The 109,592-nt window shown below is 71.3% G+C and carries 118 protein-coding genes and 2 riboswitches (2 of these 120 cut by a window edge); of the genes, 77 read left to right on the plus strand and 41 right to left on the minus strand.

Annotated elements, in window-relative coordinates; genetic code table 11:
- Both ABGB12_RS08510 and ABGB12_RS08515 read left to right on the plus strand, forming a co-directional pair.
- On the plus strand, positions 1 to 95 hold the 3' end of the coding sequence (locus tag ABGB12_RS08510) for a sulfite oxidase-like oxidoreductase (protein WP_347675719.1). It extends 490 nt beyond the left edge of the window; 95 of the gene's 585 nt are visible here — the last part of the coding sequence; the start codon falls outside the window, past its left edge; its stop codon occupies positions 93 to 95.
- A gap of 103 nt (positions 96 to 198) precedes the next feature.
- Entirely contained in the window at positions 199 to 951 is a 753-nt protein-coding gene (locus ABGB12_RS08515) for a LytTR family DNA-binding domain-containing protein (RefSeq protein WP_347675720.1), read from the plus strand.
- A gap of 353 nt (positions 952 to 1,304) precedes the next feature.
- On the opposite strand, the gene ABGB12_RS08520 is transcribed toward ABGB12_RS08515, so the two are convergent.
- From ABGB12_RS08520 to thiO, 5 genes are all read right to left on the minus strand, one after another.
- Positions 1,305 to 2,150, minus strand: coding sequence for a deoxyribonuclease IV (locus ABGB12_RS08520; protein ID WP_347675721.1), 846 nt, complete (start codon positions 2,148 to 2,150; stop codon positions 1,305 to 1,307).
- Between the two features lie 31 nt (positions 2,151 to 2,181).
- Positions 2,182 to 4,197, minus strand: coding sequence for a Stk1 family PASTA domain-containing Ser/Thr kinase (pknB, locus tag ABGB12_RS08525; RefSeq protein WP_347675722.1), 2,016 nt, complete (start codon positions 4,195 to 4,197; stop codon positions 2,182 to 2,184).
- 124 nt (positions 4,198 to 4,321) lie between these two features.
- Positions 4,322 to 5,113 (minus strand): thiazole synthase, encoded by a 792-nt coding sequence (locus ABGB12_RS08530; RefSeq protein ID WP_347675723.1) that lies wholly within the window; start codon positions 5,111 to 5,113, stop codon positions 4,322 to 4,324.
- A gap of 4 nt (positions 5,114 to 5,117) precedes the next feature.
- Positions 5,118 to 5,318 (minus strand): sulfur carrier protein ThiS, encoded by a 201-nt coding sequence (gene thiS, locus ABGB12_RS08535; protein WP_347675724.1) that lies wholly within the window; start codon positions 5,316 to 5,318, stop codon positions 5,118 to 5,120.
- Positions 5,315 to 6,433, minus strand: a complete 1,119-nt coding sequence (gene thiO, locus ABGB12_RS08540; protein WP_347675725.1) for a glycine oxidase ThiO — start codon at positions 6,431 to 6,433, stop codon at positions 5,315 to 5,317. Before thiO ends, thiS begins: the two co-directional genes overlap by 4 nt.
- Positions 6,424 to 6,529: riboswitch (TPP riboswitch) on the minus strand. It overlaps the preceding gene by 10 nt.
- A gap of 116 nt (positions 6,530 to 6,645) precedes the next feature.
- Here thiO and ABGB12_RS08545 point away from each other — a divergent pair.
- The 5 genes from ABGB12_RS08545 to ABGB12_RS08565 all read left to right on the plus strand — a co-directional run bounded on the left by ABGB12_RS08545 (position 6,646) and on the right by ABGB12_RS08565 (position 10,104).
- Entirely contained in the window at positions 6,646 to 7,827 is a 1,182-nt protein-coding gene (locus tag ABGB12_RS08545; RefSeq protein ID WP_347675726.1) for an FAD-dependent oxidoreductase, read from the plus strand.
- A gap of 27 nt (positions 7,828 to 7,854) precedes the next feature.
- Positions 7,855 to 8,232 (plus strand): Rv2175c family DNA-binding protein, encoded by a 378-nt coding sequence (locus tag ABGB12_RS08550; protein WP_347675727.1) that lies wholly within the window; start codon positions 7,855 to 7,857, stop codon positions 8,230 to 8,232.
- The gene (gene thiE / locus ABGB12_RS08555) at positions 8,232 to 8,894 is read left to right on the plus strand and encodes a thiamine phosphate synthase (RefSeq protein WP_347675728.1); all 663 of its coding nucleotides are present in this window, start codon (positions 8,232 to 8,234) and stop codon (positions 8,892 to 8,894) included. Before ABGB12_RS08550 ends, thiE begins: the two co-directional genes overlap by 1 nt.
- 7 nt (positions 8,895 to 8,901) lie before the next feature.
- The gene (locus ABGB12_RS08560) at positions 8,902 to 9,069 is read left to right on the plus strand and encodes a hypothetical protein (RefSeq protein WP_347675729.1); all 168 of its coding nucleotides are present in this window, start codon (positions 8,902 to 8,904) and stop codon (positions 9,067 to 9,069) included.
- A gap of 111 nt (positions 9,070 to 9,180) precedes the next feature.
- Entirely contained in the window at positions 9,181 to 10,104 is a 924-nt protein-coding gene (locus tag ABGB12_RS08565) for a serine/threonine-protein kinase (protein WP_347675730.1), read from the plus strand.
- Positions 10,105 to 10,109: 5 nt separating this feature from the next.
- Here the strand turns inward: ABGB12_RS08565 and ABGB12_RS08570 are convergent, their stop codons facing one another.
- Both ABGB12_RS08570 and ABGB12_RS08575 read right to left on the minus strand, forming a co-directional pair.
- Positions 10,110 to 10,583, minus strand: coding sequence for a GNAT family N-acetyltransferase (locus ABGB12_RS08570; protein ID WP_347675731.1), 474 nt, complete (start codon positions 10,581 to 10,583; stop codon positions 10,110 to 10,112).
- Positions 10,584 to 10,592: 9 nt separating this feature from the next.
- Entirely contained in the window at positions 10,593 to 11,282 is a 690-nt protein-coding gene (locus ABGB12_RS08575; RefSeq protein ID WP_347675732.1) for an alpha/beta fold hydrolase, read from the minus strand.
- A 104-nt stretch (positions 11,283 to 11,386) separates the two neighbouring features.
- On the opposite strand from ABGB12_RS08575, the gene ABGB12_RS08580 reads away from it, so the two are divergent.
- Positions 11,387 to 12,337, plus strand: a complete 951-nt coding sequence (locus ABGB12_RS08580; protein WP_347675733.1) for a YafY family protein — start codon at positions 11,387 to 11,389, stop codon at positions 12,335 to 12,337.
- Between the two features lie 31 nt (positions 12,338 to 12,368).
- Here the strand turns inward: ABGB12_RS08580 and ABGB12_RS08585 are convergent, their stop codons facing one another.
- Complete coding sequence (locus ABGB12_RS08585; RefSeq protein ID WP_347675734.1) at positions 12,369 to 13,265, minus strand: hypothetical protein; 897 nt, start codon at positions 13,263 to 13,265, stop codon at positions 12,369 to 12,371.
- Between the two features lie 115 nt (positions 13,266 to 13,380).
- Entirely contained in the window at positions 13,381 to 14,574 is a 1,194-nt protein-coding gene (locus ABGB12_RS08590; protein ID WP_347675735.1) for a lipid-transfer protein, read from the minus strand.
- Between the two features lie 131 nt (positions 14,575 to 14,705).
- Between ABGB12_RS08590 and ABGB12_RS08595 the strand changes: the two genes are divergently transcribed.
- Positions 14,706 to 16,415: a protein kinase gene (locus ABGB12_RS08595; RefSeq protein WP_347675736.1), complete on the plus strand. Its 1,710-nt coding sequence runs from the start codon at positions 14,706 to 14,708 to the stop codon at positions 16,413 to 16,415.
- Between the two features lie 3 nt (positions 16,416 to 16,418).
- On the opposite strand, the gene ABGB12_RS08600 is transcribed toward ABGB12_RS08595, so the two are convergent.
- Positions 16,419 to 17,471 carry a polyprenyl synthetase family protein gene (locus ABGB12_RS08600; RefSeq protein WP_347675737.1) on the minus strand — a complete coding sequence of 351 codons (1,053 nt, stop codon included), beginning with the start codon at positions 17,469 to 17,471 and terminating at the stop codon, positions 16,419 to 16,421.
- Positions 17,472 to 17,578: 107 nt separating this feature from the next.
- Here ABGB12_RS08600 and metF point away from each other — a divergent pair, with 107 nt between their 5' ends.
- The gene (gene metF, locus ABGB12_RS08605; RefSeq protein WP_347675738.1) at positions 17,579 to 18,472 is read left to right on the plus strand and encodes a methylenetetrahydrofolate reductase [NAD(P)H]; all 894 of its coding nucleotides are present in this window, start codon (positions 17,579 to 17,581) and stop codon (positions 18,470 to 18,472) included.
- Between the two features lie 7 nt (positions 18,473 to 18,479).
- Here the strand turns inward: metF and ABGB12_RS08610 are convergent, their stop codons facing one another.
- The 3 genes from ABGB12_RS08610 to ABGB12_RS08620 all read right to left on the minus strand — a co-directional run bounded on the left by ABGB12_RS08610 (position 18,480) and on the right by ABGB12_RS08620 (position 20,915).
- Positions 18,480 to 19,076 carry a GNAT family N-acetyltransferase gene (locus ABGB12_RS08610; protein WP_347675739.1) on the minus strand — a complete coding sequence of 199 codons (597 nt, stop codon included), beginning with the start codon at positions 19,074 to 19,076 and terminating at the stop codon, positions 18,480 to 18,482.
- A 369-nt stretch (positions 19,077 to 19,445) separates the two neighbouring features.
- Positions 19,446 to 20,420 (minus strand): hypothetical protein, encoded by a 975-nt coding sequence (locus tag ABGB12_RS08615; RefSeq protein WP_347675740.1) that lies wholly within the window; start codon positions 20,418 to 20,420, stop codon positions 19,446 to 19,448.
- A 147-nt stretch (positions 20,421 to 20,567) separates the two neighbouring features.
- A complete protein-coding gene (locus ABGB12_RS08620) occupies positions 20,568 to 20,915 on the minus strand; it encodes an ArsC/Spx/MgsR family protein (protein WP_347675741.1) in 348 nt (115 codons plus the stop codon).
- 76 nt (positions 20,916 to 20,991) lie between these two features.
- Here ABGB12_RS08620 and ABGB12_RS08625 point away from each other — a divergent pair, with 76 nt between their 5' ends.
- Positions 20,992 to 21,345 (plus strand): type IV toxin-antitoxin system AbiEi family antitoxin domain-containing protein, encoded by a 354-nt coding sequence (locus tag ABGB12_RS08625; RefSeq protein ID WP_347675742.1) that lies wholly within the window; start codon positions 20,992 to 20,994, stop codon positions 21,343 to 21,345.
- Here ABGB12_RS08625 and ABGB12_RS08630 read toward each other — a convergent pair.
- Positions 21,332 to 21,634, minus strand: coding sequence for a helix-turn-helix domain-containing protein (locus ABGB12_RS08630; RefSeq protein ID WP_347675743.1), 303 nt, complete (start codon positions 21,632 to 21,634; stop codon positions 21,332 to 21,334). The two genes, ABGB12_RS08625 and ABGB12_RS08630, sit on opposite strands and share 14 nt — an antisense overlap.
- 25 nt (positions 21,635 to 21,659) lie before the next feature.
- Here ABGB12_RS08630 and ABGB12_RS08635 point away from each other — a divergent pair, with 25 nt between their 5' ends.
- Positions 21,660 to 21,800, plus strand: a complete 141-nt coding sequence (locus tag ABGB12_RS08635) for a hypothetical protein (RefSeq protein WP_347675744.1) — start codon at positions 21,660 to 21,662, stop codon at positions 21,798 to 21,800.
- A gap of 162 nt (positions 21,801 to 21,962) precedes the next feature.
- The gene (locus ABGB12_RS08640; protein WP_347675745.1) at positions 21,963 to 22,832 is read left to right on the plus strand and encodes a DUF2199 domain-containing protein; all 870 of its coding nucleotides are present in this window, start codon (positions 21,963 to 21,965) and stop codon (positions 22,830 to 22,832) included.
- Positions 22,833 to 23,052: 220 nt separating this feature from the next.
- On the opposite strand, the gene ABGB12_RS08645 is transcribed toward ABGB12_RS08640, so the two are convergent.
- From ABGB12_RS08645 to ABGB12_RS08655, 3 genes are all read right to left on the minus strand, one after another.
- Positions 23,053 to 23,940: a hypothetical protein gene (locus ABGB12_RS08645; RefSeq protein WP_347675746.1), complete on the minus strand. Its 888-nt coding sequence runs from the start codon at positions 23,938 to 23,940 to the stop codon at positions 23,053 to 23,055.
- 86 nt (positions 23,941 to 24,026) lie between these two features.
- Positions 24,027 to 24,500 (minus strand): hypothetical protein, encoded by a 474-nt coding sequence (locus tag ABGB12_RS08650; RefSeq protein WP_347675747.1) that lies wholly within the window; start codon positions 24,498 to 24,500, stop codon positions 24,027 to 24,029.
- Positions 24,501 to 24,659: 159 nt separating this feature from the next.
- On the minus strand, positions 24,660 to 25,592 hold the full coding sequence (locus ABGB12_RS08655; RefSeq protein WP_347675748.1) for a BTAD domain-containing putative transcriptional regulator: 933 nt from the start codon (positions 25,590 to 25,592) through the stop codon (positions 24,660 to 24,662).
- Positions 25,593 to 26,097: 505 nt separating this feature from the next.
- On the opposite strand from ABGB12_RS08655, the gene ABGB12_RS08660 reads away from it, so the two are divergent.
- On the plus strand, positions 26,098 to 28,134 hold the full coding sequence (locus tag ABGB12_RS08660) for a hypothetical protein (RefSeq protein ID WP_347675749.1): 2,037 nt from the start codon (positions 26,098 to 26,100) through the stop codon (positions 28,132 to 28,134).
- Positions 28,135 to 28,361: 227 nt separating this feature from the next.
- Here the strand turns inward: ABGB12_RS08660 and ABGB12_RS08665 are convergent, their stop codons facing one another.
- Positions 28,362 to 28,508, minus strand: a complete 147-nt coding sequence (locus ABGB12_RS08665; RefSeq protein ID WP_347675750.1) for a hypothetical protein — start codon at positions 28,506 to 28,508, stop codon at positions 28,362 to 28,364.
- A 492-nt stretch (positions 28,509 to 29,000) separates the two neighbouring features.
- On the opposite strand from ABGB12_RS08665, the gene ABGB12_RS08670 reads away from it, so the two are divergent.
- The 4 genes from ABGB12_RS08670 to ABGB12_RS08685 all read left to right on the plus strand — a co-directional run bounded on the left by ABGB12_RS08670 (position 29,001) and on the right by ABGB12_RS08685 (position 32,108).
- Positions 29,001 to 30,212 carry a hypothetical protein gene (locus tag ABGB12_RS08670; RefSeq protein WP_347675751.1) on the plus strand — a complete coding sequence of 404 codons (1,212 nt, stop codon included), beginning with the start codon at positions 29,001 to 29,003 and terminating at the stop codon, positions 30,210 to 30,212.
- A gap of 2 nt (positions 30,213 to 30,214) precedes the next feature.
- Complete coding sequence (locus tag ABGB12_RS08675) at positions 30,215 to 31,306, plus strand: alpha/beta hydrolase-fold protein (protein ID WP_347675752.1); 1,092 nt, start codon at positions 30,215 to 30,217, stop codon at positions 31,304 to 31,306.
- 224 nt (positions 31,307 to 31,530) lie between these two features.
- Positions 31,531 to 31,785 (plus strand): hypothetical protein, encoded by a 255-nt coding sequence (locus ABGB12_RS08680; RefSeq protein WP_347675753.1) that lies wholly within the window; start codon positions 31,531 to 31,533, stop codon positions 31,783 to 31,785.
- Positions 31,782 to 32,108 carry a hypothetical protein gene (locus tag ABGB12_RS08685; protein WP_347675754.1) on the plus strand — a complete coding sequence of 109 codons (327 nt, stop codon included), beginning with the start codon at positions 31,782 to 31,784 and terminating at the stop codon, positions 32,106 to 32,108. The genes ABGB12_RS08680 and ABGB12_RS08685 overlap by 4 nt, the downstream gene beginning before the upstream one ends.
- Here the strand turns inward: ABGB12_RS08685 and ABGB12_RS08690 are convergent.
- Both ABGB12_RS08690 and ABGB12_RS08695 read right to left on the minus strand, forming a co-directional pair.
- Complete coding sequence (locus ABGB12_RS08690; protein WP_347675755.1) at positions 32,044 to 32,766, minus strand: hypothetical protein; 723 nt, start codon at positions 32,764 to 32,766, stop codon at positions 32,044 to 32,046. The genes ABGB12_RS08685 and ABGB12_RS08690 overlap by 65 nt on opposite strands.
- Positions 32,767 to 32,850: 84 nt before the next feature.
- On the minus strand, positions 32,851 to 33,456 hold the full coding sequence (locus ABGB12_RS08695) for a DUF6461 domain-containing protein (protein WP_347675756.1): 606 nt from the start codon (positions 33,454 to 33,456) through the stop codon (positions 32,851 to 32,853).
- Between the two features lie 186 nt (positions 33,457 to 33,642).
- On the opposite strand from ABGB12_RS08695, the gene ABGB12_RS08700 reads away from it, so the two are divergent.
- Positions 33,643 to 34,287 carry a hypothetical protein gene (locus ABGB12_RS08700; protein ID WP_347675757.1) on the plus strand — a complete coding sequence of 215 codons (645 nt, stop codon included), beginning with the start codon at positions 33,643 to 33,645 and terminating at the stop codon, positions 34,285 to 34,287.
- A 185-nt stretch (positions 34,288 to 34,472) separates the two neighbouring features.
- Here ABGB12_RS08700 and ABGB12_RS08705 read toward each other — a convergent pair whose 3' ends face one another.
- A complete protein-coding gene (locus tag ABGB12_RS08705) occupies positions 34,473 to 35,000 on the minus strand; it encodes a DUF6461 domain-containing protein (protein ID WP_347675758.1) in 528 nt (175 codons plus the stop codon).
- Here ABGB12_RS08705 and ABGB12_RS08710 point away from each other — a divergent pair.
- A complete protein-coding gene (locus ABGB12_RS08710; protein WP_347675759.1) occupies positions 34,999 to 35,235 on the plus strand; it encodes a type I restriction enzyme endonuclease domain-containing protein in 237 nt (78 codons plus the stop codon). The two genes, ABGB12_RS08705 and ABGB12_RS08710, sit on opposite strands and share 2 nt — an antisense overlap.
- 13 nt (positions 35,236 to 35,248) lie before the next feature.
- Here ABGB12_RS08710 and ABGB12_RS08715 read toward each other — a convergent pair whose 3' ends face one another.
- Positions 35,249 to 36,373 (minus strand): hypothetical protein, encoded by a 1,125-nt coding sequence (locus tag ABGB12_RS08715; RefSeq protein ID WP_347675760.1) that lies wholly within the window; start codon positions 36,371 to 36,373, stop codon positions 35,249 to 35,251.
- Between the two features lie 139 nt (positions 36,374 to 36,512).
- Between ABGB12_RS08715 and ABGB12_RS08720 the strand changes: the two genes are divergently transcribed.
- Complete coding sequence (locus ABGB12_RS08720; RefSeq protein ID WP_347675761.1) at positions 36,513 to 36,998, plus strand: ATP-binding protein; 486 nt, start codon at positions 36,513 to 36,515, stop codon at positions 36,996 to 36,998.
- A 23-nt stretch (positions 36,999 to 37,021) separates the two neighbouring features.
- Here the strand turns inward: ABGB12_RS08720 and ABGB12_RS08725 are convergent, their stop codons facing one another.
- A complete protein-coding gene (locus ABGB12_RS08725) occupies positions 37,022 to 37,975 on the minus strand; it encodes a transcriptional regulator (RefSeq protein WP_347675762.1) in 954 nt (317 codons plus the stop codon).
- Positions 37,976 to 38,039: 64 nt separating this feature from the next.
- On the opposite strand from ABGB12_RS08725, the gene ABGB12_RS08730 reads away from it, so the two are divergent.
- Positions 38,040 to 39,185: an epoxide hydrolase family protein gene (locus tag ABGB12_RS08730; protein ID WP_347675763.1), complete on the plus strand. Its 1,146-nt coding sequence runs from the start codon at positions 38,040 to 38,042 to the stop codon at positions 39,183 to 39,185.
- Positions 39,186 to 39,235: 50 nt separating this feature from the next.
- Here ABGB12_RS08730 and ABGB12_RS08735 read toward each other — a convergent pair whose 3' ends face one another.
- The gene (locus ABGB12_RS08735; RefSeq protein WP_347675764.1) at positions 39,236 to 39,889 is read right to left on the minus strand and encodes a TetR/AcrR family transcriptional regulator; all 654 of its coding nucleotides are present in this window, start codon (positions 39,887 to 39,889) and stop codon (positions 39,236 to 39,238) included.
- A 77-nt stretch (positions 39,890 to 39,966) separates the two neighbouring features.
- Here ABGB12_RS08735 and ABGB12_RS08740 point away from each other — a divergent pair, with 77 nt between their 5' ends.
- Positions 39,967 to 40,377, plus strand: a complete 411-nt coding sequence (locus tag ABGB12_RS08740; protein WP_347675765.1) for a RidA family protein — start codon at positions 39,967 to 39,969, stop codon at positions 40,375 to 40,377.
- 80 nt (positions 40,378 to 40,457) lie between these two features.
- Here ABGB12_RS08740 and ABGB12_RS08745 read toward each other — a convergent pair whose 3' ends face one another.
- Positions 40,458 to 40,889 (minus strand): hypothetical protein, encoded by a 432-nt coding sequence (locus ABGB12_RS08745; protein WP_347675766.1) that lies wholly within the window; start codon positions 40,887 to 40,889, stop codon positions 40,458 to 40,460.
- 307 nt (positions 40,890 to 41,196) lie between these two features.
- On the opposite strand from ABGB12_RS08745, the gene ABGB12_RS08750 reads away from it, so the two are divergent.
- The 3 genes from ABGB12_RS08750 to ABGB12_RS08760 are packed head-to-tail and all read left to right on the plus strand — an operon-like array spanning position 41,197 to position 44,708.
- Positions 41,197 to 41,718: a PadR family transcriptional regulator gene (locus ABGB12_RS08750; protein WP_347675767.1), complete on the plus strand. Its 522-nt coding sequence runs from the start codon at positions 41,197 to 41,199 to the stop codon at positions 41,716 to 41,718.
- A 15-nt stretch (positions 41,719 to 41,733) separates the two neighbouring features.
- Positions 41,734 to 42,426 (plus strand): ABC transporter ATP-binding protein, encoded by a 693-nt coding sequence (locus tag ABGB12_RS08755; RefSeq protein ID WP_347675768.1) that lies wholly within the window; start codon positions 41,734 to 41,736, stop codon positions 42,424 to 42,426.
- A complete protein-coding gene (locus tag ABGB12_RS08760; RefSeq protein ID WP_347675769.1) occupies positions 42,423 to 44,708 on the plus strand; it encodes an FtsX-like permease family protein in 2,286 nt (761 codons plus the stop codon). Before ABGB12_RS08755 ends, ABGB12_RS08760 begins: the two co-directional genes overlap by 4 nt.
- A 75-nt stretch (positions 44,709 to 44,783) precedes the next feature.
- Here the strand turns inward: ABGB12_RS08760 and ABGB12_RS08765 are convergent, their stop codons facing one another.
- Complete coding sequence (locus ABGB12_RS08765) at positions 44,784 to 45,248, minus strand: YbaK/EbsC family protein (RefSeq protein ID WP_347675770.1); 465 nt, start codon at positions 45,246 to 45,248, stop codon at positions 44,784 to 44,786.
- 48 nt (positions 45,249 to 45,296) lie between these two features.
- Here ABGB12_RS08765 and ABGB12_RS08770 point away from each other — a divergent pair, with 48 nt between their 5' ends.
- From ABGB12_RS08770 to ABGB12_RS08780, 3 genes are all read left to right on the plus strand, one after another.
- On the plus strand, positions 45,297 to 46,154 hold the full coding sequence (locus ABGB12_RS08770) for a sterol desaturase family protein (protein WP_347675771.1): 858 nt from the start codon (positions 45,297 to 45,299) through the stop codon (positions 46,152 to 46,154).
- Between the two features lies 1 nt (position 46,155).
- The gene (locus ABGB12_RS08775) at positions 46,156 to 46,773 is read left to right on the plus strand and encodes a lysoplasmalogenase (RefSeq protein ID WP_347675772.1); all 618 of its coding nucleotides are present in this window, start codon (positions 46,156 to 46,158) and stop codon (positions 46,771 to 46,773) included.
- Between the two features lie 328 nt (positions 46,774 to 47,101).
- Positions 47,102 to 47,542 carry an SAV_6107 family HEPN domain-containing protein gene (locus tag ABGB12_RS08780; protein ID WP_347675773.1) on the plus strand — a complete coding sequence of 147 codons (441 nt, stop codon included), beginning with the start codon at positions 47,102 to 47,104 and terminating at the stop codon, positions 47,540 to 47,542.
- Positions 47,543 to 47,662: 120 nt separating this feature from the next.
- On the opposite strand, the gene ABGB12_RS08785 is transcribed toward ABGB12_RS08780, so the two are convergent.
- Entirely contained in the window at positions 47,663 to 48,271 is a 609-nt protein-coding gene (locus tag ABGB12_RS08785; protein WP_347675774.1) for a CBS domain-containing protein, read from the minus strand.
- 291 nt (positions 48,272 to 48,562) lie between these two features.
- On the opposite strand from ABGB12_RS08785, the gene ABGB12_RS08790 reads away from it, so the two are divergent.
- Positions 48,563 to 49,975 (plus strand): MFS transporter, encoded by a 1,413-nt coding sequence (locus tag ABGB12_RS08790; RefSeq protein ID WP_347675775.1) that lies wholly within the window; start codon positions 48,563 to 48,565, stop codon positions 49,973 to 49,975.
- A gap of 74 nt (positions 49,976 to 50,049) precedes the next feature.
- On the opposite strand, the gene ABGB12_RS08795 is transcribed toward ABGB12_RS08790, so the two are convergent.
- The gene (locus tag ABGB12_RS08795) at positions 50,050 to 50,544 is read right to left on the minus strand and encodes a transcriptional regulator (protein WP_344453317.1); all 495 of its coding nucleotides are present in this window, start codon (positions 50,542 to 50,544) and stop codon (positions 50,050 to 50,052) included.
- A gap of 363 nt (positions 50,545 to 50,907) precedes the next feature.
- On the opposite strand from ABGB12_RS08795, the gene pyrR reads away from it, so the two are divergent.
- From pyrR to metK, 13 genes are all read left to right on the plus strand, one after another.
- Positions 50,908 to 51,483, plus strand: coding sequence for a bifunctional pyr operon transcriptional regulator/uracil phosphoribosyltransferase PyrR (gene pyrR / locus ABGB12_RS08800; protein ID WP_347675776.1), 576 nt, complete (start codon positions 50,908 to 50,910; stop codon positions 51,481 to 51,483).
- Positions 51,480 to 52,415, plus strand: coding sequence for an aspartate carbamoyltransferase catalytic subunit (locus tag ABGB12_RS08805; RefSeq protein ID WP_347675777.1), 936 nt, complete (start codon positions 51,480 to 51,482; stop codon positions 52,413 to 52,415). Before pyrR ends, ABGB12_RS08805 begins: the two co-directional genes overlap by 4 nt.
- Before the next feature lie 26 nt (positions 52,416 to 52,441).
- Entirely contained in the window at positions 52,442 to 53,746 is a 1,305-nt protein-coding gene (locus ABGB12_RS08810; protein ID WP_347675778.1) for a dihydroorotase, read from the plus strand.
- On the plus strand, positions 53,743 to 54,873 hold the full coding sequence (carA, locus tag ABGB12_RS08815; RefSeq protein WP_347675779.1) for a glutamine-hydrolyzing carbamoyl-phosphate synthase small subunit: 1,131 nt from the start codon (positions 53,743 to 53,745) through the stop codon (positions 54,871 to 54,873). The genes ABGB12_RS08810 and carA overlap by 4 nt, the downstream gene beginning before the upstream one ends.
- On the plus strand, positions 54,873 to 58,181 hold the full coding sequence (carB, locus tag ABGB12_RS08820) for a carbamoyl-phosphate synthase large subunit (protein WP_347675780.1): 3,309 nt from the start codon (positions 54,873 to 54,875) through the stop codon (positions 58,179 to 58,181). The genes carA and carB overlap by 1 nt, the downstream gene beginning before the upstream one ends.
- A gap of 26 nt (positions 58,182 to 58,207) precedes the next feature.
- A complete protein-coding gene (locus ABGB12_RS08825) occupies positions 58,208 to 59,098 on the plus strand; it encodes a dihydroorotate dehydrogenase electron transfer subunit (RefSeq protein ID WP_347676122.1) in 891 nt (296 codons plus the stop codon).
- Positions 59,099 to 59,168: 70 nt separating this feature from the next.
- Entirely contained in the window at positions 59,169 to 60,164 is a 996-nt protein-coding gene (locus tag ABGB12_RS08830) for a dihydroorotate dehydrogenase (RefSeq protein ID WP_347676124.1), read from the plus strand.
- Positions 60,161 to 60,853: an orotidine-5'-phosphate decarboxylase gene (gene pyrF / locus ABGB12_RS08835; protein WP_347675781.1), complete on the plus strand. Its 693-nt coding sequence runs from the start codon at positions 60,161 to 60,163 to the stop codon at positions 60,851 to 60,853. The genes ABGB12_RS08830 and pyrF overlap by 4 nt, the downstream gene beginning before the upstream one ends.
- Positions 60,854 to 61,038: 185 nt before the next feature.
- Complete coding sequence (mihF, locus tag ABGB12_RS08840) at positions 61,039 to 61,359, plus strand: integration host factor, actinobacterial type (RefSeq protein WP_347675782.1); 321 nt, start codon at positions 61,039 to 61,041, stop codon at positions 61,357 to 61,359.
- Positions 61,360 to 61,437: 78 nt separating this feature from the next.
- Positions 61,438 to 62,031 carry a guanylate kinase gene (gmk, locus tag ABGB12_RS08845; protein WP_347675783.1) on the plus strand — a complete coding sequence of 198 codons (594 nt, stop codon included), beginning with the start codon at positions 61,438 to 61,440 and terminating at the stop codon, positions 62,029 to 62,031.
- 20 nt (positions 62,032 to 62,051) lie between these two features.
- On the plus strand, positions 62,052 to 62,306 hold the full coding sequence (gene rpoZ, locus ABGB12_RS08850; protein WP_344453298.1) for a DNA-directed RNA polymerase subunit omega: 255 nt from the start codon (positions 62,052 to 62,054) through the stop codon (positions 62,304 to 62,306).
- 11 nt (positions 62,307 to 62,317) lie between these two features.
- Positions 62,318 to 63,529, plus strand: coding sequence for a bifunctional phosphopantothenoylcysteine decarboxylase/phosphopantothenate--cysteine ligase CoaBC (coaBC, locus tag ABGB12_RS08855; protein ID WP_347675784.1), 1,212 nt, complete (start codon positions 62,318 to 62,320; stop codon positions 63,527 to 63,529).
- A gap of 167 nt (positions 63,530 to 63,696) precedes the next feature.
- Positions 63,697 to 64,890: a methionine adenosyltransferase gene (gene metK / locus ABGB12_RS08860; RefSeq protein ID WP_347675785.1), complete on the plus strand. Its 1,194-nt coding sequence runs from the start codon at positions 63,697 to 63,699 to the stop codon at positions 64,888 to 64,890.
- A 165-nt stretch (positions 64,891 to 65,055) separates the two neighbouring features.
- Here metK and ABGB12_RS08865 read toward each other — a convergent pair whose 3' ends face one another.
- Together ABGB12_RS08865 and ABGB12_RS08870 are read right to left on the minus strand one after the other, a co-directional pair.
- Complete coding sequence (locus ABGB12_RS08865) at positions 65,056 to 65,412, minus strand: hypothetical protein (protein WP_347675786.1); 357 nt, start codon at positions 65,410 to 65,412, stop codon at positions 65,056 to 65,058.
- Positions 65,413 to 65,833: 421 nt separating this feature from the next.
- Positions 65,834 to 65,956: a hypothetical protein gene (locus ABGB12_RS08870; protein ID WP_347675787.1), complete on the minus strand. Its 123-nt coding sequence runs from the start codon at positions 65,954 to 65,956 to the stop codon at positions 65,834 to 65,836.
- A gap of 229 nt (positions 65,957 to 66,185) precedes the next feature.
- Between ABGB12_RS08870 and ABGB12_RS08875 the strand changes: the two genes are divergently transcribed.
- The 14 genes from ABGB12_RS08875 (at position 66,186) to ABGB12_RS08940 (ending at position 81,311) form a co-directional block, all read left to right on the plus strand.
- Positions 66,186 to 68,348, plus strand: coding sequence for a primosomal protein N' (locus tag ABGB12_RS08875; RefSeq protein ID WP_347675788.1), 2,163 nt, complete (start codon positions 66,186 to 66,188; stop codon positions 68,346 to 68,348).
- Between the two features lie 203 nt (positions 68,349 to 68,551).
- Entirely contained in the window at positions 68,552 to 70,288 is a 1,737-nt protein-coding gene (locus ABGB12_RS08880) for a hypothetical protein (protein ID WP_347675789.1), read from the plus strand.
- Between the two features lie 133 nt (positions 70,289 to 70,421).
- The gene (def, locus tag ABGB12_RS08885; protein ID WP_347676126.1) at positions 70,422 to 70,967 is read left to right on the plus strand and encodes a peptide deformylase; all 546 of its coding nucleotides are present in this window, start codon (positions 70,422 to 70,424) and stop codon (positions 70,965 to 70,967) included.
- A gap of 1 nt (position 70,968) precedes the next feature.
- On the plus strand, positions 70,969 to 71,895 hold the full coding sequence (gene fmt, locus ABGB12_RS08890; RefSeq protein WP_347675790.1) for a methionyl-tRNA formyltransferase: 927 nt from the start codon (positions 70,969 to 70,971) through the stop codon (positions 71,893 to 71,895).
- A gap of 84 nt (positions 71,896 to 71,979) precedes the next feature.
- Positions 71,980 to 73,398: a transcription antitermination factor NusB gene (locus tag ABGB12_RS08895; RefSeq protein ID WP_347675791.1), complete on the plus strand. Its 1,419-nt coding sequence runs from the start codon at positions 71,980 to 71,982 to the stop codon at positions 73,396 to 73,398.
- 47 nt (positions 73,399 to 73,445) lie between these two features.
- Positions 73,446 to 74,375: a phosphatase PAP2 family protein gene (locus ABGB12_RS08900; RefSeq protein WP_347675792.1), complete on the plus strand. Its 930-nt coding sequence runs from the start codon at positions 73,446 to 73,448 to the stop codon at positions 74,373 to 74,375.
- 37 nt (positions 74,376 to 74,412) lie between these two features.
- Positions 74,413 to 75,108: a ribulose-phosphate 3-epimerase gene (gene rpe, locus ABGB12_RS08905; RefSeq protein ID WP_347675793.1), complete on the plus strand. Its 696-nt coding sequence runs from the start codon at positions 74,413 to 74,415 to the stop codon at positions 75,106 to 75,108.
- 163 nt (positions 75,109 to 75,271) lie between these two features.
- A riboswitch (FMN riboswitch) is annotated at positions 75,272 to 75,402 on the plus strand.
- A 79-nt stretch (positions 75,403 to 75,481) separates the two neighbouring features.
- Positions 75,482 to 76,075 carry a riboflavin synthase gene (locus ABGB12_RS08910; protein ID WP_347676128.1) on the plus strand — a complete coding sequence of 198 codons (594 nt, stop codon included), beginning with the start codon at positions 75,482 to 75,484 and terminating at the stop codon, positions 76,073 to 76,075.
- On the plus strand, positions 76,072 to 77,280 hold the full coding sequence (locus ABGB12_RS08915) for a bifunctional 3,4-dihydroxy-2-butanone-4-phosphate synthase/GTP cyclohydrolase II (RefSeq protein WP_347675794.1): 1,209 nt from the start codon (positions 76,072 to 76,074) through the stop codon (positions 77,278 to 77,280). Before ABGB12_RS08910 ends, ABGB12_RS08915 begins: the two co-directional genes overlap by 4 nt.
- A complete protein-coding gene (ribH, locus tag ABGB12_RS08920; protein WP_347675795.1) occupies positions 77,280 to 77,759 on the plus strand; it encodes a 6,7-dimethyl-8-ribityllumazine synthase in 480 nt (159 codons plus the stop codon). Before ABGB12_RS08915 ends, ribH begins: the two co-directional genes overlap by 1 nt.
- A gap of 222 nt (positions 77,760 to 77,981) precedes the next feature.
- Complete coding sequence (gene hisG / locus ABGB12_RS08925) at positions 77,982 to 78,857, plus strand: ATP phosphoribosyltransferase (protein ID WP_347675796.1); 876 nt, start codon at positions 77,982 to 77,984, stop codon at positions 78,855 to 78,857.
- A 9-nt stretch (positions 78,858 to 78,866) separates the two neighbouring features.
- Positions 78,867 to 79,298: a PH domain-containing protein gene (locus ABGB12_RS08930; RefSeq protein ID WP_347675797.1), complete on the plus strand. Its 432-nt coding sequence runs from the start codon at positions 78,867 to 78,869 to the stop codon at positions 79,296 to 79,298.
- Positions 79,299 to 79,358: 60 nt separating this feature from the next.
- A complete protein-coding gene (locus ABGB12_RS08935; protein ID WP_347675798.1) occupies positions 79,359 to 81,041 on the plus strand; it encodes a sodium:solute symporter family protein in 1,683 nt (560 codons plus the stop codon).
- 9 nt (positions 81,042 to 81,050) lie between these two features.
- A complete protein-coding gene (locus ABGB12_RS08940) occupies positions 81,051 to 81,311 on the plus strand; it encodes a hypothetical protein (protein ID WP_347675799.1) in 261 nt (86 codons plus the stop codon).
- On the opposite strand, the gene ABGB12_RS08945 is transcribed toward ABGB12_RS08940, so the two are convergent.
- Both ABGB12_RS08945 and ABGB12_RS08950 read right to left on the minus strand, forming a co-directional pair.
- Positions 81,308 to 82,402, minus strand: coding sequence for a sulfite oxidase (locus ABGB12_RS08945; protein ID WP_347675800.1), 1,095 nt, complete (start codon positions 82,400 to 82,402; stop codon positions 81,308 to 81,310). The two genes, ABGB12_RS08940 and ABGB12_RS08945, sit on opposite strands and share 4 nt — an antisense overlap.
- Positions 82,403 to 82,442: 40 nt before the next feature.
- Entirely contained in the window at positions 82,443 to 82,841 is a 399-nt protein-coding gene (locus ABGB12_RS08950; RefSeq protein WP_347675801.1) for an NTP transferase domain-containing protein, read from the minus strand.
- Between the two features lie 113 nt (positions 82,842 to 82,954).
- Here ABGB12_RS08950 and ABGB12_RS08955 point away from each other — a divergent pair, with 113 nt between their 5' ends.
- Entirely contained in the window at positions 82,955 to 83,788 is an 834-nt protein-coding gene (locus ABGB12_RS08955) for a polysaccharide deacetylase family protein (protein WP_347675802.1), read from the plus strand.
- A gap of 3 nt (positions 83,789 to 83,791) precedes the next feature.
- Here ABGB12_RS08955 and ABGB12_RS08960 read toward each other — a convergent pair whose 3' ends face one another.
- The gene (locus tag ABGB12_RS08960; RefSeq protein WP_347675803.1) at positions 83,792 to 85,453 is read right to left on the minus strand and encodes a PucR family transcriptional regulator ligand-binding domain-containing protein; all 1,662 of its coding nucleotides are present in this window, start codon (positions 85,451 to 85,453) and stop codon (positions 83,792 to 83,794) included.
- Positions 85,454 to 85,574: 121 nt separating this feature from the next.
- Between ABGB12_RS08960 and ABGB12_RS08965 the strand changes: the two genes are divergently transcribed.
- The 4 genes from ABGB12_RS08965 (at position 85,575) to ABGB12_RS08980 (ending at position 89,278) form a co-directional block, all read left to right on the plus strand.
- Positions 85,575 to 86,519, plus strand: a complete 945-nt coding sequence (locus ABGB12_RS08965; protein WP_347675804.1) for a DUF2877 domain-containing protein — start codon at positions 85,575 to 85,577, stop codon at positions 86,517 to 86,519.
- The gene (locus ABGB12_RS08970; RefSeq protein WP_347675805.1) at positions 86,516 to 87,037 is read left to right on the plus strand and encodes a hypothetical protein; all 522 of its coding nucleotides are present in this window, start codon (positions 86,516 to 86,518) and stop codon (positions 87,035 to 87,037) included. Before ABGB12_RS08965 ends, ABGB12_RS08970 begins: the two co-directional genes overlap by 4 nt.
- A 142-nt stretch (positions 87,038 to 87,179) precedes the next feature.
- Entirely contained in the window at positions 87,180 to 88,082 is a 903-nt protein-coding gene (locus ABGB12_RS08975) for an aldose 1-epimerase family protein (RefSeq protein WP_347675806.1), read from the plus strand.
- Complete coding sequence (locus ABGB12_RS08980; RefSeq protein WP_347675807.1) at positions 88,079 to 89,278, plus strand: aldolase; 1,200 nt, start codon at positions 88,079 to 88,081, stop codon at positions 89,276 to 89,278. The genes ABGB12_RS08975 and ABGB12_RS08980 overlap by 4 nt, the downstream gene beginning before the upstream one ends.
- Before the next feature lie 24 nt (positions 89,279 to 89,302).
- Here the strand turns inward: ABGB12_RS08980 and ABGB12_RS08985 are convergent, their stop codons facing one another.
- Positions 89,303 to 89,677, minus strand: a complete 375-nt coding sequence (locus tag ABGB12_RS08985; RefSeq protein WP_347675808.1) for an FKBP-type peptidyl-prolyl cis-trans isomerase — start codon at positions 89,675 to 89,677, stop codon at positions 89,303 to 89,305.
- Positions 89,678 to 89,798: 121 nt separating this feature from the next.
- Between ABGB12_RS08985 and ABGB12_RS08990 the strand changes: the two genes are divergently transcribed.
- Complete coding sequence (locus ABGB12_RS08990) at positions 89,799 to 90,581, plus strand: carbon-nitrogen hydrolase family protein (protein WP_347675809.1); 783 nt, start codon at positions 89,799 to 89,801, stop codon at positions 90,579 to 90,581.
- Here ABGB12_RS08990 and ABGB12_RS08995 read toward each other — a convergent pair.
- The 4 genes from ABGB12_RS08995 to ABGB12_RS09010 form a co-directional block, all read right to left on the minus strand.
- Positions 90,578 to 92,023, minus strand: a complete 1,446-nt coding sequence (locus tag ABGB12_RS08995) for a carboxyl transferase domain-containing protein (protein ID WP_347675810.1) — start codon at positions 92,021 to 92,023, stop codon at positions 90,578 to 90,580. The genes ABGB12_RS08990 and ABGB12_RS08995 overlap by 4 nt on opposite strands.
- A gap of 59 nt (positions 92,024 to 92,082) precedes the next feature.
- Complete coding sequence (locus ABGB12_RS09000; RefSeq protein WP_347675811.1) at positions 92,083 to 93,444, minus strand: acyl-CoA synthetase; 1,362 nt, start codon at positions 93,442 to 93,444, stop codon at positions 92,083 to 92,085.
- Between the two features lie 4 nt (positions 93,445 to 93,448).
- Positions 93,449 to 94,615: a CoA transferase gene (locus ABGB12_RS09005; protein WP_347675812.1), complete on the minus strand. Its 1,167-nt coding sequence runs from the start codon at positions 94,613 to 94,615 to the stop codon at positions 93,449 to 93,451.
- 78 nt (positions 94,616 to 94,693) lie between these two features.
- Positions 94,694 to 95,332: a DsbA family oxidoreductase gene (locus ABGB12_RS09010; RefSeq protein ID WP_347675813.1), complete on the minus strand. Its 639-nt coding sequence runs from the start codon at positions 95,330 to 95,332 to the stop codon at positions 94,694 to 94,696.
- Between the two features lie 93 nt (positions 95,333 to 95,425).
- Here ABGB12_RS09010 and ABGB12_RS09015 point away from each other — a divergent pair, with 93 nt between their 5' ends.
- The gene (locus tag ABGB12_RS09015; protein ID WP_347675814.1) at positions 95,426 to 96,346 is read left to right on the plus strand and encodes an ATP-binding cassette domain-containing protein; all 921 of its coding nucleotides are present in this window, start codon (positions 95,426 to 95,428) and stop codon (positions 96,344 to 96,346) included.
- Complete coding sequence (locus ABGB12_RS09020; RefSeq protein ID WP_347675815.1) at positions 96,343 to 97,182, plus strand: ABC transporter permease; 840 nt, start codon at positions 96,343 to 96,345, stop codon at positions 97,180 to 97,182. The genes ABGB12_RS09015 and ABGB12_RS09020 overlap by 4 nt, the downstream gene beginning before the upstream one ends.
- Before the next feature lie 561 nt (positions 97,183 to 97,743).
- Here ABGB12_RS09020 and ABGB12_RS09025 read toward each other — a convergent pair.
- Together ABGB12_RS09025 and ABGB12_RS09030 are read right to left on the minus strand one after the other, a co-directional pair.
- The gene (locus ABGB12_RS09025; protein WP_347675816.1) at positions 97,744 to 98,226 is read right to left on the minus strand and encodes a hypothetical protein; all 483 of its coding nucleotides are present in this window, start codon (positions 98,224 to 98,226) and stop codon (positions 97,744 to 97,746) included.
- A gap of 489 nt (positions 98,227 to 98,715) precedes the next feature.
- Positions 98,716 to 98,895 carry a hypothetical protein gene (locus ABGB12_RS09030; protein ID WP_347675817.1) on the minus strand — a complete coding sequence of 60 codons (180 nt, stop codon included), beginning with the start codon at positions 98,893 to 98,895 and terminating at the stop codon, positions 98,716 to 98,718.
- A gap of 521 nt (positions 98,896 to 99,416) precedes the next feature.
- On the opposite strand from ABGB12_RS09030, the gene ABGB12_RS09035 reads away from it, so the two are divergent.
- The 8 genes from ABGB12_RS09035 (at position 99,417) to ABGB12_RS09070 (ending at position 105,640) form a co-directional block, all read left to right on the plus strand.
- The gene (locus tag ABGB12_RS09035) at positions 99,417 to 100,589 is read left to right on the plus strand and encodes a pyridoxal phosphate-dependent aminotransferase (protein WP_347675818.1); all 1,173 of its coding nucleotides are present in this window, start codon (positions 99,417 to 99,419) and stop codon (positions 100,587 to 100,589) included.
- Positions 100,590 to 100,644: 55 nt separating this feature from the next.
- Positions 100,645 to 101,334 (plus strand): SseB family protein, encoded by a 690-nt coding sequence (locus ABGB12_RS09040; protein WP_347675819.1) that lies wholly within the window; start codon positions 100,645 to 100,647, stop codon positions 101,332 to 101,334.
- A gap of 10 nt (positions 101,335 to 101,344) precedes the next feature.
- The gene (locus ABGB12_RS09045; protein WP_347675820.1) at positions 101,345 to 101,926 is read left to right on the plus strand and encodes a prepilin peptidase; all 582 of its coding nucleotides are present in this window, start codon (positions 101,345 to 101,347) and stop codon (positions 101,924 to 101,926) included.
- 62 nt (positions 101,927 to 101,988) lie between these two features.
- Entirely contained in the window at positions 101,989 to 103,170 is a 1,182-nt protein-coding gene (gene aroC / locus ABGB12_RS09050) for a chorismate synthase (RefSeq protein WP_347675821.1), read from the plus strand.
- The gene (locus ABGB12_RS09055) at positions 103,167 to 103,673 is read left to right on the plus strand and encodes a shikimate kinase (RefSeq protein ID WP_347675822.1); all 507 of its coding nucleotides are present in this window, start codon (positions 103,167 to 103,169) and stop codon (positions 103,671 to 103,673) included. The genes aroC and ABGB12_RS09055 overlap by 4 nt, the downstream gene beginning before the upstream one ends.
- Positions 103,673 to 104,752 carry a 3-dehydroquinate synthase gene (gene aroB / locus ABGB12_RS09060; RefSeq protein ID WP_347675823.1) on the plus strand — a complete coding sequence of 360 codons (1,080 nt, stop codon included), beginning with the start codon at positions 103,673 to 103,675 and terminating at the stop codon, positions 104,750 to 104,752. The genes ABGB12_RS09055 and aroB overlap by 1 nt, the downstream gene beginning before the upstream one ends.
- Entirely contained in the window at positions 104,749 to 105,180 is a 432-nt protein-coding gene (aroQ, locus tag ABGB12_RS09065; RefSeq protein ID WP_347675824.1) for a type II 3-dehydroquinate dehydratase, read from the plus strand. Before aroB ends, aroQ begins: the two co-directional genes overlap by 4 nt.
- Positions 105,181 to 105,268: 88 nt before the next feature.
- On the plus strand, positions 105,269 to 105,640 hold the full coding sequence (locus ABGB12_RS09070; protein ID WP_347675825.1) for a DUF2834 domain-containing protein: 372 nt from the start codon (positions 105,269 to 105,271) through the stop codon (positions 105,638 to 105,640).
- A 4-nt stretch (positions 105,641 to 105,644) separates the two neighbouring features.
- On the opposite strand, the gene ABGB12_RS09075 is transcribed toward ABGB12_RS09070, so the two are convergent.
- A complete protein-coding gene (locus ABGB12_RS09075; RefSeq protein ID WP_347675826.1) occupies positions 105,645 to 106,217 on the minus strand; it encodes a TetR/AcrR family transcriptional regulator in 573 nt (190 codons plus the stop codon).
- Between the two features lie 55 nt (positions 106,218 to 106,272).
- On the opposite strand from ABGB12_RS09075, the gene ABGB12_RS09080 reads away from it, so the two are divergent.
- The 4 genes from ABGB12_RS09080 to ABGB12_RS09095 form a co-directional block, all read left to right on the plus strand.
- Positions 106,273 to 107,202 carry a LysR family transcriptional regulator gene (locus ABGB12_RS09080; RefSeq protein WP_347675827.1) on the plus strand — a complete coding sequence of 310 codons (930 nt, stop codon included), beginning with the start codon at positions 106,273 to 106,275 and terminating at the stop codon, positions 107,200 to 107,202.
- Between the two features lie 111 nt (positions 107,203 to 107,313).
- Entirely contained in the window at positions 107,314 to 108,009 is a 696-nt protein-coding gene (locus ABGB12_RS09085) for a type 1 glutamine amidotransferase domain-containing protein (RefSeq protein ID WP_347675828.1), read from the plus strand.
- A gap of 69 nt (positions 108,010 to 108,078) precedes the next feature.
- Positions 108,079 to 108,948 carry an aldo/keto reductase gene (locus ABGB12_RS09090; RefSeq protein ID WP_347675829.1) on the plus strand — a complete coding sequence of 290 codons (870 nt, stop codon included), beginning with the start codon at positions 108,079 to 108,081 and terminating at the stop codon, positions 108,946 to 108,948.
- 166 nt (positions 108,949 to 109,114) lie between these two features.
- Positions 109,115 to 109,592, plus strand: the 5' portion of a protein-coding gene (locus tag ABGB12_RS09095) for an enoyl-CoA hydratase/isomerase family protein (protein WP_347675830.1). 194 nt of this gene lie beyond the right edge of the window; only the first 478 of its 672 coding nucleotides appear in the window; the start codon lies at positions 109,115 to 109,117; the stop codon falls past the right edge of the window.

Here is a 109,592-nt window from a genome sequence, read left to right on the forward strand (position 1 = left end):
TCGTCGGCGACCGCCGCGGCTTCTGGGAGGAGCGCGGCTACCACAACATCGCCGACCCCTGGCTCGAGCAGCGCTACTCCTACCAGGAGGAATGAGCAGGGCGGCGAGGCGCGTCGTGGCCGGACCGCCGGGGGAACGAGGCATAGTCACCTGGTGAAAGCGATTGCACGCGAAGCGTGATCGCGGGAGGGTCCTCCCATGCTTCGTGTGCTCGCAGTCGACGACGAACCGCCCGCCCTCGACGAACTGGTCCGCCTGCTGCGCGCCGACCCCCGGATCGAACGGGTGTCGGGGGCCGCCGATCCGGCCGAGGCGCTGCGCGGTCTGGGCCGCATGCTCGCCGGCGACGACCGGCTGGACGCGGTCTTCTTGGACGTGCGCATGCCCGGCCTGGACGGGCTGGACTTCACTCGCCTGCTCTCGGGGTTCGCCGCTCCGCCCGCGGTGGTCTTCGTGACCGCGCACGAGGACGGCGCCGTCGCGGCCTTCGACCTCGGCGCCGTGGACTACCTGCTGAAGCCGGTGCGGCCCGAGCGGTTGGCCGAGGCGGTCCGGCGGGTGGAGCGGACGGTGCGGCGCGCCGCGGAGGCGGCCCCCGCGCCGGACGAGGTGATCCCGGTGGAGCTCGGCGGCAGGACCCGCATGGTCAGCCGCTCGGCGGTCACGCACGTGGAGGCGCACGGCGACTACGTCCGCCTGCACACGGTCGGGGAGAAGGCCGGCTATCTGGTCCGCATCCCGCTGAGCGCGCTGGCCCGGCGCTGGGAGGGCGCGGGGTTCATCCGGATCCACCGCAGCACGCTCGTGGCGTCCGCGCACATCGAGGAACTGCGGTTCGACTCGGGCCGGGCCTCGGTCCGGGTGGGGGGCGCGGAGCTGCCGGTGAGCCGGCGGCACACCCGCCAGGTGCGGGACCTGCTGGTGCGCGGCTTCAGGTCGGACCCTCGTTGAGCGGTGCCCCCGCCGACCGTTCGTCGTACAGAATCCACCGCTCGCCCAGTGGTCACTCTACGTACATCGACGACTACTGACCGTTGGTCGCGGGGAGGGGGTCGGGGTCTGCTCTCGGAGCCTCCGGGCACCTACTGTTCTCATCAGTAAGGCGATTCTGGAGGTCCTCCAAAGGCCCGGGGCTTTCGCTCCGGGACAGGAGGGTCACAGCCGCCGGATCCCGTACCGGGGGGGTGGGATCCGGTGGTGAGGGCTCAGGCGCCGAGCGGACAGTCGGGGGGTTGTCCGTCTCGGCGCCTGAGCGTTTTCCGGGCCCCTCGGAAGGCGGGCCGCCTCCCCCGAAGAGCCCCCTCTCAGCCTCGCAGCCGCTTCAACGCGTCGATGTCGGCCTTGTGCGGCTCGACGGAGCGGCCCGGCGTCTCGATGACGAACGGCACCCCCGCCACGGCCGGATGCCCCAGCAGCTCGGCGAACGGACCCTCGCCGATGTGGCCCTTGCCGATGTTCTCGTGCCGGTCCTTCTTGGAGCCGCACACGTCCTTGGAGTCGTTGGCGTGGACCAGCCGCAGCCTGCCCTCGCCGACGGTGTCGACCAGCGCGTCCAGGGTCTGGGCCACGCCCTGCTCCGCGGTCAGGTCGTGACCCGCGGCGAAGGCGTGGCAGGTGTCCAGGCAGACTCCGAGCTTCGGGTGGTGCTCTAGCGCCTCGAAGTAGGGGCCGAGCTGGTCGACGGTGGCGCACAGCATCGCGCCCTGCCCGGCCATCGGCTCCAGCAGCAGGCTGGGCGCGTCCTCGGGCAGCGACTCCAGCAGCGGCAGCAGCCGCTCGTGGATCTGGGCCATCGCCGCCTCCACCGGCTGGGTGACCGCGGAGCCGGTGTGCACCACCACGCCCAGCGCGCCGATCGCGGCGCCGCGCTCCATCGCGTGGGCCACCGAGCCGATCGACTTCTCCAGGGTGTCGGCGTTGGGCGAGCCGAAGTTCACCAGGTAGGAGGCGTGCACGTAGACGGGCAGCTCCGACTCCCGCAGCAGGGCGTCCTCGGCGGGCTTGCCGGGGCTCTGCGCCCAGCCGCGGGGGTTGCCGACGAAGACCTGGACGGCCTCGGCCCCGATCTCCGCCGCGTACTTCAGTCCTGCGGTGCCGAGCCCTCCGGCCACCGGTACGTGCGCCCCGATGGGGCTTGGCTGCGTGCTCATGATGGGCCAAGGGTAGTGGTCCGCACCGACATCAGTCCCAGATGGTGATGATGGCACCCTTGGGGACGCGTTGTCCGTTGTCGGGATCCTGGTCGATGATCCGGCCGGTGTTCAGCTTGTGCTGCACGTTGACCTGGAAGCCGCGCTTCTGCAGGTGCTCGACGGCGTCGTCGATGGTGCGGCCGAAGACCAGGGGCACCTTGACGTTGCCGTGCTCGTCCGGCTCGTCGTCGCAGAACGGGTTGATGGCCGAGAGGAAGCAGTCGTCGTTCTTGTTGACGCCCAGGGTGACGGCGTCGCCCGGCTTGAGCAGGGTGCCCGGGGCGGGGTTCTGCCACAGGATGGCGCCGTTGTCCTTGGCCGGGTCGGTCTGCACCTGCTCGTAGATGGGCAGGTCGCCGTTCAGCTGGCTCTTGAGGGTCTCGAGCTGGGCGTAGGCCTCGTCCTTGTTCTTGCCGGACAGGTCGGGCATGGCGAGGCCGCTGCTGATGAGCAGGACGAGCGGCTCGTCCCGGGCCAGCTCGGTGCCGGCCTTGGGGTTGGTGCCCAGGGCCATGCCCTCGGCCGCGGCTCCGGGCTTCTTCTCCTGGGTCACCGACACGAAGGCCTTGAGCGTCTCGGCGGCCTGCTCGGCGGTCTGCCCCGTCACGTCGGGGACCTTGAGGGGGGTGAGGCCCTTGGAGAGCACCAGCGTGATGGTCTCGCCGGGCTGGACCTTGCTGCCCACCCCGGGATCGACCTCGGCGACGGTGCCCTTGCGCGCGGTCTCGGAGTACTTCCTGGTGTCGGCGATCGAGTAGGCGATGCCCTCGGCCCGCAGCTCGGCCACGGCGTCGGCCTGGCTCAGCCCGATGATCTCCGGCACGTGGTCGTACTTGCCGGAGACCTGGTACCAGGTGGCCCAGCCGATCACCATGGACGCGATGACGCCCAGGGTCACCAGCACGAACTTCCCGGTGAGGAAGTGCAGGATCCGGTCGAACAGCATGACCGGTTCCTGCGGCGGCGGCCCGTCGGGGACCATGCCGAGCGGCATCACGGTCGTGTGGCCGTTCGGCATCACGGTGGTGCGGTTGTCTGCCCGGCCGGGGAGCGTGCTCTGGGGCATGGAGGCGCCCGGCAGGGAGCCGCCCGGGCCCGGCAGCCCCGGCACCGACAGGACGGAGGTGGCGTTGTCGGGCGCGGGCGGGACGGGGGCGGCCGGGAGTTCCAGGGAGGCGTCCGTCAGCAGCGCGTAGAAGTGGTCGGCGTCGACCGGGCGGCCCGCAGGGTCCTTGCTGGTCGCCGAGATCACCAGCGCGTCGATCCGCGGCGGGATGCCGGGCACCAGCTGGGACGGCAGCGGGATCTGCTCGTTGACGTGCCGCCAGGCCACCTGGAGAGGGGTCTCGCCCACGTGCGGCTGGCGTCCGGTGAGCAGCTCGAACAGCAGGATGCCCGCCGCGTACACGTCGGTGCGGGTGTCGGACTGGCCGGTGACCACCTGCTCGGGCGCCATGTAGGCGACGGTGCCGATGATCATGCCGGTCTTGGTCTGCCTGCTGTCGGTCTCGGCGCGGGCGAGGCCGAAGTCGGCGACCTTGACCTGGCCGTCGGTGGTCAGCAGCACGTTCTCGGGCTTGACGTCGCGGTGGATCAGGCCGGCCCGGTGCGCGGCGCCCAGCGCCGCCAGGACCGGCGCCGTGATGTCCAGGGCGTCGCGGACGGGCAGCCGGCCGCGCTCGTCCAGCAGGTCGCGCAGGGTGCGGCCGGGCAGGTACTCCATGGTGAGGTAGGTGTGCGGGCCCGAGGTGCCCTGGTCGTACACCGCCACCACGTTCGGGTGGGACAGCGCGGCCGCGGCCTTGGCCTCGCCCATGAAGCGGCGGACGAACTCCTCGTCCTGCGCCAGGTGCGGGTGCATCACCTTGAGCGCGATGGTGCGGTTCAGCCTGAGGTCCCGGCCCACGTAGACGGTGGCCATGCCGCCACGGGCGACCTTCGACTCAATGCGGTAGCGCTCGTCGAGTACCTGCCCGACGAGGGGGTCTACTGCTGTCGCGTCCACCAGGGCAGTGTAAGGGCGAAACGGACTTCTCCCCATCGCTCTGCGGGACTACCTTACGGCCGTTCCAAAACGTGATCTTTTGTGAGGGGCGGCCGCCCGCGGAGCCGCCGCAGCTCAGGGCGGGTCAGGCGCCGGTGCCGGCCAGCCCCTCGAAGGGGGAGGAGGCCTGGGCGAGGCGCCGCCGCGGGATGCGCCCGGCCAGCCGCGCCGCGCGTCCCCCCTCGACCGCGCTGCGCATCGCGGCCGCCATCAGCGCCGGACGGTGGGCGCGGGTGACGGCGGTGGCCAGCAGCACGGCGTCGCAGCCCAGCTCCATCGCCAGCGCCGCGTCGCTGGCCGTGCCGATCCCGGCGTCCAGGATCACCGGCACGCCCGCCCGCTCGACGATCAGCTCGATGTTGTGGGGGTTGCGGACGCCCAGACCGGAGCCGATGGGCGCGCCGAGCGGCATGACGGCCGCGCAGCCCGCCTGCTCCAGCCGCTGGGCCAGCACCGGGTCGTCGTTGGTGTAGGGCAGGACGACGAAGCCCTCGGCCACCAGGCGCTCGGCCGCGTCCAGCAGTTCGACGGGGTCGGGCAGCAGGGTGTGCTCGTCGGCGACGACCTCCAGCTTCACCCACTCGGTGCCGAGCGCCTCGCGGGCCAGCCGGGCGGTCATGACGGCCTCGCCCGAGGTGAAGCAGCCCGCGGTGTTGGGCAGCACGCCGATGCCGTGCCGCTCCAGCAGTTCCAGCACCGAGCCCTTCATCGAGGGGTCGACCCGGCGCATGGCGACCGTGGTCAGCTCGGTGCCGGAGGCGATCAGCGCCTCCTCCAGGACGTGCAGGCTGGGCGCTCCGCCCGTGCCCATGATGAGCCGGGATCCGAACTCGCGGCCCGCGATGACCAGCGGGCCGGACGCGTCGGTCGTGTTCACTTGTTCAGCCTCCCTGGACCGCGGTGAGGATCTCCACCCGGTCGGCGTCCCTGACGGGGGTCGTGGGCCAGGCGGCGCGCGGCACCACCTCTTCGTTCAGCGCCACCGCCACGCCCCGTTCGGCGTCGGTGACCTGCGACACGACCGCCGCGACGGTCGCGCCGTCGGGAAGGTCGCGGGCCTGGCCGTTGATGGTCACTCTCATCTGTCGTCTCCGATGGTGGCGGGCCGCGCGGGCGCGAAGCGGTCGGCGCCGAACGGGCGGACCGCCTCGGGGGGCTCCCGGCCGTCCAGCAGGTCCGCCATCGCGTCGGCGGTGAGGGGGGTGAGCAGGATGCCGTTGCGGAAGTGCCCGGTGGCCGCCAGCAGGCCCTCGGGCCCGACCGGGCCGATGATCGGGGCGTTGTCGGGGGATCCGGGCCGGAAGGAGGCGGTGACCTCCTTGAACTCCAGCTCGGTGACGCCGGGGAAGAGCGTGCGGGCGTCGCGCAGCAGCTCCCACAGGCCGCCCGCGGTGACCCGGGAGTCGAAGCCGAGTTCCTCCTGGGTCGCGCCGACGACCAGTTCGCCGTCCGGGCGCGGCACGAGGTACATCGAGAAGCCGCGCACCAGGCCCCGGGTGGCCCTGGTGAGGAAGGGGTGGGGGCTGTGCAGCCGCAGGATCTGGCCTTTCACCGGCCTCACCGGCAGGCCGGTCAGCTCCCGGGACCAGCTTCCGGCCGCCACGACGACGCGTTCGGCGGCCAGGACGTCCCCGTCCTCCAGCCGGACGCCGCGCACCCGGCCGTCCTGGACGACGAGCTCAAGGGCCCGCTTGCGCACGAGGGGGAGGTGCTCGCAGGCCGCGAGCAGCGCGCGCAGCAGCCGTCTGGGGTCGACGGAGCCGTCGTCGGGGGCGAGGATCCCGCCCCGCACGGACGGCGCGAGCATGGGTTCGAGCCTGCGGCACTCCCGGCCGGTGAGGAGTTCGGTGCGCAGCCCCAGCGAGGTCTGGAAGCGGTGCTGGTCCTGGAGGAAGGCCAGGTCGTCGGCGTCGTAGGCGACGGACAGGTTGCCCTCGCGCCGGTGGCCGATGTCGATCCCGGTGAGGTCGGCCAGTTCGGCCGCGAACCGCGGGTAGCGGTCGCGGGAGTCGACGCCGAGCCTGAGGTGGTCCTCCTCGCCGTACTGCAGTTCGCCGACGGGCGTCAGCATCCCGGCCGCCACATGGCTGGCGCCGCTTCCGGGCTCGGGGTCCACGAGGGTGACCGGCAGTCCCCGCTGGGACGCCCGCCAGGCGATGGCCAGGCCTATCGCCCCTGCGCCGATGACCACGATCACAGGTCGCTCCCTTCGCCGGCATGATCCGGATCAGGTTCTGGCGGTCGGGAGGACTGCTCCCCTCTCAGCCCGTACCGGGCTCCCGCGCTCCGTACGGAGCCCAGCGTATGCCCTGAGCAGTACCGATCAGATATCGGGCATCCTGGACATGGACGGTGACGGGGCGAAAGTTAGGGTGTCCTGCCAGGAGAACCGGGATCTCGGAGGATCACATGGAACGCGTCATCGTGGTGGGCGGTGGCCTGGCGGGTGTGCGCGCCGTGGAGGCGCTGCGGGCCAAGGGCTACGCCGGAAGGCTCACGCTGGTCGGAGCGGAGCCGCACCGGCCCTACGACCGTCCGCCGCTGTCGAAGGCCGTCCTGGCGGGCGAGCGCGAGGACACCACGGTCGACGCCTCTTGGGACTCCCTGGACTGCGAACTGCTGCTGGGGCACCGCGCGACCGGGCTGCGCGTGCAGGACCGCGTCCTGGAGACCACCGCGGGCGAACTGCCCTACGACGGGCTGGTGATCGCCACCGGAGCCGACACCGTCCGGCTTCCCGGCCCCGGCCGCCAGCACGTGATCAGGACCATCGACGACTCCCTGGAACTGCGCGGCAAGCTGGTCCCCGGCGCCCGCGTGGTGATCGTCGGCGCGGGCTGGATCGGCGCGGAGGTCGCCACGACGGCGGCGAAGCTGGGCTGCGAGGTCACCGTGCTGGAGGCCGCGCCCGCGCCTTTGGCCAACGCGCTCGGCCCGGAGCTGGGCGCGCTGACCGCCCCCTGGTACGCCGAGGCAGGGGTCCGGCTGCGCTGCGGGGTCAAGGTCGCCTCGATCGAGGAGGGCGGCGTCGCGCTGGTGGACGGGGAGTTCCTGCCGGCCGAGGCCGTCGTCGTCGGCATCGGCGTGCGGCCCTCGCTGGACTGGGTGAGCGGCCTGGAGGTCGAGAACGGCCTGGTGGTGGACGCCTCGCTGCGCACCTCCCGTCCGGAGATCGTCGCGGTCGGCGACTGCGCGGCCTGGTGGTCCAACCGGTACGGGCGCCGGCTGCGGGTGGAGCACTGGGACGCGGCGCTGAACGCCCCCGACGTCGCGGTGGCGTCGCTGCTGGGCCAGGAGGCGGTCTACGACGACCCGCCCTACTTCTGGTCCGAGCAGTTCGGGCGCATGGTCCAGTACGCGGGCCACCACCCGGGGGCCGAGCGGATGGTCTTCCGGGGCGACCCGGAGACCGACCGGTCCTGGGCGGTCTTCTGGCTCGACGGGGACCTGCTGCGAGCCGTCCTGACGGTGGCCGCGCCCCGCGACCTGATGCAGGCCCGCAGGCTCCTGACAGCGGGGACACCGGTGGACGCGGAGAAGCTCGCCGACCCCTCGGTCCCCGTCCGGAACGCGGTCCTGGCTGTTTCATAGTCCCCGCGGGATGGTAGACACGGAAACGTGACGAAGACGCACGTTGACATCGATCCGGAACTCGACTCCCTGGTGGGCGAATGGCTCACTTTCGCGGAAGCGGGGCAGGTCGCGGGAGTGCCCGCGAGCAGAGTGAAGCAGTGGGTGAAGGAGGGCAAGCTGCTGGCCGCCTACCGGCAGTCCGGAGGCGGCCCGCAGATACCGGCCGCGTTCCTGGCGGAAGGGCAGGTGGTCAAGGGCCTGCCCGGGACCCTGACGCTGCTGTCCGACGCCGGTTTCGACGAAACGGCCGCGTTGCGCTGGCTGTTCACCGGCGACGACACCCTGCCCGGCACCCCGGTCCAGGCGCTCCGCGAGAACCGGGGCACCGAGATCAGGCGCCGGGCCCAGGCCCTGGCCTTCTGATGTCGCTTCTGACGACCGACCGGGCGGTGGCGCTGCGCCGCCGCCTGGACGCGGCCCGCCTCTACCTCTGCGTGGACTCCCGGTCCGCGCAGGGGGACCTGCCGGAGTTCCTGGACGCCGTCCTGGCCGGCGGGGTGGACATCGTCCAGCTCCGCGAGAAGGGGCTGGAGGCGCGGCGCGAGATCGAGCTGCTGGGGGTGTTCCGGGAGGCCTGCGACCGGCACGGGGCGCTGCTGGCGGTCAACGACCGGGCGGACGTGGCGTTCGCGGTGAAGTCCGACGTGCTGCACCTGGGCCAGGGGGACCTGCCGGTCGAGGTGGCGCGGCACATCGTCGGCGAGGACATCCTCATCGGCCGCTCCACCCACTCGGTGGAGCAGGCGGCCGCGGCCGCCCGGGAGCCGGGCGTGGACTACTTCGCGGTGGGCCCGGTGTGGCCCACGGCGACCAAGCCGGGACGTCCGGCGGCGGGTCTGGAGCCGGTCGCCGCCTCGGTGGGGGCCACCCGGCCCTGGTTCGCCATCGGCGGGATCGACGCGGGCAACCTCGACCAGGTGATGGCGGCCGGGGCCACCCGGGTGGTGGTGGTCAGGGCCCTGACCGAGGCCCCCGACCCGGGGAAGGCGGCGCGGGAGCTGGCGGCCCGGCTGCGGGGGCGATAATGGGGGCATGAACCCCAAGTCATCCGACGAGGAGCGCCGGCCGGGGCGTCCGGCCCCGGACCGGCCGCTGCTGCCCGACCGCACGTCCGACGAGCAGGACCCGGGCTGGGGGGACTGGCGCGAGGACTCGGGCAACGACGACAGGCTGCGCGAGGACGTGCCCCCGCACTGGTGATCCCCGGCCCTTCCGGCCCGCGGGCCGGAAGAAGCGCGAAACGCCTGAGGCGATGGGCGAATGGTGATATTTATGCATTTCGCCTTATCCCTCTGGCCGGAGTGCGCGCAGGTGCAGACCAAGCATGACGCCCCGCTCCGACCCGGCGATCCCCGCCGGGTCGGCGGCTACACCCTGACCGGACGGCTCGGCGAAGGCGGGCAGGGCGTGGTGTACCTGGCGCGCGACCGCGAGGGCGCCGTGGTCACGGTGAAGCTGCTCAAGGGCGGCGGATCGGCCGGGGCCAAGGCGCGCGGGCGCTTCACCAAGGAGGCCGAGGCCGCCCGCCGGGTCCAGGTGCCCCAGGTCGCCCGGATCCTGGACGCCCGCGTCACCGGCGACCGCCCCTTCATCGTCAGCGAGTTCGTGCGGGGCCGCACCCTCCAGGAGGTCGTGGCCGCCGAAGGGCCGCTGCGCGGCGCCGAACTGCGCAAGGTGGCGCTGCGCACCGCCGCCGGGCTCGCCGCGATCCACAAGGCCGAGATCGTCCACCGGGACTTCAAGCCCGGCAACGTGGTGCTCGGTCCGCGCGGCGCCAAAGTGATCGACTTCGGGGTGGCCCGGCTGCTGGACGGCGACACCCCGATCACCTCCCATCCCGTCGGCACCCCCGCCTACATGTCCCCCGAGCAGATCGAGGACCTGCCGGTGGGGCCGAAGTCCGACGTCTTCTCCTGGGGCGCGACCATGGTCTACGCGGCCACCGGGCGGCCGCCCTTCGGTGGCGGCACCAACGCCGCCGTCATGCGCCGCATCACCGACCGGGAGCCCGACCTGGGCGCGCTGCGCGGCAGCCTGCGCGGCCTGGTGGCGCGCTGCCTGGACAAGGAGCCCGCGGCGCGCCCGACCGCGGCGGAGATCGCCCGCTTCCTGCGGGCCGAGGCCGCGCCTGCGGCCCGCAAGTCCGCGAAGGTGCCCCGCTACCGGTCGAACATGATCATCGCGCTGGGCGTGGTGATGGCCCTCGGCTTCACCGTGGGGCTGCTCCTGGGCTGACCGGCTCAGCGCCGGTGCGTCATGACCGTCAGGGTGGCGGTGCTGCCGTCGGGGGCGAGGTGGATCGACGGCCGGCCGTCGGCGAGCGTGAACCCCTCGCCGGCGTAGAACGCGCGGGACTCCTCGTCCGCCGACCGGATGTTGGTCCAGACCTCCTGGGCCGCGTACCGGCCGTGGGCGCGGTCGACCAGCTCGCGCAGGAACATGCGGGCGACGCCCTCACCGCTCCACTGGGGGGAGAGGACGACCCGGCGCAGCTCGATCCGGGGGGAGCCGACCCCGCCCAGGACCGCGAACCCCACGATCGTGTTGCGGATCTCCCCGACGAGGTGTTCCTGGGCGGGGTCCTCGAAGACCTGCTCGTGCCAGGCGCGCCCGGTGTCGCGATCCCATGCGACGCTCCGGGCCGCGTCCCGGTTCTCGTCCAGGGCGACCGCCTTGGACAGTTCGGATCTGCTCGTCGGCCTGATAGTGAACACCATTCAGATTTAGCACAAGGAAGCGAGTCGCGCAGGCAGAGTCACCATCGGCCAGTGCCCGGTGGGCAGCTCGTGGAAGGTCCACTCCGGGCCGGACAGCTCGGAGAACGCCGGCACCGTCCCGATCATGGAGCGGACCGCGGCCAGGGGGATGGTGCAGCAGATCATCGTCTTGGGGACGGCCGTGCGCTCCCGCGGCCTGACCAGGGGCTGGGTCGCCGCGCCGAACGGCTCGGGCGTGGCGTGCGCGAGGACGTGCTCGCGCTGCTCCTCGGTGAAGCCGGCGTCGGCGAAGTCCGGCACCGGGATGGTGAATCCGTCGCCCACCGCCGCCCGGACGGCGGCCTGCTCCTGCGGCTCCTGGAAGTCGATCTGCGCCATGCCCGACGGGAGGGGCGCGGTGTCGACGTAGACGACCCTGGCGAGTTGCTCCGGGATCCGGTCGGCCACCGCGGTGACCGGCAGGTTCGCGCCGCTGTGGCCGACGAGCACGACATCCCGGCGGTCGCCGATGACGTCCAGGATGTCCTGGGCGTGGGTGTCCACGTTCACCTCGGGGGAGGCCTCGGCGGCGCGCTCGGCCAGGCCGGTGAGGGTCACGGGGAGGACCTCGTGGCCCTGTTCGCGCAGGACCGCCGCCACCTCGTCCCACACCCAGGCGCCGAGCCAGAAACCGGGAACCAGTACGTAAGTCGCCATTCTTCGGCACCTTTCCTTGCGTCAATGTCGCCCTTCCCTCGGGGCGTGGATCCGAAGCTAGGGTGGTTACCGGACAGAACCTGTCCGGTAAAGAAAGGTGATCCGTGTCATATCCCACGACCCGGGTGCTGGCCATGCTGGAGCTGCTGCAGGCGCACCACCGGATGGGCGGGGCCGAGCTGGCGGAGCGGCTCGGCGTGGACGAGCGGACCGTCCGGCGGTACGCGCGCCGGCTCGACGAGCTGGGCATCCCGGTCGTCGCCGAACGCGGTCGGTACGGCGGATACCGGCTGATGCCCGGCTACAAGTTGCCGCCGCTGATGCTGAGCGACGACGAGGCGACGGCCACGGTGCTCGGGCTGCTGGCCGCGAGGCGGCTGGGACTGGCGGCGACCGCGGCCGAGGCGGCGCTCGCCAAGGTGCGCCGGGTGCTGCCGACCGTGCTGGGGGAGCGGGTCGAGGCGCTGCGGGAGGCCCTCGGGTTCACGCTCGCCGAACGGCAGGCCGTCACCCCGGACGCGGACAAGGTGCTCGGCCTGGCCGCGGCCGTGCGGCAGCGGCGGCGCGTGACGCTGCGGTACCGCTCGCACCAGGGCGCGGAGTCCGAACGCGAACTCGACGCCTACGGGCTGGTGTTCCACTCCGGACGCTGGTACGTGACGGGGCACGACCACCGCTCGTCGCAGACCCGCACCTTCCGGGTGGACAGGGTGCTCTCGGTCACCCCCGGGACGGCGACCTACGAGATCCCCTCCGACGCCGATCCCGTCCAGCACGTCACGCGGTCACTGGCGAACGTGCCTTACACGCACCGGGTCGAAGTGGTCCTCCACGCGCCCCTGGAAGAGGTGGGGAAACGCGTCCCGCCGTCGGTGGGCACACTGTCGAAGGAAGGCGACGGGACACTCCTGCGCACCCGCGCGGACTCGCTGGACGGCATGGCCGCGCTGCTGGCGGGGCTCGGCGGCCGGTTCACCGTCCGGGAGCCCCCGGAGCTGGAGGAGGCCGTACGGAGGCTGGCGGCGACGTTGCTGGAGAGCGTCACCACGTCTTGAGCCGACGTAGGGCGGGAAGGGCCGTCGGAGGTCACAGCCAGCCGAGCCAGTCCCACTTCAGCCAGTCCAGCGCCCGCTCCATCGGCTTGGTGCGGTTCGCCGGGTCACGGTCGACCCAGCCGTTCTTGCGGAGCCGCTTCAGCTCCTTGCGCAGGACGCTCTTCAGCTTGTTCGAGTCGTAGGCGGCCCTTCCGGTGGCGGAGACGAACTCCGGCTCGGGGTCGGGGCCGCGCAGGATCTCCACCAGCCGGTCGAGCGCGGCCTTGTCGCCCCGGGAGACCAGGCGGGCGAGCGTGGACGCGCAGATCGCCGGGTCGGGGGAGTCCAGCAGCCGGGGCAGCAGGGCATCGGCGCCGGCGTCGGCCCACGGTTTGAGGGGCCACATCAGCCTCTCGGCCGCCGCGACGCGCACCTCCCGCGCGGGGTGCTCCAGCAGCTCCGCCAGCACGCCGATGATCCGGCCCGAGGTGACGGGGTTCGGGCCGTACCATCGGTGGAGGTCGCTGAGCGTGTACAGGACGCCTGTGACCGCCTCCGGTTCGTGGTTCTGGAAGATCCAGAGGCATTCCTCCAACGCCCGTTCGGCCAGCCGGGCGTCTTCGACGGTGTCCAGGACCGACATCGCGCTCACGACCACCGCGGGGGCGGGGTGACGGAGGAAGGGGAGGACCTCGAGGGCCCCTTCATAGGACGGGAAGTACTCGTAGGTGTCGAGGACGGCTTCCAGGACGTGCGGATCGTGCCGCCACCGGGGGATCAGGGAGAGGACGAAGGGCCCGAGGGCGGGGTCGTCCTCGTTGCTCAGGGCGTCGAGCGCCTCGATCACCTGCCGGGGGTCGTCGCTCCGGCAGGCGTGGAGGACCCCCTGGAAGTAGGGGTCCTGCGCGTGTGAAGAGGAGCTCTTCATCGGGGAGTACTGTGCGTCCACACGTCACCTTCGTTCTGCGGTCCGGTGGCGGGGGGACGTTCCGCTATGACGCGCGGACGGCGGGGAAGGTTCTCGTGCGGCCCGGAGGAGACGGCGGGCCGCACGAGAAGACGGGTCAGCGGGCGGGCTGCTTGTAGACCGCGACGGCGCAGGCGCTGCCGAGGCCGATGTTGTGCTGCAGCGCGACGCGGGCGCCCTCGACCTGGCGGGCGCCGGCCTGGCCGCGCAGCTGCCAGGTCAGCTCGGCGCACTGGGCGATGCCGGTGGCGCCCAGCGGGTGGCCCTTGGAGATCAGGCCTCCGGACGGGTTGACGACCCACTTGCCGCCGTAGGTGGTGGCCTGGGCGTCGATCAGCTTGTGCGCCTCGCCGACCTCGGCCATGCCCAGGGCCTCGTAGGTGATGAGCTCGTTGGCGCTGAAGCAGTCGTGCAGCTCGATGACGTCGACGTCGTCGATGGAGATCTCGGCCTCGTCCATGGCGCGCTTGGCGGCCCGCTCGGAGCAGCCGTAGCCGACGACGTTGATGGAGGACTTGTCCTCGAAGCTGTCGGGAGTGTCGGTGGAGATGTACTGGCCGGCGATCTCGATCGCCCGGTCCCACAGGTCGTGCTCGTCCACGAACCGCTCGCTGGCCACGATCGCGGCGGCGGCGCCGTCGGAGGTGGGGGAGCACTGCAGCTTGGTCAGCGGGTCGAAGATCATGGTCGAGTTCAGCACCTCCTCGAGGGTGTACTCGTCCTGGAACTGGGCGTAGGGGTTGTTGGTGGAGTGCTTGTGGTTCTTCCACCCGATCCAGGCGAAGTGCTCGGGCTTGGAGCCGTACTTCTCCATGTGCTCGCGGCCCGCGTTGCCGAACATCTGCGGCATCGGCGCCGCGGCCTCCCAGCCGCCCCGGCCTTCCACCATCGCCTTCAGGTGGTGGTCGATGATGGTGACCTTCGAGCTCCCCATGCCCGCGCCGAGCGAGCCCTTCTGCATCTTCTCCATGCCGAGGGCCAGCGTGCAGTCGGCCAGGCCGCCCCGGATCGCGTTGCGCGCCAGGAACAGCGCGGACGAGCCCGTCGCGCAGGCGTTGGCGACCGTCATCACCGGGATGCCCGTCATGCCGGTCTCGTAGAGGGCGCGCTGGCCCATCGACCCGTACATCGACCCGGCGTAGGCCTGCTCGACCTTCTCGTAGGCGACGCCGGCGTCCTCCAGGGCCTTGCCCACGGCCTCCTTGGCCATGTCCGGGTACTCCCAGTCCCGGGATCCCGGCTTCTCGAACTTGGTCATCCCGACCCCGACCACGAACACCCGACCGGCCATCGCCCGTCCTCCTCGACATAACCGAAACTGATTCGGTTCGAATATAGGGGGGCGGGGTAGCGCTTGCTTGGGCACGTCCCGGCTTCCGGGACTTCCCCGCGCCGCGCGCCGCCGATTAGCCTTGCCGGACCATGGAGATCCCCCGGCAGATCGGCCCGTACCGTCCGCTGGAACACCTCGGCTCGGGCGGGATGGGCGAGGTGTACCTGGCCCGGGCCCCCGACGGGACACTGCTGGCGGTCAAGACGATCCGCGCGGACCTCATCACGAGGCCGGACCTGCGTGTCCGGCTGCGGCGCGAGGCCGAGGCGCTCTCCCGGGTGCGCGGCGAGCACCTCGCCGAACTCGTCGGATACGACCTGGACACCGAACCGCCCTACCTGGCCACCCGGTACGTCCAGGGGCGGTCGCTGCGGGACGTCGTGACCGGGGACGGGCCCCTGCCCCCCGCCGCCCTCTGGCGGCTCGCCGACGGGCTCGCCCGGGCGCTCACCACCGTCCACCGGGCCGGATACCTGCACCGCGACCTCAAACCCGCCAACGTCATGGTCGTGGACGGCTCACCCGTCGTCATCGACTTCGGCATCAGTCACGCCCTGGACGACACCCGCCTGTCCCGCCACGGCCGGGCCAGCGGAACCCCCGCCTACATGGCGCCGGAACTCGTCGCATCGGGCCGGGCCGAACCGGCCGGAGACGTCTACTCGTGGGCCGCGACCGTCGCTTATGCGGCCACCGGCCGCGACGCCCACTGGTCCGGCCTCGGCCCCGCCGATCTCGCCCGGATCCTCTTCTCCGCCGAGACGCTCTCCCCGGAACTACGCGACGTCCTGGACCCGGCCTTCGCCCCCGACCCCCGCGACCGCCCCGCCGCCGACGAACTCGTGGAACGCCTCGCCTCGCTGGCCCCCGTCACCGGAGCCGACCTCCACCTGGACCACCCTCATGATCCGGCGGCCACCACCGTCACGCTCACGCTGCCGGGGTCTCGCAGGGTCACCCTCGATCTGCCGGCTGATGTCGGGGCGGGTACGACTCTCCGCTTTCCGGGACAGGGCCGTCTGGGACGCAATGGAGGGGCGCCGGGGACTCTGCACCTGCATCTGGTTTCCCCGAAAGCCCTTCCGCCTGTAGCGACTGAGTCTGTACCTGGGCGTTTGGAAGCACGCCGGTCACGGCGCATATTTTTGTTGATTCCAGTGTTGTTTCTTGTGGTGGCAACGGTGCTCATGGTCCAAGTCGGTTCGATGACCGGCGAGACCTCAAAGAGCCCAGATCGAATTATTTCTTCTCCTGGTTCCGTGTCATCGATCTTGTATGTCGAACTTCCATCGGGTTGTCGGTTGTTGGAGGCGGTTGGGCCCGAGAAGATCGAAGAAGGAACGGGGATTCCTGCTGCTTCGGTGATGCCCGCCCCTGTTTATAAAGAACACAATGATGTGAAGTCTTGCGAGGTCGCCATGCGTGGCCGCAGCCTGCACTTGGTGCTGAACCTCATTCGGTCGGCCACGCGAGAGAGGGCGTCTGAACGGGCTATGAGTATCTTCCAATCACTCCTGCAGAAGGAGAAGAAGAACCCTTATTCAAAGCTGATCGCTGAAGATGTTGATCTCGGTGATGGAGCCTTCTTCTATGAAAAAACCGAGATAGACAACCAAGTTGCGATGGGCTGGAAAGTGCTCATGGGAAACGTGATCGTGAGTGCCGAACTTTTCCTGGAGCTCGACAGCTATCGGAAGTCGGACGAACAGGCGATTCTGCGAGAGCGCTTTGAGAAGCTGGTCACCGAAATCATCACGGCTTTTCCCAACCAAGCGGTCGTGATGGCTCCTGCTCCCTGAAACTCAGACGCGGCGGGCGGTGGCGGCGACGGTGAGGTCGGTGAGCGCTGCGCGGGCCTCGTCGGTGATGGGAGCCTCGCCGAGGGCCTTGTACGCCTCGGAGGCGAAGTCCTCGATGAGGGACTCGCAACCGTCCAGGGCTCCGGTCTCGGTGAGGATGGCGCGAAGTTCTTCCACGCCGTCGAGGTCGAGCTCGGGGTCGCCGAGACGCTGGGTGAGAACCTCGCGCTGGGCGTCGGAGCCGTTCTGGTAGGCCAGCGCGATCAGAACGGTGCGCTTGCCTTCGCGCAGGTCGTCTCCGGCGGGCTTGCCGGTCTCGGCGGGGTCACCGAAGACACCCAGAACGTCGTCACGGAGTTGGAAGGCCGCGCCGAGGGGCAGTCCATAAGCGGACAGGGCGTCGAGGTCGGCCTGAGAGGCACCGGCCATGGCGGCGCCCAGGTGCAGGGGGCGCTCGATCGTGTACTTGGCGCTCTTGTACTTGACCACCCGCAGGGCGGATTCGACGTCGCCGGTGCCGCGTGCCTGCTCGAGCATGTCGAGGTACTGGCCGCACATGACTTCGCTGCGCATGATGTCGTAGATGGGACGGCCGGCGTCCAGGACGTCCCGGGGGAGGCCGCTGGTGTCGAACATCTCACCGCACCAGGAGAGGACCAGGTCGCCGAGCAGGATCGCCGCGCCGGAGCCGAACGCCTCGGCGCCGCCGGGCCAGCCCTCGGTACGGTGCATGGCCTCGAACCGGCGGTGGACCGAAGGCTGTCCGCGCCGGGTGTCGCTGCCGTCCATGACGTCGTCGTGGATCAGCGCGCTGGCCTGGAGGAGTTCCAGGGAGGCGGCCGCCGTCACGATCTCCGGGCGGTCCGCGCCGCCCGCTCCGCGCCAGCCCCAGTAGCAGAAGGCGGGACGCAGGCGCTTGCCGCCGGACAGCAGGGCGTCCAGGGCCCCGAGCATGGGGGAGAGGTCCTCGGTGATCGAGAGCAGAACGGGACGCTGCCGATCAACGAAGGCGTAAAGGGCCTCATCGACCTCTTTGCGGACGCGGCTCGAAGTCATGCGCGCCAGCCTAATGGCGAACGATCGATTTCTGTACCTTTGGGTGTTCTGTTGTTTCTCTGGTCCCTCTCATCTCCTGGTCGGCGCCGGATCGGTAATCTTCTCCCATGACCTCCGCACGCCCCTCCATCCGTGAGCTCCTCGCCAGTGGCGAGAAGTCCTTCTCCTTCGAGTTCTTCCCGCCGAAGACGGAGCAGGGGGCGATCAACCTGTGGCGCAGCATCCGCGAACTGGAGGCGCTGCGGCCCACCTTCGTCTCGGTCACCTACGGGGCGGGCGGATCGACCCGTGACACCACGGTGGAGATCGTCGAGCGGATCGCCACCGACACCACCCTCACCCCTGTGGCGCACTTCACAGCGGTGAACCACTCCGTCGCCGAGCTGCGACAGCTGATCGGCCGATTCGCCTCGGTCGGCGTCACCAACCTGCTCGCCCTGAGGGGAGACCCGCCCGGCGACCCGATGGGCGAGTGGGTCCGCCACCCCGAGGGCGTCGAGTACGCCGAGGAGCTGGTGCGGCTGATCAAGGCCTGCGGTGACTTCTGTGTGGGCGTCGCGGCCTTCCCCTACAAGCACCCGCGTTCCCCTGACATCGAGGCCGACACTCGCCGGTTCGTGGAGAAGTGCCGGGCCGGAGCCGACTACGCGATCACTCAAATGTTCTTCCGTGCCGAGGACTACTTCCGGCTCCGGGACCGGGTGGCCGCGCAGGGCTGCGACATCCCGATCCTGCCGGGGATCATGCCCGTCACGCAGCTCAGCACGATCGAGCGCTCCGAGCAGCTGTCCGGCGCGCCGTTCCCGCCGGAGCTGGCCGAACGGTTCCGCTCCGTCGCGGACGACCCCGAGGCGCTGCGGCAGATGGGAATCGAGCACTGCGCCGAGCTCTGCCAGGAGCTGCTGGACGCCGGCGCGCCCGGCATCCACTTCATCACCATGAACCGGTCGACCGCGACGCGTGAGGTCTTCGGGCTGCTCAACACGAACGCCGCGGTCTGAGCCCGCGTCAGGGCTTGGAGCTCCCGGCGAGGGGCACCCGGACGAGCGGCAGCGGCGCGCCCATCACCGCGTAGGGAGGGCCGCCGCCGGGGAACTCGAAGGAGCTGAGCAGGTCGACGAACCCCACGGACCGGTAGAGCCGGTGGGCCGGGGTCTCGGGCCTCCGGTCCAGGGTCGAGAGCACGACGGTGCTCTCGGGCCGGTCGGTGCACAGGGTCGTCAGCAGTCTCCGCCCCAGCCCCATGCCCTGGTAGTCGGGGTGAACGTGGAGTTCGGCCACCTCGTAGGCGTCACCCAGCCAGTGCTCGGCGTGCTCGTGGCCGCTCCGGGCGGACAACTCCGACTCCACGACGTCGTGCCACCACTGCCCGGACGAGCCGTGGAAGCCGTAGATGAAGCCGACGATCGTGCTGCCGAGGGTGCGTCGGCGCTCCACGACGAAGGCCCGGAAACGGGGGTGGTCCGCGTGCCGCTGCATGATCGCCTGACGTCCGGGGAGTTGACTCCTCGGCGGGTTCATCGCGGCTATGTACACATCGAGCAGAGCGTTGAGCATGCGCCGGAACGTCCTGGCGTCGATCTCTCGCAGGGTGGGCTCTCTCACCTATCCGAGCCTAAGCCCGAACACTTACCTGCGGTCAACCGGTCGGCAGACTCCGTTCAGTGCGGGTCAGCTTTTCGTAGATGTCCCACAGAATCTTGTCTGATGCTGATCGGAGGTTTTTTTGATTCTTCACGAGGTCATCACCCCATGTACGAGCCTCCGGGCCCAGCCAGGCATCCGTCGCGTTGAAGGTACGGAACGGGGGGTTAAGCGCCTCCCGCATCTGATCGATGCTCCCGTAGGCAGCGCTGTACCGCTGGAACAGCTCGCGATAGGCGGGGTTGGGGACGCTGCCCGGAGGCACCGTCGCCGGAGTGTAGGGCGGGGGGACGCTGCCCGGGGGAGGGGGAGCGGCGGGCATGCCCATGGTCAGCTCACTTTCGCCGCGGTGGTGAGTTTCGCGGCGTCTTCCAGCCGCGGGGCCAGCGGGGTGGACTGGAGGACCTGAAGGACCTCGGCCCGGTTGCCGAGCTTGTCGGCCTCGGCGAGCAGCGACGCCACCCACCGGGAGTCCATGTGGAACTGGTTGTCGGAGGTGGCGATCGACTGGGTGATCGCCTTCAGTTTGGCCTCGTCGCCTTCGGCCGCGTCGATGAGCCGGGCGGTTCCCTCGGGACCGAGCCGCTCGTAGTAGGCGGCCGTGTACTCCGGATCCTTCGCGTGCTCGGTGAGGTTCTTCCAGACGCCGGTCGCGACCGGAGCACCGCCCTGGAACGCGGTGTTGGTGGCGTAGGCGTCGGTGACGGCGACCTTGATGGCCTCGTCGGTGCTGCCGAAGGCACCCAGGTCGGACCCGGTGCCGGGGGGCGCGGCGGGCTCGGCGGGCTCGGCGGGGGAGTCGTTCCCGGCGGGCTGGTCGGCGTCGTTCCCATTGACGACGGGCTGATCGGTGTTGTTGTCGCCTACAGGTGAAGTTTGAGGCGGCTTGTTGTTGTCGCCGTTCTCTCCGGACGTGCCGGGTTGAGCGGCATCAGTGGTGTTCCCGGGCGTCGGACTGGAAGCCTCGGAAAGCCCGTTGGAAGCGTTGTTATTCGGCTTGCTCGGCGTGACGTCACGTCCGAGTTCGGGAGCCGTCGGCGTTTTGACGTCCGGTTCCTCCCGCTGTGCCAGGGCGAGGTTGCGCCGCCGCGTCAGCATGCCGAGCTGGTCGGTGATCCACTGCTGGACGGCCCGCGCCTGCTGGTACCCGGCGGCGGACACCCCGGCCGGCGCGGGATTCGCGCGCAGCCACTGCTCGATGTCCCCGGCCGCCCGCTGCAGCTGCTGGACCACCTGCCCGAGCGCGGCGGGGTCGATCCCCCGGAAGTTCGGGTCGCGGCTGGCCGGACCTGACCGCATGCTCATCGGCGCTCCCCGTTCCCGGATACCTCTCGTGATTTTTGTGTATCACAGGTCTTCCGGAAACGTCTGCCATGTGCACCGAGAACGTGAGATTTCCAGAAAAAGGAAAAGGGTCGGGCCGCCGGAGAACAGGCGGCCCGACCCCGAGGATCAGGAGAGCGCCTTCTTGATCGACTCCTCGTCCCGCGCCACGTAAGCGCGCCCGTCGTCGGTGATGACGATCGGCCGCTGGATCAGCGAGGGGTGCGCGGCGAGGGTCTCCACCCACGCCTTCCGGTCCCGCTCGGCGTCCTTCAGCCCCAGCTCCTTGGCGAGGGGTTCTCCCATCCGCGTGATGTCCCAAGGCTCGAGCCCCAGCTTGCCGAGCACGTCCTCGATCTCCGCCGCGGTCGGCCCGTCCTCCAGATACCGCCGCTCCCGGATCTCACACCCCGCGTCCGCCAACGCATCCTTGGCCGCACGGCTCTTGGAACACTTCGGGTTGTGCCAGATTTCCATGCCTCCGACTCTAAGGCGTGTCGAAGCGAGGTCAGCGGCCAGTCGTTGATGACGCGGACGGGGCTTCCTTCTGAATATGGACAAGGGTTTCAGGCGGCAGCGTCGCCGGATTGTGGAGGCACGGTTGTCTCAACTATGGGACAGGCGCGCCATAGGTGTCCCGATTGTGCTGGCGGCGGTGTCGATGATCGCGGAGGCGCAATGGGGCCTGTTCACGATGCGTCAGGCGCGAGAGGCCGGAGCGCCCCGGCGTGATCTGGTTCGGCTTGAGCAAGCCGGTGTCCTCGAACGGATCGCGCACGGGGCCTACCTGGCCGCGGCCGTACCGCGTTCGGATCTGCTGGAACTCAAGGCGGCGGGGCTGCAACTCGCTCCCGGGACACCGATCGACGCCCGAGCCCGCACCGGAACCCGGCTCAATCGATCTTGAGATGTCGGCCGCGGATGTCGATGGCGATGTCCAGGGCACCGCCCAGCGCCTCGGCGTAGGACGCCAATGTCGACACGCGGACCACGTCCAGGGTGCCGGTCTCGATGGCGGAGACCCGTCGTCGGGTCACGCCCATATGCTCGGCCACTTCACACTGCGTCAGTCCGAGGCGCTTGCGGATCTCGCTCAGTCGCAGCCCGACCAGCCGCCGGGCGGCCCGCCGTTCGATCTCCTCTATCTCACCGGGCTCGTCGAAGATCGCCGCAAGCGCGGAGTTGTCCGATTTCATCTCGCCTCCTGTCGCTCCTGTAGCCATGTGCGGTACCGCTCGGACGCGATGCCACGAGTCGTGGCCATTCGCGAACGGACTCGACGATCTCAAGGCATACAAGAGAGTGCCGGGCCGCGCCGCCGACGCCGAACTCGTCGAACTCGGCCAGGAGTCGGGCATCTGACCACGCTGCCGTTGTTCCGACTCCTCTCGTACCAACAGCTTCTTCTTTTCCCAGGACACCGGATCTTCCCAGGGCACCGGATGCGATCACGCTGTGACCCGCCCGCCCTGCTACGCCTGGTGAAAAACGTTCGGTGGTCCCGGCCTACTACGATCATGGTCCATGACCGCCGCCTGCGCGTGCTGCGGCGCCGCCCTCACCGAGACCGACCGGATCGACGTCGGCTTCCGACTGCCCGACCCGGCGCTCGGCCGGCCCGAATCCGACCTGACCTGGCTGCGCAAAGGACTCCTGCGCGTCGCCGGCGAGGGCGGCTTCCTGCGGTGCCTGCTGCCGGTGCGGCTGACGGGCGGAGTGGAGCTCTGGCTCGGGATCTGGATCGAGGTCTCCGAGGAGGACCTGCTCCGCGCGGACGAGATCTGGGAGGACCCGGCCTACGCCGGGTTCACCGCGACGGGGCGGGTGGCCAACCTCGTGAAGCCCTGGGGAGAGGAGATCGTCGGCGCGGAACTCCTCGTGGACGTCCGCGACGTCGGCGAGTTGCCGGTCGCCCGATCCTCACCCCACCCCGTGCTCTCCAGGGTGGTCGATGAGGAGTGGGACCGCGACCGGGTGCTCAGCCGGTTCGGCCACGCCCTCCCGATCCCCGTGCGGGTCGCGCTCGACGCCACCTGGTCGGTCGAGCGGACGGCGGGTATGGAGGCCCGAGGCGACGGAACCAAGGACCGGTTCTCCGAGCCGGGCAGGCTCGTCCTCGTCGACGTGCTCCGCACGTCGGCCCCGGCCGGCCCGGAAGACCACCTGCGCCGGGTTCTGGAGGACGCGCCCGACACGGCGCCCGAAGACCGGATCACCGAGACCGCGCCCGACGGGACGCTCCGGCACGCGTTCTGGCTCCAGCGAGAGGACCACTGGGAGCTTCACGGGTTCGCGCTCGACGGAACCACCCTGGTGGAGCTGTCCTGCCTGTTCCACGAACCCTCCGATCTGAACTGGGCCCTGCACGTCTGGCGGTCGATCGCGCACAGCTGACCGACCGGCTTGGACCGCGGCTCGTCCAGCGCGAGCCTGAACGGCGGACCGGCTCGCGAAGACCGATATCCCGGTCGAGGAGGCGACATCGGCCTTCTCCACCACGAAGGTCAGCGGGATGGACGAGCGAGGCTGACGGACCGCACGACGGACAGGCCGGGGCAGAGGCCGCCGCGGTACCGCTCACCCGCACGGATCGGGCTCCGGTCCGCGTTCTCCATCACCTGGAGCCGGACGGGCTGAGCAGTTCGACCGGTGGCAGTTTCAGGACGTTGGGCAGGGACGAGCCGTCCGGGACACGGATCACGATGGTCGGGAGGTAGTCGCCGTCGGGCAGGCCGTTCAGAGTGATCTCGGCCGTGCGGGCCGCGTCATCAAGGGTTCCGGGGACGATGTGCTTCCGGCCGCCTATCTGAACGAGTTGCAGGACGGCGGAGGGCGTCGTTCCGGTTCGGGTGGCGCTCAGAGTCACGAGTAGTCGTGCCGGCTGGTACCAGAGATGACGGGTCTCGGGGATGGAGTGCGAGTCCGCCGCCAGTTCGATGTCGCCGCGGGAGTCCACGAGGGTCACCCGCTCGATGTCGATCTTTGAAAGTGCGGTCTCGGCGGGTGTTTCGGCGTCGCCGCCGGTCTCCGTGGACGTGGCCTGGGCCGGGACGAGCGGGGGCGGGGCGGCCGGTACGCCGACCCGTTCGAGCATCCAGCGGCAGACGTCGTCACACGTCCAGCCCGGCCATTGGGCCCGCTGGTGGGGTGAGGCCTCGGGTTCGATCTCGGTCTGTTCGGCGACGATCCGGCGTTCTGTGTTCTCGCTCTGCCGGCGTTCCTCGAACGCCACGACGAACGTGGCGGTCTGCTCCCATCCGGAGGACGTGACCTCCGGGACGGAAGTGCCGACGGACGCGGCGTGCGCGCGGCGCGCCTCGTCCTGCCAGACGGCGACGTCTTTGAGGGTGGGGCGGTAGGCGCGTTTGCCGAACGCGTCGACGACGCGCTGCCGGTCGGCCATGATGAGCTCGTAGCAGCTGGTGATCTCGAGCTTCTGCGCGAGCACGGTCCGTTGCTTCGCGTCCAGCCCGCTGATGTCGGAGAGGTCGTTGACCGGCATCGCCGTTCCTTTCAACGTCGGCGGTGGACTGCGTCCGGTGCCGCCGGCACCGGACGCGACCTTCGGATCGGATCGGATCGGTCAGCTCACCCGTACCACTGGTACTGCCCTTTGGGCTGGAAGCCGACGAACGGGCCCGGCTTTCCGCAGCAGTACAGGCGGAAGGTGGATGTGAGCTCGTACACCCCGTCCTCGATGGTGTTCGCGGGGACGCGGTACTGGTGCTCGACGCAGAGCTGGTCGCAGCCCTTCCAGTTCTTCACGGTGAGCGCGTCGGCCGGGAGCCGGCTGGAGAGCTTGAAGTCGTTGGGGCCGCCCAGCTCTTCGAAACGGATGTCGAACACCAGGTCGCCGCCCATGCACTGCCAGGCCAGGCCCAGGAACTCGATGCGGAACCGGACGTCGAACGGGTCGCCGACCCGGATGATCTTCGGCGAGGGGACGCCGCTCAGGTCCAGGACCGCTGAGGACCAGCGGAACTGCAGCATCGCGGTCGGCGGATTGACCTCCGTGTATCCGGCCAGGTCGTCATCCCGCCAGCAGGCCGAGGGCATGGTCATGGTCGCGCTCCTTACTGGGTTCGCCGGGGTTCCGGCTGGTCACGGTGCGAGTCGATCGTCCGCCGCCCCGCGCAAACAGCGGTGTATCCGGCGGTAAGCCGGCGATTAATACGCTCCGGCAGCGCTGTTCGTTCGCTTAATCCGAGTCTGCGATCTCCGTCAGCGGCCGTTGATCAGCGTCCGGTACAGCTGCACGGTGGTCTCCGACAGTTCGACGGACAGCTCGCGACGCAACGTGATCTCGCACCGCCTGAACTGCTGCACGATGAGATGAGGCTGGTCGAGCGCCGCGTAAGCGCGCATCAGTAGCTGGTGTGCGGTCTCCCGGCACGGGTCCGTCCCGAGGAGTTCGCTCCCGACCGAGACGGCCTCACCCACATCACCGTGTTCGAGCAGCAGGACGCAGAAACGTTCGAGGACGGCACAGTGCTCGATGTGGAACCGGCGTTGGGTCTCCATGTACCAGTCGCCGCTGGTGTCGCCTTCCAGGAGCGGGCCCGCATACAGCTTTCTCGCCTCGTGAAAACTCTTGATCGCCGCGACCCTGTCTCCGCGGTCGATCGCCTGGTGGCCTCGCGCGACCGACTGATTGTAGTCATTGACATCGATCCGGCAGCAAAACTCCGGATCGATGTGATAGGACCCGTTTCTGTAAACGATATGCGTTCGATCGGGATGGTGCGCCCGCAGTTTCTGTCGGAGTTGATATACGGTGACGTTCAGATTGTTGCGCGCCGACTTCGGACTCGACCCGGGCCAGAACGCCTCCATCAGCACCTCGCGCCGGACGGGTCGCCCATAGTGCAACAGAAGGAACTTCAGTAGTGAGGCGGCCCGCCGTGAAGACCACGGCGCCAAGGTCCTCCCTCGGCACTCAGCCTCGAAAGGCCCGAAAAGCCGTGCTTCGAGGTCCGCCTGGATCTCGACGGAGCCGCTGCCTCCACCGGCCGGCGCCAACGGTGCGATCGACCCCTCGCCCTTCCCTTCGTCCAGGCCCGCTGCCTGGTAAAGAGCCTGCAGAACGGCCCGCTGCGCCGCCGCGGCCGCGACCATGTCGCCCAGCAGTCGCTCATGCGCCGCGATCGCCTCCACGAGTTCGGGATAGGGCCTGTCCTGTTCACCGCGCCTACCCCGCCAAGAAAGGGCTTTCCACCAATGAGACTTTCCCCCGCGCTCCCTCATGATGGGCCTTTTCCTGATGTGTGATCTACTTTCTCTTTCCCCGGCTCGAGTATGGCCTCATGGGGCATCACCCACGAGAAGTCGGACGGAGTTGACCCCAAGTGGCCGCCCGGCTCCGTGGCCCGCAAATGCATTCTGCGATCAAGCGGGCCCGGCCCCTCCCCGGCAGGTGTGGCGATCCTGACCTCGGCGTGCACTGGAGGCGACTCGCGGACGATCCGGGTGTTGCACATCGGGTCCTGGGCTCAAGGGATCAATGCACCATCAATAATGATCTCGGTCGTTGCCCTGCCCCACCACAATGGCCGGACCGAAGGGGTCAACCGCCTAATCGGGGGCAAGACCCTCACCCATTGGTTATTCATTTAGAACAGCGTGAGATTTAGACTTCTCAGGGACCTTCCTGGGGGTGGCCATGCGTGTCTTGCCTTGGTTCGTGCTGCTGGCTCTCATCGGAGGCTGGTGCGCCCTTGGGGCACCGGCCTCGGCGGCGGCACCGGCATCAGTGGAGGCGCGGCGCGATGCGGTGCTGGTCAATCCGCCTTCGGGCCCCCCGGGCACGGTCGTGGAGATCTCGACGGACTACGAGACATGCGCCTTCGCCGGCGAGGGCACAAGGGATGGGAGTGGGGCGCCCGCACCGCAGTTGAGCTGGCGACTGCCGGGCGGCCCGGTCCAGGAGCTCACGGCCTCGTCCGTGACGATCCCGGAAGGGGCGGCCGGGCAGGTCGAGTTCATAGCGAGCTGCCCGGCAGGCTGGGCGCCCCTCACGGTGGTCTCGACGTTCACGATCACCGCTCCAGAGCCGATGACGATCGCGAGCGCCACTGGGCGCGCTGAGGCGGGCGCCACGACGGTGTTCGACGTGTCCGGCATCAGGTGCGACTTCAATGACACCGGCGCGCCTGCCGGTGCCGGCGGGCAGATCCGCATCGTCTTCGGCGGCTCCGGTCAACTCTTCACCCTGTCCGGCGCGTCCGGGCAGGTGACCGCACAGGTGCCCGGCACGCCCGGCCCGAGCACCGTCTCGGTCGAATGCGCGTTGGACGCCGACTTCACCAGCGAGCAGATCCCGTTCGTGATCGACACCTCGAAGACCGGCGGACCACCGACCGGGCCGCAGGAGACGCCGACGCTGACCCTGTCGCCCACTGCCGCCCGGCCCGGCGGCACCGTCCGGCTCGTTCTCTCGGGTTTCCCCGCATGCGATGAGTATGCCGCCACCCTCGACGGGGCCCCGCTGACGCTGCGGCCAGGACCGGTCTTCACAGTTCCGAAGAAGACGTCGCCGGGCGCGCACACCGTACGGCTGACATGTGTCACACAGGTGACGGCGCTCAGCGGACGGCCCGTCCGGCTCGTGGCGTCTGCGGACGTCGTCCGGTCCGCTCGGCTGACGGTGCTGCGTCCCGATGAGACCACACCGCCCGACGAGTCCGGGACGAGTGGCCTCCCGGCGGTCCCGGCTGCCGGGACCCGAGCACTGGAGGTCGATCTGCGCGGCCTTGCGGGAGCCGTGAGCGCCGCCGTCATCGTCACGCTGGCGTTTCTGACGGCTCGGGCGCTGGCACTGCGCGACCAGCTCATCCCCCGCAAGCACCGCTTCCCTCTGCTCGGGTTCCCGGCCGAGTTCTTCAACAAGGCGCTGGAGAAACTCAACGAGAGGCGCAAGACCGAGGAGCCTCGCCATCCCTGGGTTCATTTCCTCGGAGGTGTCGCTTTCGCCGCCACCGTGCAGGCCTTCGCCAATGCGGACGCGCGCACACCGTCTGGCGCACTGTCGGCGCATGGGTTCGCGGTGCTCCTGGCCGCCTTCGCCGGCGCGGTGACGCTCACCGTCCTGACCTATGCGGGGGTCGGGCACCTGGTCGAGACTCGCGACCTCATCGGGCCGTTCGGCAAGTACCGGACGCTCTGGACGGGCCTCGCCGTCGCCTGCGTCATGTCCGTGGTCTCCTACCTGCTGAGACTGAATCCCGGCTATGTCTTCGGGCTCATCGGCTACTTCACGATCGCCGAGTGGCGCGGCCAGGCCACGCAGGAGCGCAAACTCCAGGCGATCGTCTGTGCCGCCTGGACGACGTTCCTCGTCGCCCTGATCTGCTGCGGTGTTTGGATGGTCGCCTCCGACTCCTACGACCTGGCCCTCAAGACTTTGACGGTCACCGTCCTGGAGACCGGGATGCTGGCGCTGATCCCCGCCCCGCTCCTCGACGGCGGCGAACTCTTGCAGAACCGCCCCGCCGCATGGCTCGCGACCTTCCCGCCCATGCTCACGGTCTGGCTCTACCTCGCTTGGTCGACCGCCGAGTCCTCCCCCTGGGCCACCCTGCTGAAGATGACCGCCGTCATGCTCGCCGTGGCCGTCTTGTCGTATCCCCTATGGAACCACGCCCGCGCCAAGGCCGCCCGCGAGGCGGCCGCCCTCCATCCCCGCCTGTCCTCACCTTGAGAAGGCGATCTGCAGGGTTCGGCGGGTATTGGTGGAGGCGGCGACCCCAGCGGTCCGGAGGTGTTCGGCCAACTTGAAATCGGTGTGTTGGTCGGATTCAACTGGTCGTTGCAACGCTCTGATGCAGGAGGGCGTCGTGGCGCAGGGAAGGGCGCGTGCGGTGATCGAGCGTGTGCTGAGGCAAGCGGAGGACATGGCGGACAAGCTCGCTTGAATCCGATGCCCGGTCACACCAGCAGGGTGTGCAGCCGTCCGCGCATGTCCTTGACCTCCGGTACGTCGCGCCACGGGTTCGAGAGGGCCATGATCTCGACGAGATGGCCGTCCAGCCGGGCCGAGGAGACCAGCGGGGCGATGCGAGACAGAGTGTCCATGCGTTCTGCGGCGAGGAGCGGCTCGGACGAGCGGAAGGCGACCTGCACCTGGCGGGTGAGGAGGTTGGCTCCGAGCCAGGGGGGAGGTGGGGAGAAGGAATTCCACCGCCTCGTGCAGCGTGTCCTGCGCCGCCTTCCAGTCGCCTTGCTCATAGAGGGCGACGCCCACGTTCCCGGTCAGGTTCGCGCGCTCGTCAGCAGGCAGAAGTGAGAAAGCGGCATTGGCCGGAATCTGGGGGATCGCCGCACCGCGTTGTCGCTGTGGCCGATGGTCAGGGTCTTGCCATCGGGGCTGAACGTCATCGCCGAGACCTCTCCGGTTGCCGGGCCGGAGTCCCGACCGGCGGCAAGTCGAACTCGCTGTCGGCCGTCCGGCGGCCTCGTGACCAGGGGTGATTCTGCCGAGTTTGTCCTCCTGCTCCCGCGCCTTTCGATGCTCGAAGATCGCCTGCTACCGTCACAAATACACTGACGTCTATTAAAGGAATGGTCATGAGGCGACACCGATCCACCCCCCGGCGGATGTCCCTGGTGGCGGCTTTGACGGCTGCGGCGGCCACCCTAGCGGTGGTCGCCGCCCCGCCCGCGCACGCGGCCGGGCCCGTCGGCTACACCCTCGTTCCCGGCGGCGCCGGTTACCAGACCGCGCTCGAGCAGAAGGCCGGGTTCTGGAACCTGAACCGCCTGGCGGCGGCCTCGCTCAACCCCGACGGAGCCGAGGGAGTCGCCCCGGCGGCCGGATGGGACGACTCCGCCCGACCCTGGACCGGCGACGGGAAGATCACCCGGACGACGGGCAAGCTGGTGCTGCGGATGCAGAACGCCGAGGGCGCGCCTGGTAACGACATCCTCGCGCCCTGCACGGCCACAGTGGTCCAGAGCCAGAACCAGAGCGTCGTGGTCACCGCCGCCCACTGCCTGCGCCTCAACTGGGGACTCAACGGCCTGAACGTGAACATAGCCGCCGCGAACGCGCTGTTCATCCCGGGCTTCCGCGGCGAGAACCTGCCGCGGGTCGCTCCGGGCACCGACCTGAGCAGCGGCCCGGAGATCGGCTCCGACGTCGCCCCCTACGGGGTGTGGGCGGTGACCCGCTACTGGCTGACCGAGGGCTGGGCGGGCCAGGCCAACTTCCTCAACAACAATGACATGATCGCGATGGTCGTCGACAGCCCGACCGATGCCCGTCCGATCGAGGAGGTCGTGGGCGGCGGCCAGCCGATCGGCTTCAACGTGGCCCGCAAGACGCCGCGCACGAGCTTCGGCTACCCGTCCGTCAACTACAAGAGCTACAGCGGTCCCAATTTCTCCAGCACCGGAGTGGCGGTCATCAACGGCTCCCCGAACAGGAACAACATCCCCGCTTCTAAGCAGCGCATCTACGACGGGCGCTCTCTCTTCTACTCCCAGGGCCCCAGCTGGATCAACCGCGAGTGGTTCTCCGACACCAACAGCGACCTGATGACCATCCAGCAAAGCCCCGGCTGCAGCGGCGGCCCGTGGTTCAAGGACTTCAACCCTGCCACCGGTGAGGGCACCCTGGTCGGCGTCACCTCGCACTTCGCCAAGGACGTCAACGGCGGACTCGACCTGATCGCCGAACTCGAGAGCCGCGCCCCCAGCCCCTACACGGCCGGGACGAACTTCGGCAACCAGGAGCAGGCCGCCTTCAACGCCGCCCAGGCCGTCACCCCGGGAGCCTGACCGTGCCACGTGCCCTCAAACGCGCCCTGAGCGTGCTGGCCGCGGCCGTCCTGCTGGCGCACCTCCCCGCCGGCCAGGCGGCCGCGGCGCGGCCGACGCTGACCGACGGATTCGGGCTGACCCAGGTCACGAGCGCCGCCAGCACGGCTCCGACCAACACCGACAACAACTTCGTGATCACGGTGACGTCCGCCCAGGTGGCCGGCCAGCAGAACATCCGGATCATCCTGCCGAGCGATTACGCAGGCAACCCGACCAAGCGCTACCCCGTTCTGTACTTCCTGCACGGCTCGCCGGACGACCCGTCCGCGTCCTTCTACGGCAACGACGTGCTTGCGGGGGCACCCGGCATGATCACCGTCGTGCCGGACGGCGGCAACCGCGGCTGGTACGCCAACTGGCTCGACCAGAACACCCCCGCCGGGGCCGCGAACTGGGAGAACTTCCACATCCAGCAGGTGATCCCGTTCATCGACGCCAACCTGCGCACCATCGCCACCAAGCAGGCCCGCGCCATCGCCGGCGTCTCGATGGGCGGCTTCGGCGCCTTCCGCTACGCCCAGCGGCACCCCGGCCTGTTCAGCCAGGTCGGCTCCCTGTCCGGCGACCTGGAGCTCGGCGCCAACCAGATGACGCTGCGCCTGGCCGTCGTCGCCTCGCTCACCAACGTGAGCGGCGCGCTGTGCGGCTCCAGCTCCGGGACGATCGACTGCGACGACGACTCCTACGCTCCCGGGGTGGACAGCGACGCTCTCTTCGGCAGCCCCTACCCGGTGTTCAACGCCGACTGGCGCTGGAACGAGGCCGACCCGGTCGCCAACGCAGAGAAACTCCGCGGCATGGGCATCCACATCTACATCGGCAACGGTGACGGGGGGAACTACGACATCCGCGAGTGGTGGCTGGAGAGCGCGTCCGCTCACATGAAGACCAAGCTCGACTCCCTCGGCATCCCCGTCCACTACGAGAACTACGGCAACGGCGCCACCTGGGGCCCCTACTGCCAGGGCGGCGGCCACGAGCCCGGCTGCTGGTACCAGGACCTGATCGACCTGATGCCCCGCCTCAGATCCTCCCTCACCCCGGCCTCCTGACCCACCCCCGGTTCCACGCCGCCAGGCGGTTCCGAGCCCCTGGCGGCGTCACTCCACTCCGTCACCGTGTCGGGCCTGGGACCGCCGAGATGAATCGCGGGTCCGACTCGACGTGCTTCAGCCGGCGGACAGCCCGTTCGTACCGTTGATCAGGGAAATCCATTGGCGGTCCGGTCGGCAGTTGGTGCTGCCCGCAGCACTCGATCACCACCCAAGACCGGAACGTGGCAGCCGATGTCGCACAGGCGCTGGTCGCCGAAGCGATCGGTGGGCGATTCCACAGCTGGACCAGCCCGGAAACGGTGCTGGTCGACGACGTCGCCGAACGGCTCGCCCTGTCCCTGCCACGGGACGACACCACCCGTTTCCTCGAGCCCGGCCCCTGCGGGCTCACATCGGACCACCTGGAGCGCTGGCTCGCGGTACGCGATTCCGTGCCATGGCAAGACGTCTCGGACGACGGTGGGGAGACCCGGTGACCCCGTCCCGTGACGGCGCGGTAGAAGACATCCGCGCCTTCGACGGCACCATAGAAACCGCCCGCGTCGCGTTCCTCGCCCTCATTTTCGTCCTCGCCCGCGAGGGCATCGCGCTCGACGATGTCAGCCTGCTCCGCCGCGTCAGCTTCCAGGCCGATGACCCCCAAGATCCGCTGATCCTCACCCGGTACATCAACATCCATCTCTCGGAGACCCGGCGCACGCTCTCCTTACAGGGCGTCGGGATGAGAACGATCCTCAACACCCGTAACCGATGGTGTCGAGTGGCGCTGCCAGATCCGCCAGGCCGATCTCGGGGTTGAGGCGGCGGACGAGGTCGGGCGTGAGCTTTTGATGGTCGAAGACGCTCACGACGTCTGCTGGATCAACCGTCCGACCGAAGTAGTCCGAGGCGTACGCGCAGTAGGCCTCGGGTGTTCGGGCGGCCAGAAGGTCGAACAGCCACATCGCGCCATCAGGATCCCGGACCTCGGGATATTCAATGGTGCCGGTCTGCCAAGCCGTGTCGTCCCGGCTGCGCCACAGGCACACCGTGGCCGCAAGAATCGGGTGGTCCAAGCCGACGTCGTCGCAGAAGGAGGGCTCGGTCACGTAGGCGGCGAACTCCTGAGGGACCGAATCGATGAGCCCCGGCCACGTGTCGTAGCCGTCATCGCCGTAGGGACTCATCAGCGATTCGTGGTCGAATCCCCGGATGAAGGCACCGCCGCGAGCGAAGACGATCGAGTATTCGTCCCCGCTGCCGTTGGTCATGGAGGCGAGCTCCTCCTCCGGCCCCCATCGCCGGTCGAAGGCGTAACAGACGTATCCGTTGGCGCTCAAGATGGCGTCCAGGACGGCGTACGACTGGCTCAGGCGCCGGACTGCGGCGATGGAGGGGAGGCTTCCGGCAAGGTCGGTAGCGGTCACTCGGACATTCAATAGCACGACCACGACATTCTTGATCGCGGTAACTGGCATGGAGGCTGCTTGCGATCTTTGCTGGTTGCGGCGATGACACCCTGCTGGAGTGTCTATTAATCGATTGGTTTTCGACGTCCGCTGTCAGCGGTGGACGATCCCGCACTGGTAGGTGGCGGTCGTCAGGAAGCCGGGGGTGATGCGGATGCCGGTCAGGTGTTCGGCCAAGGCATAGGCGCCGTCGATGACGGCTCCGAAGTCCTCGGCGTCCTCGTCGCGGTCGGTGATGGTGAAGCCGATGGCCGCCATCACCTCCAGGAGGGCATCAGGGGCGCTGCCATAGCGGGTACCGGCGAACAGGGGGTCAAAGCCCAGGCGCAGGTCGCCGTCCTCACGCCAGACGAAGTCGGAGACGGCGTTGACATTGCGGAAGTGGGAGACCAGGCGGGTACCGGCCGACAACGGCACGTTGATCTCCTCCCGCACTCCGAGGAAGCCGTTGATCTCAACACCGAGTGCCCACCCGTTGATCTCGCTCACCCCGATGCACATCCCGGAGTCCTCCCTGGGCCACGTCCTCTCGGCCAAGGCCCTGATGCCGGTGACCGCCGGACCGGCCTCGGCGCCGATCCGGTGCAGGAACTCCCAAGGGGACAGGCCCTGTACCAGGGTCAGGCAGTACTCCTGAGGGATCTCGTTGTAGTCCTCATCCTCTGCCCAGGCGTAATCGGCCGCGCTCACATTGATCATCACGGCATTGTGGCGGGCAGCGCCGACACTTCGCGGTCAGGCCCCTGGCTGCCCTCCCCTGCGGGGAGTGTTGAGAATCGATCGGTTCTCGCACTCGGTTGCCCGAGAGTCCGGCGCTGCGTCGGCAGTCATCGTTTTGGGGCGGTTCGCGCCACGGCATGTCCGGATGATCTCTAGAGTGCGGTGGTGGCATCGAGGAAGGCCGTGCGGGCCGTGACCGGACTGGCCGTGCTCGCCAGCGGGGCAGTGCTGTATCAGCGTGCGACGCTCAGCAGCGGGCTCGTGTACCTGGCAGTGGCCGTGGCGCTGTTCGCCGGAGCCACGGTGGCGGTCTTCGTGCTGGCATTCAGGCGGGCCCATCGGACGATCTGGCTGGTGGTACCGGCGCTGATCCTGGCCGGCACCGCAGTGGTGGAGCTGACGGTCAAGCAGGAGTTCGGCTGTCCCTGGCTCCACGGGGAGGCGGATCTGCCTGCCGTGAGCGCGCCGCCGCAGGAGACGGTGCGGGCCTACCTGGACGCCGTGGTGAACGACGACAGGAAGACCGCCGGACGCATCACCTCTCCCGCTTTCCTCCGCCAGGAGGGCGCCTACCCGGACAGCCCGTTCTGCAACTGGCGGGAGGTCTCCGACCTCCGGATCCATATCCCGGCCCCAGCCCCCGCCCGCGACGGCTACCGGGAAGTGGTGAGCATCGACCTCGAATTCGACCTCGAACAGCGAGAACCGATCACCAGGCCCGACGGCCACACCATCGATGGCTACATCCTCGGCCGGGAATTCCCCACCGACAGATGGAAGATCATCGACAGGATCGACATCGGCCCCTGATCCACCACCGCACTTCCCGCAATAACCAAGATCATTATTGGTGGTGCATTGACCCCTTGAGTCCAAGTTCGATTTACAACACCCCACACGGTCGTGACCACCTTGTGTCTCATCCGTAGTCGTCCGCACTTGCGTTGCTGCGGGTAGCCGGCAGGGGGTTCTTGGCGACGTCGGCGGAGGTTCCGTCAACGAACGGTGCCGATATGGAAGTCCAAAGTGGTCAGGAGTTCCGCTGTGACGTCGATGCCGGTCAGGTGCTCGGCGAGGCTGAACGGCACCTCGTCGTCGGCGTCGTCGATATGGAAGCCGATCCGTTTCAGCTCCTCGAAGACCGGGAGGGGCTCTCCGCGGCTCACGCGGAGGTGGACGGGGTCGAAACCGAGTCGGCGGACACCGTCTTGGACCCAGACGAAGTCGGCGACGTGGTTGACGTTCTGGAAGTGGGAGACCAGCTCTGTTCCGGCGGACAGGGGGCCGTAGACCGAGGGGTTCACCCCGAGGGACCCGATGCACTCGAACCCTAGGATCCAGCCGTCGAGCTCGGCGACCGCGATGTTCTCGTCGGTCTCCTCCTGAGGCCACAGCTCCGGCAGCAGGTCCTCCCAGCAGACGCCGGTCTCGCCGGGCTCGGCACCGATCCGGGTGAGGAACTCCGGTGCGGAGATGCCGCGAACGAGCGTCAGGCAGTGCTCCTCCGGGATCTCTTCGTACATGGCCGGAAGAATAGCGATCTCGTTTGAACGGGATGTTCTTCGATCAGGCGGCGACCTGTCGGCGTGTCACCGGACGATCCGGTTCCTCTGGAAGGTCAAGGAGCAGGCTCGGGGCCGGATCATGGCGCGGGCGCTCCAGTCGCTGCGCAAGTACGGCTACCCGCCGGACAAACAGCCCGCGGCGATCGAGCGCGTGCTGAAGCAAGCGGAGGACATGGCGGACAAGCTCGCTTGAATCCGATGGCCGGTCACACCAGCAGGGTGTGAAGCTGTTGGCGCATGTCCTTGATTTCCGGCACGTCGCGCCATGGGGTGGAGAGGGCCATGATCTCGGTGAGGTAGCCGTCCAACCGGGCTGAGGAGACCAGCGGGGCGATACGCGACAGAGTGTCCATGAGGTCTGCGGCGAGGAGCGGCTCGGATGAACGGAAGGCGGCCTGTACCTGGCGGGCCAGGTAGTTGGCTCCGAGCAGGGGGGACAGAGGGGAGATGAGCTCCACTGCTTCGTGGAGCGCGTCTTGTGCGGCCTTCCATGAGCCTTGGTCGTAGAACGCGACGCCCACGGCTCCCATGAGATCCGCGCGCTGGAAATCGGATAGGTCGGTTCCGACTTCCCGTGCCCGATCCAGGGACACCGACGAGTGCCGCTTTTCTCCAAGCAGCCCTAGCGACCTTCCGAGTCGCGCGGATGCCTGTGACTCCTGCTCTGAGGAGATCTCCGGGACTGTCAGGGCCTGCCGGGCGTACCACTCCCCGCGCTGGCCATCGCCCTGATAGGCGTAGAACATCGAGAGCTCGTTGAGCGCACTGACCTGACCGTCGTGATCCTGGCTTGCGTGGGCGAACGCCACGGCGAGCTTGCCCGCTTCCTGGGCCTGGGGGAGGCGGCGGGCGTCGTACTGGACGAGGGAGACCTGGCGGGCCAGTGACGACGCCGTTTTGAGGAGCCGGGTGTCCTTGCTGCCGGTGACGGCGTTCCGGACGCGGCGAAGGTGCCGGTCGGCGTCCTGGAAAGCGGTGAGGCCTCCTGATCCGTAGAGGGATTTGTTGACCCTGTCGGCGATGAGCTGCACATAATCCGGGTCGCGGTAGGGGTTGCCGTCGGCGCTGGGGACGAGGGTCACGGTGGCCACGCTGGTGAGGAACGCGCGTCGTTTCACTTCAGCCTCATTGGTTTTGCGTCTTATGACTATTTCGTAACCTACCCGCCCGAGTAGTCGGGAAAGGCGGTTGAATCCGATATCTTGTTTCCCGCCCGCCACCGTGGACACCCACGCCTGGGTGCGTCCCCAGGCGTCGCCCAGCTGGGCCTGGGTCCACCCGCGCTCCTTCATGATCGCTTTGGTGGCTTCGGGTAGTTCCCTGAACTCCATGGGGCCGAGGCTAAAGGACGACCGGATATCTGTCAGCATCGCGTATAAGCGGTTCTCATGCCCGCCTGGTCGACGGCCGCCGGGGTCTTCAGGATCGTCCCGCTCGCGCATTCTTCGAGAACGCAGGAACGGGGGAACGATGTCACAGGAAATGGCGAAGAACGAGAAAGCGGCATTGGCCGGAATCCGGCGGAGCGCCGCAGGGATCGAACTGAACCTCACCACGCGGCCCGCCCCCGACGTCCCGGCGACCGTCCGCTCCCTGCTGCGTCTGCGGTTCGCGTCCTGGCGCGTTCCGGCGGACCTGGCCGAGGACGTGCTGCTCGCCGCCGTCGAACTCGTCAGCAACGCCTGCGACGCCGCCCCCGACACCGAGATCGCCTTCCGGGCCCGTCTCGACCCGGCCACCGGAGCGGTATGGGTCGGTGCCTGGGACACGTGTCGTGGCATGCCGACCGCGCGGCGGCCCGAACTCACCATCGAGGACATCGACGCGCTCCCCGAGGACCACGCGTTCGGAGGGTGGGGCCTGCCACTCGTCGCGGCCCTCGCGGCCGACTGCGGAGTGACCCGCACCGCCGACGGCAAATGGGTCCACGCCGTCTTCTTGCCGCGCCCGCGATGACCGTCCTCGAAACGGGGCGGGCGTCAGGCGGGGACGGCGGCGGTGAGGCGGGCGGCGAGGGCGCGGATGCGGGCGATGAGTTCGGGCGGGTCGTGGACTTCGAAGCCGATGCCCGTCAGGGCGACCCAGAGGGCGAGTTCGTCGAGGTCGTTCGCGCCGGTGGACAACGTGCAGGACCGCTCGTCGATCGGCTCGATCGTCGCCACCGTGGGCGGCATGCGTTCGGCGACGGACTCGGCGGGGGCGTGCATCGTGAAATGGGCCCGGTACCGGTAGGGCGCGCTGGAGATCGACCGGGACATGTAGGCCGCCAGGTCGGGGTCAGGCGGGTCGCGGGGGACGAACCGCGGGCCGTTCGGGGTTCGCAGAGCCAGGCGGTCGACGCGGTAGGTGCGCCAGCCGGCCCGGTCGGTGTCCCAGCCGAGCAGGTACCAGTGCCATCCCGAGTGGACGAGCCGATGGGGTTCGGCGGTGCGGACGCCCTCTCGGGCGTCGTGCGTCCGGTAGTCGAAACGCAGGGTCTCATGGTCGCGGCAGGCGGCGGCGATCGCGGTCAGGGACGCCGGGTCGACCGTCGAACCCGCATGGCCCAGCGGCACGGTCATCGACTGCAGCGCGTGCACGCGGTGCCGGAGCCTGGACGGCAGCACCCGTTCCAGTTTGGCCAGAGCCCGCACGGAGGTCTCCTCGATCCCCGACACCGAACCTCCGGCCGCCGTCCGCAGCCCCACCGCGACCGCGACCGCCTCGTCGTCGTCCAGCAGGAGCGGCGGCAGGTCCGTGCCCGCGCCGAGCCGGTAGCCGGGCGCGCCCGCGGTGGCGTGTACGGGATAGCCGAGCTCACGCAGCCGTCCGACGTCACGACGGACGGTCCGCGCGGTCACGCCGAGCCGCTCCGCCAGTTCCACGCCCGACCACTCCCGGTGGGTCTGCAGAAGCGAGAGCAGTCTGAGCAGCCGGGCCGATGTCTCCAACACGCTCTCCAGAATGCCCCACTTCTTAGGACCGGTCCTGACCTAGCTCGTTCCTAACGTGTTCCGCATGACGTCCACCACTGAGATCCGTCCTTTCCGCATCGACATCCCGCAGTCCGCGCTCGACGACCTGCACGACCGGCTGGAGCGCGCCCTCTGGCCCGACGAGCTGCCCGGCGTCGGCTGGTCGTACGGCATCCCGGTCTCGTACGTGCGGCGGCTGGCCGAGTACTGGCGCACCGGATACGACTGGCGGAAGCACGAGGCGGCGCTCAACGAGTACCCGCAGTTCACCACCGAGATCGACGGCCAGAACATCCACTTCCTGCACGTGCGGTCGCCCGAGCCGGACGCGATGCCGCTGATCCTCACCCACGGCTGGCCCGGCTCGGTCGCCGAGTTCCTGAAGGTCATCGGCCCGCTCACCGACCCCCGCGCCCACGGCGGCGACCCCGCCGACGCCTTCCACCTCGTCGTGCCGTCCATCCCCGGCTTCGGTTTCTCCGGCCCGACCCGCGAGACCGGCTGGGACCTGCACCGGGTCGCCCGCGCGTGGGCCGAGCTGATGAGCCGCCTCGGCTACGAGCGCTACGGCGCCCAGGGCGGCGACAGCGGCTCGGTCATCTCTCCCGAACTCGGCCGCGCCGCCCCCGGCCACGTGGCCGGCGTGCACGTCAACGGCGCGCTCGGCTTCCCGACCTTCGACCCGGCCGAGATGGAGGGTCTCACCGAGGCCGAGCAGGCCCGCATGCAGCTCTACGCCGACGACGACCGCTCCGGCTACGCGATCATCCAGGCCACCCGGCCGCAGACCGTCGCCTTCGGCCTGCACGACTCTCCCGCCGCCCAGCTGGCCTGGATCGCGGAGAAGTTCAAGGAGTGGACCGACCCCGCCCACGACCTGCCCGAGGACGCGGTCGACCGCGACCAGATGCTCACCGACGTGTCGATCTACTGGCTGACCCGCACCGCCGCCTCGTCGGCCCGCCTCTACAAGGAAGGCTCGGCGCAGTGGGGGAGGCCGGTCGAACGCTCGGAGATCCCGCACGGCGTCGCGGTCTTCCCCGGCGACGGCGGGATCCGGCGCGTCGCCGAACGCGAGCACAACGTCATCCACTGGTCGGAGTTCGACCGCGGCGGCCACTTCGCCGCCATGGAGGCCCCCGACCTGCTCGTCGACGACGTCCGAGCGTTCTTCCGCAAGGTCCGCTGACGACGGGCCCCACGCGACGGCTCGGGCCCGCCCGGTCCTGCGGCCCCCGGTCAGGGGTCCGACGGCGTCGACCGGGAAGAGCCCGGCTGTCCGAGGCGCAGCTGCTTCCAGCCGTCCTCGACCGAGCGGCGGCATCCGCCGGGTTCGTCTCCCACGCTGACGTACAGGGCGGTCAGCATGGGGACGCAGTGGTCGAGTGTCTCGAGCGGGAGGGGGCCGTTGGCGACGAGGGAGGCCAGGCCGTGGCCGATGGTCCAGCTCTGGATCGCCAGCTCGAGGGGGACGACGTCGGGGTGGAAGCGGCCGGCCTCCCTGGCGCGCAGGGCCGCTTGGACGAGGTGCTCCAGGGTCGCGTCGGCGGCCTTGAGGTCTTCGAGTTCGAAGGCCGCGTCGAACATGACCCGGTACAGGTCGGGATGGTCCAGGGCGTTGGCGAGGTAGGAGGCGATCAGGGCCGCCAGGTCCCGCACCGGGTCCGCTGACGTCGTCAGCTCCGCGAACCGGGCGGCCAGACGGGTGAAACCCTCCTGGCGCAGCGCTTTCCACACGCCGTCCATGCCGTCGAAGTAGGTGTAGACGGCCATCGTCGACACGCCTGTCCCGGCTACCAGCGAGCGCAGGGTGATGGGCTCGCGGACGCGGAGCATGTGCGCGGCCCGTTCGATGAGCAGGGTGCGGACCGCCGGGTCTTTCGTCCTCGCCATGCCCGTAGTATACATTGCATTGCAATGCTATATATTCGGGGTCCGATTCCCCGAGATGTCATGACCAAGGAGCGAGCATGCCCATCACCCTGGTGAACCCCGAAGGACTGCCGAAGGTCGACCTCTACCGGCAGGTGTCGGTCGCCACCGGCTCGAAGACGGTCTTCCTCGCCGGCCAGGTCGCCCGCGACGCCGACGGCAACAAGATCGGTGAAGGCGACCTCGCCGCCCAGGTCGAGCAGTGCTACCTCAACGTCGCCACCGCCCTGGCCGAGGTCGGCGCCACCTTCGACGACGTGGCGAAACTGACCGTCTACTACGTCGCCGACCAGACCCCTGACATGATGCCCCGGTTCCTGGAGGGGGTCGCCCGGGCCGCCGAGAAGCTGGGCGTCACCCCGGCGGCGCCGCTCACCGGAATAGGCGTCGCCGCACTGGCCGAGCCCGACCTCCTGGTCGAGGTCGAGGCCATCGCGGTCCTCGACTGAACCGGAGCGGGGACGACGGCCCGCGCGGGAACGGACGTGCCTCCGCCCTGACGCCGGGGCGGAGGCACGGGGCGGAGGGATCAGGCGAAGTCGTAGGTGGCGTCCACGGTGACGCCGCCGCTGCAGAACCAGCCGGAGCCGCTGACGGACTGGTTGGTCCAGGTGACGACGGTGCCGCTGACGGTGCCGCCGGTCAGGGTGCCGCTGTAGGTGCAGCCGAGCGCGCTCATCGCGAAGGACATCGAGGCGGGGGCGGCGATGTCGCCGCTCCAGGGCAGGGAGGCGGGGCTGACGGGCACGCCGCAGCCGGTCGCGGTCGCCGAGGTGACGGTGATGGCCGTGCCGCTCTTGGTGCCGCTGAGGGTGGAGCTGCAGGTGGCGACGGTGCTGTTGTTGACCTTCACCACGACGGTGCCGGTGGCGAGTTGCGCGGCCTGGGCGGGGGCCGCCGTCAGGGCGACGGCGGCGGCGGAGGCCGCGCCGAGTGCGGCGAGTCTGGCGGTGCGGGACATGGTTCCTCTTCTCGGGGAGATTCGGGCGCGGGAGAAGCGCCCGGGGTGGGACGGCCGCCGCCGCGGTCCGGGCCCGCCTATGTCGGGTAGGCGGTGACGGTGCGTTGACGGCCGGAAACGGACTTCTGCCGCCCTTGTCGGCGGTTCCCCTGAAGGTAGATCGCGTTTCTCGGTCCGGCAACAGCCAAGCGTTAGCTTGGTTTGGCCGGATGCTGCCATCCGCCGCCCCTTCGTGAACCCGCCCACCGCATCCGGTGGGCCGCCTGATTATGCACTCGATGTATACGCCGTGTGTATAGTCGGTGGCATGTCCGTCGGTCTCGCCCTGCTGGGCCTTCTCGAAGCAGGTCCCCGGCACGGGTACGACCTGAAGCGTTCCTACGACGACAGGTTCGGGCACGGCCGCGCCCTGCACTACGGGCAGGTCTACTCGACACTCGCGAGGCTGCTGAAGAACGGCCTCGTGGAGGTGGAGTCCGAGCCCGGGGACGGGCCGGAGCGCAAGCGGTACGCGATCACCCCGGCGGGCGTCGCCGATGTGGCCGGGTGGCTGGCGCAACCGGAGAAGCCCGAGCCGTACCTGCAGAGCACCCTCTACACCAAGGTCGTCCTGGCGCTGCTCACCGGGCGGGACGCCGCCGATCTGCTGGACGTCCAGCGTTCCGAGCACCTGCGGCTGATGCGCGAGCTGACCCGCCGCAAGAGCGAAGGCGACCTCGCCGACCAGCTCATCTGCGACCACGCGCTGTTCCACCTCGAGGCCGACCTGCGCTGGCTGGAGCTCACCGCGGCCCGCCTCGGGCAACTCGCCGCCCACGTCCGCTCCTAACCCCCGGGAGAACGCATGGCCACCCCCATGAACGACCCGCTCCTGATCGCCGAGGACCTGCATCTGAGTTTCGGGCCCACCCGGGCGTTGGACTCGGCGTCGCTGCGGGTGCGCGCCGGGGAGGTGCTGGCGCTGATGGGGCCGTCGGGGTCCGGCAAGTCCACGCTGCTGCACTGCCTGGCCGGGATCCTCACCCCCGACTCCGGGCGGGTGCTCTTCGCGGGACGTGACCTGTCGGCGATGTCGGACGCCGAACGCAGCGCGCTGCGCCGTACCGAGTTCGGGTTCGTCTTCCAGTTCGGGCAGCTGGTGCCGGAGCTGACCTGCCTGGAGAACGTGGCGCTGCCGCTGCGCCTGGCCGGGACGGGCCGTCGTGAGGCGCAGCGGCACGCGGCCGAATGGCTGGAGCGTCTCGAGGTCGCCGACGTGGCGCGCAAGCGGCCCGGGCAGGCCTCCGGCGGGCAGGGGCAGCGGGTCGCGGTGGCCCGCGCGCTGGTCACCCGTCCGAAGGTGGTCTTCGCCGACGAGCCGACGGGGGCGCTGGACTCCCTCAACGGGGAGAAGGTGATGCGGCTGCTCGTGGCGGCCGCCCGCCACACCGGGGCCGCGGTGGTGCTGGTCACCCACGAGGCGCGGGTCGCCGCGTACTCCGACCGGGAGGCCGTGGTCCGCGACGGCCGCGTCCGCGAGCAGGAGCCCGTCCGATGAGGCGGTGGGGCGCCGAGCTGGCGCTGGGGATGCGGCTGAGCGTGTCGGGCGGCCGTTCGGGCTGGGTCCGGCTCGCCATGATCGCGGTCGGGGTGGGGCTCGGGGTGGCGATGCTCCTGGCCGCCGCGACGATCCCGGGCCTGATGGCGGCCCGCGACGCCCGGCTCACCGCGCGGACCGTCGAGCTGAACCAGCCGGTTTCCCGAGGTCCCGACACGCTGCTGATCAACAGCGGCGGGACGGAGTACCGGGGACGGACGATCAGCGGCGAACTGGTGCGGGCCGAGGGCGACCGCGCTCCGCTGCCGCCCGGCGTGGAACGGCTGCCGGCCGCGGGCGAGATGGTGGTGTCGCCCGCGCTGGCGCGGCTGCTCGCCTCCGACGAGGGCGCGCTGCTGCGCGGCCGTTGGAACGAGCGGGTGATCGGCACGATCGGCGCCGAAGGGCTGTCCGGGCCCCGCGAGTACTTCTTCTACCTCGGCACCGACCGGCTGACCGAGGATTCCGCCGCCCGGATCCGGTCGTTCGGCATCGCGCAGAGCCGGGAGGGGGCCCTGGCGACGGCGCTGCTGCTCCTGTGCCTGATCGGCCTGGTGGCGTTGCTGCTGCCGGTGGCGGTCTTCCTCACGTCCGCGGTGCGCTTCGGAGGCGAGGGCCGCGATCGCAGGCTCGCCGCGCTGCGGCTGGTCGGCGCGGACGCCGCCATGATCCGCCGGATCGCCGCCGGGGAGACCCTGGCCGGCGCGCTGCTGGGGCTCGTCGTCGGCGGGTTGTTCTTCCTCGCCGCGGGCCTGATGGCGCACCGGTTCGTGCCCGCGGGCGTCAGCTTCTACTCCGCGGACTTCCGTCCGGTGCCCGCCCTGGCGGCCCTGGTCGTGGTGCTGGTCCCGGTCACCGCGGTGCTGGCCACGGTCTTCGCGCTGCGCCGGGTGGTGGTCGAACCGCTGGGCGTCGTCCGTCGTGCCGACGAGCGCCGGCGGCGGCTGTGGTGGCGGCTCTTCCTGCCCGTGGTCGGCCTCGCTCTGCTGTACCCGCTGCGCGACGGGCTCACCACGCTCTCGTACGGGGACGTGTACCAGGTCATGGCGGGGGTGGCGGCCCTGCTGGCCGGTGTGGCGCTGCTGTTGCCCTGGCTGGTGGAGGCGGTGGTCCACCGGCTGGGAGGCGGAAGCGTCGCCTGGGAGCTGGCGGTGCGCCGCCTGCAGCTCGACAGCGGCACCGCCGTGCGGGCGGTCTCCGGCATCGCCGTCTCGGTCGCGGGCGCCATCGCGCTGCAGGGGCTGCTCGTCACCGTCCAGGCCCAGTACACGGTGGAGACCAGGCACGGCACCGCCCGCTTCCAGTCCTTGGTGATGCCCAACGACGAGCGGTCCGGGCAGGACGGACACTGGAAGGAGATGCTGGAGGAGACATCCGGGGTCCTCGCGGTCGAAACCTTGACACTGATAATGCCGACGCAGCCGGGCGGCCAAGAGGGCTACGCCGGGCTGCAGATAGGCGGTTGCGCCGCTCTGCAGCAGTTCGCCGAGCTCGGTGCCTGCACGGACGGCGACACCTTCGTCATCTCCGATCCGGGTGTACCGCAGCCCCGCCCCGGTGAAGTCTATTTCCTCGACAAAGCCAGGAGCGAGGCGTCCCGGTGGACGCTGCCGCCCACGGTTCGTACCGTTACTCCCGCACAAGGCGACATGCACCGATCCGGAGCGCCGGCCATCCTGGTCACCCCCAAGGCGTTGAAGGGCGTCCGGACCGACCCGACCTCCGTCAGCCTCTACGTCGCGCTCGACTCCTCCGATCCCGACGCGGTCGAACGGCTCCGCAACACCGTCGCACAGACCGACCCGACCGCTTATGTCGTCCCGGTCCTCGAGCGGACGGTCCTGAGCACCCTGGTGAAGATCAGGCAGGCGCTCCTCGCCGGCGCCACCGCGCTGCTGCTGCTCATCGGCGCGAGCATGCTGGTCAACGTCGCCGAGCAGCTCCGGGAACGGCGCCGGGTGCTCGCCGTGCTGACGGCCTTCGGCACCCGCCGGAGCACCCTGGCCGGATCGGTCCTCTACCAGGTGGCCGTTCCCGTGCTGCTCGGCCTGGCGCTGGCCGTCGCCACCGGCACCGGACTGGCGGCCATCCTGCAGGCCGCGGCCGGGGCCCCGGTCCAGCCGGACTGGACGGGTATCGGCGCCACCTCCGGCGCGGCCGCCCTCGTCGTCCTCCTGACGACGGCGGCGAGCCTCCCCCTGCTGTGGCGGCTGACCAGCCCCGGCGGCCTCCGCAGCGAATGACGCCTTCCGCGCCGCTCGCGCCCCCGCCACGGATGCGCGGGGTGAGCGCGCCGGGCGGCACCCCGTCGGGCGGAGTCAGGCGACTTCGGTGGCGGTGCCGCCGGTGAGGCGGAGGAGCTCGTCGTAGGTGGTGGGGAAGACGGTGTGAGGATGGCCGCCGGCGGCCCAGACGACGGGGTGCTTGCTCAGCCAGGTGTCGACGAGGGTGCGCAGCGGGGCGGGGTGGCCTACGGGGGCGACGCCGCCGATGGGCTGGCCGGTGGCCTCGCGCACGAACTCGGGGGTGGCGCGCTTGACCTCGGCGGCGCCGACGACGACGGCGATGTGCTTGACGTCCACGCGGTGGGCGCCGCTGGTGAGCACGAGGAGCGGGGAGCCGTCGGCGTCGAAGACGAGGCTGTTGGCGATGGCGCCGACCTCGCAGCCCAGCAGGTCGGCGGCGGCCTGGGCGGTGGGGGCGGGTTCGGCGAGCTCCACGATGCGGCCGGAGGCGCCCTTGGCGGCCAGGGCGGCGGCGACGCGTTCGACGTTCGGATGCACGGGCCACAGCCTATCGACGCGGGAGACATCCACCCCTAACATCCGGCCATGGTTGATTTGCCCAATGTCGTTCTCTGGTCGATTCCCGCGTTCCTGCTGCTCCTGGCGCTCGAGGCGGTCTCGTACCGGCTGCGGCCCGACGAGGACGAGAGGGGCTTCGCGGGCAAGGACACCGCGACGAGCCTGGCGATGGGCCTCGGCAGCCTCGGCTGGGACCTGCTGTGGGCCTTTCCCATCGCCCTCGTCAACGGCCTGCTCTTCGGCTGGCTGTACGACCTGACGCCGTGGACGATCCCCGTGACGTGGCAGTGGATCGTCGTCGCGGTCTTCGTGACGGACTTCTTCTACTACTTCTCGCACCGGGCGCACCACCGGATCGGGATCCTGTGGGCCTCGCACGTCGCCCACCACTCCAGCGAATACTTCAACCTCTCGACGGCGCTGCGCCAGACGTGGACGAATTTCACCGGCTGGATCTTCTACGTGCCGATGGCCGTCCTCGGGTTCCACCCGGCGGTGATGGCCTTCTCCTACGGGGTGAACCTCGTCTACCAGTTCTGGATTCACACCGAACGGATCGACAAACTGCCGAGGCCGGTCGAGTACGTCTTCAACACGCCGTCCCACCACCGGGTGCACCACGGTTCGCAAGGGTCGTACCTGGACCGGAATTACGGCGGCATCATCATCCTGTGGGACCGGCTGTTCGGGACGTTCACCCCCGAGACCGAGCGGGTCGTCTACGGGTTGACGAAGAACATCGGCACGTTCAACCCTTTGCGCGTCGCCTTCCAGGAATACGCGTCGATCGCGCGGAACGTCGTGTCGGCTTCCAGCTGGCGCGGACGGCTCGGATACGTGTTCGCCGAACCGGGCTGGCAGCCGGCCGCCAAGGGGAGTGAGTGAGATGGCACTGCCTCTGTTCTTCGGTTTGAGCGCCGCGCACATCCTGGCGCAGGTCATCGGGATTCCCGCGGCGGAGTTCGTGACGAAGGCCCTGCTGATGCCGGTGCTCGCGTGGTGGCTGCACCAGCGGGGCGGCCCCCGGCTCATGGTCGCGGGGCTGCTGCTGTCGACCGGGGGAGACATAGCGCTGGAATTCGACGGGCTCTTCATCGCCGGGATGCTGTTCTTCGCGGCGGCCCACGTCTGTTACGTCACCTTCTTCATGCGCTCCCGCAAGGCGGAAGGACGTCTGCGCTGGACGATCCTCGGGGCGTACGCCGCCATGTGGGCGGTGGGCGTCGCCATTCTCTGGCCCGGGCTCGGCGCACTGCAGATTCCCGTGGCGGTGTACTCGCTCCTGCTGACGGCCACCGCCGCCACCGCGGCTTCGTACGGGGTGCGGACGGGCGTCGGGGGCGCATTGTTCCTGGTCTCGGACCTGCTCATCGGGCTTCGTCTCACGGACACGGAAGTCCCGATGCACGGAGTGCTCGTGATGGCGACGTATATAGCGGCGCAGTATCTGCTCGCCTCCGGGACTCTCCGGCGCGTCGAAAGACGGGCTCCCACACCCTCGTGACCCGTTTTGTCAGACCCGTGTGTTCTCCTCGAAGTACCCGGTTGACCTGGGGTTCGAGTGGATCTCGAACACGTCGATCGAACGTATTGACGATTGATTGACGGTCGGGTTTACTGGGGGCATGTCGAACCGATGTTCGACATGGTGTGGGACTCGCGGCCCGCACTGGAGCACGGGCGAACCGGAGGCGGCGCACCGCCGGTTCGCACCGGTCCCGGGCAGGGGGAGGGGAAGCCCCTTGCCCGGGCCGGACGCTCTCAGAGCGCGGACGCGGGTGATCGTCCCAGGTGAGGCCGGTCGGCCGCGCCTGGCGAAAGGAGGCCACGCAATGACCGTGCACCCCATGCCCCCCGGACGCCCGTCCCCTCGGACCGTTCCGGCCGCCCAGAACCTGCTCCGTGTGGCCCGCCAGCTGCTGGCGGACGCCGCGGAGGCCACCCACCCCAACCTCCGCTACGCCACCGCCCACCTGGCCGCGCTCCGCGCCGCCGCCGCGGTCCTGGCCGTCCGCGAGCCCGCCGCCCCGCCGCGCCGGGGCCGTCCCCGCAGCGCCTGGGTCCTCCTGGCCGCCGCCGAGCCCCTCCTGGCCGAGTGGGCGGCCTTCTTCGCCGCCGGCGCCGACAAGCGCGCCGCCGCCGAAGCCGGCTTCCCCGACGCCACCACCCCCGCCGAGGCCGACGCGCTCCTGCACGACGCGGGCCAGTTCGTCACCCTGGTGGAGGACACCCTCGGCATCCCCACCCAGCAGTCGCTTCCCATGACCGGCTGACCCGGCCCCCTCGCCGACCGACCCGGCACGGCCCGGCCTTCCCCGCCGTGCGGCGGTCCCGGACGGTCGAGGCCGGTCGAGGCCACGAGGGCGAGCACACGCCCGGCCCCGCTCGGGGAGTCAGGCGCGGGGCGAGTCGATGACGGTGACGCGGCTGACGCCGGGGACGGTGCGGGCCAGTACCGAGACGACGCGGTCGGTCAGGGCGTCCGCGCTGCCGGTGAGCGTCACCACGCCGTTGCGCACCACGATGTCCCAGCCGGAGGCGCCGGGCACCAGTCCTTCGAGGGCGGCGGCCACATCGTCGCAGACGCGGTCGTCGCTGTGGGTGAGCACGCGCATCAGGTCGCGGCGGCTGACCATGCCCACCAGCCTCCCGCCGTCCAGCACCGGCACGCTCTTGACGCGCTCGGCCATCATCCGCTCGGCGAGCGAGGCCACGTCGGTGTTCTCCCGGGCGCTGAGCACCTCGCTCGTCATCACCTCGCGCACCCGCGCGGGCGGCGCCTCGCCCGGCTCGGCGACCGGGCGGGTGAAGGCCCGCGGGTCGGCGGTGAACTCGCCGCGCAGCAGGTCGGCCTCGCTGACGATCCCGACCATCCGGCCGTCGGCGTCGACCACCGGGGCCGCGGTCAGATCGTGCTCGTACAGCACCCGGATCGCCTGCCGGATCGGCGCGGACTCCGGCACCGTCACGACAGGTCCGGTCATCACCTCGGACACGAGCATGGGAATCCTCCAGGACGCGGAACCGAGGACGCCACGGCGTCCTCCGGGGGGTCTCCGGATCCGGCGAGGCGCCGGGCCGCGGTCCTGTTCTGGTCCGACGGCCTCCGGAAGGTCGACCTCCACCTCATCGCGGGCGGCTCCGCGAGAGCAGAGCCGTTCTTCACCCAAGGAAAGGGGCTTAGGTCCTTCGCCGTGCCGATGCGGCTCAACGGCGGGCCGGACGGCCGGAGTCCCCGGCGGACGAGGCCGCTTCGCGGGAGGCGAGAGGGGGTATGGCAGTCTGATCCGGCTATGGGGTCATTTGGGGCTGGGCGGGCGGTGGTGCCGCTGCTGGCGTTCCTGGGGGTGGTGGCCTACTCGCTGCCGATGGCGGTGATGTCGCCGGCGCTGCCCGACCTGCAGACGGAGATGGGGACCAGTGCGGCGGGGGCCGCCTGGAGCGTGACGGGGATGGTGCTGAGCGCCTCGGTGGCGACGCCGGTGGCGGGCAGGCTGGGAGACCTGCTGGGGGCGCGGCGGGTGCTCGTCTGGGTGCTCGGCGTCGGGATCGCGGGGCAGGTCGTGTCGGCGGTGGCGGCCACGCTGCCGGTGCTGCTGGCGGGGCGGGTGCTGGCGGGGGTGGGCAGCGGGGTGTTCCCGCTGGCCTACACGATCATCCGGAAGGCCTACCCGCCCGAGCGCACGTCCTCGGCCGTAGGGCTGATGTCGTCGATGCTCGGGCTGGGCGGGGTGCTGTCGTGGGTGATCGCGGGGCCGGTGATCGACCACCTGGGGTGGCGGTGGCTGATCTGGGTGCCCGCGGTGATCCTGCTGCCTGGAACGTTCCTCGCCCGGCGGGCGCTGCCCCCGGTCGCGGGCGAGCCGGGACGGCGGGTCGACTGGTGGGGGGCGGCGCTCTTCGGGGGGTGGCTCACCGCCGGGCTCACCGCGCTCACCCAGGGCTCGGTGTGGGGCTGGACGTCGGGGCCGGTGCTGGGACTGCTGGCGGGCGCCGCGGTGGGGGCGGCCGCCTGGGCGCTGATCGAGGCGAAGGTGCCCGACCCGCTGCTGGACCTGCGGCTGATGCGGCTGCGCGGAGTGTGGACCGCCAACCTCGGGTCGCTGCTGGCGGGATACTGCCTGATGGCGGCGGGCCTGCTCTTCCCGCTGCTGATCCAGCTCCCCGAACGCGACGGGTTCGGGTTCGGGGGGACCGCGACGGACACCGCGGTCGTCGCGCTGCCCGCGAGCGTCGCGATGACGTTCATGGGGCTGGTGAACGGAAGGCTCGACCGGCGGTTCGGGGGGCGGGCCGTCCTGGCCGCGGGCGCGCTGCTCACCGCGGCGGGGTACGGGACCCTGATCTTCTGGCACACCGAGCTGTGGCAGCTCATGGTCACCAACGTGCTGCGGGGCGCCGGGCTGGGGATGGCGTACGCGGCGGTGGCGACGCTCGTCGTGACGGCCGTCCCGGTCTCGCAGACGGGGGTGGCGAGCGGGGTCAACACCCTGCTGCGGACGGTCGGGGCGGGTCTGGGCACCCAGCTGACGGCGATCCTGGTGGCCGCCTACTCGCTGACCCGGACGGGGTTCGTCCTGGCCTTCACCGTCTGCACGGTCCTGGCCCTGGGCGTCCTGGCCGTGGCGCTGCTGGTGCCGCGCCGCCCGGAGCCCGCGGGCCCGGCGGCGGACCCGGCCGACGAGGGGCCCGTCACCGCCCTGTGAGGGCGGAGGAAGACCGAAGGCCCGGTCCTGACGAGGACCGGGCCGCAAGCCTGGGCGTCAATCCCGGGAGGGGATCAGAAACTCTCGACGGCGCGCCGCGCCTCAGGGTCGAGCACGCCCCAGTTGATCAGCTCCTCGGTCAGCTCGGTCGGGGACTTGTCGTAGATCACGGCCAGCGACCGGAGGTCCTCCTGGCGGATCGACAGGACCTTCCCGTTGTAGTCGCCTCGCTGGGACTGGATCGTCGCGGCGTAGCGGGCGAGGGGGCCGGCCTTGTCCTTCGGAAGCTGGGCGAGCCGCTCCAGGTCGATGACGAGCTTCGGCGTCGGGCCCAGGGGGCTCGGCGCGGCGCCGCCGGGGAGCAACTCGTTGACGGGCACGCCGTAGAACTCGGCGAGCTCGTTCAGCTTCTGAACGGTGACGGCGCGGTCGCCCCGCTCGTACGAACCAACGACGACGGCCTTCCAGCGGCCACGGGACTTCTCCTCCACACCGTGTAGGGACAGCCCCTGCTGGGTACGGATGGCGCGAAGCCTCGCGCCCAGAGCCTTTGCGTATTCAGACGGCATCTTTGCGGCCCCCAGGCTCACTTGTAGTCGGACGTTGTCACAGGGCGGTCCGGGGTCCCAACGAGATCGGGTGACCACCCTGAGTATGGTTACGGACAGTGACGGTAAAACGGAGACGGCCAAAGGTCAAGCTGTTCGGAAAAATCAGGTCGAACCTGTCACCCTCGGTCGACCCCTTCCCGGGCGGGCGAGCCCGCCCGCAGGGCCCTCTCCGGGGCTCCCGGAAGCCGGGTGTGACCCCTCTCACCTGCTCTTATGAAGCCTACGGGCCCCGGATGACCGGCGGGACGAGGCTGATACCGTAAAGGTGACATCACATCCTTTAAGGACCGTCCCGTGAGGCGGGGAAGGAGGTTGACGGTGGTGAGCGCTGCCCGAAATCACGAAGAACCCCAGTACAAGGCGGTTCTGGAGGCCCCGGAGATCCGCCGGGCCCTCACTCGGATCGCGCACGAGATCCTCGAACGCACCAAGGGCGGCTCCGACGTCGTCCTGCTGGGAATCCAGACGCGGGGAGTGAACCTCGCCGGGATGCTGGCCAGGCGCCTCGAGGAAGTCGAAGGCCTGAAAATACCCCGCGGATCGCTCGATGTGACGATGTACCGTGACGATCTGCGCATGAAGCCCGCCCGCGCGATCGGCAGGACCGAGCTTCCCGCGGACGGCATCGACGACAAGGTCGTGGTGCTCGTCGACGACGTGCTCTTCTCCGGCCGCACCATCCGGGCCGCGCTCGACGCCCTCAACGACCTGGGCCGGCCCCGCGCCGTCCAGCTCGCGGTCCTGGTCGACCGGGGCCACCGCGAGCTGCCGATCCGCGCCGACTACGTCGGCAAGAACCTCCCCACCTCGCTGAAGGAGACCGTCCGGGTCCTGCTCGGCGACGTGGACGGACGTGACGCGGTCCTGCTGGGGCCGAAGGGGGACAACGGTAAGTGAAGCGCCATCTGATCTCCGCGGCCGACCTGTCCAGGGACGACGCGCTCCTGGTCCTCGACACCGCCGAGGAACTGGCCCGGATCTCCAGCCGCTCGGTCAAGAAACTCCCCACCCTGCGCGGACGGACGGTGGTGAACCTCTTCTTCGAGGACTCCACCCGCACCCGGATCTCGTTCGAGGCCGCCGCCAAGCGCCTGTCCGCGGACGTCATCAACTTCTCCGCCAAGGGCTCCAGCGTCTCCAAGGGCGAGTCCCTGAAGGACACCGCCCTCACCCTGGAGGCGATGGGCGCCGACGGCGTCGTCATCCGGCACGGCGCGTCCGGCGCGCCCTACCGGCTGGCCGACTGGGTCAACGGCAACGTGGTCAACGCCGGGGACGGCACCCACGAGCACCCCACCCAGGCCCTGCTGGACGCCTTCACCATGCGCCGCCACCTGGGAGACCTGGCCGGACGCAAGATCACCATCGTGGGCGACGTGCTGCACAGCCGAGTGGCGCGTTCCAACGTGCTGCTGCTGTCCACGCTGGGCGCCGAGGTCACCCTGGTGGCCCCGCCGACCCTGCTGCCGGTCTCGGTGGACACCTGGCCCTGCCACGTCTCCTACGACCTGGACGCCGCGCTGCCCAAGAGCGACGCCGTCATGATGCTGCGGGTCCAGCGCGAGCGCATGAACGCCGCCTACTTCCCCACGGTCCGGGAGTACAGCCGCCGCTACGGCCTTTCGGCCGACCGGTACGCGCACCTTCCCGACCACGCCATCGTCATGCACCCCGGCCCGATGAACCGGGGTGTGGAGATCGCCGCCGAGGTCGCCGACTCCACCCGGTCCACCATCGTCGAGCAGGTCGGCAACGGCGTCAGCGTGCGCATGGCCGTCCTGTACCTGCTGCTGGGCGGATCAGAGCCCGCGATCGGGGCCGGCGAGTGAGCAGCGAACGACAAGCAGAGGACGCAGTGAGCACCTTTCTCATCAAGAACGCCCGGATCCTGGGCGGCGAGCCCCGCGACATCCTGATCGCCGACGGCCGGATCGCCGAGGTCGGCACCGGGCTGGAGGCCGACGGCGCGCAGGTCGTGGACGCCACCGGCCTGATCGCCCTGCCCGGCCTGGTCGACCTGCACACGCACCTGCGCGAGCCGGGCCGCGAGGACAACGAGACGGTCCTCACCGGCACCCGGGCCGCCGCGAAGGGCGGGTTCACCGCGGTCCACGCCATGGCCAACACCAACCCCGTCGCCGACACCGCGGGCGTCGTCGAGCAGGTCTGGCGGCTGGGCCGCGAGCACGGCTACTGCGACGTGCACCCGGTCGGCGCGGTCACCGAGGGCATCGCCGGCAAGAAGCTCGCCGAGCTCGGCGCGATGGCGGACTCCGCGGCGAACGTGCGGGTCTTCTCCGACGACGGCCACTGCGTCTCCGACGCGGTGATCATGCGCCGGGCCCTGGAGTACGTGAAGGCCTTCGACGGCGTCATCGCCCAGCACGCCCAGGAGCCCCGGCTGACCGAGGGCGCCCAGATGAACGAGGGCGAGGTCTCCGACCGGCTCGGCCTGCAGGGCTGGCCCGCCGTCGCCGAGGAGGCGATCATCGCCCGCGACTGCCTGCTCGCCGGGCACGTGGGCTCCCGCCTGCACATCTGCCACGTCTCGACGGCCGGCTCCGTCGAGCTGATCCGCTGGGCGAAGGGCAAGGGCTGGAACATCACCGCCGAGGTGACCCCGCACCACCTCTTCCTCACCGACGCCTGCTGCGAGAGCTCCCCGTCCGGACGCTCCTACGACCCGATCTACAAGGTGAACCCGCCGCTGCGCACCCAGGCCGACGTGGACGCCGTCCGCGCGGGCCTGGCCGACGGCACCATCGACTGCGTCGCCACCGACCACGCCCCCCACGCCGTGGAGGACAAGGAGACCGAGTGGGCCGACGCCGCGATGGGAATGATCGGTCTTGAGACGGCGTTGCCCGTGGTCCAGGCCGCCATGGTCGACACCGGGCTACTGGACTGGACGCAGGTCGCCGACCGCATGTCGGCCAGGCCCGCGGAGATCGGAAGGCTCGAGGGCCAAGGCCGTCCGCTGGAAGCGGGCTCCCCGGCCAACATCACCCTCTACGACCCCGAGTACCGGGCGCAGGTCGACGCGTCGTCCTTCGCCTCCAAGAGCCGGAACACCCCTTACACCGGCCTAGAACTGCCCGGACGGGTGGTCGCCACGTTCCTGCGGGGCCGCCCCACCGTGCTGGAAGGAAAGCTCGTATGACCCAGGCCATGCTCGTCCTGGAGGACGGCCGTGTGTTCCACGGCGAATCCTTCGGAGCGGAGGGCGAAACCTTCGGGGAGGTCGTCTTCAACACCGGCATGACCGGCTATCAGGAGACGCTCACCGACCCGTCCTACCACCGGCAGATCGTCGCGATGACCGCCCCGCACATCGGCAACACCGGGGTCAACGACCTCGACCCCGAGTCGCGGCGCATCCAGGTCGCCGGTTACGTGGTGCGCCAGCCCGCCCGGGTGGCCTCCAACTGGCGCGCCCAGCGCTCCCTCGACCAGGAGCTGAAGAACCACGGCGTGGTCGGCATCGCGATGCCCGGCACCCGCGCCCTCACCCGCCACCTGCGCGACCGGGGCGCGATGCGCGCCGGCATCTCCTCGGTGGAGACCGACCCGCGCGCCCTGCTGGCCCGGGTGCTGGTCAGCCCCGGCATGGCCGGCTCGGACCTGGCCGCCGAGGTGGCGACCAAGGAGCCGTACACCGTCCCGGCCCGCGGCGAGACCCTGTTCCGGGTCGCGGCCGTCGACCTGGGCATCAAGGCCATGACGCCCTACCGGCTGTCCGAGCGCGGCTGCGAGGTGACGGTCCTTCCCGCCACCGTGACCGCGGAGCAGATCCTGGCCCTGAACCCCGACGGGGTGTTCTTCTCCAACGGCCCCGGCGACCCGGCCACGGCCGACGGCCCGGTGACCGCGCTGCGCGGCGTCCTGGCCGCGGGCAAGCCGTTCTTCGGCATCTGCTTCGGCAACCAGATCTTCGGCCGGGCCCTGGGCCTGGGCACCTACAAGCTGAGGTTCGGCCACCGCGGCGTGAACCAGCCGGTGCAGGACCGCCACACCGGGCGGGTCGAGATCTCCGCGCACAACCACGGGTTCGCCGTGGACGCCCCGCTGGACGGCCCGTTCGAGACGCCGTTCGGCCGGGCCGAGGTCTCGCACGTCAACCTCAACGACGGCTGCGTCGAGGGCCTGCGGCTGCTGGACCGCCCGGCCTTCTCCGTCCAGTACCACCCCGAGGCCGCGGCCGGACCGCACGACTCCACCGGGTTGTTCGACCGGTTCTGCGCCCTCATGCAGCAGCAGCGTTCCAACGAGTCCGGGGAAGGTGCCTGATGCCCAGGCGCGAGGATCTGAAGTCCGTCCTGATCATCGGCTCCGGGCCGATCGTCATCGGCCAGGCCTGCGAGTTCGACTACTCCGGGACCCAGGCCTGCCGGGTGCTCAAGGCCGAGGGCCTGCGGGTCGTCCTGGTCAACAGCAACCCGGCGACCATCATGACCGACCCGGAGTTCGCCGACGCCACCTACGTCGAGCCGATCACCCCCGAGGTCGTCGAGAAGATCATCGCCAAGGAGCGGCCCGACGCCCTCCTGCCCACCCTGGGCGGCCAGACCGCACTGAACTGCGCGGTCGCGCTGCACGAGGCCGGAGTCCTGGAGCGGTACGACGTCGAGCTGATCGGCGCGAACTTCGACGCGATCCAGCGCGGCGAGAACCGCGAGATCTTCAAGGGCATCGTCGAGGACCTCGGTGCCGAGGTGGCGCGCAGCGTCATCTGCCACACCATGGACGAGGTGCTGGCCGCCACCGAGCAGCTCGGCTACCCGGTGGTCGTCCGCCCGTCCTTCACCATGGGCGGCCTGGGCTCCGGCTTCGCCCACGACGAGACGGAGCTGCGCCAGATCGCCGGCGCGGGCCTGGCGGCGTCCCCGACCAGCGAGGTGCTCCTGGAGGAGTCCATCCTCGGCTGGAAGGAGTACGAGCTGGAGCTGATGCGCGACAAGAACGACAACGTCGTGGTCGTCTGCTCCATCGAGAACCTCGACCCGATGGGCGTGCACACCGGCGACTCCATCACCGTCGCCCCCGCGATGACGCTCACCGACCGCGAGTACCAGCACATGCGGGACGTCGCGATCGCCGTCATCCGCAGGGTCGGCGTGGACACCGGCGGCTGCAACATCCAGTTCGCGGTGCACCCGTCCACTGGGCGCATGATCGTCATCGAGATGAACCCGCGGGTCTCCCGCTCCTCGGCGCTGGCCTCCAAGGCCACCGGCTTCCCGATCGCCAAGATCGCGGCCCGGCTGGCGGTCGGCTACACCCTGGACGAGATCCCCAACGACATCACCAAGGTCACCCCGGCGTCGTTCGAGCCGACCCTCGACTACATCGTGGTGAAGGTGCCGCGGTTCGCGTTCGAGAAGTTCCCCGGCGCCGACCCCACGCTGACCACCCACATGAAGTCGGTCGGCGAGGCCATGGCCATCGGCCGGTCCTTCCCCGAGGCGCTGCAGAAGGCGCTGCGCTCGCTGGAGCAGAAGGGCGCGTCCTTCTCCTGGGAGACCCCGCCCGCGCTGGAGGAGCTGCTCGAGCGCATCCGCGTCCCGCACGACGGGCGGCTGCACGAGGTCCAGCAGGCGCTGCTGGCGGGCGCGACCATCGAGCAGGTCTACTCGATCACCGGCATCGACCCCTGGTTCCTCGACCAGATCCTCGCCATCAACGAGATCGCCGCCGACATCCGGCTCTCGGAGGACGCGCTGACCGCGCGCAAGCTGCTGGCCGCCAAGCGGCACGGCTTCTCCGACGCCCAGATCGGGCAGCTGCGCGGCCTGTCGGAGGAGGTCGTCCGCGAGGTCCGGCACGCGCTGGGCGTCCGCCCCGTCTACCTGACGGTCGACACCTGCGCCGCCGAGTTCGCCGCCCAGACCCCGTACCTGTACTCCTCCTACGACGAGGAGACCGAGGTCCCGGTCGGCACCAAGCCCAAGGTGCTCATCCTGGGCTCGGGCCCCAACCGCATCGGCCAGGGCGTGGAGTTCGACTACTCCTGCGTCCACGCCTCCTTCACGCTGGCCGAGGCGGGCTACGAGACCGTCATGGTCAACTGCAACCCCGAGACGGTCTCCACCGACTACGACACCTCCGACCGGCTGTACTTCGAGCCGCTCACCCTGGAGGACGTGCTGGAGGTCGTGTACGCCGAGCAGCGCACCGGCGTTGTCGCCGGCGTGATCGTCCAGCTCGGCGGGCAGACCCCGCTGGGCCTGGCGCAGAAGCTCAAGGACGCGGGCGTGCCGATCGTCGGCACCTCGCCCGAGAGCATCCACCTCGCCGAGGACCGCGGCGCGTTCGGCCACGTGCTGGCCCAGGCGGAGCTGCCCGCGCCCAAGCACGGCACCGCCACCTCCGCCGAGGAGGCCGTGCAGATCGCCAACGAGATCGGCTATCCGGTGCTGGTCCGCCCGTCCTACGTGCTGGGCGGCCGCGGCATGGAGATCGTCTACGACGACGCCAGCCTGGTGACGTACATGTCCACCGCCACCGAGGTCAGCCTCGACCGGCCGGTGCTGGTCGACAGGTTCCTCGACGAGGCCATCGAGATCGACGTCGACGCCCTCTACGACGGCACCGAGCTCTACCTCGGCGGCGTCATGGAGCACATCGAGGAGGCCGGCATCCACTCCGGCGACTCGGCGTGCGCGCTGCCGCCGATCACGCTGGGCCGCGAGGACATCAAGCGCATCCGCGAGTCGACGCTGCGCCTGGCGCGCGGCATCGGCGTGCGGGGCCTGATGAACGTGCAGTACGCGCTGTCCGCGGGCGTCCTGTACGTCCTGGAGGCCAACCCGCGGGCCTCCCGCACCGTCCCGTTCGTGTCCAAGGCCACGGCGGTGCCGCTGGCCAAGGCGGCCGCGCGGGTGATGATGGGCGCCACGGTCGCGCAGCTGCGCGCCGAGGGCGTGCTGCCGCCCACCGGCGACGGCGGGACGCTGCCGCTGGACGCGCCGATCGCGGTCAAGGAGGCGGTGCTTCCGTTCAACCGGTTCCGCAACGCCCAGGGGCAGGGCGTCGACACCGTCCTGGGCCCGGAGATGCGCTCGACCGGCGAGGTCATGGGCATCGACGAGGTCTTCGGCACCGCCTACGCCAAGTCGCAGGCCGCCGCCTACGGCTCGCTGCCGACCAAGGGCCGGGTGTTCGTCTCGGTGGCCAACCGCGACAAGCGCCACATGATCTTCCCGGTGAAGCGCCTGGCCGACCTGGGCTTCGAGATCCTGGCCACCTCGGGCACCGCCGAGGTGCTGCGCCGCAACGGCGTTCATGCCAAGGTGGTCCGCAAGCACAGCGACGGTCCCGGGCCCGACGGCGAACCGACGGTCGTGCGGCGCGTCCTCGACGGGGAAGTGGATCTCATCGTCAATACTCCGTTCGGTGGTCCCGGTCAGCCCGGGCCCCGGCTGGACGGCTACGAGATCCGCACCGCGGCGGTGGTCCGCGGCATCCCCTGCGTCACCACGGTGCAGGGCCTCGCCGCGGCCGTCCAGGGGATCGAGGCCGTCACCCGCGGCGACATCGGGGTGCGCTCGCTCCAGGAGCACGCCGGGCGCCTGCGCGGCGGCTGGGCGCTCCAGTAGGAAGAACGACAGAGAGGTAGGCCGCCATCTCCGCCGAGGGACCAGTGCAGTCACCCGGCACCGTGCTCACGGTCCGGCAGGTGGCGGCCTATCACGCGATGACCCTGGTGGCCCCCGCGGTCGCCGAGCGGTTCCGGCCCGGCCAGTTCCTGGCCGTCGCGGTGGGCGGGGAGCACACCTCGCTCCTGGCCCGCCGCTGCTTCCCCATCTATGAGGTGAAGTCCGACTACGGCGGCACGGTGGAGTTCGTCTTCGAGGTGAACGATCCGGGCACCGAGTGGCTGGCCGGCCGCCGGTCCCGGGACGGGCTCGACGTCGTCGGCCCGCTGGGCCGGCCGTTCCCGCTGCCCCGGGATCCGGCGTCCTGCCTGCTGGTGGGCGGGGCGCACGGGTCGTCCGGGCTGTTCTCGCTGGCCGACGCGCTGCGCAGGCGCGACTGCCAGGTGCACTTCGTGCTCGGCGCGCCCCGCGCCCACGAGGTCTTCGGCGCCCGCAGCGCCCAGCGCATCGGGGAGAGCGCCACCGTCGTGACCCGCGACGGCTCGCTGGGCGTCTCGGGCACCATCCCGGACGTGCTGCCGCGCGTCATGGAGGAGACCGGGGCCGACGTCGTCTACGCGGCGGGTCCCACCGCGCTGCTGGGGTCGGTCAGCTCGGTCGCCGCCGCGATGGGCGTCCCCTGCCAGGTGAGCGTGGGGGAGTGGCTGGCCAGGACGGCGGCCTGCGGCATCGGCACCTGCCAGGCGTGCGTGCTGCCGGTGATCGGCGACGACGGGCACACCCGCATGGTCAGGGCCTGCGCCGAAGGGCCGGTGCTGCGCGGTGAGCGCGTCCGCTGGTCCGACCTGGGGACCATCCCCCTGGACGCCCTGGGCGGGCCCCGCGCCCCCCTGGCGGCGCCGGAGCCCGCCTCGTGACGTCGGAGCCCCTCTCCCTGCCCCCGGCCCGCCGTCCGCTCTGGAGGGCCGTCCGCTCGCGCGACGGAGGATCGCCTTGGACCTGAGTACCCGGATCGGCGCCGTCACCCTGGCCAACCCGGTGCTGACCGCCTCCGGGTGCGGGGGCAGCGGGCGTGAGCTGGCGCAGTTCACCGATCTGTCGCGGCTCGGGGCTTTCGTCACCTGCTCGGTGATGATGCAGCCGCGGGCGGGCCGGCCCACCCCGCGCATCGCCGAGACGCCCAGCGGGATGCTGAACGCGATGGGCCTGCCGGGTCCGGGCGTCGACTCCTTCCTGGCGCGGGACCTCCCCTGGCTTTCCGGACAGGACGTCAGGACGGTCGTCTCGGTCGCGGGCAACACCCTGGGCGAGTTCGGGGAGGTGGCCAGGCTGCTGGCGGACTCCCCGCTGGCGTCGGCGATCACCGCGGTCGAGGTGAACGTCGCCTGCCCCAACGCCGAGGACCGGGGGCGCATGTTCGCGGCCTCTCCTTCCGCCGCCGCGGCGGTGGTGCGCGCGGTTCGCAGCGCAATTCATCGAGATACTCCGGTATTGGCGAAACTTTCGCCCGATGTAACCGATATCGGGACAATTGCCCTTGCGTGCGCGGACGCCGGCGTCACCGGGCTCTCCCTCATCAACACGATGTCCGGTCTGGCCATTGATCCGCACACATTGCGCCCCGCCCTCACCGGGGTTTCGGGCGGCCTTTCCGGACCGGCGCTGCGGCCCGTCGCGCTGCGCTGCGTCTACCAGGTCCACGCCGCGCTGCCGGAACTGCCGATCGTCGGCGGCGGGGGAGTGGCCACCGGCCGGGACGCCCTGGAATTCGTCGTGGCGGGCGCCAGCGCCGTCTCGGTGGGCACCACCCTGCTGCACGACCCGTCGGCCCCCCAAAGGATCTTGAGGGAGCTGGAGGACGCCCTCACCGCCCACGGCATCCCCCGGCTCGCCGACGCCGTGGGGCTGGCGCACCGCGCCGCCGCCGCGATCGGCCCGCAGATCGTGCGCGGCCCCGAAGAACCGATCAAGGAGCTCACATGACCCCCGCACCCGTCGCGGTCGCGCTGGACACCGACGACCTGGCCGTCGCCACCCGCTGGGCCGGGCAGGTGGGCCCGCACGTCAGCACCCTCAAGGTGGGCCTCGAGCTCTACCTCGGACACGGGCCCGCGGTGGTGGAGGAGATCCGCGCGGCGGGCGGCGGGCGCATCTTCCTCGACCTGAAGCTGCACGACATCCCCGCCACCGTCGCGGCCGCGGCCAGGGCCGTGTCCGGGCTCGCCCCGCACTACCTGACCGTGCACGCCTCCGGCGGCGCCGACATGGTCAAGGCCGCGGTCGCCGCGGCCCCTGAGACGAAGATCACCGCGGTCACCGTGCTCACCTCGATGGGCGAGCCCGACCTGGCCGCCGTCGGGCTCGCCGGGCCCGCCCTGGACGCCGCGCGCAGGCTCGCCGCGCTGGCCGTCGGGGCCGGGGCGCGGGCCCTGGTCTGCTCGCCCCGCGAGGTCGCCGCGATCCGGGCCGAGGTCGGCCCCGGCATCGACCTCATCACCCCGGGAGTGCGCCCGCGCGGCGCCGCCGCGGACGACCAGACCCGTGTCGCCACCCCTCGCGAGGCGCTGGACGCCGGGGCGGATCTGCTCGTGATCGGGCGCCCCATCACCCGCGCCGAGGACCCCGCGGCGGCCGCCGCGGGGATCGCTTCGGGGCTGCGCGGACGGGACTGAAGAAAGTCCAGGCAGCCGGGTTCTCCGGGCTCCGTGATGGACACAGCGTGATCTTGTGATTACAGATAGAGAATTTCGTGAATTTCTGGCGGGATAAACTGCCGATCACGTTGCTTTATCAGGGGGTAAGTCGCTAGTTTCCGGGGCGTCCGACTCCGTCGAGTGGAAAACACGAGGTGACCGGCGTGGCTCTTCCGCCTCTTACCCCCGAACAGCGTGCCGCGGCCCTGGAAAAGGCCGCACTGGCCCGCCGTGAGCGCGCTGAGGTCAAGAACAAGCTCAAGCACGGGGGAATCTCTCTCTCTGAGGTCCTCAAAGCGGGCCAGACCGATGACATCGTCGGAAAGATGAAGGTCTCGGCTCTGCTGGAATCGCTTCCCGGCGTGGGCAAGGTTCGTGCCAAGCAGATCATGGAGCGCCTCGGCATCGCCGAGTCCCGCCGGGTGCGGGGCCTGGGTGCCAACCAGCGCGCCTCCCTGGAGCGCGAGTTCGGCGGCGGCCGCTAGGCCGTCCCGTCCCCCCGGCGGGTCAGGGGACAGGTCCTGACCCTGCCGGGTGTTCCACCGTGATAGACCTGAAGCGCGATGGACACCACTGAATCCGCGGCCTCCGCGACCTCCCCGTCCTCGGCCCGGCGGCTCACGGTCCTGTCCGGGCCCTCCGGCGTCGGCAAGAGCACCGTCGTCGCCCGACTCCGCGAGTCCCACCCCGAGGTGTGGCTCTCGATCTCGGTGACGACCCGCAAGCCCCGGCCCGGCGAGACCGACGGGGTCCAGTACTTCTTCACCGACGACGCGGGCTTCGACCGCCTGATCGCCTCCGGCGAGCTGCTGGAGTGGGCGGAGTTCGCGGGCAACCGCTACGGCACCCCGCGCCGCCCCGTCGAGGAGCGGCTGGCCTCCGGAGTCCCCACCCTGCTGGAGATCGACCTGCAGGGGGCCAGGCAGGTGCGGGAGAGCATGCCCGAGGCGCTGCTGGTCTTCCTCGCGCCGCCCAGCTGGGACGAGCTGGTGCGCCGGCTCACCGGCCGCGGCACCGAGTCGCCGGAGGTGATCGAGCGCCGCCTGGAGGCGGCCCGGGTCGAACTGGCGGCCGAGAAGGAGTTCGATCTCACCCTCGTCAACCACTCCGTGCAGGGAGTCTGCGACGAGCTGCTAGCCTTGATGGCTGACCATTGAGGACTCGGAAAGGCGTCAGTGTGGCAGCCAACAGCGAAGGCATCACCAACCCGTCGATCGATGAGCTCCTGGAGGTCGTCGACACCAAGTACGGCCTGGTGAGCATCGCGGCCAAGCGGGCCCGGCAGATCAACGCCTACTACGCCCAGCTCGGCGAGGGCCTGCTGGAGTACGTCGGGCCGCTGGTGGAGACCCAGGTCCAGGAGAAGCCGCTCTCCATCGCCCTGCGCGAGGTGCGCGAGGGGCTCCTGCACACCGAACCCGTCGAGGGCTGAGCCCCTCCGCCTTGGACGAGCAGCAGAAGCAGGACGCGCCGAGGGTCGTCCTGGGGGTCGGTGCCGGCATCGCCTCCTACAAGGTGTGCGAGCTGCTGCGGCGGCTCACCGAGTCCGGGCACTCCGTGAAGGTCGTGCCCACCGCGGACGCGCTGCGTTTCGTGGGGGAGCCGACCTGGGCGGCGCTGTCCGGGCAGCCGGTCGCGACCTCCGTCTGGGAGGGCGTCTCGGACGTCCCGCACGTGCGCATCGGGCAGCGGGCGGACCTGGTGTTCGTCGCGCCCGCCACCGCGGACCTCCTGGCCAAGGCCGCCCACGGCCTGGCCGACGACCTGCTGACCAACACCCTCCTCACCGCCCGGTGCCCGGTGGTGTTCGCACCCGCCATGCACACCGAGATGTGGGAGCACCCGGCCACGCAGGCCAACGTGGCGACGCTGCGCGAGCGCGGCAACATCGTCGTCGAACCCGCCTCCGGACGGCTGACCGGCAAGGACACCGGCCCCGGCCGGCTGCCCGACCCCGCCGAGCTGTTCGAGGTGGCCCGGCTCGTCCTGGCGCGGACGCCGCGGGACCTCGCCGGACGGCGCGTCGTCATCTCCGCCGGAGGGACCCGCGAGCCCATCGACCCGGTGCGGTTCATCGGCAACCGCTCGTCCGGGCTGCAGGGGTACGCCCTGGCGAAGGTCGCGGCGGCCCGCGGGGCCGAGGTCACGCTGGTGGCGGCCAACACCTCCCTGCCCGACCCGGCGGGAGCCGCGGTCGTGCGGGTCGGCTCGGCGCTGGAGATGCGCACCGCCGTCCTGGAGGCCGCCGCGTCCGCCGACGTGGTGGTGATGGCGGCGGCGGTCGCCGACTTCCGGCCCGTGACGTCCGCCACGTCCAAGATCAAGAAAAAGGACGGCACGGACACCCTGCCGATCGAGCTGGTGAAGAACCCCGACATCCTGGCCGAGCTCGTCCAGCGGCGCGTCCCCGGACAGGTCGTCGTCGGCTTCGCGGCCGAGACCGACCACGTCCTGGAGCACGGACGGGCCAAACTGGCGCGCAAGGGCTGCGACCTGCTCGTCGTCAACCAGGTGGGGGAGAACCTCACCTTCGGCGCCCCCGACAACGCCGGGGTGGTGCTGTCCGCTTCCGGACCCGCGCGGGAGATCCCGCGCGGGAGCAAGGAGGCGCTCGCCGCCGTCGTCTGGGACGAGATCGCCGCCCTGCTGGGATGAACCGCCCGCGAAGCCTTCGGCACGGCCTGCGCCATGCCGATCTCGCACCATAGGACTAGACTGCCTTCGGCTCGGCCGGGTGCGCGTTTCGTGAGAGCCTGTCCGCCCCGAGTACCGCAAACCATCTGCTACTGGTGAGTCAGCAGCCGCTGCAAGGAGTTCACGTAGTGTCCCGTCGCCTCTTCACCTCTGAATCGGTCACCGAGGGCCACCCGGACAAGATCGCGGACCAGATCAGTGACGCGATCCTCGATTCCATGCTCAAGGACGACCCGAAGAGCCGGGTCGCGGTCGAGACCATGATCACCACCGGTCAGGTGCACGTGGCCGGCGAGGTCACCACCGAGACCTACGTGGACATCCCGGGCGTCATCCGGGAGAAGATCCTCGAGATCGGCTACGACTCCTCGGCCAAGGGCTTCGACGGCCACTCCTGTGGCGTGTCGGTCTCCATCGGCGCCCAGTCCCCCGACATCGCCCAGGGCGTCGACGACGCCTACGAGGCCCGCGAGGGCGAGGCCGGAGACGACCTCGACCGCCAGGGCGCCGGCGACCAGGGCCTGATGTTCGGCTACGCCACCAACGAGACCCCGCAGCTCATGCCGCTGCCGATCACCATCGCGCACCGGCTGGCCCAGCGCCTGTCCCAGGTCCGCAAGGAGGGCCAGGTCGCCTACCTGCGCCCGGACGGCAAGACCCAGGTCACCATCGAGTACGACGGCGCCAAGGCCGTCCGCCTCGACACCGTCGTGGTCTCCTCCCAGCACGCTCCCGACATCTCCCTCAAGGAGCTGCTGACCCCGGACATCAAGGAGCTCGTCGTCGACCCGGTCCTGGCCGAGTTCGAGCTCGACACCGACGGCTACCGGCTGCTGGTCAACCCGACCGGCCGCTTCGAGATCGGCGGCCCGATGGGCGACGCCGGCCTGACCGGACGCAAGATCATCGTCGACACCTACGGCGGTTACGCCCGCCACGGCGGCGGCGCCTTCTCCGGCAAGGACCCGTCCAAGGTCGACCGCTCCGCCGCCTACGCCATGCGCTGGGTCGCCAAGAACATCGTCGCCGCCGGCCTCGCCGACCGCGCCGAGGTCCAGGTCGCCTACGCCATCGGCAAGGCCCAGCCCGTCGGCGTCTTCGTCGAGGGCTTCGGCACCGAGAAGGTCGACATCGAGAAGCTCCAGGAAGCCGTCCTGGAGGTCTTCGACCTGCGTCCGGCCGCGATCGTCCGCGACCTCGACCTGCTGCGCCCGATCTACTCCCAGACCGCCGCCTACGGCCACTTCGGCCGTGAGCTGCCGGACTTCTCCTGGGAGCGCACCGACCGCGCCGACGCCCTGCGCGCCGCCGCCGGCCTGTGACCCGCGCCTCCTGACGACGGCCCGCACCCTCCGGTGCGGGCCGTCGGCCCTCGGCTGCACCCGGATGCACATGCGGCCATCACGGCGAACGCCCCGGCATGAACCCTTCAGGGACCATGCCGGGGCGTTCAGGTGTTCACAGGGCTTCCCGCGGCGATGTCGGGACTACCACCAGGCGCTGCATCCGCTGTTGCCGCAGACGCGGAAGAGGACCTTGTTGTACCCGTTGGAACTTCCGTAGTCCGCAATGCCCGTGACGGTGACGTAGGAGCTGCTGGAGGTCAGCCGCCTCTTCAGATCGAAGCGGATCCAGGTGTCGTTTCCCCATCCCCTCGAATGGGTTCCCCAGCTCAGGTTGTATTTTCCGTTGCCGATGGACGACCAGGTCTTCCAGATCTGCCAGTGGGCGCCGTTCGGGGTGAAGAGGTAGGTGGTCGCCGAAGCCGCGTGGGCCGTTCCCGGGACGGCGATGACCGCGGCTCCTGCGGCGAGGCCGACGATTGCCGCTTTGATTCGTTTCATGATTTTGATGATCGTCATGCGGAGTGTCGGGTGCAATGCATTTCCGGGGTGTCCAACATCACTTGCGCATGGCTTCGCGGATATGCCTCTCTTCTTACGGTTAACCCTTTTCCCCGCCCAGTGGCTCCGCAATGGATGCGATGGTCCTTTCCCTGGTTGGAGAGGCGTGCGAGCGATTTTTTGGTCTATGGGGAAGAAGGATGGTTTTCCGTTCGGTGACCGAATCACCGCTTTGTCGGTCGATGGTCGCGGAGGCCGGCGGCCCTCCGCGACGTGGGACTACCACCAGCTGCCGCCTTCGCTGGTGCCGCGGGTGCGGAAGAGGACCTTGTCGTACCCGTTGGAGCTTTCGTGGTCGAAGGCGCCCACGGGGTGCTGCAGGGTTTCCGTTGCCGATGGACGGCCAGGTCTTCCAGATCTGTCAGTGGGCGCCGTTCGGGGTGAAGAGGTAGGTGGTCGCCGAAGCCGCGTGGGCCGTTCCCGGGACGGCGATGACCGCGGCTCCTGCGGCGAGGCCGACGATTGCCGCTTTGATTCGTTTCATGATTTTGATGATCGTCATGAGGGGTGCCGAGGGCGATGCCTTTCCGGGATGTTCGACATCGTTGGGGCGTGGATTCGCGGATATGCTTCTCTCCTTGCGGTTGGCCTTTTTCTCCGCTTTGATCGTTCCTTAATGGATGTTGTAGTCCTTTCTCTCCGGTGCGGTCGTGCGGCCTTCGGGAGGTGCGCGCCGTGCCCGGGAGACGGGCGGCGAGTGGTAGGTGTGGGGGGTGAGCGAGGACGGTTTGATCCCGGGGCTGGAAGGGGTTCCGGTCCTGGAGCGCGCGGGGGAGCGGACGCGGCCCGGTACGGGCCGTCCGGCGGCGCGACGCAAAGGGGTGCCCGAGGAGGCGTCGGCTCTGCCCGTCGCGAGGGTGGCGGTCGACGTCTCCCTGCCGCACCTGGACCGGCCGTTCGACTACCTCGTGCCCGCCAAGCTCGACGCCGAAGCGGTCCCGGGATGCCGGGTACGGGTGCGCTTCGCGGGCAAGCTCATGGACGGCTACCTGCTGGAGAGAGTCGCCGAGAGCGAGCACGAGGGCAGGCTGGCCTTCCTGGAACGGGTGATCTCCCCCGAGCCCGTGCTGACCCCGGAGATCGCCGCCCTGGCCCGCGAACTCGCCGACCGCCACGCCGGCACCCTCGCCGACGTCCTGCGGCTGGCGATTCCGCCCCGCCACGCCCGCGCCGAGAAGCAGCCATCGGCCCCTGGCCCCTCCCGCGTCCCCGCCCCGCGGGACCCCGGCCCCTGGGCCGACTACCCGGCGGGCCCCTCCTTCCTGGCCGCACTCGCCGACGGCAGGTCCCCCCGGGCCGTCTGGACCGCGCTGCCGGGCCCCGACTGGCCCGCCGCCGTCGCCCGCGCCGCCCGCGCCACCCTCGCCTCCGGCCGCGGCACCCTCATCGTCGTCGCCGACGGACGCGAGGCCGCCCGCCTCGACACCGCCCTCACCCTGGAGTTCGCGTCCGACGGCGCCACTGCGCAGAACCCCCCCGCGGAGCCGGACCCCGCCGACGCGCCGGAGCCCTTGGGCCGGGACTCTTCGACGGCCGAAGCCGCCTTTGAGGCGGAGCCGGAGGCCGGTCCGGAATGGGTGGTGCTGACGGCCGAAGCGGGCCCGGAGAAGCGGTACCGGCAGTGGTCGCGGGTGCTGCGGGGGGAGGCGCGCATCGTCGTCGGGACCAGGGGGGCGATGTTCGCGCCGGTGCGGGAACTCGGGCTCGTGGTGTTGTGGGACGACGGGGACGACGTGCACGCCGAGCCGCACGCGCCCTACCCGCACGCGCGGGAGGTGCTGGCGCTGAGGGCGCATCGGACGGGGGCCGGAGCGCTTTTCGGGGGGTTCACCCGCACCGCGGACACGACGCAGCTCATCGCCGGGGGATGGGCGCACGGGCTGGCGGCCGCGCGGGAGACGGTGCGGGGCCGGATGCCGCTGGTGCGCCCGGCGGGCCAGGACGCCGAGCTGGCCAGGGACGAGGCGGCGCGGACGGCGCGGCTGCCGGCGCTGGCGTTCCGGACGGCGAGGGAGGCGCTGGCCGAGGGGCCGGTGCTGGTGCAGGTGCCCCGGCGCGGCTACCTGCCCGCGCTGGCCTGCCGCCGGTGCCGGGAGCCCGCCCGGTGCGCCGGGTGCGCCGGGCCGCTGGCGCTGGAGTCGTCGCGCTCCGTCCCCCACTGCCTGTGGTGCGGCGGGCTCGCGGGCGGCTGGAAGTGCCCCGCATGCGGAGACCGCCAGATCAGGGCCGTCGTGGTGGGCGCCGGCCGGACGGCGGAGGAGCTGGGCCGGGCGTTTCCCGGCGTGACGGTGCGGACCTCGGGCCGGGACGGCGTCCTGGCGTCCGTGGGGAGCCGCCCGGAACTCGTCGTCTCCACGCCCGGCGCGGAACCGGTGGCCGAGCGGGGCTACGCCGCCGCGCTGCTGCTCGACGGCTGGGCGCTGCTGGGCCGGGCCGACCTGCGCGCCAACGAGGAGGCGCTGCGCCGCTGGCTGAACGCCGCGGCCCTGGTCCGCCCGCACGGCGGGGTGGTGCTGGTCGCCGACTCCGCGCTGCCCGTCGTCCAGGCCGTCGTCCGCTGGGACCCGGTCACCTTCGCCGAACGGGAGCTGGACGAGCGCCGTGGGCTGCGCTTCCCCCCGGCCGCCCGGATGGCGTCCCTCACCGGCACCCCGGACGCCCTCAAGGACTTCCTGGACACCACCCGCCTGCCCTCCGAAGCCGAGGTCCTCGGCCCCGTCCCGGTGGGCGGCGGCCGGGAGCGGGCCCTCCTGCGCGTCCCCGCCTCCGCGGCGCCCGCCCTGGCCCGGAGCCTGAAGGAGACCCAGGGCATCCGCAGCGCCCGCAAAGCCCCCGATCCCGTCCGCGTCGAGGTCGACCCCCTGGAACTCATCTGAGCCGTCCCCGGGGCGGTCCGCCGGGAGCCGCTCACGAGGAGTCGTCCGGCGGCGGGATTCGTGCGGCGGACGGTCGGCGGGCAGGTGGCCGCCCGCGGAAGAAGCGGTGCCGGGGAGGGAAAGCCCGGAGGTGGAGGGATTCTCGGCCGACGGCTCCGGCGTTCTCGCGCGGAGAGGGGTGGGGAGGGGCATAGGGTACGACGGTGGCTGAGAAGTGGGTGGAAACGACGGTCGAAGGGTTCGAGGCGTGGGCCGCCGCGAAGGGGGGCGCCGACCTGCACGGGGCGCGCATCCTGGTGGAGCTGGCCGACCTGAACCGGACCGCGGAGCTGGACGGGGAACTGCTGCGGGAGATCCTGCTGGAGGACTTCCCCGAGAACGTGGTGGCGGGGCCGGAGGACGGGCCCGCGGTGCTGGGCGCGGCGCGCGACCTGGTGTCCTTCCTCGCCGAGGGCGGGGAGCTGGACGAGGCCCGCGTGCGCGAGCTGACCGGGGTGCTCGACACGGTCGGGCCCGAGTTCGCCGCGGCGCTGGAGGAGAGCAGCGAGAACGACGGGAACGCCGCCGAGCTGTTCCACCGGATGATGAGCGCCGACGGCGTCGACCTCGACGACGAGGCCGCCGTCGAGGAGTGGGTGCGGGAGTTCGAGTCCCTCTCCGACGAGGAGAAGGTCGAGCGTGCCATGCGGCAGTTCGCCGCGGACAACGTGGTGCCGCCCGTCCGGCTGGCGCCCCGCGAGGAGCTGGTCGCCGCGGCCCGCGCGTCGTCGCTCTTCACGAGCGCGCTCGAGCTGGCGGCCTGGGCCGACGGCCGTGCCCTGGAAGAGGGCCGGCTCGCCGAGGACGACGTGAAGACGGCGGTGGAGGCCCTCGGCCTGCGTCCCTCCGATGAGGACGGCGAGAACCTCGAGCTGGAGCACCTCTGGCGGGCCGTGCGGCACGCCGACCTGGTGGAGGTGGAGGGCGGCCGCGCGCGCCGCGCCGAAGGCCTGGACACCGGCGACGACGAGGCCGCGCTGGGCCTGTGGATCGCGCTGTTCGACGGGGTGGTCACCCACGAGTTCGCCGAGGGCGAGGCGCTCAGCCCGCTGGAGGTGTGCCAGGGGGAGCTGCCCAGCGTGCTGCTGCACCTGTACGAGCACGGCACCGCCGCCCCGCTCGGCGAGCTGGTCTCCGGCCTGATCGAGCACGTCCAGGACACCTATGAGGTCGCCGACGCGCAGACCCTCGCGCAGGGCCTGCCGCAGGCGCTGCGGATGGAGCTGGACGGCCTGGCCCGCTGGGGCGCGCTGGCGTCGGCCGACGGCGAGGTCTCCTTCACCCCGCTGGGCGTCTACGCCGTCCGGGAGCTGCTGCTGGCCGACGGCTACACCGCCCCGCTCATCGGCGACCTCGCCGAGGGCTCGGCGGACGAGCTGGTCGCGGGCCTGGTGCACCACCGGGAGGACACCGCCGAGCAGGAGATCGGCCTGTGGCTGGCGGCCCGCTCCGCCGAGGAGGCCGCGACCGGGCTGCTGGAGCTGATGCGCGACGGCCACCCGGCTCAGCGCAACATCGCCGCCGTCGTCCTGCAGCAGGTCGGTCGCGAGGCCGAGCCGCTGGTCCGCGGCGCCCTGGACGCCCCGCAGACCCGCCCGTACGCCGCGATCTGGCTGAACACCCACGGCGACGAGGAGACGGCTCCGTCCGAGTCGGACCTGCAGTGGATGTTCGTCGACACGCTCGCCGGAATGGTCGAGGCGGTGGGCCCGCACGACGCCGTCCAGATCGCCCTGGCCGAGAGCGAGGTCGACAACGACCTCACCGAGCTGGTCGGGGGCGTCTGGCGCCTGGACCACCCCCACGTCGGGGAGGTCCTCGAGGCGATCGGCGAGCACCACCACGACAAGGAGTTCGCCAAGCTCGCCCGCAAGGCGGCCTTCAAGGCCCGCTCCAAGTAGTCCCGGTAGTCCCGCCGCCGCGCCCCGCCCTCGCGGGGCGCGGCGCGGTCGGTCGTGCGAGCTGGCGAAACCGGGGTGAAGGCGCTCGTAGACTGGGCTTGATCCGGAGAACCTTCAGCTTGAGGAGATGGCTTTGGCGGTCAAGCCGATACGTTTGTTCGGTGACCCGGTGCTGCGGACGCCGGCGGAGCCCGTCAAGGACTTCGACAAGGAGCTGCGGCAGCTGGTCAAGGACCTCACCGACACCATGATCGACGCCCCGGGCGCGGGGCTCGCCGCGCCCCAGCTGGGCGTGGGCCTGCGGGTGTTCACGTACTACGTGGACGACCGGCTCGGACATCTGGTGAACCCGTCGCTGGACCTCGGCGAGGAGCAGCAGGACGGCGAGGAGGGGTGCCTGTCCCTGCCGGGGCTGTCGTTCCCGACGCCGCGCGCCTACCGGGCCGTGGCCAGGGGGTTCAACATGCACGGCGAGCCGATCACGGTGGAGGGCACCGAGCTGCTGGCGCGGTGCGTCCAGCACGAGACCGACCACCTCGACGGCATCCTGTTCATCGACCGGATGGACCCCGAGCAGCGGAAGCTCGCGATGAGGGCGATCCGGGAGGCCGAGTGGTTCGGCGAGCCCGCGCCGGCGGTCAGGGACTCTCCGCACCGGACGTTCGGGCGGGCCATCTGAGATGAGACTGGTCTTCGCCGGAACCCCCGAGACGGCGGTGCCGCCGCTCAAGGCGCTGCTGGAGTCCGATCACGAGGTGGTGGCCGTGGTCACCCGTCCGGACGCCCCCGCGGGGCGCGGCCGGAAGCTGGTGGCCTGCCCCGTCGCCGAGCTCGCCGAGGCCCGCGGCATCGAGGTCCTCAAACCCGCCAAGGCGGACGACCCGGACTTCCTGCGGCGGCTGGAGGAGCTGGCCCCCGACTGCTGCCCGGTCGTCGCCTACGGCGCGATCCTGCGCAAGGCGGCCCTGGACGTCCCCCGGCTCGGCTGGGTCAACCTGCACTTCTCGCTGCTGCCCGCCTGGCGCGGCGCGGCCCCGGTCCAGCGGGCGATCCTCGCCGGGGACGAGATCACCGGCGCGATGACCTTCCTCATCGAGGAGGGTCTGGACACCGGCCCGGTCTTCGGTCACCTCACCGAGCCGATCCGGCCCGACGACACCAGCGGCACCCTCCTGGAGCGCCTGTCCCAAGCGGGCGCCCGCCTGCTGCGCGACACCATGGACGGCCTGGAGGCCGGCGCCCTGCGCGCGGTCCCGCAGCCGGAGGAGGGCGTCTCCCACGCGGCCAAGCTCACACCCGAGGACGCCCGGGTCGACTGGAACGCCCCCGCCATGCGGGTGGACCGCCTCTGCCGCGCGTGCACTCCGGCCCCGGGTCCCTGGACGACCTTCCGCGACGACCGCCTCAAGCTCGGTCCCGTGCGTCTGGCCGCCGGCGCGGGCCCCCTGGCCCCCGGCGAGCTGAAGGTCACCAAGAACGAGGTCCTGGTCGGCACCGCCACCCACCCGGTGGCCCTGAGCGAGGTCCAGCCTCCCGGCAAGAAGCGCATGAGGGCCGTGGACTGGGCGCGCGGCCTCCGTCTCACCCCGGAAGACCGCCTCCGGTGACCCCGGGTCGGCGCGGAGAACGGATGTCATTCACCCTGTTCGGCTGTGGTCTGGGCGGGTTTGGTGTGTCAGGGGAGAAGACGGATGCCTGAGCAGCGGCGGCGTAGCGCCCACCGGAACCGGGGCCACGACAATCGGAGGCCCGCGCGGCAGGCGCAGCGGCGGACGCCCGGAGACGCGGTGCGCAAGGCCGTCTACGACGTGCTGCGGGCCGTGGACACGCGGGACGCGTACGCGAACCTGCTGCTGCCCAAGGTGCTGCGGGAACGCGGGCTCGGAGGGCGCGACGCGGCGCTGGCGACCGAGTTGACGTACGGGACGCTGCGCGGCCGGGGGACGTACGACGCGATCCTCGACATGTGCAGCGACCGTCCGGTGAACCAGATCGACGCGCCGCTGCGGGACCTCCTGCGGCTCGGGACGCACCAGCTGCTGCGGACGCGGATCCCGGCGCACGCGGCGGTCTCCACCACCGTCGACCTCGTGCGGTCGGTCGCGGGCCCCGGCCAGGCGAAGTTCGCCAACGCGGTGCTGCGGCGGGTGACCACCCGGGACCTGCCCGGGTGGCTGGTGATCGTGGCGCCCGAGGACGAGCTGGGCCGCCTGTCCGTCACCTACAGCCATCCCCGGTGGGTGGTCTCGGCGCTGCGCGACGCGGTCGGCAAGGACGAGATCGAGGACCTCCTGGCGGCGGACAACGAGCGCCCCGGAGTCACGCTGGTGGCCCGCCCGGGACGCGCGTCCGTGGACGAGCTCTACGAGCTGGGCGCAGGCCCCGCCGCGTATTCCCCGTACGGGGCCTACCTGCCCGAAGGCGACCCCGGGGAACTGGCGCCGGTCCGGGAGGGAAGGGCCGGGGTCCAGGACGAGGGCAGCCAGCTCGTGGCGCTGGCCCTGGCCGCGGTTCCCGTCGAGGGCCCGGACGCCCGCTGGCTGGACCTGTGCGCGGGCCCCGGAGGCAAGGCCGCCCTGCTGTCGGGCCTCGCCGGGCAGAGGGACGCCCGCCTGGTGGCCTGCGACGTTCAGCCGCACCGCGCCGAGCTGGTGCGCAAGGTGGTCTCGCCCGGCACGGCCGTGCTGGTCGCCGACGGAACCCGGCCCGCCTGGAAGCCGGAGAGCTTCGACCGGGTGCTGGTGGACGTCCCCTGCACCGGCCTGGGAGCCCTGCGCCGCCGACCGGAGGCCCGCTGGCGCCGCACCCCGCAGAACGTCGCCGAGCTGGGCCCGCTCCAGCGCGACCTGCTGCGCACCGCCCTGGACTCCGTCCGCCCCGGAGGCGTCGTGGCTTACGTCACGTGCTCTCCGCACCTGGCCGAGACGAGGGTCGTCGTCGACGACGTGCTGCGTTCCCGCCAGGACGTCCAGCGCCTGGACTCCGTGGACGTCCTGACTCAGGTGGCCCCGCACCTCTCGGGCCTGGGCGCGGGCCCGTACGCCCAGTTCTGGCCGCACCGCCACGGCACCGACGCGATGTTCCTCGCCCTGCTGCGCCGCACCGCCTGAGTGGACGGGCGTCCGGAGCATCCCGCCGCGGATGCGATCATCGAGTGATGGCTCAGATACTTTCGGCGATCGGCAGCGCGGTGTTCTCCATCCCGTTCCTGCTGGTCGTCTACTGGTGCGTGAGTCCGGTCGCCGGCGCCAGGGGGCTGGTGCTGCTGATGCTCAGCAGCTCCCTCAACGAACTGGTCAAGCTGTGGACGTCCGAGCCGCGCCCGTATTGGATCGATCCATCGATCGTCCCCGGCGCGTACGTCGACTCGTTCGGCATGCCCTCGGGCCACGCCCAGAACGCCGTCGTGGTGTGGGGGGTCCTGGCCTGGTCCCTGGGTCGCCGCGCCGCCTGGGCGGCGGCGGTCGTGATGGCGCTGGGCATCGGCTGGTCCAGGCACGCGCTGGGCGTGCACTCGGTCGACCAGATCCTGGCGGGCTGGGGACTCGGCCTGGCCGTGCTGGCCGCGGCGATGGCCTGGACGGGGCGATTGGCCGACTGGTGGCGGAGATGGCCGCTGCCCGACCGGCTGGCCCTGGCGGTGCTGCCGCCCTTCGTGCTGTTCGGGGTGACGGTCCTGGCCGCCCGCGGCCTCGGCGACGAGACGTTCCCCTGGACGTGGGTCGAGGCGGTTCGCAGGTCGGGCGGACAGGGGCCGAGGATCTCCTCGGACACCGGTGCCGCGGGCTGCGGCTTCCTCGCGGGCTGCCTGGCGGGCCTGGCGCCGCGGGCGGGGGTGCCCCCGCTGGATCCGGCGAGGGGCTGGCGCCGGGGCGCGCTGCGCGTCCTGGCCGGCCTGGCCGTGCTCTGCCTGCCGACCGCGGCCTACCTGGTCATGGTGGGCCTCGCCTCGCCCTTCGCCCCCGCCGTGTTCGCCCTGGCCGCCCTCGCGGGCGCGTGGGCGGTCTGGGGAGCCCCCGTGGCGTTCGAGCGCCTCGGCCTGGCCGGCGGGACACCGGTGCCCCCGCGCGTTCCCCCGTCCGGGTGAGCGCTCTGGCCTGGCCGAACCCTAAACTCGGTGCATCATGGGAATACAGATCTCTCCGAGCATCCTCTCCGCCGACTTCGCCCACCTGGCGCGTGACATCGAGGCCGTCTCCGACGCCGCCGACTGGGTGCACGTCGACGTGATGGACAACCACTTCGTCCCCAACCTCACCCTCGGGCTGCCGATCGTCGAGTCGCTGCTGAAGCACAGCAGCATCCCGATCGACTGCCATCTCATGATCGCGGACCCGGACCGCTGGGCCCCGGCCTACGCCGAGGCGGGAGCGGGCAGCGTCACGATCCACGCCGAGGCGGCCAAGGCCCCGATCCGCACGCTGCGGATGATCCGCGCGGCGGGCGCCCGCGCCTCGCTGGCGCTGAGCCCGGCCACCCCGGTGGAGCCGTACGAGGACCTGCTGGGCGAGCTGGACATGCTGCTGCTGATGACGGTCGAGCCCGGCTTCGGCGGCCAGAAGTTCCTGGACGTGGTGCTGCCCAAGATCCGCCGCGCCCGCGAGCTGATCAAGGGCCGGGACCTCGACCTGTGGCTTCAGGTCGACGGCGGGGTCTCCGCCGAGACGATCGAGCGCTGCGCCGAGGCCGGCGCTGACGTGTTCGTGGCGGGAAGCGCCGTCTACGGCGCCGAGGACCCGGCCGAGGCGGTGCGCAACCTCAAGGCCCTGGCGGAGAAGACGGTCCGCCCGGAGCGCCCGATCGGCTTCGGCAGGGGCTGACCGGCCGCGGCCCCGCCGTCCGAAGACGGACGCCCCCGGCTGTGCCGAGGAACACCGGCCATGGCAAACTTGTTGGAGAGTCATGAGACTCGCAACGTGAAGTAGTGTCACTGCCAACTCAGGCAGCGGCCTGCGGCGACGTTCAGTGAAAACAGCAGTAACACAGCGTGCTCCGGGGTCGGTGAAATTCCGAACCGGCGGTAAGAGTCCGCGACCCGGCCGAAGCCATCGGCCGGTTGAGCCGGTGGAATTCCGGTACCGACGGTGACAGTCCGGATGGGAGGCAGCGCGCGCGCCGTACCCTGCCCGCATGGGCGAGGGTGTGGTTTTCCTCACCCCCGGAGCTCCCCGCCAGATAAGGGAGGACAGGGGAGTGTTCACCGGAATCGTCGAAGAACTCGGCGAGATCATCAGCAAGACGGACGGCCCGGAATCGGCCGTTCTGCAGATCCGAGGGCCACTGGTCGTCTCGGACGCCGCACACGGCTCGTCCATCGCGGTCAACGGCGTCTGCCTGACCGTCGTGGACCTCAAGGACGACACGTTCACCGCGGACGTGATGCGCGAGACGCTGGAGCGCAGCTCTCTCGGCGCCCTGGAGCCCGGCTCCAGAGTCAACCTGGAGCGGCCGGTACGCCTGCAGGACAGGCTCGGCGGCCATCTGGTCCAGGGCCATGTGGACGGGGTCGGCGTGATCGTCGAACGCGTCCCGTCGGAGAAGTGGGAGATCGTCCGCATCTCCCTGCCCGAGGCGCTCAGCCGCTATGTGGTGGAGAAGGGCTCGATCACGGTCGACGGCGTCAGCCTCACCGTGGTGGAGGCGGCCGAGGACTCCTTCACCATCAGCCTCATCCCCACCACCCTGGAGTTGACCACCCTGGGTCGCAAGGGTCCCTCAGACCCCGTGAACCTCGAGGTGGACGTCGTCGCCAAGTACGTCGAGCGCATGATCGGAGCGCGGCAGTGAGCGTTTTCAGCACCATCGAAGAGGCGATCGCGGACATCGCCGCGGGCCGTCCGGTCGTCGTGGTCGATGACGAGAACCGCGAGAACGAGGGCGACCTCGTCTTCGCCGCGGAGCACGCCACCCCCGAGCTGATGGCCTTCACCGTCCGCTACACCTCCGGCTACATCTGCGCCCCGCTCACCGAGGCCGACTGCCTCCGGCTCCAGCTGCCGCCGATGTACCACACCAACCAGGACGTGCGCGGCACCGCCTACACCGTCAGCGTGGACGCCGCCGAGGGCGTGAGCACCGGCATCTCCGCCGCCGACCGCGCCCACACCATCCGCCTCCTGGCCGACCCGGGCACCGTGCCCTCCGACCTGCGCCGCCCCGGCCACGTGGTGCCGCTGCGCGCCCGCGAGGGCGGCGTGCTGGTGCGGCGCGGCCACACCGAGGCCACCATCGACCTGGCCCGGCTGGCCGGCTGCCGCCCCGCCGGGGTGCTGTGCGAGATCGTCAACGACGACGGCACCATGGCCCGGCTGCCCCAGCTGGAGGTCTTCGCCAAGGAGCACGACCTCAAGCTGATCTCCATCGAGCAGCTGGTGGCCTACCGCAAGCGCACCGAGCGCCTGGTCTCCCGCGACGCCCAGACCGTCATCCCCAACCGGTTCGGCGACTGGCGCGCCTTCGGCTACACCAGCTCCATCGACGGCGGCGAGCACATCGCCCTCGTCTACGGAGACCTCGGCGACGGCGAGGACGTGCTGGTGCGGGTGCACTCCGAATGCCTCACCGGCGACGTCCTGCACTCCGACCGCTGCGACTGCGGCGCCCAGCTCGACGCCGCGATGGCCGAGATCGCGCTGGCGGGCCGGGGCGTGGTGGTCTACCTGCGCGGGCACGAGGGCCGCGGCATCGGCCTGATCGCCAAGCTCAAGGCCTACGCGCTGCAGGACCAGGGCTCCGACACCGTGGACGCCAACGTCGAGCTCGGCCACCCGGTCGACGCCCGCGACTACACCAACGCCGCGCACATCCTCGCCGACCTGGGCGTGGAGTCGGTGCGGCTGCTGACCAACAACCCGGCCAAGGTCGAGGCCCTCACCGGCTTCGGCGTGCGGCTGCTGGGCCGGGCCGCGATGCCGGTCCACGTCACCGAGCACAACCTCCGCTACCTGACGGCCAAGCGCGACCGGCTCGGACACCACATCGAGGGGCTGTGATGAGCGGCGAAGGACGTCCTCAGGACACCACGGTCGAGGCCGGCGGCCTGACCATCGGGATCGTCGCGGCCCGCTGGCACGGCCCGATCACCGACCAGCTGCTGGCCCGGGCCGTCGAGGCCGCCAAGGCGTGCGGCGCCCATCCGACCGCCGTCCGGGTGGCGGGCGCCCTCGAGCTGCCGGTCGTGGCCCAGCAGCTGGCCCGCACCCACCACGCGGTCGTGGCCCTGGGCTGCGTCGTCAGGGGTGAGACCGCTCACTTCGACTATGTCTGCGACTCGGTGACCGCGGGTCTGACCAGGATCGCCCTCGATGAGGCGACCCCGGTCGGCAACGGCGTCCTGACCTGCGAGAACCTGGCCCAGGCCGAGAACAGGGCCGGTCTGCCCGGCAGCGCCGAGGACAAGGGCTGGGAGTCGGTCGTGGCCGCGCTGGACGCCGCTTTGACCCTCCGTGAACTGCGGCGGAGCGAAGTCTGAGATCCGAGCGCGGTAGAGTAACGTGCCCGCAACACGGCGGGCACGTTACCCGCGTTCAGCGAGGCAGGGAGGCGAATGTGACCGCGCTCAGCACGGCAGAAGACCTGCGAGGGCCGCGTCACGGGAGCCATGCCGGGCACGGCATGGAGCATCGACGCTCCTGACGGCTCCGGAACGGTTCCCAGACCACGCCATCCCTGACCATCACTGAAAGGCATCACTGTGCTCTCCCTCGTACTTCCCAAGGGCTCGCTGGAAAAGGCGACCTTCGAGCTGTTCGGCGCCGCCGACCTGGCCGTCCAGCGCTCCAGTGACCGCGACTACCGGGCGTCCATCGACGACCCGCGCATCGACAAGGTCCGGGTGCTGCGCCCGCAGGAGATCCCCACCTACCTCGAGCAGGGCCTGTTCGACCTGGGGATCACCGGCCGCGACTGGATCAGCGAGACCGACGCGGACGTCGTCTCGCTGGGCGAGCTGAAGTACTCCAAGGCCACCTCCAACCCGGTCCGGGTGATCATGGCGGTGCCGCAGGACGCCCCCTGGCAGAAGGTCTCCGACCTGCCGGACGGCGTGCGCATCTCCACCGAGTTCCCGGCGCTGACCGACCGGTTCCTGGCCGAGCACGGCGTCAAGGCCAAGGTCGTGCCGTCCTACGGCGCCACCGAGGCCAAGGTCCCCGACATCGTGGACGCGATCGTCGACCTGACCGAGACCGGCTCGTCGCTGCGCAAGAACGGGCTGCGCATCCTCGACACCCTGCTGGTCAGCTACACCGAGCTGGTCGCCAACCGCGAGGCCTACGAGAACCCCGAGAAGCGCGCGGCGATGGAGGACATCGCGCTGCTGCTGCAGGGCGTCATCCGGGCCCGCGGCAACGTGCTGATCAAGCTGAACGTGTCGGCCGCCCAGCTCCAGGACGTGCTGAACGTGGTGCCCTCCATGGCCTCCCCGACCGTCACCCCGCTGGCGGGCGGCGAGATGTTCGCGGTGGAGAGCGTCGTGGCCAAGAACGGCATCAACGAGCTCATTCCGAACGTCAAGGCCGCGGGCGGCCGCGACATCCTCGAGATCCCGATCTCGAAGATCATCGACTAGCGGGGATCCGTGACCGGCAAGACCTGGCGGCCCCGCCGCACCCGGGCGATGGCCTACGCGATGGCGGCCGTGATCATGGTGCTCATGATCTGGCTGGCCCTCGCGATCGCCGACACCTTCAAGCTGGTCGACCGGATCGGCATGCTCCTCTTCGGCCTGCTCGTGGCGGCCATCCTCGCGATGGTCGCCCGGGCCCGGGTCACCGCGGACGACGAGGGCCTGACCGTCGTCAACCCGCTGCGCACCCACCGCTACAGCTGGGCCGAGGTGGTGGGCGTCTCGTTCGAGCGCGGCGCCCCCTGGCCCTACCTGGACCTCTCCGACGGCACCTCCAAGGGTGCCGTCGGCATCCAGGGCTCGGAGGGCGAGGCCGCCTGGACCGCGGTCACCGAGCTCCGGCAGCTGATCGCCGAACGCGGCGAGGCCCAAGAACCCCGCTGACCTCGGTCAAGATCGCTCCATCGCCCGCTGGCGGGCCGCCGGGGCGGGAATGCACGGCGGGTGACACTTCCCGCCGCGCAGGACGGTGAGCTCAGGCTCGACGTCACCGCCCTGGACTACCTGATCCTCGCGATCTACTTCGCGACCGTGCTCGGGATCGGTTTCGCCGCGCGGCTGACGATCCGCTCCAGCGTGGACTTCTTCCTGTCCGGGCGTTCGCTGCCCGCCTGGATCACCGGCCTGGCGTTCCTGTCGGCCAACCTCGGCGCGACCGAGATCCTCGGCATGGCCGCCAACGGCGCCCAGTACGGGCTGATGACCACGCACTACTACTGGATCGGCGCGGTCCCGGCGATGGTCTTCCTCGGCATCGTGATGATGCCGTTCTACTACCGATCCGGCGTGCACAGCGTGCCGGAGTTCCTGCGCCGCCGGTTCAACTCCCAGACCCAGCTGCTGAACGCGGTGACCTTCGCGATCGCGCAGATCCTCATCGCGGGCATCAACCTGTACGCGCTGGCGCTGGTGATGCGGGCGCTGGTCGGCTGGCCGCTGCCGGTCTCGGTGGTGGTCGCCGCGGCGTTCGTCCTGGCGTACATCACGCTGGGCGGCCTGTCCTCGGCGATCTACAACGAGGTGCTGCAGTTCTTCGTGATCGTCGCCGGGCTGATCCCGCTGGTGGTGCTCGGGCTGATCAAGGTGGGCGGCCTCGGCGGGCTGGCCGACCGGATCAGAAACGACTCCCCGCTGGGCGAGCCGGGCCTGCACACCTGGGCCGACACCGGGTCCACCGCGGACAACCCGATGCAGGCGAGCTGGCTGGGCATCCTGCTGGGCCTGGGCTTCGTGTTGTCGTTCGGGTACTGGACGACGAACTTCGCCGAGGTGCAGCGCGGCCTGTCGGCCAAGAACACGGCGGCGGCCCGGATGACCCCGATCGTCGCGGCCTTCCCCAAGATCGTCATCCCGGTGCTCACCGTGGTCCCCGGCATGATCGCGCTGGTGGTGTTCCCCGCGCTGAGCGAGCCCGGCGCCACCTACAACAACGCGATCCCGCTGCTCATGGGGGACCTGCTGCCGAACGGGGTGCTGGGGGTCGCGCTCACCGGGCTGCTCGCCTCGTTCATGGCGGGCATGGCGGCGAACGTCTCGGGCTTCAACACGGTCTTCACCTACGACATCTGGAGGGGGCACCTGCGCAAGGGCCGCCCCGACACCTACTACGTGTCGACCGGCCGGTGGATGACCGTCGTGGCCGTGGTCGGCGGCATCATGACGGCGTTCATCGCCGCCCAGTACAGCAACATCATGGGCTACATGCAGCAGCTGTTCTCGTTCTTCAACGCGCCGCTGTTCGCCACCTTCATCCTCGGTCTCGTGTGGCGGAAGATGACGCCCTGGGCGGGCTTCTGGGGGCTGCTGATCGGCACGCTCAGCGCCGTCACGTCCTACCTGCTGTTCCTGGCGGGGCCGCTGGAGGACTTCTACGGGACGGAGCTCAACGCCAGCTTCTGGGGCGCGGGCATCGCGTTCGTCGTGGACATCACCGTGTCCGTCGCGGTCAGCCTGGCGACGGCGGGCACGTCCAAGTCGGACGAGGAGCTGAAGGGCCTGGTGCGGGGCCTGCCCAGCGACCGGCCCGACGACTTCCAGGCCGGCGACGAGAAGTGGTACCGCTCGCCCGTCAAGCTGGGCCTGGGCGCGCTCGCCCTGTCCCTGGCCTGCTACATCCCGTTCTGGTAGGAGCCCGAGATGCGCCGTCTGCTCACCGAACTGCTGGCCAACCTGCTCGACATCCGGGTCGTCATAGGCGGTCTCTTCGCCATCTACGGCGTCATCCTGACGGTCGTCGGGATCATCGACAGCCCGGCCGCCCGCCAGAAGGCCCAGGGCGTGGACATCAACCTGTGGGTCGGTCTGGTGATGCTGGCGTTCGGCCTGTGCTTCCTGTTCTGGAGCATGCTCCATCCCAGACACCAGGTCCACGAGGCCGAGGAGCCCGACGAGGATTAGACGACCGTGACGGGGTGGCGGACGACCGCGCCGAAGAGGTAGCCCTTGGTGTTGTAGGGGGCGCCGAGGGACTGGGTGACGCCCAGCTCGTCCGTGGCGCGGGCCATGAGCTCGGCGGGGCCGCGGCTCGAGGGAGACCAGGGGAACTCCCACTGGGCCCAGGTGTGGGGCAGGCGGGGGCCGACGATCCGGGCGGGGCGCCACTGCAGGCCGCCGTCGGTGCTCACCTCGACCGAGCGGATCGCGCCGTTGCCCGACCAGGAGCGTCCGGTCAGCAGGTACTCGCGGCCCTTGGCGATCCTCGCGCGGGGGGAGAGCTCGAAGGCGCTCTTGACCGGCACCGTGGTCAGCGGGGCGCTGCCCTCGGGCGGGTGCCCCAGCCCGAACAGCCGGTAGAAGTCGGTGTCCCAGGGGGAGTGCAGGGGGCCGGTGGAGACCTCGATGTCCCCGAGCCACTTGATCGAGGCGACGCCCACCCAGTCGGGCACGACCAGCCGCGCCGGGTGGCCGTGCTCGGGCCGCAGCGGGTGGCCGTTCATCTCGTAGGCGACCAGGACGTCCTTCATCGCCTTGGAGACGGGCAGGGGCCTGCGGACGGGCCCGTAGTCCACCCCGTCCCTGATGAAGGGGCGGTCCAGGCCGCGGGGGAGCAGGTCCACCGCGTCGTCGCGCAGGCCGGCCCGCTCCAGCAGCACCGACAGCGGGACGCCGGTCCAGTGGGCGACGCCGATCGCGCCCAGGCCCCAGGGGGTGCCCTCCACCCGCTGGTTCTGCTGGACGGTGTAGAGGCTGCGGCCGTTGCCGGCGCACTCGATGAACGCGGTCACCGAGCGGGAGGGCAAGGCGCGCAGGTCCTCCAGGCCGAACTCCACGGGGCCGCCGAGCAGGCCGTCGCCGTGCAGCCGCATCGTCCACGTACGCGGATCGATCTCGGGGACCCCGCTGTGGCAGCGGACGAAGAACTGCTCCGCGGGGGTGTGGTGGCCGGATCCGCGCAGGCACTCCCAGCGCATCTCGAAATCCTCGCCGGTGCCCGGGCGGCCGGCGTCGCGGACCTGCTGTCCGCGGAACGAGTCTTCACGCAGCACCATCTCAGGATGCTCCATCAATCCCTACTGAGTCAATCGACAATCAGGGTATGCGGTCCGCGAGGCCGCTGAGGTCGAGGAAGGCGAGGTCGGCCGGAGCGCCGGGATCGCCCGGCGGGCGCGCGCCCTCCTCGATCGCCCGCCGGACCGCGCCCGGCGTCAACCCCGGCGCCCCGGTGCGGGCCAGGACGGCGCTGGTGGTGTGCGGCGGCAGCGCGGCCAGCCCGGCCCGGACGCCGGAGGCCGGACCGTCCCGCCAGTGCGGGTCGGGCACGATCAGCCCGCCCAGCACCTCGATCGGCACCGCGCCGGTGACCACCAGGATCGGGCCGCAGCCGCCTTCGCGCAGCGCCCTGACGTCCCGGTCGACCCTGCGTTCGCCGTCGATGAGGGCCACGGCGTCCTCGTCCGTGGCCAGCAGTACCGCCGCGATCCTCAACATCTCTCGACCATAACCGCCCCCGGCGGACGGCGGTGGGATTCCCCGGCGGCGGGCCGGAGAGATCGGCGTGCCGGATTCGCCAGCGATCACCAGGGTGTGCGAGATTGTTCATCATGCGCGGTGGTTTCCCCCTCCTCTCCAGTGCGGTGGCGGCTGTCCTGGCGTTGGCCGCCGGGGTGTGGCCCTCGGTCCGGGTCCAGGCCGTCAACGGCCCCGACGCGGAAGAGATGCGGGCGGAGTACCGCGCGGTGTTCGCCGACCAGTCCTGGCCCAGGCCCGCTCCGGGCTCGTGGACGCTCCCGAAGCCGTCCGCCGACGGGCTGCCGCCCGTCATCAGCCGGATCGAGACGCAGGAGAAGGTCGTCTTCCTGACCATCGACGACGGCTACGAGTACGACGCGGAGTTCGCCGAGATCGTGCGCAAGGAGAAGGTCCCCATCCTGACCTTCCTCACCTCGGTCTACATCCCGCAACACGGGCCGTACTTCTGGGCGCTGAAGAACGCCGGCTCCCGCATGGAGAACCACACGGTCAACCACAAGAACCTCGCGCTGCTCGGTCCCGAGGGCCAGCGCCAGGAGATCTGCGGCGCCTCGGACAAGATCGAGGAGCAGTACGGCCGCCGCCCGACCGTCTTCCGCCCGCCGTTCGGCAGCTACAACCAGACGACGCTGCAGGTGACCAAGGAGTGCGGCATGAAGTCCGTGCTGCTGTGGTCGGCGGAGTTCTACAACGGCACGAGGTCGCCGCAGGGCGTCCCCGACGCCTTCGTGCGCGGTGACGGGGGACAGGGCTTCAAGCCCGGGGACATCGTCCTCATGCACTACCGCAAGGGCCTTGCCTCGCAGATGCGGACGATCCTCGGCTGGATCCGCGACCAGGGCTTCAAGCCCGCGGCCATCGAGAACTACCTGCCGGAGTCCCTGGGCGGCAACGCCGAGGGCTGAGCCTCAGATCCCGCGCATCCGCAGCACCTGCAGGGCGAGGTTGAGGTTCAGCTGCAGGTGCGGGTCCTCGGTGAAGGGCCCGACCAGCCGCTCCAGCTTGCCGATGCGGTAGCGCAGCGTGTTGTAGTGGAAGTGCAGCCTGCGCGCCGTCTCGGCCACGTTCAGGTTGGTCTCCAGCAGCACCTGCAGGGTGCGTCGCAGGTCGGCCGACTCCGGGTCGGCGTCCTCGGCGAGCTCGCCCAGCGTCTCCCGGACGAAGGAGTGCAGTTCGGCGGTGTCCTCCACCAGGCTGAGCAGCCGGTAGACGCCGAGCGAGTCGAAGTGCGCGGTCTCGCCGGGGCCGTGCATCTGCCGGCCGACCCGTACCGCCTTGACCGCCTGGTCGTAGGCGTCGGGCAGCGCCTCGGGCGTCTTCACCGGGCGGCTGACTCCGGTGGAGAACACCGGCGACTCCCCGGAGGAGACCTCGCGGACCAGCCCGGTCACCAGGTCCTGCAGGTCGCCGATCGAGGGAAGGCCGACGACCGCGACGATCTCGTGGGCGAACGAGGCCACCGCGGCGGCCCGGTCCCTGCGGCGCACCGCCGCGGTCCAGGCCGCGGCGAGCCGCTCCTGCGCGAGCTTGGCGGCCTCCTCGTCGGCGCCGGCGGCGTCGAGGTCCGGTGAGGCGACGAGCACCGCGACGGGCCGGTCCAGGTCCCAGCCGAATCCGGCGCAGTGCGCCACGACGCGGGAGCCGTCTCCGGCCCGTCCGGCGAGCACGTCGCGCAGGAAGTCGGCGCGGTACTTGCTCTCCACCGCGGCGACGGCCTGCTGCTTGGTGATGACGAGGGCGGCGACGGTGGCGGCGCGCTCGAGGATGCCGACCTCGGTGTCGCTGAGGCCGCCGCCGGGGCAGTGCGCGGCGATGAGCCCGTGGTCGAGGCCGCCCGCGGCGACCGGCACCGCCAGCCGGTCGCCGTGCAGGCCCGGTTCGGGGTGGTCGTCCAGCCAGTCCTCCAGCGCGCGCAGGTCCTGCGGGTCGCCTGCCCGGGCCAGGACGCGCTGCTCGCCGTCCAGGGTGAGGACCGCGCCGGGCAGCAGGGCCGCCAGCTCCTCGGTCACCTCGCGCAGCCCGCCGCCGCACAGGACGATCTGGACCAGCGCCCGGTGCACCTCCTCGGTGCGGGCGAGGATCGCCGCCTGCCGGTTGAGGATGTCGGTGAGCACCTGGTTGAGGATGTCGTCGAAGCCGACGTGCTCGGGCAGCTGGATGAGCGGGAAGCCGAGCCGGTCGGCCTGGGCGAGCATCTCGGCGGGCAGTTCGTCGAGGTAGGCGCCGGGTTTGACGGCCAGCGCCGCGACGCCGCGCTCGTTCAGCCCGGTCACCAGGTGGCCGAGCGCGGCGGGGCGGTTGCGCAGTGGGTAGCCGGTGGTCAGCAGCAGCTCGTTGGGCTTGACCCAGGCCAGGACGTCGGGCACCTCCATCACGTTGAGGCGCTGCACCACCCGGTCGAGCCCGGAGGCGCCGGCGACGAGTTCGGCGTCGGCGAGGGTGGAGACGCCCAGGACCTCGCGGACGGGCAGGCCGTAGGTGAGGGTGCCGGTACTGGCCAGCCGCAGCCGGGGCGGGAGGGCGCGGTTCTCGCCGGTGCGTCTGGTCCAGAGGTCTGTTCGGTTCTCCATTGCGCGACAACCCTCACAAGAAAGACGAACAAGGGCAAGTATCCTTGGCAACTTTCTCCATACGGCGATCTTGGTCATACGGTTAACGTCCCGTTGACATCACAAAGACGGAGGCGATCCGGTGATCGAACGGAGCGAGGCTGCTCTCAGGACCGTGCCCCACCCGGTCGCGCCGGACCACGGCGCCGAGCCGGTCCGCGCCCCGGTTCCCGGGGCCGCCGGGCTCGCCGTGCGTGAGGCGGTGGAACGTCCGCGCCGGCCCGCCAGGGTGATCGCGGTCTTCCCCTCGGCCGTCTATCTGCGGCTCAACGGAGGCTGCGAACCCCGCGTCGTCGCGCTCGTCGGATCCGACGGCATGCGCCCGGCCAACTCCATCGTGGTCCCGGCCGGGGTCAAGCAGCAGCCCTTCGCCGGGGTGCGCGAGGGCGACACCGCCTGGGTCGGGGACGGATACGCGGAGGCGGGCGGCCTGCGCGTCAGGGTGAAGCGCTGGTGGGATTCGCGCCCGGTGCTCGGCCCGCTGCCCGAGGCCAGACTGAGGCACGGGGCGATGCTGCTGGAGACGGCGCTGGACCCGCGCGCCTGCGGGCTGGCCGGGCACCCCGGCCCCGCCGCGCTGGCCGCGGGCTGCGCGGCGGGCGACCTGGCCCAGGCGGTACAGGCGGCCGAGCGGATCGTCGGGCTCGGCCCCGGCCTCACCCCCAGCGGCGACGACGTGATCGCCGGGATGCTGCTGTCGCTGCGGCTGCTCGGCGAGGTGACGACCGGCGGCTCCCGCGCGGTGTGGCTGGCCGACTGGCTCGGCGCCGCCGTGACCACCGACGCGGAGACCCGCACCACCTCGCTGTCGGCCTCCCTGCTGCACTGCGCGGCGGCGGGGCAGCCCAGCGGCGAGGCGGCGGCGGTGCTGCGCGCCCTGGCCGGACGCGAAGCGCTGGCGCCCGCCGTGCGCAGGCTGGTGGCCTCCAGCCGCTACTCCGGCGCAGACCTGGCCTGGGGCCTGCTCGCGGGCTGCAGGGCGGTACTCGCGCTCAACCGGCCCTCCTCCAGGCTGGCCTCTGCGTGAGCGAACCGGTCCCGGTCGCAGGACCGCACGCCCTCCGCGAGGCGGTCGCGGCGCTGAGGCGGGGCCGCGACGTGCTGCTGTCCGGCGCGGAGCTGACCCTCTCCGAGGAGATCGCGCTGAAGGACGAGGCCGCCGCCCTGGGGAGGCTGGTCCTGGGCCCCGGCGCCGCGCCCGGCACCCTGCCGCCCGGCAGGTTCGGCGTCGTGGGGGTCGGCGCGGAGGCGACCGGCCGGGTGCTGCGTTCGCTGACCCTCGCCGGAGAGGGCGGCAGGGTGCTGCCGGTGGGCTCCCGCGACCTGTCGGCCGCGGTGTGCGGGCGCTCCACCCTCCAGGCGCTGGCCGCGCTGGACGAGGATCCGCTCGTCACCGTCATCGTGATCGCGGCGGAGCCCCCGCCGCCGGAGGTCTCCGCGCTGCTGAGGGAGGCGGCCCGCCGGCTGGCGACCCCCGTGGTCTCGGCGGCGCCCGGGGAGGAGCGGGCGGTGCTGGCCCGGCTCGGGCTGCCCGCCGGTCCGTAGCCGTCCGGGTCGGAGCCGGCACCCGCGGTCGGTGAAATTTCCCCCTGGGCATGAGGGAGATAGGAGATTGTCCACGGAGCGGCCAGATAACTGTGACAGCCCTAGAGGATCTTGGGCGGGAACGGTCCGCGACAATGGCGGCATGACGCTCACCGGCACCCAGCACACCATCACCGCCGGCCCCTACCGGGCGGTCGTCACCGAGCAGGGCGGGACGCTGCGCTCCCTCACCCTCGCCGGCCGGCCCCTGGTCCTGGAACACGACCCCGACGAAGTGGTCCCGGCGGCCCTCGGCCAGATCCTGGCGCCCTGGCCCAACCGGATAGACCGCGGCGTGTACGTCTTCGAGGGCGTCGAACAGCGCACCCCCGTCACCGAGCCCGAACGCGACTGCGCGATCCACGGACTGGTGCGCTGGGAGTCCTGGACGGCCGGCGAGCGCCGGGACTCCCGCGTGACCCTGCGCCACCGGCTGCTCGGCCGTCCCGGCTACCCGTACCGGCTCGACCTGGCCGTCACCTACGAACTCGACGCCGAACGGGGGCTGAACGTGACGCTCTCGGCCACCAACTCCGGCACCCGCAACGCCCCCTACGGGCAGAGCGCGCACCCCTACCTCACCGTGGGGCTGCCGCTGGACGAGTGCACCGTGACGTTCGGCGCCACCCACTACCAGCCCGTCAACGACCGGCTCATCCCGTCCGGGGCGCCCGTCCCCGTCACCGGCACCCGCTACGACCTGACCGCGGGCGGCCGTTTCGGCGACCGCCGCATCGACACCGCCTACACCGGGCTGCCGTCCACAGAAGAGCGGGTGTGGGTCGGGCTCAGCGGAGGAGGCCGGACCGTCGGGCTGTGGGCGGACCGCGGCCACCCCTGGTTCCAGCTCTACACCGCTGACGACCTTCCCGGAGAAAAGGCGCGCACCGGACTGGCCGTCGAGCCGATGACCTGTCCGCCCAACGCATTCAACACCGGTGTCGACCTCATCACCTTGAAACCGGGGGACACATTCTCCGGATCTTGGGGGATCATCTCCTTGTGAACCTCAGCCTGTCGAAGACCGACGATCTGGCGGAGCGGGTACGCGCCCTGGCCGCCGATCTAGCCAGCCAGTTCCCCGGACCCGCCGGGGGCCGTCAGCCAGTCCACACGGTGTTCGTCCCGGCCGACCGCTTCTCCCCCGCCACCCCGGCGGAGTGGGGGGAGCGGGCGCTGCGGCTGCTCAACAAGCACACCCCGGGCGACGGCTCCTTCGGCACCGCCTTCACCCTCGACCCGAGCCTGGCCGGGACGATCCGCTCGCGGGTCGCCGCCAAGCTCGCCCGCGAGCCGATCGAGGACCTGCGCATCGACTTCGCCGACGCGTACGGCACGCGCGGCGACGACGAGGAGGACGCCCACGTCGCCCAGGCCGTCGAGTCCGTCGCCGCCGCCTACAACGCCCAGCAGCTCCCGCACTTCTGGGGGGTGCGCGTCAAGTCGTTCTCCGGCGGCGGGCACGAGCGGGCGATGCGCACCCTCGACGGCTTCCTCACCTCGCTGCGCGACCGGCTCGGCCGGCTGCCCGGCGGCTTCACCATCACGCTGCCCGACGTCATGGCGGCCGAACAGGTCGGCGTGTTCACCGAGTACCTCGACCGGCTCGAGGCCGCGCTCGGCCTGCCGGGCGGGGTGCTGCACTTCGAGATCCAGATCGAGCGGCCCGAGGCGGTGGCCGACCACCGCGGCGGCCTGGGCGTCCGGCGGATCCTCACCTCCGGCCAGGGCAGGATCGGCACCGTGCACTTCGGCGCCGCCTCCTACACCGCGGCGCTGGGGCTGCCCCACGAGGAGCAGCGGCTGGACCACCCGGCCTGCGACTTCGCCCGGCACATCCTGCAGACGTCCGTGGCCGGGCGCGGCATCCGGCTGTCGGACGGCCCGTCGCACCTGGTCCCCCGCGACGAGGGCAGCGACGAGATCACCGCGTGCTGGCAGGCCCACGCCACCGGCGTCCGGCACTCCCTGGCGCACGGCTTCTACCAGAGCTGGGACCTGCACCCGGCCCACCTGACCGCCCGCTACGCCGCCCTGTTCGACTTCCACCTCACCGGCGTGGAGACCACCATCGGCAAGGTCAAGGCGGCTCCCGTGCCCGATCCCCACCTCGTGGAACGCCTCCAGCGCGGAGTCGCCTGCGGGGCCCTGGACGCCTCGGCGCTGCCCGGCCAGGGACACGAAAGCGGCCCGGGTTCGTGACCCGGGCCGCCTCGGTCCGCCCGTCTACTTCACGGCGAGCAGGTCGACCACGAAGATGAGGGTCTCGCCCGGCTTGATCGCCGCGCCCGCGCCGCGCTGGCCGTAGCCCAGGTGCGGCGGGATGACGAGCCGGCGGCGGCCGCCGACCTTCATGCCGGCCACGCCCATGTCCCAGCCCTTGATGACCCGGCCGCCGCCGAGCGGGAAGGTGAACGGCTCGCCCCGGTTCCAGGACGCGTCGAACTCCTCGCCCGTGGAGTGCGCCACACCCACGTACTGCACCGTCACCTGGCTGCCGCGGGTCGCCTCGTCCCCGTCCCCGACCACCAGGTCGGTGATCTCGAGGTTGGCGGGCGGCGGGCCCTCGGGGAAGTCGATCTCAGGGCGTTCAAGCGCCATGTCTTCAGGCTCCTTAGAAATCTTGCTGACCTGCCGAGATTACTAGAGCGCGTTCGCCGGGATCCCCGGTGCGACGGGGCGCCGTCTCGGTTCCGCCGGAAGGACAGGGCAGACTGGCCCCATGCGGGTAGCTTTGTGTCAGATCGAGGTGGGGGACGAGCCGGAGGCCAACCTGGCCGCGGTGCGCGAGGCGCTGGCGCGGGCCGGGGACGCCGACCTGGCCGTCTTCCCCGAGGCCACCATGATCAGGTTCGGCAACGGCCTGCGGAGGGTCGCCGAACCCCTGGACGGACCGTTCGTCAAGGGGCTGCGCGAGGCGGCCGCGGAGCACGGCACCGCGCTGGTCGCCGGGGTCTTCGAGCCCGCCTCCGACGGGCGCACCCACAACACCACCGTGGTGATCGACTCCTCGGGGGCGCTGGCCGGCTCCTACCGGAAGATCCATCTGTTCGACGCGTTCGCCTTCGCCGAGTCCGACACCGTCGCGCCGGGATCCGAGCCCGTCGTCGTGGACGTCGGCGGCATCCGGCTCGGCCTGGTCACCTGCTACGACGTCCGGTTCCCCGAACTGGCGCGCGCCCTGGTGGACCAAGGCGCGCACCTGCTGGTGGTGACCGCGGCCTGGGCGCAGGGCCCCTTCAAGGAGGAGCACTGGACGACCCTGGTGCGGGCCCGCGCGATCGAGAACACGATCTGGACGGTCGCCGTGGGCAAGGCCCCCGACCGGAGCGACCCCCCGCACGGCGGCCGCACCGGGGTGGGCCGCAGCATGCTGGTCGACCCGATGGGCACCGTCGTCACCGACCTGGGCCCGTTCCCCGCCGTCCGCACCCTCCCGGTGGACCTGACGCTGACCGGCGAGGTCCGCCGCGTCCTGCCGTCCCTGGAGCACCGCAGGCTTTAGGCCGGGCGTTCGAAGCGGGAGGCGCGGGCGGCCGCGCGGTCCTGCGCGGGCAGGGAGCAGGCCGCCAGCACGGCGGTCTCCAGCTCTCCGGCCAGGGCGAACGGCTGCTCGGAGACGATCCAGTCGACGATGCCGCGGCTCTGCAGGTCGGCGGCGCGGATGCCCTGGGACTCGGCGAGCTCGGCGGCCCTGCCGGGCGTGCGGTGGACGATGACGGACGCGCCCTCGGGCGGCAGCGGCGAGAGCCAGGCGTGCTCGGCGCACAACACCCGGTCGGCGGGCAGCAGGGCCAGCGCCGCGCCGCCCGCGCCCTCTCCCAGCAGCAGGCAGACGGTCGCGGTGTCCAGGGTGATCAGGTCGGCCAGGCAGCGGGCGATCTCCCCGGCCAGGCCCCGGTTCTCGGCGTCCGCGGACAGCACCGCGCCGGGCGTGTCGACCACGGTGACCAGCGGCAGACCCAGTTCGGCGGCGAGCCGCATGCCGCGCCGGGCGACCCGCAGCCCCGCGGGTCCGATCGGGTGGCCGGTGCGCTGGCTGTGCCGGTCCTGGGCCACGACCACGCAGCGGGCGGCGCCGAACCTGGCCAGCGCCAGCAGCAGCCCCGGGTCGTTCTCGCCCTCGCCGGTGCCCGACAGGAGGCTGACGTCGGAGGCCTCGTCCAGCAGCTCCCGCACGCCGGGACGGTCGTCCCGGCGGGTGTGCCGGACGGACTCCCAGGCCCCCGGCGGCTCTCCCATGGGCCGGGCGTAGCGGTACAGGGGGGCGTACGGGGTGCGGGGCGGCATCAGGACGTTCAGCGCCCGCGCGGCGACCGGGCGCAGGTCCTCGAGGGCGACGACGGCGTCGACCAGGCCGCGGGCGGCGAGGTTCTCCGCCCGCTGCACGCCCTCGGGGAACGGCTCCCCGTACAGCCCCTCGTACACCCGGGGGCCGAGGAAGCCGATGAGCGCGCCGGGCTCGGCGACCGTCACATGGCCGAGCGACCCCCAGGAGGCCAGGACGCCCCCGGTGGTCGGATGCCGCAGGTAGACCAGGTAGGGGAGGCGGGCCGCGCGGTGCGCCATGACGGCGGCGGTGATCCGCGCCATCTGCACGAACGCGAAGGTGCCCTCCTGCATGCGCGTGCCGCCGGAGGACGGCGCGGCCAGCAGCGGCAGGCCCTCCCGGGTGGCGCGTTCGACGGCGGCGACGATCCGGTCGGCGGTGGCCGCCCCGATCGATCCGGCCAGGAACCCGAACTCGCTGACGACCAGCGCGACCCGCCGCCCGTCCAGCAGGCCCTCCCCGGTGAGGACGGCCTCGTCGACGCCGGACCGCTCCGCGGCGGCGGCGAGCTCACCGGCGTAGCCGGCCGGCTGGCGGGGCGGGGAGTCCCAGGAGCGCCAGCTGCCCGGATCGAGCGTCAGGTCGATGAGCCGCCGGGCGGTTCCGCGATCTTCCACACCTCGATTCAACCACCCGACCGCCCGCCCCCGGCGTCCGGTCCGCCGCCCGGACGCCGTCAGAGTCCGGGGAGCAGTTTCTTCTGCACCTTGCCGAGCGCGTTGCGCGGCAGCGAGTCGACCAGGCGGACGGCGCGGGGCCGCTTGTGCGCGGACAGGCCGCCGGCCACGAAGTCGATCAGCTCCCGTTCGCCGACCGCGTCGGAGACGACGACGAACGCCGTCACCTGCTCGCCCAGGTCCGGGTGCGGGGTGCCGATCACGGCGGCCTCCCGGACGGCGGGGTGGGCCAGCAGCGCCGCCTCGACCTCGCCCGCGCCGATGCGGTAGCCGCCGCTCTTGATCAGGTCGGTGGAGGCGCGGCCGACGATCCGGTGCCAGCCGTCGGGGGCGATCGTCGCGATGTCCCCGGTGCGGAACCAGCCGTCCCGCAGGGCCTCGGCGGTGGCCTCGGGGCGGTTCAGGTAGCCGTTGAAGACCGTCGGAGCGCACACGAGCAGTTCGCCGGGGCTCTCGCCGTCGTGCGGGACGGGGCCGCCGTCCTCGGCGACGAGCCGGGTGCTCACCCCCTTCAGGGGCAGGCCGACCTGGCCCGGGCGGCGCTCCCCGTCATGGCGGGCGCTGACGGTGATGAGCGTCTCGGTCATGCCGTAGCGCTCGACGGCGCGGTGCCCCGACCTCGCCTCCAGCGCCTCGAAGACGGGGGCGGGCAGGCCCGCGCTGCCCGAGACCAGCAGCCGCGCGCCGCGCAGAGCCTCGGCCGCCCCGGACTCCACCACGCGGGACCAGACGGTGGGGACGCCGAAGTACAGGGTGCCTCCGGCCGCCGCGTACGCCTCGGGCGTCGGGCGCCCGGTGTGCACGAGGGCCGAACCCGTGCGCAGGGCGCCCAGCACGCCCAGGACGAGGCCGTGGACGTGGAAGAGCGGCAGGCCGTGGACGAGGGTGTCCTCCGCGGTCCAGGCCCAGGCCTCGGCGAGCGCGTCCAGGTCGGCGGCGATCGCGTCCCGGGAGACCATCACTCCCTTGGGCGGGCCGGTCGTGCCGCTGGTGTAGAGGATCATCGCGGTCTCGCCGCCCGGCGGCTCGGGGAAGGAAGCCGTGCCGCGCCCGGTGGCGGGGACGGACGGAAGCCCGAAGTCGCCGTCGCCGACGAGCAGTTCGGCGCCGGAGTCGGTGAGGATGTGGGTGCGTTCGGCGGGCCCGGAGTCCGGCGGCACCGGCACCACCGGCACCCCGGCCAGTAGGCAGCCGACCACGGCGACCACGGTGTCGAGGGTGGCGGTGGCGTTCACCGCGACCGCGCGGGCCCCGCCCACGCGCCCGGCGACGGCCGCCGCGCGGGCGAACAGCTCCTCGCGGGTGGTCTTCTCGTCCGCGACGCGCAGGGGGCGCCCGTCGTGTCCGCCCAGCAGTGCCATGCCCTCAGTCCTCCGTCTCGTCGTGCGCGTCCTGCTCGTCCTGCTCGTCCAGCCAGGCCCGGACGGACGCGTCGTGCTCGCCCAGCAGGGGCGGCGGGGTGTGCTCGAACCGGTGCCCGTCGAAGCGCAGCGCGGGCCCGGGAAGCTCGATCTCGCCGAGTTCGGGATGGTCCACGGTGACCACGAGGCCCTGGGAGCGGGTCTGCTCCCAGTCGTACACCTCGTCGAGGGAGCGGATGGAGCCGGCCGGGACTCCGGCTCCGGCGAAGCGCTCCAGCCAGACCGCGCGGGGCTCGGCGGCGAGGGTCTTCTCGATCTCCGCGGTCAGCTCGGGCCTGCGCCGGGTGCGGTCGGGGAGCTCCGCGAACCGGGGGTCGTCGGGGTCGAGTCCCACGACGGGCGCGAACCTCCGCCAGATGGACTGGTTGGCCACGCCTATCTGCAGCAGCCCGTCCGCGCACCGGAACGTCCCGTACGGGGCCAGGGACGGATGGTCGTTGCCGAGCGACTCCGGCACCTCTCCGGCGACGGTCCAGCGCGTCCCCTGGAAGCCGTGCGCGCCCACCACGGAGGCCAGCAGAGACGTCCGGACGACTTGGCCGCGTCCCGTCTTCGTGCGCTCGTACAGCGCTGCGAGCACTCCGGCGACGACGTTCTGCGCCGCGAGCATGTCGGCGACCGTCATCCCGACCTTGCTGGGCTGCCCGGGAGGGCCCGTCACGCTCATCAGGCCCGCCTCGCCCTGCACGATCGCGTCGTATCCCGGACGCCCGCCTTCGGGCCCGTCGTGCCCGAAACCGGTCACCGACATGACGACCAGCCGGGGGTTGGCCTCCAGCAGCCGGTCGAAGCCCAGGCCGAGGCGGTCCATCACCCCGGTGCGGAAGTTCTCCACCAGCACGTCCGCCCGGCGGACCAGCCGCAGCAGCACGTCCAGGCCGGCGGGGTCCTTGAGGTCGAGGGTGATCGACTCCTTGTTCCGGTTGCACGACAGGTAGTACGTGCTCACCCCGTCGGCGAACGGCGGCCCCCAGCCGCGGGTCTCGTCCCCGCCGGGCTGCTCCACCTTGATCACCCGCGCGCCGAGGTCGCCGAGCGTCTGGGTCGCGTGCGGACCCGCCACCACCCGGCTGAGATCCACGACGAGCACCCCGTCGAGCGGTCCAGACACCAGCGAACACCTCCGAACCAGAAGTATCGCCTGTTCCCGGGCACAAGAGAATCGAGGGGTGCCGAGACGCCGGGGGGCTCAGCCGAGCTTGCCCGCGACCTCGGACAGCGCCGCGGACAGGACCTCGGCGGGCTGGGCGCCCGAGACCGCCCACTGCCCCTCGAACAGGAAGAACGGCACCCCGCTGACGCCCAGCGCCCTGGCGTGCTCCAGCCCGGCCCCGATCTCGGCCACGCCCTCCCGGGAGGCGAACATCTCCCGCACCCGCCCGCCCGGCAGACCGGCCTCGCCGGCCAGATCCGCCAGCGTCTCCTCGTCCGAGACGTCGAGGCCCTCGGCGTGGTGGGCCCGGAAGACCCGGGAGACCACGGCGTCCTGGACGCCGTCGTCGCCGGCCTCGCCGGCCAGCCAGATCACCCGGTGCGCCGAGAGGCTGTTGGCCCGCCTCGCCAGTTCCGGCGCGTACGGCAGCCCCTCCGCGGATGTCAGGGCGCGCAGCCGGTCGTGGGCGGCGGCGACCTTGTCGGCGCCGCCGAACTTCTCGCGCAGCCAGTCGTCGGCCAGTCCGCCGTCCCGCACCGGGGCCGAGGGGTCGAGCTGGAAGGGGCGCCAGGACACCTCCGCCTCCCCGGGGAAGTCCTTCAGCGCGGCCCGCATCCGGGCCTGGCCGAGGTAGCACCAGGGGCAGACGACGTCGGAAAAGATGTCGATCTTCACGGACGCGACAACCCCCGGACAGCCGGGTAAATTCCCGGTCCGCTTTTCCCGCACCCTCCGCGACGCGCCCAGAACCGCTGGTAGACCGAGGCTGTGATCGAGGCACGGGGGCTGAGCAAACGTTATGGGGACAGGACCGCGGTCGACCGGCTGGACTTCGTCGTGCGGCCGGGAACGGTCACCGGATTCCTCGGCCCCAACGGGGCGGGCAAATCGACCACGATGCGGATGATCCTCGGCCTGGACCGGCCCAGCGAGGGCACCGCCCTGGTGGGCGGCAGGCGCTACCGCGACCTGCACGCGCCGCTGCGCCAAGTGGGGGCGCTGCTCGACGCCAAGGCCGTGCACGGCGGGCGCAGCGCCCGCAACCACCTGCGCTGCCTGGCCGCCGCCAACGCGATCCCCGCCGGACGGGTCGAGGAGGTGCTGGAGCTGGTCGGCCTGTCCGCCGTCGCCGACCGCCCGTGCCGCGGCTTCTCCCTGGGCATGGGCCAGCGGCTGGGCATCGCCGCCGCGCTGCTCGGCGACCCCGCCGTGCTGATCTTCGACGAGCCGGTCAACGGGCTCGACCCCGAGGGCATCCTGTGGATCCGCACCCTCATGCGGAGCCTGGCGGCCGAGGGCCGGACGGTCTTCGTCTCCAGCCACCTCATGGCGGAGATGGCGCTGACCGCCGAGCACCTGCTGGTCATCGGCCGGGGCCGCATCCTGGCGGACACCGGCATGAAGGAGTTCATCGAGACCAACTCCGAGCACTACCTGCGGGTGCGCACCCCCCGCCCGGACATGCTCTGCCCGCTGCTGGTCCGGCGTGGCCTGCGGGTGGAGCCGGAGCCCGGCGGGTCCTTCCGGATCAGAGGCGCCTCCGCCCCCGCGGTGGGGGAGCTGGCCGCCCGCGCGGGAGTGGCGCTGCACGAGCTGAGCCCCGTCCGCGCGTCCCTGGAGGAGGCCTTCCTGCGGCTGACCGGAGAGAGCGTCGAGTACCACGCCGACATCCCGAGGGAGGCCGCGTGAGGAGGAGGAACCCGCCCCTGCACCTGACGGCGGCCCCCGCCAGGCCCCTTCCCCGCAGGCGCCCCGCCTTCGGCCACACGGTGGGCTCGGAGTGGCTCAAGCTGAGGTCGGTCCGCTCCACCTACTGGACGGTCCTGGCGACCCTGGTCGTCTCCGTCGGGCTGAGCGGACTGCTGGCGCTGGCCTTCGTCACGAGCTGGGACCGGCTGCCCGAACGCGACAGGGCGCTGTTCGACCCCACCTCCTACGCCATGACCGGCACCAACATCGGGCTGCTGGTCCTGTCCGTCCTGGGCGTCCTGACCATGACCTCGGAGTACTCCACCGGCACGATCCGCGTCTCGCTCGCCGCCGTGCCCGACCGCACCCGCTTCCTGGCCGCCAAGGTCCTCGTGCTGGGCGCGGTCGCCCTCGCCGTGGGCCAGGTCTCGGCCTTCGCCAGCTTCCTGCTCGGCCAGCTCTTCTTCGCCTCCCGCGACCTGGACGTCTCCCTGGGCGAGCCGGGCGTCCTGCGCGCCGTCTCCGGCTGCGGCCTCTACCTCACCCTGGTCACCCTGCTGGCCTTCGGCATCGGCGTCCTGCTCCGGCACACCGCCGCCGCCATCACCACCGTCGTCGGCCTGATGTTCGTCCTCCCGATCATCGCCGCCTTCCTGCCCGGAGAGCGGTGGCTGGCCGTCCGCAGGCTCATCCCCTCGCAGGCGGGCTCCGCCGTCACCGTCGTCCACCCCAACGAGACCTACCTCGCGCCCCTGCCCGGCCTCGGCGTCTTCTGCTGCTACCTCGCGGCGGTCCTCGTCCCGGCGTATCTGCTCTTCCTGCGGCGCGACGCCTGAGCTGAGCCGCCGGACCGGCGACGGCCCAGAGCCTGTCTCGAAGTCCGGTCGCAGGCGGATCGGTGGATGCGCTGAGGAGGGATTCCCGGTGCGGTTTACCGGAGGTCGGAAAGAATTTTGGTGACTCTCTGCGTTCTGTCGGTCGCTCATGGCAGGATCCGGGGTCATGCAGACGACCGCCGCCACCAGGTCGGGGCCGCCGGATGCCTCCGGTGGCCTCGAGGGCGGTGCGCGTCCCACACGGGGTGCGAACAAGGCTGCGGCGTGGCGGTGGGACGGACCGGTGTCGGTGATCCGCCTGCCGCTGGTGGTGGACGAGCAGGCCTCCGCCCGGTTGGAGGCGTTGTTCGGAGCGATGTTCTGTCTCAAGCGGGCGGTGCAGCGCGAGGCCCGTTCCCGGACGGAGGCGTTCTGGAAGGGCGGGCGTCGCCGGGAGGCGGACGCGGCGGCTTGGCGGCGTGAGGTGGGCCTGACGCGTCCGGCGTTGGAGCGGGCGGCGTATGGGCATCTGGACGCCTCGGGCTGGCTGCGCCACCACGCCACCAAGGCGTTGGCGCTGCATCAGGCCGACGAGGTGTGGACCGGGGTGGAACGGCACCTGTTCCCCGACGCCTCCGGCAGGCGCGCCGGGCGAACCCGGACGGGTTCGTGGTGGGAGTACACGCGCATCCCCGGCCGGGCCCGTTCACACACGACGGCCCGCAAGTGGGAGACGTTCCGGCTGCACGGCAGCCTGCAGGGCCATCTGGACGCCTGGCGCCATCCCGGCCTGCCTTCGGAGGTGAGGTCTCCCGCGCAGGCCGCGCGGCTGGCACCGGGGATGCCGGTGCTGGCCCAGCCCCGCCGTATGCCCGCGCCCCGGCCTGCCGCCGCTCGCGGGGGCAGGGCCTTGTGGTGGGAGCATGAGGGGCCGCTGGCGGTGGTGTTCACCGGCGGCCCCGACAGCGTGCGCGGGGAGCTGGTGCTGCCGGTGCGGCTGCCCCAGGGCGCGGGCCGGTGGAGGCGGCTGTGCCACTTCCTGGGCAGGCCCGAGTCCTGGCACAAGATCGATCTGGTGCGGCGACCCCATCCCGCGGCTCCCGGCGGGTGGGTGTACGAGGCGCACCTGATGGTCCTGGACGGCGGCTACACCTTCCCGGCCACGGACGAGCGCCGACGGCAGACGGCTGCTGTGGAGCGGATCGGCGGGGTGGACCTCAACGTCTCCAACCTCTCCGTCGTCTCCCTGCCCGCCGCCCTGCACCCCTCCGGCGGGCCGGTGCTGGCCGACCAGATCACCCTCACCGACCTGGAGCGCGCCGCCGTGCAGCGCCAGCGGACCAGAGCCCGCCGGCGCGCCCGGGCGCTGGAGCGCTCACGCCGCGCCAACAACAAGGCCCGCTACGAACTGTCGCGCCGCCAGCGCAGACGGCGCGAGCGCAGGCGGGCCGCCGGACTGCCCGAGCGGCGGGTCGACCTCCCCAAGGGGCCACGCCTGGCCGATGCGGCGGGCCGCCCCTTGACCTCCTACCGCAAGGACCGGACCACCGGCGGCTACCGGGCGCTGCGCACCCGCACCCGCGCCGACCAAGCTGGACGCACCGAAGCCAGGCGAGCTCGCGCCAGGCGGGCAGCCGAGCGGATCACCGCCGCCCACGGGGTGCGGCTGACCATCGAGGACGGAACGGTCGGCTCCTGGTTCCGGCTGTGGGGACGGGCCTGCGCGGTGTTCACCCCCGGCATGCTCAAGACGGCGCTGGCCGCCGAATGCGCCGCTGCGGGCGGCCGACTGGGACGGGCATCGACGTTCACCACCGCCCTGTCCCAGCACTGCCTGTGCGGCCAGCGAACACCCAAGACCCTTCGGCAGCGGGTGCACCACTGCCCGTCCTGCGGGCTGACCGCAGACCGGGACCTGGTCTCGGCCGCACTGGGCGCGTTCGTCACCTGGACCGATGCGGCCGACCCCCGCACGGCGTCGGTCGACTTCTCTTCTTCCCGGCACGCCCTGGGCGTGTTCGGGCTGGGGCTGCAAGGAGCCCTGGCCGAGTCAACCGCCACCCGCACCCGCCCCGCCCCAACAGGCGGGGAAGGGAGGCGAGGCGGCAGCCGCCCCGAAGGGGAGGCCTCTGCTCGGCCGCATCCGGAACGCCAGCGGCGCCGACCCCGGACCGGGACCCGTCACGGGTCCCGCCGGGCAGACGCCGCCGGGCACCGGACTGTCTCGACTTCGAGACAGTCCTTAGGGTGGTCCCGTGCGGGATCCACTGGTCGAGCGGATGCGGGGCTTCGGGACGACGATCTTCGCGGAGATGTCCGCGCTGGCCGTCCGGACCGGGGCGATCAACCTGGGGCAGGGCTTCCCCGACGAGGGCGGGCCCGCGAGCGTGCTGGAACGGGCCGTCGAGGCGATCCGCGAAGGCGGCAACCAGTACCCGCCCGGCATCGGGATCCCCGAGCTGCGGCGGGCCGTGAGCGAGCAGCGCCTCGCCCGCTACGGCCAGGAGTACGACCCCGACACGGAGGTCCTCGTCACCGTGGGTGCCACCGAGGCGATCGCGTCCGCCGTCCTGGCCCTCGCCGGGCCCGGCGACGAGGTGATCGCCTTCGAGCCGTTCTACGACTCCTACGCCGCGACGGTCGCGCTGGCCGGGGCCCGCATCGTCCCCGTCACCCTGCGGCCCGACGGAGGCCGCTTCACCTTCGACCCCGACGAGCTCCGCCGGGCCGTGACACCCCGGACGAAGGCCGTCATCGTCAACTCCCCGCACAACCCGTGCGGAACCGTCTTCACCGAGGAGGAGCTGCGGTTCGTCGCCGGGATCTGCGTCGAGCACGACCTGACGGCGATCACCGACGAGGTGTACGAGTACCTGACCTTCGACGACGCCGTGCACCTGCCCCTGGCGGCCTTCCCCGGCATGCGGGAGCGGACGGTGACGATCTCCTCGGCGGGCAAGACGTTCTCCGTCACCGGCTGGAAGACCGGCTGGGTCTGCGCGCCCGAGCCCTACATACGGGCCGTCAAGACGGTCAAGCAGTTCCTCACCTACGTGGGCGCGGGCCCGTGGCAGCACGCCGTCGCCCACGGCCTGCGGCACGAACTCGACTGGGTCGAGGGGCTGCGCGGGTCCCTGCAGGCCAAACGCGACAGGCTCTCGGCCGGGCTGGAATCGGCCGGCTTCACCGTCCACCGGCCCCAGGGCACCTACTTCGTCCAGGCCGACCCGCGCCCCCTGGGCCACGAGGACGGCGAGGCCCTCGCCAGGGCCCTGCCCGGCCTCGCCGGAGTCGTGTGCATCCCCACCGGGGTCTTCTACGCCGATCCCGCGCGGGGACGGCACTACGTCCGGTTCGCCTTCTGTAAGAAGGACGAGGTCATCGACGAGGCGGTGGAGCGGCTGCGGCGCGGCCTGCGACGGCCCTGAGGCGCGAGGGGGAACCGGCGTCGTCTCGGCGGAGGATGGTTATACCCTTCGTGGCGTGGCTGGACCGTCTCTCATCAAACCCCAGTTCCCCGACGACGACGGGAGCGCCGACGCGGCCCTGACGGCCGCGCTCACCGCGTACGCCGCGGGTCAGGGCGGCGAACACGCCGTTCTCGACGCGCTGTCCCGAAGCCGGGTGCTGGTGCCGATCGTCGCCGTCCTCACCTCCGAGGAGACCGTCGAGGGGATGCGCCGGGAGAAGGAGAGCGAGATGGCGCTGCCGACCCTCGTCGGGGCGGACGGGCGGCGCGGGGTGCTCGGCTTCACCTCGCTGCAGACCCTCCAGCTGTGGCGCCCGGACGCCCGGCCGGTGCCGGTCTGGGCCCCCGACGCCTGCAAGACCGCGCTCGAGGAGGGGGCCGAGGCCCTGGTCCTGGACGTCGCAGGGCCGATCCCGTTCGCGGTGGACGGGGTGCGTCTGCACCTGCTGGCCGAGGGCCGCCCGGTGCCCCCGCCGCACCAGGACCCCGAGGTGCTCGCCGCGATCGAGGCGGCGTTCGGCCTGGAGGCCGGGGTCACCGGGGTCAAGGTCGGCCCCGGCGAGGGCGCGGAGCTGGCCGTCCGCTTCAGCGTGGACCCCGGCGTGGACGAGGAGGCCGCCGTCCGGCGGGTCGGCGACAGGCTGGCCGACGTGCTGCGCGGCAGGATCGTCGGGGGCGTCGAACTGGCGGTCTCGCGCCGGTAGTGTCACCCGGGTGACCCAGACCTCCCCCCGGGATCCCTGGTTCGACCCCGTCCGGCGGCGGCCCGTGCCGGTCACCCTGGTCACGGCCGCCGTGCTGGCCCTCCTGGCCTGGCGCCTGGGGCCCCGCTCCGACCTGGCGGCCTTCGCCGTCCTCGGACTGGCCGGGACGTTCCTGGCCTTCATCGACGCCGAGCTGCTGCGGCTGCCCGACCCGCTGACGCTGCCGCTCCCGCCGGCCCTGCTCGTCCTGCTGGGGGCCGCGGCGCTCGGAGAACCGGACGGCGCCGCCCCGGGCACCTTCCGGGGCGCCCTGTACGGGATGGGGGCGCTGCTGCTGGTCTACGGGCTGCTGTGGTTCGCCGCCCCCTCCCAGATCGGCCTGGGCGATGTGAAGCTGGCGCCGTCGCTGGGCCTGGTGCTGGGCTGGCTCGGCCTGGAGGCGTTCGTCACCGGGGTCGTGGCGATCCACGTGCTGGGCGGGCTGTGGGGCGCCGCGCTGCTGGCCACCCGGCGCGCGGGGCGCGGCTCGTCCTTCCCGTTCGGGCCGTTCATGCTGGCCGGGACGCTGATCGCGGTGCTGCTGCACGGCTGAGCGCGTCTCACGTTCCGGACGCCGTGTCCGGGTGGTGGCCGCGAGGTGGAAGAATTACCAGCATGTTGCGCTGGTTGACCGCTGGGGAGTCGCACGGCCCGGCCCTCGTCGCGATCGTGGAGGGCATGCCCGCCGGAGTGCGGGTGACGTCCGCGGACATCGCCGAGGGGCTGCGCCGCCGCAGGCTGGGCCACGGCCGCGGGGCCCGGATGAAGTTCGAGCAGGACAAGGTCACGATCGTCGGGGGGATCCGGCACGGGTCGACCCTCGGCGGGCCGGTCGCGATCGAGGTCGGCAACTCCGAGTGGCCCAAATGGGAGACGGTCATGGCCGCCGACCCGGTGGACCCGGAGGTGCTGGCGGCGCAGGCGCGCAACGCCCCGCTGTCACGGCCCAGGCCGGGGCACGCCGACCTCTCGGGCATCCAGAAGTACGGCTTCGACGACGCCCGGCCGGTCCTGGAGCGCGCGAGCGCCCGCGAGACCGCGGCCCGCGTCGCGCTCGGCGAGGTCGCCAAGGCCTTCCTGCGCCAGGCTCTGGGCGTCGAGGTGTTCAGCCATGTGGTCTCGCTCGGCGAGATCGAGGTGCCGGCCGACGCGCCGCTGCCCGGGCCCGAGGACCTCGAGGCGATCGACGCCAGCCCCGCCCGTTGCTTCCACGCAGAGACCGACGCGGCGATGGTCGCGCACGTCGACGAGCTGAAGAGGGCCGGAGACACTCTGGGCGGCGTGGTCGAGGTGCTGGCCTACGGGCTGCCGCCGGGTCTGGGCAGCTACGTGCACTGGGACAGGCGGCTGGACTCCCGCCTCGCCGGGATCCTCATGGGCATCCAGGCGATCAAGGGCGTCGCGGTCGGCGACGGGTTCGAGACCGCCCGCAGGCCCGGCTCCCTGGCCCACGACGAGATCGAGGGCACCCCCGAGGGTGTGCGGCGGCGCACCAACCGGGCCGGGGGCATCGAGGGCGGCATGACCAACGGCGAGGTCCTGCGGGTCCGCGCCGCGATGAAGCCGATCTCCACCGTGCCGCGCCAGCTCGACACCATCGACGTGCTCACCGGGGAGCCGGCCAAGGCGATCAACCAGCGCAGCGACGTCACCGCGGTGCCCGCCGCCGGTGTCGTCGCCGAGGCGATGGTGGCGCTGGTGCTGGCCGACGCGGTGCTGGAGAAGTTCGGCGGCGACAGCGTCGAGGAGACGGCCCGCAACGCCCGCGCCTACCTGCAGTCCCTGGTGGTCAAGTGAGCCCCCGCGCGGTGCTGATCGGCCCGCCCGGCTGCGGCAAGACCACGATCGGCACGCGGCTGGCCGCCGAGCTCGGCGTGGGGTTCCGCGACACCGACGCCGACATCGAGGCCGCGGCGGGCAAGCCGATCAGCGACATCTTCATCGAGGACGGCGAGCAGCACTTCCGCGCGCTGGAGCGCGAGGCGGTGCGCACGGCGCTCGCCGAGCACGACGGCGTCCTGGCCCTGGGCGGCGGGGCGGTCATGGCCGAGGAGACGCAGGAGCTGCTGGCCGGCCACGAGGTGATCTACCTCGAGGTGTCCCTGGCCGAGGCGGTCAAGCGCGTCGGGCTGAACTCCGCGCGCCCCCTGCTGGTGCTCAACCCGCGCTCCCAGCTGCGCAAGCTGCTGGAGGAACGCCTGCCGATCTACCGGCGGCTGGCGAAGATCACCGCTGACACCACCGAGCGTTCCGAGGAGGAGGTCGTCGCCGGTCTGGCGGCGGCCCTGGAGGAGTCCTGATGAGCGAGGTCACCCGGATCACCGTCGGCGGGGACGAACCCTACGACGTGGTGATCGGCACCGGGATCCTCGGCGAGCTGCCCGCGCTGGTGGGCGAGCGCGCCCGGACGGTCGCGGTGGTCTACTCCGAGAACCTGCCGGAGATCGCCCGGCCCGTCGCCGGCGCGCTGGAGAAGGCCGGGTACCTGACGCACCTGGTGCCGGTGCCCGACGGCGAGGCCGCCAAGAACGTCTCGGTGCTGTCGGGGCTGTGGTCGAGGTTCGCCGAGCTGGGCGTGACCCGCTCGGACGCCGTCGTGGGCGTCGGCGGCGGCGCCACCACCGACCTGGCCGGGTTCGCCGCGGCCTCGTGGCTGCGCGGGGTGCGCTGCGTGCTGGTGCCGACCACGCTGCTGGCCATGGTCGACGCGGCCGTCGGCGGCAAGACCGGCATCAACATCGCCGAGGGCAAGAACCTCGTGGGAGCCTTCGCCCCGCCCGCCGGGGTGCTGTGCGATCTGGCCACGCTGATGACGGTCCCGCGCGAGGACTACATCTCCGGCCTCGCCGAGACGATCAAGGCGGGGTTCATCCGCGACCCCCGCATCCTCGAGCTCGTCGAGTGCGACCCCGAGGGCGCCGCCCGTCCGGACGGGCCGCACACCAGGGAGCTGGTGGTGCGGGCGATCCAGGTGAAGGCCGACGTGGTGGGCGCCGACCTCAAGGAGTCGGGCCTGCGCGAGATCCTCAACTACGGCCACACCCTCGCCCACGCCATCGAGAAGAGCGAGGACTACCGGTTCCGCCACGGCCACGCCGTCGCCATCGGCTGTGTGTTCGCCGCGGAGCTCGCCCGCCTCGACGGCCGTATCGACGACGAGCTCGTGGAGCGCCACCGTTCGGTCTTCTCCTCCGTCGGCCTGCCCATCTCCTACCGCGCCGAGGCGTGGGAGGAGCTTCGCGCGACCATGAACGTCGACAAGAAGACCCGCGGCGCCACCCTGCGCTTCGTCGTCCTCGACGGCCTCGCCTCCTGCGGCCGCCTCGCCGGCCCGTCGGAGGACCTGCTCCGCTCCGCCTACGCCGAGGTGGCCCGATGAAGAAGGTGCTCGTCCTCAACGGCCCCAACCTCCGCAGGCTGGGCACCCGGGAACCGGAGATCTACGGCGCGGACACCTTCGACGACCTGGTGAAGCTGTGCCGGGAGACCGGCCTGGAGCTGGGGCTGGACGTCGAGGTCCGGCAGACCGACGACGAGGCCGAGATGGTGGGCTGGGTGCACCGGGCCGCGGACGAGCGCACCCCGGTCGTGCTGAACCCGGCGGCCTTCACCCACTACTCCTACGCCCTGCACGACGCCCTGGCCCAGCGCACCGCGCCGTTGATCGAGGTGCACATCTCCAACCCGGCCACCCGCGAGGAGTTCCGCCACACCTCGGTGGTCGCCTCGGTGGCCACCGGGACCATCGCGGGCTTCGGCCTCCGCTCCTACGTCCTGGCCCTACAGGCCATCGCCGAGCTGGAGTAGCGGCTCCCGCTCCGGGGCCTCTGGGATTGGGCGGGATTCTGTGGAAGGCTGCCGAAGATAAGCGCGTACTTACCTTCGGAGGCCGGCCGTGCAGTTCCGAGACCGCCTGCTCGTCAGGCTCTATGTGCTCGTCGCGATCGGTGCGCTGATCGCCACCTGGTCGCAGAACATCCGCTTCTTCCGCCAGGAGGACGCCGGCGGGCTCGCCGGGTTCATCGAGGCCTGCTACGCCAACGCGGCGGCGGCGTCCATCACCAACGACGTGCTCTTCATGGCGCTGGCGGCCTGGGTGCTGATGGCGGTGGAGGCCCGGCGGCTGGGGATCCGGCACCTGTGGGTGTACTTCGTGCTCTCGGGCGTCCTGGCGATCAGTGTGGCGTTCCCGCTGTTCCTGGCGGTGCGCCAGCGCAGGATCGGGCGGATGCGCGAGGCCGGGGAGGAGGGCGGGGAGGAGCCCTGAGGGCTCACCCCGCGGACCTCAGGGCGTTCTCCACGGCGAGTTCGAGCTCCACGGCCACCTGGTCGAGGGCACTGGTGTCGCGCGCGGCGCGGCACAGGATGGTGGCGCCCTCGACGGCCGAGACGATGAGGGTGGACAGGCTCGCGGCGCGCTCGGCGGAGCAGCCGCCCGCCACCAGGCCCGCGGACAGCGCCTCCCGCCAGCGGCGGAAGGCGCGGGCGGCGGCGTCGGCGAGCTGCGGCGCCTCCTCGTGCGACTCGACGGTGACCGCGGCGATGGGACAGCCCGCCTGGAAGTCGCTCTTGACCAGGACGCGGCGCCACCAGCCGATGAAGGCGTGCACGGCGGCGACGGAATCGCCCTCCTTGATGGCCGACTCGGTGCCCGCCGCGACGAAGTCCCCCGCGTAGCGCATGGCCTCGACGGCGAGCTGGACCTTCCCGCCGGGGAAGTGGTGGTAGATCGAGCCGCGCGGAGCCCCGCTGTGCGCGATCACGTCCCGGAAGCCCGTCCCGGTGTAGCCGCGCTCCCGGAACAGGTACACGGCGCTGCGCACCATGCGCTCTTTCGCACTCACGCCCCCAGTATGACGCACATCATAGAGCGCTCGGTGAGATAGATAGAGTTCTGAGGTGCCTCATAGGAATTCCCATGGACCGCCGGATCTCCACCAGCTGCGGACGTTCCTGGCGGTCTACCGGGCGGGTTCGGTCACCGCGGGGGCGCGGCTGGTGGGGTTGTCCCAGCCGACGGTGACCACGCAGCTCAGGGCGCTGGAGGAGCGGCTCGGGCGGGCGCTGTTCGAGCGGCTGCCGCGCGGGGTGGCGCCGACCGCGGCGGCCGACGCGCTCGCCGCCCGGCTGGCGGGGCCGCTGGACGCGCTGGAGGAGGTCGCCGGGGGAGCGGGCGCGCGGGAGTCGGCGCCCGAACCCCCGGTCCAGCTGGGTGGTCCGGCGGAGGCGCTGGCCGCGCTGGTCCTGCCCGTCCTGGCGCCGCTCGTGGCCGAGGGGGTGCGGCTGAGGGTCGCCACAGGGCTGGCCGAGGACCTGCTGGCCGGGCTGCGGGCGGGCGTCCACGACCTGGTGTTCTCGTCGGTCCGTCCGCGCGGCCGGACGCTGCTGGCCGAACCGCTCCTGGACGAGGAGTTCGTGCTCGTCGCCTCCCCGGCGACCGCGGAAGCCGTCGGCCCCGGACTGCTCGAGGCGGCGGGGCCCGCCGCGCTGGACGGCGTACCGCTGGTGGCCTACGCCGACGATCTGCCGATCCTGCGCCGCTACTGGCGCCATGTGTTCGGCGTTCGCCTCACCGTCGCCCCGGCCCTGGTCGTCCCGGACCTGCGCGGTGTGCTGGCGGCGGTGGCCTTCGGGGCCGGGGTGAGCGTCCTGCCGCGCTACCTGTGCGCGTCCGGTCTGGAGGCGGGCACGCTCGTCGCGCTGCTGGAGCCGGACGACCCGCCGATCAACACCATGTTCCTCGTGCGGCGGGCCGGCGCGCCCGCCGGCCCGCACGTGACGGCGGTGTACCGGCGTCTCCAGGAGGCGCTGGGCCGCCGCTCGTTCTAAGGAACGCATCCTCCGATCTCCCGATTCTTTCCCTTTTCCATTGGATTTCCGATAGATCGGATAGGGATTTCTCTTGGTCTCCGGGGGTCCGTGCGACATAGCGTGGATGGCATGTCGAAGATCCTTTTTGTGATGACCGGAGCCGACCACTGGACGCTCGCCGACGGCACCCGCCACCCCACGGGTTTCTGGGCCGAGGAGGCCGTGGCGCCGTACGAGGCCTTGGTCAAGGCGGGGCACGAGATCGTCGTCGCCACTCCCGGAGGCGTCGTCCCCGTGGCCGACCGGGCGAGCCTGGCGCCGGAGGCGAACGGCGGCGGGGAGGGCGCCGGCAGGATCGCCGCGGCGCTCGACGCGATGGACGAGCTGCGCTCGCCGGTGAAGGTCGAGGAGGTGGACCTCGCGGACTACGACGCGCTCTTCTACCCCGGCGGGCACGGCCCGATGGAGGACCTGGCCGTCGATCCCGGCTCCGGCGCGCTGCTGGGCAGGGCCCTGGACTCCGGCAAGCCGATCGGCGTGGTCTGCCATGGGCCCGCCGCGCTGCTGGCCGCCCGCGGTGACGACGGCTCCTCCCCGTTCGCCGGATACCGGCTGACCGGGTTCACCAACGCCGAGGAGATCCAGGCCGGGTTCGCGGAGAAGGCGCCCTGGCTGCTCCAGGACCGGCTGGTGGAGCTCGGCGCGGACTTCCGGGAGGGCGAGCCGTGGGCGCCGCACGTCGAGGTCGACCGCAACCTGGTGACCGGCCAGAACCCGGCCTCCTCCGGACCGGTGGCCGTGGAGCTGCTCGAGAAACTGGGCTGAGCCGGTGTGCGGGACATCGTGGGTGGGTCGGCAAGATGGTGGATCGACCTTCCTACGAAAGGAGTCGTGATGGCCACCGCACTCTCACGTCCCGCAGAAGCCTCCGGAACCTTCCCGATCGGCGGCGATCTGACCGTCAACCGGCTCGGCTACGGCGCCATGCAGCTCACCGGCCCCGGCGTCTGGGGTGATCCGCAGGACCCGGACGAAGCCGTCCGGGTCCTGCGCCGGGCCGTCGAGCTCGGCGTGAACCTCATCGACACCGCCGACTCCTACGGGCCCTTCGTCAGCGAGATGCTGATCAAGAAGGCGCTGCACCCCTATCCCGAGGACCTCGTCATCGCCACCAAGGGCGGGCTCACCCGTTCGGGCCCGGACGACTGGCGGCCCGTCGGGCGCCCCGAGTACCTGCGCCAGCAGACCGAGCTGAGCCTGCGCCACCTGGGCGTCGAGCGCATCGACCTCTACCAGCTGCACCGCATCGACGCCAAGGTGCCGCTCGCCGACCAGTTGGGCGAGCTGGTGAAGCTCCGGGAGGAGGGCAAGATCCGCCACATCGGGCTGTCGGAGGTGACGGTCGCCCAGCTGGAGGAGGCGCGAGGGATCGCCGAGATCGTCTCGGTGCAGAACCTCTACAACCTCGCCCACCGCGACGCCGAGGACGTGCTGGAGTACTGCGAGCGGGAGGGGATCGCCTTCATCCCCTGGTTCCCGATCGCCACCGGGCGGCTCGCCCGGCCGGGCGGCCCGCTGGACGCCTTCTCCCGCGAGCACGGCGCCACGCCCTCGCAGCTGGCCCTGGCCTGGCTGCTGCGCCGCTCCCCGGTCATGCTCCCCATCCCGGGCACCTCCAAGGTCGCCCACCTGGAGGAGAACACCGAGGCGGCCCGCATCACCCTCACCGACACCGAGTACGAGGCGCTCACCGCCGCCGTCTGAGGAGTCCGCCCATGTCGACCCGTACGACTATGACATTCGTCATATTGACGCGGGCCTTCGGTGTTGACCACCCTCCCTATGACAGTCGTCATAGGGGGATGGGAGCGCCGCCGGGCGGTTCGCCGTCCGGCACGACCATCTGCCAGAGCTGCCAGCCGGAGAGAGAATGATCAAGATCGAGAACGCGGGGTCCGGGGTCTACGTCCTCCGCTTCCAGAACGGCGAGAACCGCTTCTCGCCCGAGTTCCTCGAGGGCGTGAACAAGGCGCTGGACGAGGTGGAGGGCGAGGCCAGGGCGCTGGTCACCACCGGCGAGGACAAGTTCTACTCCAACGGCCTGGACCTGGACTGGCTGAACGCCCACGGGCAGCAGAGCAACTGGTACGTGGGGGAGATCCACGCCCTGTACGCCAGGTTCCTCAAGCAGAACCTCCCGTCCGTCGCCGCCGTCAACGGCCACGCGTTCGCCGGCGGCGGCATGCTCGCCCTCAGCCACGACTTCGCCGTGATGCGCGAGGACCGGGGCTGGTTCTGCCTGCCGGAAGTGGACATCAACATCCCGTTCACCCCCGGGATGGCGGCCCTCGTCCAGGCCAAGCTCTCCACGGAGACCGCGCACGAGGTCATGCTCACCGGCCGCCGCT

The organism is Actinocorallia sp. B10E7, assembly GCF_039871655.1.
GTDB lineage: Bacteria > Actinomycetota > Actinomycetes > Streptosporangiales > Streptosporangiaceae > Actinocorallia.

What these genes read in the sequence shown, in the direction of transcription:
- ABGB12_RS08950 (WP_347675801.1), bottom strand. Translation starts at nt 82,841, where the DNA reads ATGTTGAGGATCGCGGCGGTACTGCTGGCCACGGACGAGGACGCCGTG.
- carA (WP_347675779.1), top strand. Translation starts at nt 53,743, where the DNA reads ATGACCCAGGCCATGCTCGTCCTGGAGGACGGCCGTGTGTTCCACGGC.
- ABGB12_RS08985 (WP_347675808.1), bottom strand. Translation starts at nt 89,677, where the DNA reads ATGGCGCTTGAACGCCCTGAGATCGACTTCCCCGAGGGCCCGCCGCCC.
- ABGB12_RS08620 (WP_347675741.1), bottom strand. Translation starts at nt 20,915, where the DNA reads ATGGAAATCTGGCACAACCCGAAGTGTTCCAAGAGCCGTGCGGCCAAG.
- ABGB12_RS08630 (WP_347675743.1), bottom strand. Translation starts at nt 21,634, where the DNA reads ATGAAATCGGACAACTCCGCGCTTGCGGCGATCTTCGACGAGCCCGGT.
- ABGB12_RS08900 (WP_347675792.1), top strand. Translation starts at nt 73,446, where the DNA reads ATGGCTCAGATACTTTCGGCGATCGGCAGCGCGGTGTTCTCCATCCCG.
- ribH (WP_347675795.1), top strand. Translation starts at nt 77,280, where the DNA reads ATGAGCGGCGAAGGACGTCCTCAGGACACCACGGTCGAGGCCGGCGGC.
- ABGB12_RS08940 (WP_347675799.1), top strand. Translation starts at nt 81,051, where the DNA reads ATGCGCCGTCTGCTCACCGAACTGCTGGCCAACCTGCTCGACATCCGG.
- ABGB12_RS08635 (WP_347675744.1), top strand. Translation starts at nt 21,660, where the DNA reads ATGTGCGGTACCGCTCGGACGCGATGCCACGAGTCGTGGCCATTCGCG.
- ABGB12_RS09090 (WP_347675829.1), top strand. Translation starts at nt 108,079, where the DNA reads ATGGCCACCGCACTCTCACGTCCCGCAGAAGCCTCCGGAACCTTCCCG.
- ABGB12_RS08705 (WP_347675758.1), bottom strand. Translation starts at nt 35,000, where the DNA reads ATGTACGAAGAGATCCCGGAGGAGCACTGCCTGACGCTCGTTCGCGGC.
- carB (WP_347675780.1), top strand. Translation starts at nt 54,873, where the DNA reads ATGCCCAGGCGCGAGGATCTGAAGTCCGTCCTGATCATCGGCTCCGGG.
- ABGB12_RS08600 (WP_347675737.1), bottom strand. Translation starts at nt 17,471, where the DNA reads ATGACTTCGAGCCGCGTCCGCAAAGAGGTCGATGAGGCCCTTTACGCC.
- ABGB12_RS08670 (WP_347675751.1), top strand. Translation starts at nt 29,001, where the DNA reads ATGAGGCGACACCGATCCACCCCCCGGCGGATGTCCCTGGTGGCGGCT.
- ABGB12_RS08990 (WP_347675809.1), top strand. Translation starts at nt 89,799, where the DNA reads ATGCGGGTAGCTTTGTGTCAGATCGAGGTGGGGGACGAGCCGGAGGCC.
- ABGB12_RS08960 (WP_347675803.1), bottom strand. Translation starts at nt 85,453, where the DNA reads ATGGAGAACCGAACAGACCTCTGGACCAGACGCACCGGCGAGAACCGC.
- ABGB12_RS08515 (WP_347675720.1), top strand. Translation starts at nt 199, where the DNA reads ATGCTTCGTGTGCTCGCAGTCGACGACGAACCGCCCGCCCTCGACGAA.
- ABGB12_RS08660 (WP_347675749.1), top strand. Translation starts at nt 26,098, where the DNA reads ATGCGTGTCTTGCCTTGGTTCGTGCTGCTGGCTCTCATCGGAGGCTGG.
- ABGB12_RS08745 (WP_347675766.1), bottom strand. Translation starts at nt 40,889, where the DNA reads ATGTCCCGCACCGCCAGACTCGCCGCACTCGGCGCGGCCTCCGCCGCC.
- ABGB12_RS08795 (WP_344453317.1), bottom strand. Translation starts at nt 50,544, where the DNA reads ATGCCGTCTGAATACGCAAAGGCTCTGGGCGCGAGGCTTCGCGCCATC.
- ABGB12_RS08665 (WP_347675750.1), bottom strand. Translation starts at nt 28,508, where the DNA reads ATGGACACTCTGTCTCGCATCGCCCCGCTGGTCTCCTCGGCCCGGCTG.
- ABGB12_RS08560 (WP_347675729.1), top strand. Translation starts at nt 8,902, where the DNA reads ATGAACCCCAAGTCATCCGACGAGGAGCGCCGGCCGGGGCGTCCGGCC.
- ABGB12_RS08710 (WP_347675759.1), top strand. Translation starts at nt 34,999, where the DNA reads ATGGCCGGAAGAATAGCGATCTCGTTTGAACGGGATGTTCTTCGATCA.
- ABGB12_RS08760 (WP_347675769.1), top strand. Translation starts at nt 42,423, where the DNA reads ATGAGGCGGTGGGGCGCCGAGCTGGCGCTGGGGATGCGGCTGAGCGTG.
- ABGB12_RS08625 (WP_347675742.1), top strand. Translation starts at nt 20,992, where the DNA reads ATGGACAAGGGTTTCAGGCGGCAGCGTCGCCGGATTGTGGAGGCACGG.
- ABGB12_RS08545 (WP_347675726.1), top strand. Translation starts at nt 6,646, where the DNA reads ATGGAACGCGTCATCGTGGTGGGCGGTGGCCTGGCGGGTGTGCGCGCC.
- ABGB12_RS09000 (WP_347675811.1), bottom strand. Translation starts at nt 93,444, where the DNA reads ATGGCACTGCTGGGCGGACACGACGGGCGCCCCCTGCGCGTCGCGGAC.
- ABGB12_RS08750 (WP_347675767.1), top strand. Translation starts at nt 41,197, where the DNA reads ATGTCCGTCGGTCTCGCCCTGCTGGGCCTTCTCGAAGCAGGTCCCCGG.
- ABGB12_RS08785 (WP_347675774.1), bottom strand. Translation starts at nt 48,271, where the DNA reads ATGCTCGTGTCCGAGGTGATGACCGGACCTGTCGTGACGGTGCCGGAG.
- fmt (WP_347675790.1), top strand. Translation starts at nt 70,969, where the DNA reads ATGAGACTGGTCTTCGCCGGAACCCCCGAGACGGCGGTGCCGCCGCTC.
- gmk (WP_347675783.1), top strand. Translation starts at nt 61,438, where the DNA reads ATGGACACCACTGAATCCGCGGCCTCCGCGACCTCCCCGTCCTCGGCC.
- rpe (WP_347675793.1), top strand. Translation starts at nt 74,413, where the DNA reads ATGGGAATACAGATCTCTCCGAGCATCCTCTCCGCCGACTTCGCCCAC.
- aroQ (WP_347675824.1), top strand. Translation starts at nt 104,749, where the DNA reads ATGAAGAAGGTGCTCGTCCTCAACGGCCCCAACCTCCGCAGGCTGGGC.
- aroC (WP_347675821.1), top strand. Translation starts at nt 101,989, where the DNA reads ATGTTGCGCTGGTTGACCGCTGGGGAGTCGCACGGCCCGGCCCTCGTC.
- ABGB12_RS08895 (WP_347675791.1), top strand. Translation starts at nt 71,980, where the DNA reads ATGCCTGAGCAGCGGCGGCGTAGCGCCCACCGGAACCGGGGCCACGAC.
- ABGB12_RS08640 (WP_347675745.1), top strand. Translation starts at nt 21,963, where the DNA reads ATGACCGCCGCCTGCGCGTGCTGCGGCGCCGCCCTCACCGAGACCGAC.
- ABGB12_RS08720 (WP_347675761.1), top strand. Translation starts at nt 36,513, where the DNA reads ATGTCACAGGAAATGGCGAAGAACGAGAAAGCGGCATTGGCCGGAATC.
- ABGB12_RS08955 (WP_347675802.1), top strand. Translation starts at nt 82,955, where the DNA reads ATGCGCGGTGGTTTCCCCCTCCTCTCCAGTGCGGTGGCGGCTGTCCTG.
- ABGB12_RS08715 (WP_347675760.1), bottom strand. Translation starts at nt 36,373, where the DNA reads ATGGAGTTCAGGGAACTACCCGAAGCCACCAAAGCGATCATGAAGGAG.
- ABGB12_RS08575 (WP_347675732.1), bottom strand. Translation starts at nt 11,282, where the DNA reads ATGGCGACTTACGTACTGGTTCCCGGTTTCTGGCTCGGCGCCTGGGTG.
- pyrF (WP_347675781.1), top strand. Translation starts at nt 60,161, where the DNA reads ATGACCCCCGCACCCGTCGCGGTCGCGCTGGACACCGACGACCTGGCC.
- ABGB12_RS08650 (WP_347675747.1), bottom strand. Translation starts at nt 24,500, where the DNA reads ATGACCATGCCCTCGGCCTGCTGGCGGGATGACGACCTGGCCGGATAC.
- ABGB12_RS08590 (WP_347675735.1), bottom strand. Translation starts at nt 14,574, where the DNA reads ATGGCCGGTCGGGTGTTCGTGGTCGGGGTCGGGATGACCAAGTTCGAG.
- ABGB12_RS08770 (WP_347675771.1), top strand. Translation starts at nt 45,297, where the DNA reads ATGGTTGATTTGCCCAATGTCGTTCTCTGGTCGATTCCCGCGTTCCTG.
- ABGB12_RS08735 (WP_347675764.1), bottom strand. Translation starts at nt 39,889, where the DNA reads ATGGCGAGGACGAAAGACCCGGCGGTCCGCACCCTGCTCATCGAACGG.
- ABGB12_RS08645 (WP_347675746.1), bottom strand. Translation starts at nt 23,940, where the DNA reads ATGCCGGTCAACGACCTCTCCGACATCAGCGGGCTGGACGCGAAGCAA.
- ABGB12_RS08775 (WP_347675772.1), top strand. Translation starts at nt 46,156, where the DNA reads ATGGCACTGCCTCTGTTCTTCGGTTTGAGCGCCGCGCACATCCTGGCG.
- ABGB12_RS08730 (WP_347675763.1), top strand. Translation starts at nt 38,040, where the DNA reads ATGACGTCCACCACTGAGATCCGTCCTTTCCGCATCGACATCCCGCAG.
- ABGB12_RS08755 (WP_347675768.1), top strand. Translation starts at nt 41,734, where the DNA reads ATGGCCACCCCCATGAACGACCCGCTCCTGATCGCCGAGGACCTGCAT.
- ABGB12_RS08945 (WP_347675800.1), bottom strand. Translation starts at nt 82,402, where the DNA reads ATGGTGCTGCGTGAAGACTCGTTCCGCGGACAGCAGGTCCGCGACGCC.
- ABGB12_RS08790 (WP_347675775.1), top strand. Translation starts at nt 48,563, where the DNA reads ATGGGGTCATTTGGGGCTGGGCGGGCGGTGGTGCCGCTGCTGGCGTTC.
- ABGB12_RS08520 (WP_347675721.1), bottom strand. Translation starts at nt 2,150, where the DNA reads ATGAGCACGCAGCCAAGCCCCATCGGGGCGCACGTACCGGTGGCCGGA.
- ABGB12_RS08615 (WP_347675740.1), bottom strand. Translation starts at nt 20,420, where the DNA reads ATGAGCATGCGGTCAGGTCCGGCCAGCCGCGACCCGAACTTCCGGGGG.
- thiS (WP_347675724.1), bottom strand. Translation starts at nt 5,318, where the DNA reads ATGAGAGTGACCATCAACGGCCAGGCCCGCGACCTTCCCGACGGCGCG.
- ABGB12_RS08690 (WP_347675755.1), bottom strand. Translation starts at nt 32,766, where the DNA reads ATGCCAGTTACCGCGATCAAGAATGTCGTGGTCGTGCTATTGAATGTC.
- ABGB12_RS08780 (WP_347675773.1), top strand. Translation starts at nt 47,102, where the DNA reads ATGACCGTGCACCCCATGCCCCCCGGACGCCCGTCCCCTCGGACCGTT.
- metF (WP_347675738.1), top strand. Translation starts at nt 17,579, where the DNA reads ATGACCTCCGCACGCCCCTCCATCCGTGAGCTCCTCGCCAGTGGCGAG.
- ABGB12_RS09085 (WP_347675828.1), top strand. Translation starts at nt 107,314, where the DNA reads ATGTCGAAGATCCTTTTTGTGATGACCGGAGCCGACCACTGGACGCTC.
- ABGB12_RS08695 (WP_347675756.1), bottom strand. Translation starts at nt 33,456, where the DNA reads ATGATCAATGTGAGCGCGGCCGATTACGCCTGGGCAGAGGATGAGGAC.
- ABGB12_RS08870 (WP_347675787.1), bottom strand. Translation starts at nt 65,956, where the DNA reads ATGAAACGAATCAAAGCGGCAATCGTCGGCCTCGCCGCAGGAGCCGCG.
- ABGB12_RS08865 (WP_347675786.1), bottom strand. Translation starts at nt 65,412, where the DNA reads ATGAAACGAATCAAAGCGGCAATCGTCGGCCTCGCCGCAGGAGCCGCG.
- ABGB12_RS08740 (WP_347675765.1), top strand. Translation starts at nt 39,967, where the DNA reads ATGCCCATCACCCTGGTGAACCCCGAAGGACTGCCGAAGGTCGACCTC.
- aroB (WP_347675823.1), top strand. Translation starts at nt 103,673, where the DNA reads ATGAGCGAGGTCACCCGGATCACCGTCGGCGGGGACGAACCCTACGAC.
- ABGB12_RS08595 (WP_347675736.1), top strand. Translation starts at nt 14,706, where the DNA reads ATGGAGATCCCCCGGCAGATCGGCCCGTACCGTCCGCTGGAACACCTC.
- thiE (WP_347675728.1), top strand. Translation starts at nt 8,232, where the DNA reads ATGTCGCTTCTGACGACCGACCGGGCGGTGGCGCTGCGCCGCCGCCTG.
- ABGB12_RS08975 (WP_347675806.1), top strand. Translation starts at nt 87,180, where the DNA reads ATGACGCTCACCGGCACCCAGCACACCATCACCGCCGGCCCCTACCGG.